The sequence below is a fragment of the Epilithonimonas hominis genome, assembly GCF_003730015.1.
Classification (GTDB): domain Bacteria; phylum Bacteroidota; class Bacteroidia; order Flavobacteriales; family Weeksellaceae; genus Epilithonimonas; species Epilithonimonas hominis.
This window is the reverse complement of the sequence record NZ_RJTU01000065.1, coordinates 1-115,343: the sequence shown is the minus strand read 5'-3', so window position 1 is coordinate 115,343 and position 115,343 is coordinate 1. Positions and strand designations below refer to the sequence as shown.

Genomic DNA, 115,343 nt, shown 5'->3' with positions numbered 1-115,343 from the left:
ATTTAAGATCAATATTTGTAAGGAAAGGATTAGCAACCTGATACAAGTTTTTACCATAATTGGTATCCCAGTTTCCACTATTTCCTGTCTTGGACTGAAATGGATCATCCAAATAGCTGTAATATCTCTCTCCAAAATAATTGGCAGAGGAGCCGTTGTAACCAAAACTTATGCCCGCAGCAGCTCCTGTTAGCGATAATGATTGAACAGTAGTTATGTCGGACACAGGTGTCCCGGAAAAAGTGGTCACATTTGATGTATTAGCGGCATCCCAAACAACTGTTCCGGCACTGTTCCTTCTAGGGATAATGTAATAATCTAACGCCGTTCCTACATTAACTGTAGTAAGATCGCCTCCTGAAACAATCTGATCAAACCTTGCTTTAGCATTATTCCATTTGAAAACAGAGCTTGGGCTAAAACGTCCTGCAGAATTATTTGAACCATTAGTAACATTCAAATAGTTGCCTGCCGTATTACTTGGACTATTGGTAATGTTGGAAACAAGATCAGAAATTTTATAATTGAAAAATGGCAAACCTACCTGCTGCTTAGCAGTTGTACCACTATTAACATCAGCTCTGAATTCTTTGTTAACTTTACCCGAAATATTTCCTTGAGGAATATCCTTAATGTAAAGTTGCCCGTAACTCTGAGCACCGTTAAATTTGAGGTTAAAACTAGTTGTAGGAGCGATAGTCAACCCATCAGCAGCCACTCCATTGATCATAATGTTTCCTGAGTTGTTTACAACTGCAGAACCGGCAGTTTGTAAACCACCGCCATTATAAACCAAAGTATTGCTTTGTACTGTTACTAAAGCCGAATTCCCGACATAAGTAAGTATGTTCTGGGAAAAAACAATACCGTTAAAAAGTATTAGTTTTAGAATAAATAATTTTCGTATCATTGTGTATATGTGTTCTTATTGCAAATATATTCATTTTTTAAATACTTGAAAAAAACATGTAAATAATTAAAGATTTTATAATATTGATTCAATTTTTATGGTCGAATTATTTTCAATATCAAACATATAATCTTCTAAAACTTTTTCGGTTGTCCCTCTCAGTCCTCTCGCGCCTAAACCTTTGTTCATAGTATCTTCCACAATTTCTTCAATCGCTTGATCAGTAAATTCCAGCGAAACTTTATCCATCTTGAAAAGTTCTGTATATTGATTTATGATAGAATTTTTCGGTTCTTTCATAATTCTTACAAGGGTCTCTTTTGTCAATTTATCGAGATAAGTAATGATTGGAAATCTCCCCAAAAGTTCGGGTATCAATCCAAAACTCTTCAAATCGATTGCATTGATCTGACTTAGGATATAATCTTCCTCTTCTACTTTATTGATTTTTTCCGCAGAAAAACCAATGGCTTGTTTATTCAATCTTCTCTCGATAATCTCCTTCATCCCATCAAAAGCACCACCAGCAATAAACAGAATATTCTGAGTATTAACCTGAATATATTTTTGATCCGGATGTTTACGACCACCTTGAGGCGGCACATTGACAATACTTCCTTCTAACAATTTCAATAAACCTTGCTGCACACCTTCACCAGAAACATCTCTTGTAATGCTTGGATTATCTGATTTTCTAGCAATTTTATCAATCTCATCAATAAAAACAATTCCTTTTTCCGCTTTTTCTACATCATAATCCGCAACCATCAACAATCTCGAAAGAATACTTTCTACATCTTCCCCAACATAGCCCGCTTCTGTAAGAATGGTCGCATCTACGATACAAAAAGGAACATTCAGTTGTTTTGCAATAGTTTTAGCTAACAATGTTTTTCCCGTTCCTGTTTCACCAATCATTATGATGTTCGATTTTTCAATCTCAACCTCACGATTTTCGTCTTGCGCGTGTAATAATCTTTTGTAATGATTATAAACAGCGATGGACAATTGTTTTTTTGCTTGATCTTGCCCTATCACATATTCGTCAAGGAAAGCTTTTATTTCTTTTGGTTTTTTAAGTTCTTCCAGAGATCCTGCCATAGAATCAGAATCTGAAGTTTTATTCACACTATCTTTTACGATAGAATGTGCTTGTTCAATACAATTTTCGCATATAAAGCCATTTTGTCCAGAAATTAGGATTTGCACTTCATCCTTTTTTCTTCCACAAAATGAACATTGATTTGGATTCATAATTTTCTTAAGTTCTAAAATTAAAAAAAGAAGTTCAAGACTTCTTTTATGCTTTTGTTATGGATTTCTGAATTTCTTTGTACTCTTCTGGCGAAAAAATTAACCTTACGTTTTTAAAATTAAGATCATCCATACTATTAAGTGGTATCAAATGTATATGAGCATGAGGAACTTCCAGACCCACAACTGCTATGCCAACTCTTTTACAAGGCACAGCTTTTTTGATTTTCTTCGCAATTTCTTGGGTAAATCCCCATAACTCTTTATAATCTTCAGAATCTAAATCGAAAATCAAATCTGTTTCTTTTTTCGGAACAACCAAAGTATGACCTTTTACCAAAGGCATTGCATCTAGAAAAGCAATATGCTTTTCATCTTCTGCTATTTTATAACTAGGAATTTCTCCGCTGATGATTTTAGAAAAAATAGTACTCATAATTTTTAATATTGATTTTAATTTTCAGCAATTACTAAACCAACATCCACATTTTATTTTATAATGAGATTTCTAAAACCTCAAAAGAAAGTTTGTTACCGTTTGGCAAAACAATATCAGCAGTTTCACCAACAGCTTTCCCCAAAAGACCCTTAGCAATTGGCGTATTCACAGAAATTTTGCCAGATTTTATATCACTTTCATTATCAGGAACCAAAGTAAACTTTTGTTCTCCTTTAGTTGCATTATTTTTCAATCTAACCGTTGTAAGGATCGATACTTTGCTAAGGTCAAGCTGACTTCCATCGATAATTTTAGACGTAGCAATAACATCCTTCAGTTTAGAAATTCTCATTTCCAACATCCCTTGTGCCTCTTTAGCTGCGTCGTACTCTGCATTTTCAGACAGATCACCTTTATCTCTTGCTTCAGCAATCTGTTGTGTTATTTTTGGTCTTTCAATCGTTTCTAGTTGCTCCAGTTCGGCCTTCATTTTGTCCAAACCTTCTTTGGTTACGTAGTTCATAACAATAAAATTTATCGTTTGTATAAAAAAATAATCCGACCTTTGCCGGATACTAATTTGTCTCGAATTGAGTTTACAAATATATAATTTATTTTGAAATGAAAGCTAAAAAAATCGCATCATCATTAGCATTATTTTTGATTATCAGTATTTTAACCATCAACAATTCTTGTAGTGAAAGGAATGAAACCGTAAGCTGTTTTCCAAATTCTACAGTTTCTGTACAACTTAATCTTAGTTTACCTTTATATTATAAATTACAAACCGTTGGATCGTGGGTTTATGTTAACGAAGTAGGAGCTGGAACAAGAGGATTAATTGTCGTAAGAACAACAACCGGCTTCAAAGTTTATGACAGAAATGCGCCTCATATTTGTCCTGATACAGATACAACTTTGGAAGTTAAAAATGACACTACTGTTTATTGCTCAAAAGATGGATCTCAATGGATTTTGATTACCGGCCAGCCAACAGATAATAGTGTAGCAAAAATAGCCCCAAAAACTTATGGATACAGTTATAATGCTGCCTCCAATATTTTAGATATCTATAATTAAAATGAGAGTCGTAATACAACGCGTTTCCGAAGCAAGCGTAAAAGTAGATAACCAAATTGTGGGAGAAATCGGAAAAGGATTAATGCTTTTGATTGGCGTGGATGAAAGTGATGAGAATAGCGATGCAGATTGGCTTGTGAAAAAAATTCTTGACGTCAGAGTTTTTTCTGATGACGAAGGAAAAATGAATCATTCTGTAAAAGATATCAATGGAGAAATCCTTTGTATCAGCCAGTTTACATTGATTTCTGATTATAAAAAAGGCAATCGCCCTTCTTACATCAAAGCTGCAAGACCAGACAAAGCCATTCCGCTTTTCGAATATTTCAAAGATGAAATGAAAAAATCTGGCTTGAAAACCGAAAGCGGAATCTTCGGCGCAGATATGAAAGTTTCACTGATTAATGACGGACCTGTCACTTTAGTTTTTGACAGTAAGACAAAACAATAAAGGAGCAGATATTTGCTCCTTTATTGTTAATCCACTTCGTATTCGAGTTTTATGGTAATGCTTGCTTCTTTATCTTTGGAAGTGGTGTTGTAAGTTCCGCCGTAAGAGTAATCTTCATTTGAATTAGGCGCTGTAATCTGAATCACGCCCATTGTTGCTTTTTTCAAATTTCCAAGACTGCTTCCCGCATTTTCTGCAATTTTTTCTGCACGTTCTTTTGCATCTTTAGTAGCGTTGGCTATCATTTCTTGTTTTACATCAGACAGTTTTGTGTAGAAATATTGAGGTGATGAAGATGTGAATTCGATTCCACGGTTGATAATTTCTGTGATATTTCTGGAGATGTTTTCAATCTTTGCGACTTCTTTTGATTTGATGGAAACATTCTGAGTTAAATTATAACCTGCGAATTCTCCTTGCTGGTAATTCCCATTAGAATCTGTATAATTCCTAAACTGTTTCTGAATGTCAACGGCTGAGAAAACCATTTCGTTTTCCTTCACACCTTTAGATTTTAGGTACTGAGAAATAACTTGTCTGTCAACCGCTAAAGCGTCATAAGCAGCTTTCAACTCAAAACTATTTTTGGAAAAACTTCCCGACCAAGAAATTAAATCGGAAGTGAAAGTCTTGAAACCAAGTCCCGTGACAGAAACTGTATTTTCTGATTTGTTTCTGTTTTTCACAGCGCTACCCAGCAAAGCAGCAGCAATAATAAAACCTACGGCAGCAATTCCTACTGCGATATAATTCTTCATAAAATATTATATTTGAATTCTTTTCATCAAACTTAATACCAAATTTTAAGATTTCATTAACAGTTTATGAGTTAATTTCCTTCTCAAATTCCAGACTAACGCCTTTCATTTCGCCCGGCATTGGCGGAACTGTTTTGGTTAATTTGATTTTGATGAAAGTGATTTGTGGAAACTGATTTTCAATCTTATTGATGATTCTTCCAATCACGTGTTCCAAAAGCTCGGAACGGATTACCATTTCCTGATGGATGATTTCGTTGATCTCAGCGTAATTGATAGTATCATCAAGATTATCAGATTGTGATGCTTTTTCTAAATCCGCATGTAATTCTGCATTGATAATATAATTGTTCCCAATCAAAGCTTCTTCTGGCAAAACACCGTGATAAGCATAGATTTTTATGTCTTCTAAAATAATTTTTGATTTCATCTAAATTTTTATATTGTTGTTTATAGGTATAGATGGAACATAAATGTTTCATTGTTTAAAAATAGAAAAATATTTTGAACGCAAAGTCCGCAAAGATTCTTTTATCAAAATTGAAAACATTTTTAAGTTCGCAAAGGCGTAAAACTTAGCGAAGAAATGAATCTAAACATACTTTTGTCATTCCGGAGGAATCTCAACTGTCTAGATTCTTTCAGAATGGCAATATTGTGGATATAGAATGTTTAAATTTTGTGAAAATTTTCTTTCGTGCGAAGCTGCAATAGGGATAATAGTGGAAATCCTTTTTTGCGTGGGCTTCGAGAGCCTCAGCCTGACAAATGGTGATGCAAAAAAGATTGCAACGGATAGCCCGACCCGAGCTGAGGGAAAAGCTTGGCGAGGGAATTGCCCAAATAATTTCATAAAAAAAACCTCATCTGGAAAGACAAGGTTTGTAATTTATTTGATGCTTTTGGAAAGTTCCAGCATTGCTTCGATTGGTTTCAGTGCCTTAAGGCGAACTTCTTCATCCATAGTGATTTCCGGGAGTTCGTACTTCATACACAGATAGAGTTTTTCCAGCGTGTTTCTCTTCATAAAAAAACATTCTGAACAGTTGCAGCTCTCGTCAAAAACCAAAGCCGGAATCAAGGATTTGTGTGGTGCTCTTTTTTTCATCTCGTGAAGAATGCCTTCTTCTGTTGCGATGATAAACTCTTGACAACCGTCCTGTTCAACATAATTCAAAAGTGCAGAAGTTGAGCCAATGAAATGTGCCAATTCCAAAACTGGAGATTCGCTTTCCGGGTGAGCGATTAGTTTTGCATTAGGATGGTCAGCCAACTGTTTTGCGATGCGTTCCATAGAAAATGCCTCGTGAACGATACAGCTTCCGTCCCAAAGAATCATATCTCGACCTGTTTTTTTGCTAAGATATCTTCCTAAGTTTTTATCCGGAGCAAAAATAATTGGTCGGTCTTTTGGCAAAGCTTCGATGATTTGTTCTGCGTTGGAGCTTGTTACGATAATATCGGAAGCCGCTTTGGTTTCTGCATTACAATTGATGTAAGTTGCAACCAATGCATTTGGATGTTGCTCACGCATTTTGTTAAGACCTTCCGCCGAACAACCGTCAGCCAAAGAACAACCGGCCAAAGTATCGGGAAGAACCACTTTTTTTGTTGGATTAAGGATTTTCGCCGCTTCTGCCATAAAGTGAACGCCACAAAAGGCAATCATATCCGCATCGGTTTCTTTCGCCTGTCTCGCCAATTGCAAAGAATCCCCAAGAAAATCAGCGATATCCTGAATCGGACCCGGCTGATAATAATGCGCCAAAATCACTGCATTTTTTTCCTTCTTAAGGTCAAGAATTGCTTTCACAAGATCATCACCTGTTGGAATCGCAAACTCCTTCAGATCAAGAAAACCCTTTACAGGCATATTATTTATTGCAGTTTCTAATGTATGTTCCATTACGTGTTTTTCAGATTTTATTCGTTGATAAAGTTATTGATAATTTTCTCGACTTCGGCTTTTGCAGTGTCCAAATCTGTATTCACAATAATTTTATCGAAGTGTTTTTGATAAGTCATTTCTTCGCCTGCTTTTTCAACTCTGGTTTTGATGGTTTCTGCGCAGTCGGTATTTCTTTTTATCAATCTCTGTTCCAACTCGGCGATGCTTGGAGGCATCACAAAAATCGACAACGCTTTGTCTCCGAAAATCTCTTTTAATCGGATTCCACCTTTTACATCCACATCAAAAATCACAACTTTTCCTTCTTTCCAGATTCTCTCGACTTCGGATTTCAGAGTTCCATAATATTTGTCGGTGTAAACTTCTTCGAATTCTACAAATCCATTTTCTGAGATTTTAGCTCTGAATTCTTCCGGTGTTAAGAAATAATAATCTTTTGCGTGCTCTTCTTCGCCTCGTGGTTGTCTTGTGGTCGCAGAAATTGAAAAACTAAGTTGAGGAATCACAGACAATCCGTGTTTTACTAATGTTGTTTTTCCACTTCCGGATGGTGCGGAGAATATGATAACTTTACCCATAATTGATAGTAGATAATTGATAATTGATAAATAATTCTCTTCTTTATCAATTATCATTCATCATTTATAATACATTCAACGTTTGTTCTTTAATCTTTTCCAAATCATCCTTCATCTCCACCACCAATTTCTGAATCTCAGAATGATTGGCTTTTGAACCCAAAGTATTGATTTCTCTTCCCATTTCCTGAGCAATAAAACCTAATTTTTTTCCGTTGAAATCTTCGTTTTTCATCACTTCAAGATAATATTTGATGTGCTGGAAAAGACGAACTTTTTCTTCTGAAATATCCAGTTTTTCAACAAAATAAACCATCTCCTGATAATATCTCGTTTCATCTACATTCTCAAAATTCTTAAGCGCAGAAAGATAACGGTCTTTGATTGGCTGGATTCTTTCTTCCTCGTATTGAGCAACCTCGCTTAGGTTATATTCGATGTTTTGAACAATTTTCTCAATTTCTTCAGCCAGTTGATTGCCTTCTGTTTGACGGAATTCTATAAATCTATCAACAGATTCTTGAACAACTTCCAAAAGTGCTTTCCACTCATCGTCTTCTAATTCTGAACTTTTGGTGGATAAAACATCCGGCATTCTCACTGCCATCTTTAGATATTCAAATTCCGGGGCGTCAGAAGCAACTGATCTCAATTGCTCGATATAATTCTTGACAATATCTTGATTGATTGTCACCTCATTACTGTCTTCTAGACTTTCGCAGCTGATGTAACAATCTACTTTTCCTCTTAGGATTTTATCGTTAAGCAATTTACGGATGTCAAATTCTTTTTCCTTGTATCTGAGTGGAACTTTGACATTGAGATCGAAATTCTTGCTGTTTAAGGATTTGATATCCACCGTGATTTTTTTTCCCTTGTAAACAGTTTCGGCACGTCCAAAACCTGTCATTGATAATATCATAGGATTCTATATAAGAGTGCAAAGATAAGGTTTTCAAATAATCATTGGAAAGTTTAAATTTTTAACATACTCAATAATCAATTACTTGGTATTAAAAACTTAAAAAGCGTATTTTTGCCTCCTATGAAAAGATGGTATCTCTACCCTTATTCCTTAGGTTATCATTTAGGAACTTCTATTAGAAACCGAATGTATGATTGGGGAATTTTTTCTTCTACGAAATTCAGAACACCAATTATTGGTGTCGGAAACCTGTCGGTTGGTGGCAGCGGAAAATCGCCGATGGTAATGTATTTGGCCGATTATTTATCCAAATTCTACAGAACAGGTGTATTATCACGTGGTTACGGAAGAATCACAAAAGGCTACAACATTGTAAACTACGACAGCAATTATAAACTGGTTGGAGATGAACCGATGCAATTGTTTGAACGTTTTCGTAATCGTTTCGTCATTGGCGTTTGTGAAGACCGTGTTTACGGCGCAAAAAAAATCATAGAAGATATGGATCTTGACGTTCTTCTTCTGGATGACAGCTTTCAGCATCGTGCGATAAAGCCGGGGATGAATCTTCTTTTGACAGATTACAATGATCCTTATTTCAAAGATTTCATTTTACCAGCTGGTGATCTTCGCGAAAGCAGACACGGAATGAGTCGTGCGAATGTAATAATGGTCACAAAATGTCCGGATGATTTGACTGAAGAGAAAAAGCAATATTACATTTCCAGAATCAGACCTCAGCATTACCAGAAAGTATTTTTTTCATCCATTTCTTACGATGAAAATATTATTGGAATTGATAAAATGATGCCCGTGAAAAATCTGGACTATTACGATGTTTTATTAATTACCGGAATTGCAAATCCTTCTCAGTTGCTAAAAGAGATTTCCAAGTACAACAAAAAAATCAAGCATCTGCAATACAAAGACCATCATAATTTTACGGATGAAGACATCAAAAAGATTACGGCCGAGTATAAAAAATTGGGTGAATACAAAGTCATTCTAACAACTGAGAAAGATTATGTTCGCCTAAAAACATTTGATTATCTAAGAAATAAAATCTATTATTGGCCCATTAATGTGGAGATAGATAAACCGGAAGAGTTCAACAATATCATTCAAAACTATGTTAGAAAAGTTTAAAGAAACAGCAGCATTTATCCAGAATATTATCGGAGATACTCCTGATTTTGCAATAGTTTTGGGTTCTGGTCTTGGAAAACTTCAGCACGAGGTGGAGGCAATTCATACTTTAGATTACAAAGACATCCCCAACTTCCCCCAAACTACAGTTGTTGGTCACGGTGGAAAACTGATTTACGGAATTCTTGAAGGCAAAAAAGTTTTGATGATGAGCGGTCGTTTTCATTATTATGAAGGTCATTCTATGGAAACTGTGACTTTTCCTTTCCGCGTTTTTCATTTGTTAGGAATCAAGAATTTGATTTTGTCTAATGCTTGTGGTGGCGTGAATCCAAACTTCAAAGTGGCTGATGTGATGGTTCTGAAAGACCATATCAATATGATGCCGGAACATCCGTTGAGAGGAAGAAATATAGACGAACTAGGACCTCGTTTTGTAGATATGAGCGAACCTTACAATCGTAAAATGATTTCTATTGCTAAAGATATTGCAACTCAAGAAAACATCGACCTAAAAGAAGGTGTTTATGTGGCTTTATCGGGACCAACGTTTGAAACGCCTGCAGAATACGGAATGGTAAGAGCCATTGGTGGAGATGCTGTCGGGATGAGTACAGTTCCAGAAGTGATCGTTGCAAAACATCAGGGAATGGATTGTTTTTGTCTTTCCATTATTACAGATTTAGGCGGACCAGAAATTTCTTTTGCTGTTTCTCACGAAGAAGTTCTTGAAGCGGCTAACAAAGCAATGCCGAATGTCATTAAGATTGTAAAAGGTTTGGTAAAGAATTATTAGTACCATTCAAAATATAAATGACCAAGACAGCTTTTTTAAGTTGTCTTTTTTATTTCTGTTAATATATTAATGATTAACTTCGTTCTTCAAAAATTTAAAAAATGAAGAGGATATTAATTTATAGCTTATTATTTGTTTTCCATTTGGGCTTTTCTCAAGAAGTTCCAAAAGTTCTGAAAACCAAATTTTCCAAAGAAGCACTTGCCCAAAAAGTACAGGATGAAAATGGAAAAGAAACTTCCATCAAAGATATTTTGCAAAAGCACAAAGGTAAAGTTGTGGTTCTGGATTTCTGGGCTGGCTGGTGTAGAGATTGTTTAAAAGCATTTCCAAAAGCCAAAGAATTAGAAGCCAACAACCCGAATATTGATTTTGTTTTCCTTTCTTTGGAACGCTCCAAAGAAGGTTTTGATAAAAGTCTCGTAAAACACGAGATGACTGACAAAGAAAATTACTGGTTTTCAACAGGCTGGAAAAACGATTTCAACGATTATATTGACCTCAACTGGATTCCGAGATATATTGTGGTGAACCAAAAATCTGGCATTGCAAAATATTACGCCATTTCTCCAGACGATCCGGAGATCCAATCAACAATCGATAAGCTTACAAAGTAACAATATGACAATCCCGAAAATTTTCGGGATTTTTTTTGCCTAAATTTGTAGTAACCACAAAAGAAACAAAAGCTTTTTATCCTTTAGGGAGCTTGTGTAAATTTGTATCAGAAAAGATTTTACAACCACATAGACACATGGTTTTTGTAAAAATAAGAGAAAAAAAATAGTAAATATTTTACTCCTATTTTTTCTTTTTTGCACTTAATCTTGTGTTTTCTATGTGACTAAGTGGTTTTGATTAATTTTTAAACAGGCTCTTACTTTTTAAAATATAATTGCACTTAGTCTTTTGTGGTAAAAAAATCGAACATCAAATGCAATCGCAACGCAAAATAATTCACGTAGATATGGACGCTTTTTATGCTTCCGTGGAGCAACTCGATAATCCGGGTTTGCGTGGAAAAGCGATTGCTGTTGGTGGCGGACATCGCGGTGTGGTTGCAGCAGCAAGTTACGAAGCAAGGAAATTCGGAGTGCGTTCTGCAATGCCGAGCAAAACCGCCAAAGAAAAATGTCCGCATCGTATTTTTGTTCCTCTAAGATTTGCTAGATACAAAGAAATATCCAACAAAATCAGAAATATCTTTCACGATTACACAGACTTGGTAGAACCGCTTTCTTTGGACGAAGCTTATCTGGATGTTACAGAAAATAAAAAAGGAATCGAGTCCGCTAATGACATCGCCAAAGAAATCCGCAAACGAATATTTGAAGAAACAGGATTAACTGCTTCTGCAGGAATTTCGGTGAATAAATTTTTAGCAAAAGTAGCATCGGACATCAATAAACCGAATGGACAAAAAACCATTCATCCCACAAAAATTGATGAGTTTCTGGAAAATCTTCCGATTGAGAAATTTTACGGTGTCGGAAAAGTCACTGCTAATAAAATGCATACGCTTCACATTTTCAAAGGTTCAGATTTGAAAGCGAAATCTCTGGATGAATTGGAAAAGCTTTTCGGAAAGTCCGGAAGGTATTATTACAATGTTGTTCGCGGAATTCATAACGGCGAAGTAAAACCCAACCGAATCCAGAAAAGTGTGGCGGTCGAAAGAACCTTTTGGGATGACATTAATGAAGATGAGGAAATCGAGCAAAAACTAAAATCCCTAAGTCTGGAACTAGAAGAACGTTTGAATAAAAGAGAAATCAAAGGTAAAACCTTAACTCTTAAAATTAAATACAAAGATTTTTCACTTTACACGAGAAGCAAAACTCAGGATTTCTATTTTGAAGATGCTGAGAAATTCTACAACACGGCCCGGAAGCTTTGGGATCTGAGACCTTTTGATAAAGCCATTCGCTTGCTTGGTCTGTCGCTTTCCAATCTCAATACCGAAGATAAAAAACAAGTTTCCGTGCAGTTAAAAATTCCTTTTCAGGAGCTTGAAGACTAGTCATTTTATGTGGTTTTTCTAACAGCAATAAAGAATTCATTTTCAGGCAAAAAGTACGCCCTGATATTAATTCAGAAATATGAGAATGCCTTGGCTTGATATTTTCATAGCTGGAAATATCAAATCGAATCAAATAAACTAAACATTACAATCTCATGAACGGAACTATGATACAATTTTTCCATTGGTACACCGATGGAGATTCTTTTCTTTGGAACCACGTAAAGGAATCTGCAGATTACTTATCTGGCTTAGGCATCACATCTGTTTGGCTGCCTCCTGCCTACAAAAGCGCAAGTGCGGGATTTTCCGTCGGGTATGATCCTTATGATTTATTTGACTTGGGAGAGTTTGACCAGAAAGGCGGTATTGTCACAAAATATGGTTCGAAGCAACAATATATAGAAGCGATACAAGCTCTGAAGAGCAAAAACATCCAGGTAATTGCAGATGTGGTTCTCAATCATAAAGCCGGTGGCGACGAGTTGGAGAAATTCCGTGTGGTAAAAGTAGACGAAAATGACCGTGAAAAAGTAATTTCCGATGTTTTCGAAATTGAATCTTATACAAAGTTTACATTTCCAGGCAGAGGAGAAACCTATTCCAACTTCAAATGGGATTTTACCTGCTTTTCCGGCGTAGATTATGCGGAAGGTTTAGATCAAGCCATCTATCAGATTTTTAACGATTTCGGCGATGGTTGGGATGATATTATTGATAATGAAAAAGGGAATTACGATTATCTGATGTATAATGACATAGAACATAGAAATCCATTCGTTCGTGAAGAATTGAATCATTGGGGAAAATGGTACCATGACCAGACCGGTTTTGATGGAGTGAGGCTGGATGCGGTGAAACATATTTCTCCAGATTTTTACAAGGAATGGCTTACACTTCTGCGCGCCAACACAGGCAAAGATATTTTTGCCGTAGGAGAATATTGGGCTCCGGGAGAATTACCCCTTTTACAAGCTTATATAAATTCTACCGAAGGTTGTATGAGCTTGTTTGATTCCTCTTTGCATCACAACCTGCACGATGCGTCCAAAAATCCGGATTATGATTTGAGAGAGATTTTTAATGAAACACTGGTTGCCTCTCACCCGGATAAAGCAGTAACCGTAGTTGATAATCACGATACGCAACCTCTCCAGGCTTTGGAAGCTCCGGTTGAAACTTGGTTCAAACCAATTGCTTATGCTTTGATTTTATTGAGGAAAGAGGGCTATCCTTGTGTTTTTTATCCCGATTTATATGGAGCAAATTACAAAGACCAAGGAAAAGACGGGAACGAATATGAGATTTTTCTAGACAAAGTTGACGCCATTGAAGAACTCATCAAAGCAAGAAAAGATTTTGCCTACGGTGAGCAGAGAGATTATTTTGATGATGCACATTGTATCGGCTGGACTCGTGAAGGCGATGATGAACACTCGGGTTGCGCTGTTATTTTGAGCAATAAAGATGTGAATCAAAAATATATGGAAATAGGAAAACGATATTCGGGAAAAACGTTTTATGATTTCACCGGACATCTTGAGGATAAAATTACAATTGATGAAAATGGCTGGGCAGATTTCCCTTGTCCTGCGGGGAATGTGAGTGTTTGGGTGGAGGAATAGAATCTCGACATAAAAGAAAAATTCTCTCAAAAATTGAGAGAATTTTAGATCATATCATAGATGCAAATTAGTAAGCTCCGTCGCTTTTACCTTCGCCCAAAAGAGCTTTGGCTGCTGAAGTTCCGATTCTCTGGATTCCCATTGCAATCATTTTTTCTGCGTCCGCAGGTGTTTTTACTCCGCCCGCAGCTTTCACAGGAAGTTTTCCGGCATTATCTAGCATAATTTTTACCCCTTCGAAGGTTGCGCCATTCGGTTTTCCGCCTTCGGTCACATAAAAGCCGGTTGAAGACTTTACAAAGATTCTTGAGAAATCTTTTTCTTCAAAATTTTCTTGTGCCCAATTCCAGATATTTGAAGTCAAATCAGCAATCTGAGCATCTGAAAGTGCTGCGATTTCTATAATCCATTTTACAGTTTTACCGAAATCTAGACCTAATTTAGTTCCTTCAACAAATTCCTTTTTCACCAAATCTAAATCTCCCGCCTTGAAAGCTTCATAATTGATAACATAATCCAACTCATCTACGCCATCCAAAATTGCCTGATTGGCTTCTTTCAATTTATCTTCTAAAGAATAAGTTCCCTCGTGAAAACCGATAACTGTCCCTACCAAAACATCAGAATTTTTCGCAAGTAAGTAATCTTTGATAAGCTTCACATAGTTTGGACGGATCATCACCTCTTTGAAGTGGTAAGCAATCGCCTCATCGGTCAATTCTCTAACTTTTTCAAAAGTCTGTTCTTCTGTCAACCCAGATTGTTCCGGAGTTTTCAGGTATGTTGAGTCTAAATATTGATTGATTTCCATAAGTACAAAAATAAAAAAAGGATACAAACTTCTATGTATCCTTCCAAAAATATATTTACTTTTTTAAACTTTCAATTGTCTACTGATGCTTTGCTCCAGAGAAAGAATTGTTTCAGTTCTTGTCACGCCTTTCAGCTTCTGGATCTTGTTTAGGATCTGCATAAGGTGGTCATTATCTTTGCAAAGTACCTTCAGAAAAATGGTGTAATTCCCTGTAGTGTAATGCGCTTCTACAACTTCATTCACAAGATTAAGATTTTTAATTGCGTCTTGATAATGACTTGGCTGCTCCAGGAAAACTCCAATGTACGATACTACCTTGTATCCAATTTTTCTGGGATTAAGGAAGGATATAGAATTTTCTATAACACCTGCTTGTTCTAGTTTTTTGATTCTTTGGTGAACTGCTGTTGTAGAGATGCCAACGTTTTTTGATATATGCGCAAGGGATGTTTTTGCATTATCCATTAGCATATAAATAATCTCTTTATCAACTCCGTCTAAATGGTAACCGGACTCGGATGCGCTCTTCATATTATTTATTGAATTATAAACTGCAATTTATAAACAAACATTGATTAATCAATACTAGAATGAAAATTTATATAAAGTTTAGTATAATTTTTTTTACCAAAACAAATGTTTAATGTTTTTTATTGGTGGTAAAATTATAGAAATTCTTACTAAGTATGAAAATTTTACCGGCTATTATTTTATAAGAAAGGATAAAAAAGAAAAATATTAATTGTAAATAAAAAGATTTTCAACAACCGTTTTCGTCTTTAAAAATTATCTAGAATTTTAACTTTAGGACTACAATTAAATTTTTAAATTAATGATATTCAATTAATTAAAAATAAAGTAGACTGGTTTTAAGCAATTATTATAAATGATAAAAATTTGTATATATTTAGCTTCTATATAGAACCTTAAACATTATGAAATTATTTTACAACCTGATTGCTTTTTTTATAGCAATCTCAGCGTATGCGCAGACCCAAACTGTAACCTACTCTATCAGTCCATCATCCTTTAACGAAGATGAATCGATTACCATAACTTTTAATGGAAGTAGTATTAACGAGTCCACCTGGGGTGTTACCAACAATGCACTATATCTTTGGGCTTGGTCTTACGACAGCAATGATGCTAACAGCCAAGACTGTCCAACCAACGGAACCTGGGCTTCATCCAATGAGTCCAACAAGTTGACTTACAATTCCGGAACAGATACATATACAATCACATTTGTTCCAAGAACGTTCTACAACAGAACAGGAATCGGAAGAATTGGTTTTCTTTTAAAAACTAAAACAGGCAACGGGCAATCTCAGGATATCTACTCTGAAGTTGGAAGATTTCAGTTTACAACAACTACGCCACAAAATGGAACTGTCAACTTTGTAGCATCTGGAAGTACTTTCCCTATTACTTACAGCACTTCTTTGCCGGCTAATTATGTCGTAAAATCTAATGGTAATACAATTTATACAGCCAGCAATGTCTCCACAATTAATACTTCATTAAACGTTACTTCGGATAATAACATTGAAGTTTCCGCGACAGCATCCGGAACGACTTTGACTTCTAATTTTGTAGTTTCTCCTACTCCGGTTTCTCAGTCGGCTGCAATGCCTTCTTACATGAGACAGGGTATCACTTACGATCCTAATGATCCGACGAAAGTTGGAGTAGCATTGTATGCGCCTTATAAGAATTATGTGCATGTGCTTGGAAGTTTTAACAATTGGCAGATTTCTTCCAACTATGTGATGAAAAGAGATACTAATAACACCGATCTATTTTGGTTAGAAATCACAGGATTGACACCTCAGCAGGTTTATACTTTCCAATACAGAACCAATGACGGCGTAAAAGTTGCCGATCCTTATTCGACATTAGTATTATCTCCGGATGATGATCCTTGGATTTCATCATCTACATATCCTAATTTGCCGGCTTATCCAGCTGGACAGCAATATGACGTTTCAGTAATTCAGACAGCAAAACCCGCTTACAACTGGACTGTAACTAATTTCCAAAAACCAGCAAAACAAAATCTAATTGTTTACGAAGCTTTGGTAAGAGATTTTACAGAGCAGAAAAACTGGCAATCTATGATTGACAAAATCCCTTATATCAAAGGATTAAATGTTAATGCCATTGAATTGATGCCGGTAATGGAATTTGACGGAAATAACTCTTGGGGATACAATCCGGGATTCCATCTTGCATTGGATAAAGCATACGGAACACCAGAAAAATTCAAAGAATTTATTGACAAATGCCACCAGAATGGGATTGCTGTGATTCTTGATGTTGCGCTTAACCATGCTTCAGGAAGATCTCCACTGGAAAGGCTTTGGTCTACAAGTACAAACGGTGGTTACGGAGATGTTGCCGCTAACAATCCATATTTCAACCAGGTTGCAAAACATGCTTATAGTGTATTCTATGATTTCAACCATTCAAAACCTGAAACAAGATATTATGTAAACAGAGTTTTGGAACAATGGATTAATGAATATAAAATCGATGGATTCCGTTGGGATTTGACGAAAGGTTTTACACAAAATTGTACTGCATCAGATGAAAATTGTACAGGTTCTTATCAGCAAGACAGAGTGGATGTTCTGAAATTATATTCGGATTATCAATGGTCGTATGACCCGACTTCTTACATTATATTCGAGCATTTGGGAACAGATGCAGAAGAACAGCAATGGGCAAATTATAGAATAAATGAAGGAAAAGGTGTAATGATGTGGGATAATTTAGTTGGACCTTACAATCAAAACACAATGGGTTACGCTTCTGACAGCAACTTCAACAGAGTTGATTTTAGAAATCATGATTTTTCCGAAAGAAGAAATATGAGTTATGGCGAGAGTCATGACGAGGAAAGACTAATGTTCAAAAACTTAGCTTATGGAAATGCCAACGGTTCTTACAACATTAAAGATTTAAATACTGCGCTTGAAAGACAAAAAGCATTTGGTGCTATTTTCTTCACTGTTCCGGGTCCAAAAATGATTTGGCAGTTTGGGGAATTGGGTTACGAATTCAGTATCAACAGATGTGAGAATGGAACTATTAATAACGATTGTAGAACAGCTCCAAAACCAGTCGCTTTCACTTTAGGTTACGATACCAATGCTAATAGAAAAGCAGTTTACGATACTTGGTCAAAAATCCTGGCCATTAGATTATCAAGTCAGGTTTTTGATACCACAACTTTCACTGTAGAATCTGGAAATCTTTTACCTAGAATCTATGTTTGGAATGATGCATTACCTGCAAGTTCTTTGAAAAATGTAGTAGTTGTTGCTAACTTTACAACAACAGCTCAAACGGTAACACCTAATTTCCCTTATGCCGGAAACTGGTACAATCTAATGGACAATTCTTCTATGAACGCTAACGGCTCTACAACAGTAGTTCTTCAACCGGGAGAGTTCAGAATTTTTGGTAATCAAACCGCTTTGGCAACGGACGAAACGAAGATTGATGCGAATAAAACATCATTGCAAATCGTTCAGAATCCTTCAACAGACGGATTATTGAAAATCAGATACAACAAAGCTAAAAACGGGCAAATTAACATCTATGACTTTAATGGAAAACTGGTAAAATCTTTCGGACTGAAATCCGCTAAAGGAGACGAAACATTCTCTGTAAACGGCATCGGAACAGGAAATTACTTAGTACAACTAAAGTCTGATGAAGGTTTGGCAGTTTCTAAGTTAATCATCAAATAAGACAAAATAAATTTTCAAATCAAATGAAAACGCCTCAACTAGCTGAGGCGTTTTTTGTTTTTTATTTTTCAGAAAGTGCTTTTAGTTTTCCAAGACCTTCCGAGAACGATTTGTTCATCTGCCAGGTCATTAGCGGTTTCATTGGTTTGAAAAGCGTTTCAATTTCATAATCAATTGTCCAGGTAACTTTGGTTCCGGAACCTTCAGAAGCCAAAAGCAAATCCGAAGTCGCATTATCATCCATTGGTTTGATAAAATGCATTTTTGTGGCGACTTTTTCGTTTGGGACAATTGCTGTGATCTCCTGTTCGCCTTCACCAACATCATCATTTCCTTTCCAATGGTAGCCATCGCCCACTTCACCAGGCCTTCCTTTGTAAGTTACTGTCAAATTCGGATCCATTTTCATCCAGGGATTCCAGGTGTTGAAAGCTTTCATAGAATTCACATTTTGCCACACTTTCTCTTTCGGAGAATTGATAACGAGAGATTGTTCGTTATGGCATTTACTGTCAAAAAACAACATTGCAATCACGCAATAAGCAATAATAATTGCCACGATGACGCTAATGATTTTCAGAAATTTCTTCATAATAAATTAGTTTTAAGTTTAAAACAAATCTAAAAAGAATTTGAACACAAAAACTTTTTCTCTGATAATATTTCATTTTCCTTTTTACTACTGTTAATTTGGGCGCCTTTATCCGCCTTCCACTCCCGCTATTTTTTTATTGCAAAGAAAGTTAGTCCAACAATAGAAATTTCGGACATTGCAATAAAAAAATGAGCTCCGTTCAAGTCGGGGCGCAATTTTGTCATACTTTCAACTTTAGGTACTAAATTTGTCAATTACGACACACAGAAAATCATTTATAATTTATCATTAATAATTCATCTTTATGAATCCACTTTTAGAAAAATTCAACACCAAATATACCTCATCGCCTTTCGAGGAAATCAAAGAAGAACATTATCTGCCAGCTTTCCAGGAATTAATCCACCTTTCCGAACAAGAAATTGATGAAATAACAAATAACTCAGAAGAACCAACTTTCGAAAATACGATTGAAGCAATGGCTTTTTCGGGAGAGCAGCTGGACAGGGTTTCCAATATTTTTTTCAACTTAAATTCTGCAGAAACTAATGACGAGATTCAGAAAATTGCTCAGGAAGTTTCACCATTATTGACTGAATTCTCTTCCAAAATCTCTCAATACGAAAAACTATTTGAAAGAATAAAAAAGGTTTACGACCAGAAAGACATTTTATCTCTGAATGAAGAACAGGAAATGTTACTCAACGAAACTTACAAAGGTTTTGTGAGAAGCGGCGCTTTATTGAGTGAGCAAGACAAAAAAAAACTGGAGAAAATCAACATGGAATTATCTACAAAATCGCTTCAGTTTGGACAAAATGCCCTGGCTTCAACCAACGCTTATTTCAAACACATCACTAGTAAAGAATACTTAAAAGGCATTCCGGAAGCCGTCATTCAGCAATATGAAGACGATGCCAAGGAAAAAGGTTTGGACGGTTATGTGATTACGTTGCAATATCCAAGCTATCTTCCGGCAATGACTTACGCTGAAAACCGCGAACTGAGAAAAGAATTGGCTTTGGCCAACGGAAAAAAATCCTTTGACGGTGGCGAATTTGACAATCAAAACCTCATCAAAGAAATTGTAAAACTTCGTCAGGAAAAAGCGGAACTATTAGGTTATAAGAATTATGCAGATTTTGTTTTGGAAGAAAGAATGGCAAAATCTCCCGAAAAAGTTTTTGAGTTTCTCAATGAACTTCTGGAAAAAGCAACGCCTTATGCCAAAAAAGAAATCGAAGAATTAAAATCTTTGGCAAAAGCTGACGGAATCGATGATATCCAAAGCTACGACCACACTTTCTACGCAGAAAAATTAAGAAAACAAAAATTCGATATTGATGATGAAGAACTGAAACCTTATTTCCAGTTGGAAAAAGTTCAGGAAGCTGTTTTTGGATTAGCAGGAAAATTATTCGGATTAGAGTTTAAAGAAATTACTGATGTTCAGAAATATCATCAGGATGTAAAAACCTATGAAGTGTCAGAGGTCAGAAGCGGGAAGCAGGATGATAGCAATTCAACGGAAACTTCCGACATCCATCATCCATCATCCAACTTCAAAGCTCTGCTTTATGTAGATTATCACCCAAGAAAAGGGAAACGTGCCGGTGCGTGGATGACGAGCTATAAAAATCAATATAAAAAAGACGGAGAAAATTCTCGTCCGCATATTTCGGTTGTTTGCAATTTCACAAAACCGACCAAGGACACACCAAGTTTATTGACTTTTCAGGAAGTGACAACGCTTTTCCACGAGTTCGGACACGCACTTCACGGGATTCTCGCAGACACGCAATATCCGAATCTTTCCGGAACTTCGGTCAAATGGGATTTTGTAGAATTGCCTTCTCAGTTTCTGGAAAACTATTGCTATGAACCAGAATTCTTGAAAACTTTCGCTAAACATTATCAGACGGGAGAAATTCTTCCAACTGAAAAAATCGAGAAATTATCCCAAAGCAAATCCTTTATGGAAGGTTATCAGACTTTGAGACAGCTTGGATTCGGTTTATTGGATATGGCTTATCATACAGAAGTTGGAGCGTTGGAGAATAAGACTGTGAAAGCGTTTGAAGTGGAGAAAACTGCGGCAACCAATCTTTACCCGAGCAATCCGGAAACTGCGGCAAGTCCAAGTTTTTCGCATATTTTCCAAGGCGGTTATTCGGCGGGTTATTATTCTTACAAATGGGCTGAGGTTTTGGATGCGGATGCTTTCCAATATTTCAAAGAAAATGGAATTTTTAATCCTGATATTGCGGCGAAATATAAAGTTCTTCTTTCTTCTGGTGGGACTAAAAATCCAATGGAATTGTACAAAAATTTCCGAGGAAGCGAGCCAAAAGTAGAGAGTTTACTAAAGCGTGCGTTTGGAGAATAATTGGGGTTTTTAGCACTTTGTCAAAGTTTAAAATCTTTGACAAAGTTATGCAGTCAAAATAATTAAATCGCAAAAATGAATACAGCAATTCAATACATTAATTCTCACAATTTAATCGGTATAAAAGCCGGCAAGGAAAGAGAAACTTTTCTGGAAATTTGGATGGTTACTGTGGAAAACCGAATTTTTGCCCGCTCTTGGGGATTTGCAGAAAAAAGCTGGTACAATACTTTTCTAAAAGATAATCTTGGAGAGATTAAATGCGGAGAAACCATCTATAAAATTGAAGCTAGAATCCCTGAGGATTTATCTGAACTTGAACAGGAAATCAATCAGGCTTATCTTGATAAATATGATTCTGGAGAAAATAGTTTTTATGCAAATGGCATCATCAAAGAAAAACACGTTGCCAAAACAATGGAATTTGTCATTCTAAATAATAAAACTAGATAGATATGACGACTTGCCCTTGTTGTTCCGGAAAATCCTACGAAGATTGTTGTCAGCCTTATCACGCCAAAGAAAAGTTCCCTCCCACAGCGGAATCTTTGATGCGTTCCCGTTTTTCAGCTTTCGCAATTCCGAATGGAGAATATCTTTGGGAAACAACTTCGCCTAACAAAAGACAGTTTCATAATAAAAAAGACTTGCAGGAATGGGGCGAAATCAATGAATGGACGAAGCTGGAAATTGTCGATAAACCTTCAACTAATAAAGTAGAATTTAAGGCTTTTTATGTTGATGAAGATGGAAAACCACAGGTTCACCACGAGTTGTCGCAATTCAAAATGATTCAGAATCGTTGGTATTATGTAACTGGAGAATTTTTGGATTGATTATCAAAATCATTTCCCCAACCCTAAAGGGAGTGACTTTGATAAACCATTTAAGAAATTTCTCCCTTTAACGTTGGGGAAAAAAAATTTCTTTAGCGCTAAAGACCTTGCTTCTTTTTCTTTCTCAAAACGTAGAGATACAGACTCTCTACTTTTGCCCTTGCCCAAGGTGTTTTGCGAAGAAATTTGAGAGAGGAACTCACACTTGGATTTTCGCCCGTAAAACACTTGATGTTGATTTGTTTTCCCAATTCTCCATAACCTTTGTAGTATTCTAGCAATTCCTCAAGAATCGCGTCCAATCTTTTGCCGTGCAAAGGGTCTTTTGAAGTGTTTTCCATTTTGTAAAATTATTGATATTATTTTGAACGCAAAGCTCTCAAAGATTTTTTTATAATTATTGAAAATATTTAAGGTTCGCAAATGATAATTCGCCGATTCCTTGAAAAAAGAAAAGATAACGAGGCAAAGGCGCTTCGCTCAGCCAAGTTTGATTAAAATAAAACATTTCAATCATTCTTATTTCATAAATTTGATTATAATCAGAAAAATGAAAATCCTAACTTTTATTATCATCTTATTTTCTACAATGTCTAAAGCTCAAGACTTTGCCAATTTTGGCAGATACGAAAAACAAAATCAACAGGTTATTTCTCAAAATATTGCTCCAAATTCTGTTTTAATGGGAGATTCTATTACAGAAGGTTGGTTTGCTACAGACCCGGGATTTTTTACAAAAAATAACTTTGTAGGACGAGGAATTAGTGGACAAGTGACTTCGCAGATGCTTTTGAGATTCCGGGAAGATGTGATTAAACTGAAACCAAAACGTGTCATTATTCTTGCCGGAACTAACGATATTGCGGAAAATCAAGGTCCGATTTCTTTAGAAAAAGTTTTCGGAAATATTGTTTCTATGGCAGAATTGGCAAAAGCCAACAACATCAAAGTCGTTCTTTGTTCTGTTCTTCCGGCTTACGATTTCCCTTGGAGAAATGGCAAAGAACCTGCAAAAAAAGTGATTGCTCTTAACAAAATGATAAAAGATTACGCACAGAAAAACAAAATCACTTATGTCGATTATCATTCAGTTTTGAAAGACGAAAAAAATGGATTGTCTAAAGAAATCGCAGAAGATGGAATCCACCCAACCAAATTAGGTTACGAAAAAATGGAAGCTATTCTGATGAAGAATTTGAAATAATGAACTTAGAACAATTAAAATATCCAGTCGGAAAATTCGTAAAACCAGAATCCATAACAAAAGACATCATCGATTCTGCGATTTCTGACATAGAAAATTTTCCGAATCTTGTCAAAGCTGAGATTCAAAATCTTGATGAAAAGGATTTACAGTTAAGCTATAGACCAGAAGGTTGGACGATTTCTCAAGTCGTTCATCATTGCGCCGACAGTCATATCAACAGTTATATGAGATTCAAACTGGCATTGACGGAAAATGTTCCTACCATCAAACCTTATGATGAAAGTCTTTGGGCAGAATTACCGGACAACAATCTCTCACCATTGGTTTCTTTGCAACTTCTGGAAGCTTTGCACGCGCGATGGGCTTATCTTTTGAAAACGTTGACCGTGGAAGATTTGAGTAAAGAATTCATTCATCCGGAACAATCGGAAAAGATTTTGTTCAAAGAAAACATTTTGATTTACGGCTGGCATTGTCAGCATCATTTGGCGCATATTCGTCAGGCGAAGGATTTGAGATTTGATTAATTAATAAATCCTTTTCCAATATTCCTCCCGAAAAGTGTATTTTTAGGAAATTTTTTTTCAGTGATGATTTACGGAATCGACCAATTGGGATTTAAGAATGTTTTAGAGATTTTACAAAATCCTGCCAAAGCCCAACTCAATCAACAATCAAAAGAGCAAATCATAAAGTCACAACAGAATGTTCAGAAAATCGTAGCTTCTGACAGAACTGTTTATGGCATCAACACAGGTTTTGGACCACTTTGTGACACTAAGATTTCGGAATCAGAAACGGCTCAACTTCAGCATAATTTGATTATTTCTCACGCTGTTGGTGTTGGAAAACCAATCCAAAAAGACATTTCCAAAATAATGATGATTTCCAAAATCCATGCTTTGTCGAAAGGATTTTCGGGAGTTTCATTAGATGTTATTGAGCGATTGATTCTGATGTTGGAATTGGATATTATTCCTGTTGTTCCGGAGCAAGGTTCTGTTGGTGCTTCCGGAGATTTGGCGCCGTTGGCTCATTTGGTTTTGCCATTGTTAGGTTTAGGTCAGGTTTGGGAAAACGACGAAATCAAAGTTACTTCCGAAGTTTTGGAAAAACATAACATCCAACCTTTAAAACTCGGCCCGAAAGAAGGTTTAGGCTTAATTAATGGAACGCAATTTATATTAGCTCACGCCATTACTGGTCTTGCAAAATTCGAATATCTTTTGGATTTGGCAGATTTGACTGCATCAATGAGCATCGAGGCTTACCGAGGTTCATCAAGTCCGTTCAAGAAAGAGTTGCACGAGATCCGTCCGTTTGACGGTAGCAGAAAAGTAGCAGAAAGAATGCGAAATTTTCTTAAAGATTCAGATAATCTCAAGTCCCACGAATTCTGTGACAGAGTTCAAGACCCTTATTCTATGCGATGTGTTCCGCAGGTTCACGGTGCGAGCAGAAATGCCTTCGAACATCTAAAACAAATGGCAGAAACTGAACTGAATTCCGTGACGGACAATCCGATTGTTTTAAGCGCAGAAGAATCAATTTCCGGTGGCAATTTCCACGGACAACTGATGGCGTTGCCTTTGGATTATGCTTCATTAGCTGCTGCAGAATTAGGGAATATTTCTGATAGAAGAAGTTATCTTCTTTTGGAGGGAAAATACGGCTTACCGAAATTATTAGTAGAAAGTTCTGGGCTTAATTCCGGATTTATGATTCCACAATATACGAGCGCAGCTCTGGTTACTGAGAACAAAACGCTTTGTTTTCCAGCTTCGGCAGATTCTATACCGACAAGTTTAGGTCAGGAAGACCACGTTTCTATGGGAAGTATTTCCGGTAGAAAATTCAATCAAATTTTAGGGAATTTAGAAAATATCCTAGCTATCGAATTAATGTTTGCAGCTCAAGGTTTGGAATTCCGAAGACCAGCGAAATGTTCCAAAATTGTAGAAGAAAATTATGCCATCATCCGTTCTGTAGTTCCGAAATTGGAAAGTGACCGATTGATTGGTGAGGATATTTTGAAAATTGCGGAGTTGATTAGAGAAAGAAAATTTGTAGTGAATTAAATTATAAAACAATAAAGTCTTCGACTCCGCTCAGACTGACAATTGATAATCAAAGTTTAGTATTAGAAATGTCACGCTGAGCGGAGTCGAAGCGTTTTCCTCAATGAAATTATTAATGAAAATCCTTAGAACAACCTCTGAAAACCCAGATTTTCAAAAATTAGTAAAGCAATTAGATTCCTATCTTGCCGTAATAGATGGCGAAGAACACGCTTTCTATCATCAATACAACAAAATTGATATGCTCAAAAATTGTGTCGTAATTTTTGATAATGATGAAGCTGTTGCCTGTGGCGCTATCAAAGAAGTGGATTCAATATCGATGGAAGTGAAAAGAATGTTCACACTTCCTGAAAAACGAGGAAAAGGTTTGGCTTCTACAATTTTGAAGGAATTAGAAACGTGGTCTAAAGAATTAGGTTACGAAAAAACAGTTCTGGAAACAGGAAAAAAACAAGTCGAAGCTGTTGCGCTTTACCCAAAATGCGGTTATAAAAGTATCCCCAATTATGGGCAATATGTTGGAGTTGATAACAGCGTTTGTTTTGAGAAAATATTGGACTAAATCCCAGAGGGATAAACTATTAATAGAAATAAAAATTCATCATCAATTAAAACTCCGTAGGAGCGACCTGTAATTTATTGTAATCAACAGGTCGCTCCTACAGAGCTTTTTGTTTGTTTATCTGATGTTGCTATTAACAAATTGCTCCGCTGGAGCATTGCGGAAAAAGTATTAACCAATTCTTATCGATGTCATACTCAAAGAACCACCAATTAACGAGTCATTGAATAATGATAATTCTTCTGATTTTTCTTTCAGACCAAGATTGTAAATCATTGGTAGAAAATGGTCTGGTGTAGGAACTGCATATTGCAAAAACGAACCTTGTTTATGATAATCTATTAACTTTTGAAAATCGCCGTCTAAAAGCCAGTTGTTGGTTTTTTCTCTGGCTTCTATTGCCCAATCCCAGCCCGCTCCCACGGTATCGATATTTTTCCAGTCGATCAATCGGAGGTTGTGGACAATATTTCCACTTCCGATGATCAGGATTCCTTTTTCGCGGAGTTTGGATAATTTTTTTGCTAAATCAAAATGATATTGAGGCGGTTTTGTATAATCTATACTCAACTGAATCACCGGAATATCTGCATCTGGATACAGATGTCTGAGAACTGACCAAGCGCCGTGGTCCAATCCCCAACTGTGGTCTTCTTCCACCAAAACCGGAGCTAATAACTCAGCAGTTTCTTTGGCTAATTCCGGGCTTCCTTTTGCAGGATATTGAATATCAAACAATTCTTTTGGAAAACCGTAAAAATCGTGAATGGTTTTCGGCATATCCATCGCCGTGACGAAAGTTCCGTTCGTAAACCAATGCGCAGAAATACAGATAATGGCATTCGGTTTTGGAATTTCTTTGCTGATATTCCTGAAGCCCTGAACAAAAATATTCTCTTCGATAGCGTTCATCGGAGAACCGTGTCCCAAAAACAGAACCGGCATTTTTTCTGTGGTTCGGAAATTATCAGATATTTTTGAAAGGTCGTTGAGGTTCATTGTAAAATGTATTAATATATAATGTAAAAAGTATTTTGATTGAGTTTTTGTTTCTCCGGATTTGGCTGATTGAGCAGATTTTTTTTCACAGTTAAGTTGATTCTCTAAACCACAAAAGCCACTTAAGGACAATTAAGTTTTTTGAAATCTTCGATTTTTTTACAAATGTTGTTTTTATATTGAATCTGCAGCCCGGCCTGAGTGGAGCTCTTTTTCTTTTTTATCAAAAAAGAAAAAAGCGGGAACGGAGGACGGATAAAGCTGCCCAAATAATTATTCTCAAAATCAAAAAAAGTATAAACAAAGCGAACTCTGTTTATACTTTAAAAAACTCAAACTATAAATACTATTGTATTCTTTTATTGTTTTACAAACTGCAATTCGCCTGCAATTTTAACTTCTTCGCTCACCATTACACCGCCTGTTTCCAAAGCTGCATTCCAGGTCAAACCGAAGTCGCTTCTTTTGATTTTTCCTTCGAAAGAGAAACCTGCTTTTGTATTTCCCCAAGGGTCAACATTCACACCACCGAAATCTACGTTCAACGTCACTGGTTTTGTAACGCCGTTAATAGTGAGGTTTCCTGTAACATCACCGTTAAGAGTTGAAGCTTCGAAAGTGATTTTCGGGTTAGCTTCTGCGTTGAAGAAATCTGCTGATTTCAGGTGATTGTCACGGTCTGTATTGTTGGTGAAAATAGAATCTGTATCGATAAAAGCTGAAACTTTTGCGTTGGCGAATGTATCGTCTTCTGCATCGATTTCTGCGTTGAAAGTCGTGAATTCTCCTTTTACGTTAGAGATCATCAGGTGTTTTACTTTGAAAGTGATCTCGCTATGTGTTGGGTCCAATAACCATTTAGTTGCCATAATTTTAATATTTTGTTGTTAATTATGATGCAAATTTAGGTCGGTAAGATTTCCCACACATTGATGTAAGTTAAGAATTGAATAATGGGCAGAATTAGGGCAGTTCGTCAGATTTCCAAAGCTGTCCCGATGCAAATCTGCCGGCCGGGCTATCCGCTGCTATCTTTTTGCCAAAGCTTTTGCCAGCGCAAAAAAGGATATCCGCTACTATCCCTGCTGCGGGCGACGGCTCCGAATCACCATTTCTCCGGCAAATATTTCCAGTATCGCTTCGGGACGTGCTGAATATGCAGTTTTATATTTTTCCGTTCCTTAATATTGGTTTTAGTGAAATAGCTTTGCCAGAGCGTTTGGTATTTTTTTTCTTCTTCGTGGAATTTCTCCTGGTATTGATTTAAATCTAATTTTTCATCGGGATAAAAAAAGTCGCAGTTTTCCAAATCGTAGAACAATCCGTAATGTCTTCGCAAATCATAAATCATCCATTTTTGATCGGCATATCGGTCTTTAAAATGTTTCCGAATCAGAGGCAACACATTGAAATCCGGGTCAATCTTCGCGAAATAAATATCATCCTGCATTTTCTCGAACCTTATAAAAGCGGTCATCCTGTGTCTTTCCCGACTGACGGATTTACAGATTTTAGCGATTTTCAGAATATCATCGTTGGCAAAATTTTGAAGAATGTTTTCGTTTGGATGTTTGATGGATTGTTTTACGGCAGAAAAAATCAATTGTTCTAATTCTAAATCTTCGGAAAGATAAACTCTAAGCAAATCATTAATTCCAGACTTTCCAATGCTTTTTTCTAATTTATTGAGAACTCTTTCCGACTTTTCCTGTTGGGTAACAACTTCGTGAATCTCCGCAAACATATTTTTCTGTTGGAAATTTTCTCTGTTAACGATTTCCACGTCCTGATAACGATACTCGAAAACTTCAAATATCGCTGTGAAAAGCCCATCGAAACTGCCGTCGTAGAGAAGAGTGGTCATTTTAATTAAAACAATGTCAATTGCTGAGAAAACTGATTCTGAAATTTTGACTGACTTCCCCCGATAATTAATTTTCTCAAATTCAAATCGGTTAAATGTTTCAGAAATGGGTTTCCATAAGTAAAATCAATGAAATATTTGGCTCTGTTTACAGCTGCTCCGAGTTTTTTAAGATGGTCAATTGTCAAAACTTGAAATTGTCTTGCGCTCACAATTTTCTGCGCAGTTTTCACACCGATTCCTGGAATTCTGAGAATCATTTTATAATCCGCAGTTTGAAGATTTACTGGAAACTGATCTAAGTTTCTCAAAGCCCAACTTAGCTTGGGATCCACTTCCAAATCCAAAAAAGGCATCCCAGAATCCAAAATTTCATCTGCCTTAAAACCATAAAACCTCATCAACCAATCGGATTGATACAAACGATTTTCCCTCAAAACAGGAACTTCCGCCGTGATTGCCGGCAAACGATTGTCCACAGTTACAGGAATATAGCCAGAATAATAAACGCGTTTCATTCCATAGTTTTTGTAGAAATGGTCTGCAACTTTGATGATTTGCAAATCGTTTTCATTGGTGGCGCCAACAATCATTTGCGTTGATTGTCCAGCGGGCGCAAATTTAGGAGTACTTCGGATGATTTTTTTCTCGTCTTTATATTGCTGAATTCCCTTTTGAACGATTCGCATCGGCTGAAGCATATCTTCACGATTTTTATCAGGCGCTAATAATTTCAAGCCAGATTCGGTTGGAATTTCGAGGTTTACAGAAAGTCGGTCTGCGTAAAGTGCGGCTTCATTCATCAAATCGTCACTTGCTCCAGGAATTGATTTGAGATGAATATAACCATTGAAATTGTGTTCGGTTCTCAGTTTTTTCGCCACCCGAACCAGACGTTCCATTGTTGTGTCGGCATCTTTGAAAATTCCTGAACTTAGAAATAACCCTTCAATGTAATTTCGGCGGTAAAAACTGATGGTCAAATCCACTACTTCTTCCACTGTAAAAGCGGCACGTTTAATGTCATTTGATTTTCTGGAAACACAATAGATGCAATCGTAAATGCAATGATTGGTCAAAAGGATTTTGAGAAGTGAGACGCAACGTCCGTCTTCTGTATAAGTGTGACAAATTCCACTTGCAGAACTATCTCCCAATCCGCCATTGTTTTTTCTTTTCCCACCGCTGGAAGAACACGAAACATCGTACTTCGCAGCGTCTGCAAGTATTTCGAGTTTTTCTTTTATGCGGTCGAAGTTCATTTGAGTATTTAATATTATATTGACATAACTAAACTTCAAATTTAGTTCCATATTTGACAAATATCAAGAATTTATGATAAATGTTACCAACAGTCTAAAACTATAAAATTAGTATCTTTACCATCATTAAAATTTTAATATGAAATTAAATTGACTAAAAAAATCTCATATCAAATTAAATAAATACTCTATATGAATCATAAACCCGTTGAAGGCTTTTCCAAATTAACAAAACAAGGAAAAATCGACTGGCTCGTAAATGAATATCTTGAAGGAAACGAAGAATATCAACATATTTTAAATCAATACTGGAACGATAACTCGGCGTTACAAAAACTTCACGATGAGTTCTCGGAAAACACGATTTCCAATTTTTATATGCCTTACGGAATTGCTCCGAATTTTCTGATTGACGGAAAACTTCTGGCACTTCCAATGGCAGTGGAAGAAAGTTCCGTTGTGGCGGCCGCATCCAAAGCTGCAAAATTCTGGCTGGACAAAGGCGGTTTCAAAACAACTATTATCAACACAGAAAAATTAGGTCACACGCATTTTGTGATGAATGTGGAACCGCATAAACTGCTTCATTTTTTCAATTTTAAACTGAAGAAAAAATTGCTGGAAGCGACTGAAAATATCACTGCCAATATGAGAAAAAGAGGCGGTGGAATCTTGGATATCAAACTGATTGACAAAACTTCGGAACTGGAAAACTATTTCCAGCTGAAAGCGAGCTTTGACACTGTAGATTCGATGGGCGCGAATTTTATTAATTCTTGTCTGGAACAATTTGGTAAGACTTTGAAGGAAGAAGTTGCCAATGAGGAAAGTTTCTCGCAGGAGGAAAAAAATTCGCTTCAAATCGTGATGAATATCCTTTCTAATTTCACACCGGATTGTATTGTTCGCGCTGAAGTTTCTTGTAAAATTGAAGATTTGAAAGATGACAGCGGGATTTCTAATGAAGAATTTGCGTGGAAATTCAAACGTGCTGTGACAATTGCGGAAATCGAGCCGTACAGAGCTACGACGCATAATAAGGGAATTATGAACGGTGTGGATGCCGTTGTAATTGCAACCGGTAATGATTTCAGAGCAACGGAAGCTTGCGCACACGCTTATGCAGCGAGAAATGGAAAATATTCTTCATTGACGCATTGCACCACGGATAATGGGATTTTCAGATTCTGGATTGACTTGCCAATTGCGGTTGGTGTTGTTGGCGGATTGACGAATCTTCATCCTTTGGTAAAATTCTCTTTGGCACTTCTTGGAAAACCATCTGCTCAGGAATTGATGAGTATTTTGGCAGTTTCGGGATTGGCTCAAAACTTTGGTGCACTTCGTTCTTTGGTAACGACAGGAATTCAGAAAGGTCATATGAAAATGCATCTTTTCAATATATTGAATCAATTTGGAGCAACGGAAGAAGAGAAACAACATTTTGTCACTTATTTCAAAGATAAAACAGTAAGTCATCACGAAGTGATTGCGGAATTGGAGAAATTGAGACAAAAATAAAATATGTTTGGAATAGCACTTTCAGCTTTTATGCTGGTTTTTGGAATATTTCTTAAGTTGACAAAAAATCCCGGATTTGCTCAGAATAAAAAATTCGCTTGGATTTTTATTGCCATCGGAACTTTGTCATTAATCTTTAAAATTTTAAACTATAAATGAAAAATTTGACTTTAATCATAGGAGGAATCTACGGTTTGTTATCCGTAATTCTGGGTGCTTTTGGTGCGCACGCCTTCAAAAAAATATTATCTGTAGAAAGATTGGAAAGCTTTGAAACTGGTGTGAGATATCAAATTTATGCGGCTTTCTTTTTGTTGATTGTCGGTTATATTTTGAAATTTGATACCTCATCTGAAAAATGGATTTCGATTTTGATGATTGCAGGAGCATTCTTGTTTTCAGTGAGTATTTATTTCTTAAGTTTTCAGGATTATTGGGGTATTAATCTGAAATTTTTGGGACCAATTACACCAATTGGTGGATTGTTTATGATTATCAGTTGGGGAATGTTGATCTGGTATTTTGTTAAGGCTAAGTTCTAATTAAACTAATGTTCTTCATCTTCGGAATCAAAACCAAACTCGTAGGAAAAGAAGACCGTAAAGTCCTGAAAAATGGCTTTATGGCAAATGCTATTGTGTCGGTTTACAAAAATTATTTCGAGTTATTTTTCATTCCAATATTTCCATTTAGTAAAAAGTACAGCATCTATATTCCACATTCTGACGAATATTATGAGACCGGATTTGGCTCATCGGAAATGCCAAAAGAGTATTTGGAACTTTGTAAAGAAGTAGGGAGAAATTATTAGACTTCTCCCGACTTTTATCTTAGAAAATTCTCATTAAACCATTTTAGTTTGTTGTAGCTTTTCAGGAATTTGGCTTTTAGATCGATGTTTTTTTCTCTTGCATCCAGTAATTTATTTTCTCTGGAGTTGATTAAAAATAGTGAACTTTCCCCATTGCCGAATCTCGTTTCTTCCGCATTCAGAAGTCTTTGATAATTGTTAAGATTTTTTGCTGAAATATCAATCTGACTGAAATAATTAGTCACTTCGTATTTATAGGTTTCTATTTTAGTATTGATTTCTCTTAATTTCAGTTGCGAATCCTGCTGGTTTTGAGAAATTTTCAGTTTCGCTATTTCGTAATCTGCTCTTGCCTGTCTTTGAAATATGGGAATCTCGAGCTTCAGTCCATATTGGAAATTATTATCAAACAAAGGAAGAAAATCAGATTTGTAATTTTCTTTGTTAAAAAAATTATAGGTAAAATCAATCTTTGGAAGGAAACTTTGCCATTTGAGCCTTCTTTCACTTTCGAGAATATTTTGCTTCTGAAGATAATATTCCAATGAAGCGTGATTCTGAAGCAGTTTCGATTCTAAATTCTGCAACAGAAATTCATAATCAGAATATCCGGAATGTTCATCGAGACTTGAAGATGGAAAAATAAGCTGAGCAATTTCGTACAAGTCTTGTTTATCTTTCCAGAGAAACATTTGCAATTCTTGTGTACTTTTTACAAAATTAAGATAAGCATTTCTTTCCTGAAGCTCAAAACTCTGCAATTGTGAAGCAGCTTCCACTGTATCAATTGCCGGTCTTTCTCCAAACTCGTAAGTCTTTTTGGTAAGTTCGAGCCTTTTTCTGTTGATCTCTACCGCAGATTTCTGAAGTTTGTAGATCTCATAATTTTTTACCCAATCCCAATATGTATTTTCAGCATCCAAAAGAAGTTCATTGGTGAGAACGATTTGTTCGGCTTCCGTCATTTTCAGTCCGAATTTTGCCTGATCGAGCATTGCTCGTCTTTTATCGTACAGAAGATTTTTCGCCAAAGGAATTGTAACACCAAACTGATACAGACCTCCTTTTGTTTCGCTGTTGTTTAGTTTCTCACCATCCAGATAATTGTAACTTCCAGTAATATCGATTCCGTACCAAGTGGGAATGCCGAGTTCTACATTTTTCTGTTCGTAATATTTTGTTCCGTCAATATTTTTTTCTCCGAGTTTTCCTGCGAGAACAGGATCAAAATTTCCTCTGGCTTTGGTAATTTCGGCATTGGCAATTTTATTCTGAAGCTGATACTTTAAAGCTAGCGGATGATAATTTTTTACAATATTCAGAAATTCCTGATGCGAAAGTTTCAGAGAATCCTGCGCAAAAGAAAACTGAACACTAAACAGAATGAGAAGCGCTGAAAATTTAATTTTTAGACTTTTCATCTTTCGCAGATTTTTCGGTTTTTACTTCATAATAATCCGGCGGGAATCCGTTGATGTTTCGCCACAATTCGTACCAGATCGGAACGTCATTAAGAATCGCAATTCCCTGAACTCCGGTTCCCATTTTGATTTTCGGAGGCCATTGTTTTTCGTTTTTATCCTGAATCACCAATGCTTTGAACATTCCGTTTGCACTGATGTTATTTTCTATTGCAATTACCTTTCCTGCAAAAGTACCATAGCTGGAATTTGGCCAACCAGAAAACACAATTGCCGGAAAACCATCAAAAATACACATCACGCGTTGTCCTTCTTTTACCAGAGGTAAATCGACTGGTTTAATGTAAATTTCAACTGCATAATCTACTTTATCGGGAACGATGGTTGCAATACTTTCCCCGTCTTTCAGGATTTCCCCAATTCCGGCTTTGTTGATTTGAACCACCTGTCCGTCTTGAGAAGCGATTACGAAATATAAACCTTGTCTTGCGCGGTAATTCGCCACCTGATTTTCAAGTTTGGCAATATCACCATCGCTTCCCTCGATCTGTCCCATACTTTGGAAACGGTCGCCTTCGGTTTTGCTCAGTTTTTCATTGTAATCCTGAATGGTAGCATTTTGTTCGATGCTTACATTCACAATTTCCTGTCGGGTTTGCGCCAGTTTATTTTCTGTGGCAGTTTTCTTAGCTAAAGCATTTTGATAAGAAACACTTCTCTGCTGAAACTGAGTAAGCGAAACCAAACCTTCATCATACATTTTCTTCTGTCTTTCGTATTGGTCAGAGGTCATTTTCAATTCATTGTTTACTGCTACCAGCTCTGCCTCCTCTCCCGCCAGTTTATTATTGAGCTGACTGATTTTCACTTTAAGCTGACTCAACTTCAAATCTCTTGCAGAATTTAAAGCCTGTAATTGACTATTGGTGGTTCCAACTTTGGCCTCGTAATATTTCTGCAAACCTTTTTTCGCATCTACTTGTTGCTCAGTTCGTTTTACCAAAAGCGGATCCAGATAATCTTCCTTAACTTCAGAAAGTTGAAGAAGTGTATCGCCTTTTTTTACATAATCACCGTTTTTCACATACCATTTGATGATTTTTCCTGGTATTGGAGAATTCAGTTGTTGTGGTCGCTGTTCCTGATAAAGCGTGCTAACATTTCCCTGTACTTTTATATTCTGAGTCCACGGTAAAAATAGCACGATAATACCTCCAAGAAAGATAAAAAGAAACCACCTTTTCACTCTTGATTTTTTATGAATATGATATATTTGATTGACTGATTGCAGTTCCATTTTTTTTAATTTTTATTGAATAAAATTTTCACTGTACCTTCTTCAATGTGAAGATGCTGATCTGCTATTTCTATCATTTCCGGATCTTCGGAAACAACGATAACGGTGGTATTTTCTTTAAGATTAGAAAGATGTTCTCTCATTTTTATCTTAAATGCATCATCCATTCCGTCCAAAGGATCTTCCAGAATCAACAATCTTCTTTCGCCCACTAAAGCCCTCAGCAGCATAATTTTCTTTTTAGAACTAAAAGAAATCTCTGTATCGGTTTCGCTAATGTTGGTAAAAAAACCGTTGCTAAACTGACTTGAGAAATCTTCTATTCCAATTTGCTCAGAAGCTTCGAGAATTTGCTCTGCAGAAATATGGGTTTGTCCCAGAACTATATTTTCATAGACCGTTCCTTTAATGATGGTCATATCTTCCAGGAACATTCCGATCTGGTTTCGGAGCGATATTTTATCCACATTTTTCAACGGAATTTTATCGATCAAAATACGTCCGGAAGATGGCTCATAAAAACTGGTCATCATATTGAGAAGCAGAGATTTGCCAGCACCGAGCGATCCTGTGATAACGTTGAGTGAATTTTCTGCGATTTTAAAATTGACATTTTCTAAAATCATCTGATAATCATTGAATGCAAAATTCACCTCTTTGAACTCTATTTCAAAACCGCTATTCTGATTTTCAAAAGCAATAGCTCCCATTTCTTCCTCCGGCAAGTCGGTTACTTTGTTCAACTTCGCTAAGGCTGCGATGACATCATAATAACTTTCTAAACTGATAATCAGCTTTTCCACCGCTGCCATAATCGTCAACACTACGATTTCTGTTGCTATAAAGGCACCGATGTTCAACTGTTGGTTTACCAAAAGATAGGTACCGATGACAAGCATTACCAAAGTAATAATGACCTTGAACGCAACAATAGTTTTGTACTGAATCACAAGCACTCGAAAATGTGAAGTTCTTTCGTTAAGATATTTAACGACTCTTTTATCAGTTTCCGCAACGTGAATTTCGGTTTTAGAATTTAGCTTAAAAATTTTAATAGAAGCCGCAATATCTTCCAGCCAGGATGCCACTTCATACTTCTTGTCGCTTTCATCTATGCTGGATTTGATGCCGCTTTCCATTGTAAATCTGAAAATGAAAATCACACAAATGATCACTAAAGCTCCGAAAACCAAAAACCAAGGGTGATAAAATGAAAGAAGCAAAATTCCAAACAAGATTTGGATTAAAGCCGTAGGAATTTCCAGTAATATTTTAGAAATACCTTTCTGCAGATTTTGAGTATCGAAAAAACGGTTCACCAATTCCGGTAGATAATATTTTCTTGTTGCGGAAAGATTTACTTTCGGAAGTTTTTCGGCAAAAGCAAGGGCAAATTCAACAAAAATTTTCTGCTGAATTTTTTCAATAATCTGCATCACTTTTAGCCTGAAATAGCCAACAAGCCAGGTTCCCAACACTACAAAAGCGATCAGAATATAGATAGATGTTGCCATCGTAGCTCCCATCACAAAACTTACGATAGACTGTATCCCAAGCGGAACACTCAGCTGTACCAAACCGTTCAGAATGGCGTAAAAATAGATATTGGTGACGTCTTTTTTCTCTTTAGTAACATACTTAAACAGATTGTAGCCGTGCTGTCTAGGAGAAGTATCCATTTGTGTAATTATTTTATCAAATTAAATGTAATAAAGCGTAAATACTCCAAAACATATTTCTTATGCTCTACTTTTTTATTGTTATTATCAGTCAGTTTTGGAAGATGTTCGCTAAAAAACTGCTGATCGTGAGCCGTTTCTAAAAGTGTACTGGCGAACGATTTCGGATACGGAAAATCTGGTTGGGCTTCGGAAATCACTTCACCAATAAAGCCACAAAGACTTTTCAGCGGATTAAACACCATTTCTTTATTGATCTCATCAATTTCTTTTACCAAATAAGACTTGCTGCTTTCTGCAATAACGATGTTATGAAGTTTTGGAAGGTCGTAATCTTCAATTTTATCATCAATCTCATCGCTATGTGTAATGATCTCAAGAATCTTTTCCATTTTTTTCATCGGCTCTTTAATTTCATAAAGCCGCAGTTTTGAAATGAATTCGATGTAGGACCAATACCAGTTCAGGATATAAGTTAGAAGTTTATGTTTAGAAGAAAAATACCGGTAAACGGTAGCTTCTGTAGAATTAATTTTTTGGGCTAATTTCTTGAAAGTAAAACTTTCGAAACCAGTTTGGTGAATCAATTCAATTGAATATTTTACAATAGCACGCCCAACTTCACTATTTTCGGGATCTTTAAGATAAAGATTTTCGTTGACTTTAAATTTTACCTGAAATTCCATAATTAAATTTATAACTATACCACTTGATAGCAAAATACATACCGAAAAAAAAATTATATTATTTATAATAGTAAAACTATCATCATAGTAACAATTCTTCTTTACAGCACTAATGGGAAAATTTATACGATATAAAAATCACAATTCAATTTTTATTGTGGAGTTGGCACTCTGGAAGTTTTACATCTTGCCAATAAGAAAAAAGCAAACCCATTATGAGAAGGCCAGGGTTTTATTACAACTACTGAAAAACACCTTACATTCCGTAAAAACATCATCGTGAAGTAGCATTTGCAAAAAGACTTTCAAAGTTTTTGGTGTATCTTTTCGTTAAATCCATAGAAATCAATAATTTCAGCATTCCAATTTAATGTTAATATGGGCAAGTTTGCAGCTGCCTGACAATAATCATTATCCAATCGATGTAGAAAAAATGATGAATAACAGGCTGATTAAAGAGATATGTTAAAAATCAAGTCCGGTAAGGTTTAAATTTTAAGTCAATAAACTTGAACTTCCGGGTCTTTTTATTAAATTTGTCCATCTTATAAACATAATATAATATAATAAAAATAATATGAATCTTCACGAGTATCAATCAAAAGAGATTTTAGCAAAATATGGCGTTAATATCCAGCGCGGTTTTGTTGCAAACAATGTAGATGAGGCAGTTTCTGCTGCTGAAAAACTAACTGCTGAAACCGGTGCGCAAGGTTGGGTTGTAAAAGCTCAGATCCACGCTGGTGGGCGCGGCAAAGGTGGCGGTGTTAAGTTTTCTCCCAATATGGATAAGCTTAAAGAAAACGCCGGAAACATCATCGGGATGCAGCTGATTACGCCACAAACGTCTGCTGAAGGTAAAAAAGTAAACTCTGTTTTGGTAGCTGAAGATGTATATTACCCTGGAGAGACAGAAACTAAAGAGTTTTATGTTTCTATTCTTCTAGACAGAGCTCTTGGAAAAAACACTGTTGTTTATTCTACAGAAGGAGGAATGGACATTGAGCACGTTGCTGAAGTAACGCCTCACCTTATCCATAAGGAAGTCATTGATGCCGCTTACGGGCTTCAGCCTTTCCAAGCTAGAAAAATTGCTTTCAATCTTGGTCTTGAAGGAAACGCTTTCAAAGAATTTACAAAATTCATCACTTCTTTATATAATGCTTACATAGGCATTGATGCTTCACTTTTTGAAATCAATCCTGTTCTAAAAACATCTGACAACAAAATTATCGCTGTGGATGCCAAGGTTACCTTAGATGACAACGCCCTTTACAGACATAAAGATCTTGCTGAACTTAGAGATAAGCGAGAAGAAGATCCAATGGACGTAGAAGCTGGAGAAGCTGGTCTTAACTTCGTAAAACTAGATGGTAACGTTGCCTGTATGGTAAACGGTGCTGGTCTTGCGATGGCTACGATGGATATTATCAAATTATCTGGTGGTAACCCTGCTAACTTCCTGGACGTGGGTGGTACTGCTGATGCACAAAGAGTTCAGACGGCTTTCGGAATTATCCTTAGAGATCCTAATGTAAAAGCTATTCTGATCAATATCTTTGGAGGAATTGTAAGATGTGACCGCGTTGCCCAGGGTGTTGTGGATGCTTACCACGCGATGGGAAGTCTTCCTGTACCGCTTATCGTAAGATTACAAGGAACCAATGCTGTAGAAGCTAAAAAACTAATTGACGAGGCTGGATTACCTATTCACTCCGCTATCACTTTGGAAGAAGCTGCTAATAAAGTAAAAGAAGTTTTGGCATAATGATTTAAGTGCTATCTCAATACAAAACCCGTTTCAATATTGAAGCGGGTTTTTTAGTTATTATATATATTAGTGCTACTCGGCTTTATCCGGTTCATTAGCTGCTGCATTTTGGGTAATGCTGATGTTGGTAGGTGTCACCAGGCTAATTCTCTCCCGTGCTAATCTATCGTTTATTTTCACTATCGCTTCGCTTCTTAGCTTACCAAAATCAAAACCCACTTCTACCCAGAATTTGACCTGCATTGTGAACAGTCCCTGTTTTGCATTGGTGAATATCACATCCGCATTTTCTGCTTTGTCAATATGGTTTAGTGCCTTTATCTCCTCTAAGACGGCTTCTCTCGCTTTGTTAATATCTTCACCAATCGGGATTTCAAAATCCATAATGATTCTGCGCTGTGGTGATGCTGTAATGTTAAAGAACGGGGCGTTAAAAATCACCTGATTCGGGATGTACACCTTTTTACCATCATCTGTTATCAACTTTGTTGTCAGTAATCCAATATCCTGCACCGTACCGGAATTGCCGCCAATTATGACATAATCTCCCACCTTAAATGCTTTATCTACATTCACTAGCATTCCTGAGAATATACTTGAAACTAAATCTTTCAGTGCGACCCCGGCAATCACCCCAGCAACTCCCAAACTTCCTAAGAACTTCATAAAGAAACCACTGAATCCCATTATTTCTAATGCGATAAAAGTCCCCATTAGAATAATCAGAAATTTGAATACCGCAATAAGCGTTACGACAGAATCGCTTTTTGTTTTTGGAAAGAATTTGTGAAAGAGCTTGACTGACCATCGGCTGAGATACTTACTGGTTGTAAGGAAAAATAAAAAAACTAAAATCCCTACCACTAATCTTGGTGTCAATTCCGCAAAACTGATGTACCATCTTTCTAAAACCTTATAAATCGTGTTTATATATTCCATAATTCATATTAATAAAAAAACCGACAAAAGCCGGTTATGTTTTGACTATCAAATATAGATATTATTTCATTTCATTAGCAATTCTCGTGGCGTGAGAAGTTGGCAAATAGATACTGAAACCTACATTGAAAGTAATATTGGAGTTAAGACCTTCATTTCCAAATCCAGCTCTTCCTCTGTACTTCACTAAGCCTTCCACTCCAATATTCGGTGTGATGAAATAAGAATAACCTGGCCCTACGCCAAAATCAAGTCCTGTTGTTGATGGTCCATTTTCTACAGAATAACCACCAACTCCTAAATTACCTTCGAAGAACCAACGACCGTGATTCAAAAGATTGTCAACTCCCGCTTCTCCCGGAGAAATATAATAACGTCCTAAAGCACCAACTCCATAATCAAATGCTGTCGGGCTGCCTTTGGTGGTTTTACTAATGCCAAGATCAACATATGCACCTAATGCTACGTTATCTTTAATAAAATAAGCGGCTTTTGGTTGTAATGCTATGTTGTAGCCAGCTCCAGTATTAAGACCGAAATTACTTGTAATAATACTACTACCAACCAACCAATTACCTTCTTGAATTTGAGCATTAGCAGTTGAAAATAATCCTGTGGCTAAAACGATTGCTCCAAAAAATATTTTTTTCATATGTTTAAATTTTTTCATTAATAATTATCTTTTTTACATTTTACAAAGGTTATGCCAATAATGGTTGTTCTCATCATCAATAGCTTAAGGTGGCGCTTATCCTAGAATCCTACTTCTCCACAGCTTACAAAAAAAGCCAGCTTAAGCTGGCTTTTGATTATATTATCATGTATAAACTAACTAGTTCAGTAACTTTTTTGTGACGGTCCCTTTGCCGGTCTTAATCTTCATCACGTATAATCCTTTTAGCAGTCCCACATTACTTAATCTCAATTCACTTGTATTATTTCCAGCCAATGATCTTACTAACTTTGCTGATGCATCATACAAGTCCAGTCCATTAATCCTATCATTGCCTCTTACTACCCAGTCGGTATCCTGTTTATAAACCACCCATTGATTTGTTGCTGCATTATCTGCTGCTAACACACTATTTGAATAAAGAATTTCAAATCTGGAATCGTTAGGTGCGGTAAGAACCTCACTGTTGAATGTATAATATCCTTCCTGCAAATTGGTAACCGTACCCGTTACTTTATCTTTTAAATAGATGGCTTTATTATTATCTTTAAAAACTCCATCTTTATCGTTGAGTGCAATAATACAGTTACCCGCTTTAGAAGTTTTGTACGCCAGTGGAATGACATCCGAATCACTAATTGGAAGTGCCCGTGCCTGGATTTGCAACTTATTAGTACCCATCACCGAGTAGAACGTATCATTACCCATTGAAAATAATGACGCATCATAATCTTCGTCATAATTGTTCGTTGCTTCTGCTATGTGGGCAATGAGTATATTATTCGCAATATTATCCGGGTTGATTAGCTTGAGCCAATAGCGATCCACTATTTCTTCCGGTTCCTGAGGCTCATCATCTCCTTCGTTTTTATTGTAGAAGATTGACCCACCATTGGTTGTAGCTCGCATCGCATTTGTAAAATTTAGAGGGGCATTATTGTATTTTGCCTGCACTATAAAACCTTGTGCCACTCTAGTATTTCCTGAAGGACGTAAAGCTATTTCCTCCGTACTACCCGATATGTAAGTTGGACCAATGCCTCCTACCGCACCTACATAAGTGGCGTAATTATTACCTGCATAGGCTGAACCCTGTTGTATTTTCAATTGATTTAAATTGCTCCATAGCCATTGTTTGTTAAATATACTATTTTTATTTGCAGTGGCACTCGCTAATGTTTTAAAAGAAATATTTGAAGGATAGGGATTACCTACTAAATTATACCCTTTATCCTCTCCTGGACTCTTTTGTAGCGTTACAGAGATATTTCCATTATTCGGTGTGCCGACAAAATTAAAAGTTTCAGTTGTGGGAACAGTTGGTGAGTACGCGTCTTTACCTCGTATTGCATATCCAATACCTGGTTCAAACACTGAGAGTGTATTAAGGCCTGCTGTCCCAAATCTGTCATTGGCTTCATTATATCTAAAAATAAAGTTAGTAGGCGTTCCCACGGAAAAATTATATAGGTTTTGACCACTGACAGGAGCACTCCAATAATTATAATCTTTTTGTTTAAGTTTTGCTATTTTTTTAACAATCGAATTTCCTGAACCTGAATATGTAGATCCATTTCTTTGAATAAGTACTCCTCCGTTATTTACCACTATTGTTCCGTTATTGATAAATTGACCAGCAACAGTTAAAGAGTACCCTTCAGCAATTGAATAAGTAACGCCTGAATTAATTGTTATCTTTCCTGCCCCAACACTTCGAGGTAAATTGTAGTCTCCCGCAATTATTGCATCTTTTGTAGCACTAGGGACACCATTGGATCACGACGATCCATTCCACGTGGTGGTTTGCGCCTTGTAGGTTATAATGCTGAAAACCACTAACCAAAAGTATAGAATTTTTTTCATGATATATATTTTGCAAAGTTACATTAAAAAAAAAAGATGTGCAACCATTCGTGCATCTCGCTCAAAATTAAGCATTTGACGCATCATTTATTTTATCATTTCCCGATAATTCTCTAAAATGGCATTCCAGATTAATTTCTGATCATAACGCTGTACTATGTATTCTCTGGCTTGCGATTTCAATTTGTTATATAAGCTAAGATCTGCCATCAACTTGAGTAATGCATTGTAAATCTGATCTTTGTTTTTCACAGAAATAATCATACCATTTTCGTTGTTTTTAATAATTTCGTTACAGCCATTGATATCGGTAACTATAGAAGGAAGTTCCATTGCTCCAGCCTGCATTACCACATTAGGGAATCCTTCCCTGTAACTGGGGAATACGAGAGCGTCTGCCGCTGCCAGATAGGGTCTAACATCCTTTTGATATCCCAAAGTTAAGATGTTTTTATTATGTTCCATCTCGTTCAATGTTTCCGGCAGCAGCGGATCCAGTTCCGGTTCCAATGGTCCCACCAACAGAAGCTTGGGCGCTCTGTTCCTTATATTATCTACCAAACTATTCGTATGCTTATTTTCCGAATCATTTAATTCCTCTGTCAATTGCCTGAATGCCGCTACCAGTTCATTAATCCCTTTATCCTTTACCAATCTGCCCACAAAGATCCATACAAAATCATCCTCCTCCAACTGCCATTGCTTCCTGATTTCTTTCTTCTGCTGTGGTGAAAACAGTGCTGGATTAAAATAAGCTGTGTCAATCCCATTGGTACTTCCGTTGCCTATTACTTTCAGTTTGTGCGGTGGGCAAAATTTCTCTTTTAAAATAAAATCCTTTAATCCATAGGAGTTGGGATAAACTTTCGTCGCACAGGCGTAGGTTAATTTTTCTACCAGGTTCAGCACCCTTCTTTTTACACCGGATGTTTCCATCAACGGTAATCCAGCCACTGTGTGCAATCTCACTTTAATACCCGCCAGTTTTGCAGCAATCATCCCAATGAGTCCGGCTTTGGGTGTATGCGTGTGTACGATGTCCGGTTTTTCCTGCTTGAGGTAGCAGTACATTTGCCAAAGCGATTTCAAATCCTGTATTGGGGTAATTTTCCGCGTCATTTCTATGGCTTTGGTTCTTATCCCCAGCTCCTGCCCCACTCTTTCCAGATCCTCTTTATCAGACGATATTGCTGTCACCTCATAGAACTGGTTCATAAACGTCAGCTGTTTGCCAAGGAGTTTTTCTACAGACACAGGAACAGTTGTAATACGGAAAAGCTTTGCCATTTAAGATTTTTTTGCAAAGATAGTTGTTTTGACAGTTGGCATAAATTTTAACTTTAAATTTTCAAATGCTAATTCCTCAACGGAAGCTATGGGGAAAACAATGCTCTTAATCTCAGATAACATCGGAAACAATAAGCTTAATCGGCCACAAGTATCTTTAGAATGACTCTCCCACTTTATGGAAACATTTCTTAACAAGCCTATCAACTTAGTTTTGGCTACCGAGGAAAGTTTCTAATTATTAAATTTTAGAAAATATGTGACTTAATTTGTCAGTAATTATAAAGAAAACAAGCAACCCTTTTCTGCCAAAAAAGAGATTGCCTGTCTATTGGTACTTCAGATTATTCTTTTTCAGGAAACCAGTACACTGCCTGCATAAGAAGATATTGATGCTTGCATGCCGTCTTCAGAAAGGAATGCAATCCAAACCTGGAGTTCCTTTCCTGTGAGGTAAGGCGGAACGTTGACCGTAATCTGAGTATCTGTTCTCTCCGCCATATTTCCGAGAAACACAGGCGACTTCTGTGTACTGTCATAATACAACAGCTGCAGTTTATCCGTGAGTCTGTCGGGATTACCTGCCGCATTATTGTACCATTCTACCGTAATCTCAGCCGGTTTTTCTGAGCGTATATCCGTAGGAATGGGCGCAAGAAGATTGCCATTTGAAAATTGAATTTCCGGAAAATCGGGTATGATTGTCATTAGATTAAAATCTATCTTGAATGAATTCAGCAGATTTGTAATCGCCTGATTGTATGACGAGCGCATACCTTGCCTGTAGCCGAAATACAATGACGCATAGGCTTTGTAGGGCAAAATGAAATCGTAACACTTTTTCATTCTTTCCTGAATGAGCAGTTGTTTGGCAGAAGGTTCTTTAGTCTTCTTGCGCGGACGCACTCTTAAAATTTCAGTGCCGGCGACGTTTGCCACTACCAGTCTTCCAGTTCTGCCACTAGAACCTGATAATAAGGAATCATTTAACTTTCCCATGATAATTGTATTAAAAGATTAACAACTCAAAGGTATTGAGGAACGCCAGAGGTGAAAGGAAACCTGCCAAAATTTTCCGAAATTTTCCACATCGTAAGTTTTTTACGGTCAATCCAATTTTTTATCCATCTAATTTATAAGGCTTTAAAACCAGCTTTCAAAAACAATACAAAACTATTTTTAAATTATGTAAAAGCTTACTGTAAGCTTCCTATAAGCTCCCTATAAGCTTTCTATAAGCTTTGTTATACGTTTGTATAAACTATTATTTATAGGCTTTTTTGAAATCACTAATTTCAGTGCAAATTAATTTTACAGATATCTTATTACCATCAAAAAATTCATTAAATTAGTTTATCAAAAAACCAAATGTTATGAAAAATTATCCAAACTACAGTGAGAATTTTATCAGACATCTTATACACAGTCTGAAACAAATGATACAAGAACTTCTTGCAAGTGATTTTGTTTTTGACCGCCGACAACTTCTCACAGAGCTACAAGTGGCAGAATTGCTTGGAGTCAGTGAACGTACCATGCGGACCTACAGAAGCTCAAAATTATTTCATTACATCAAACTAGAAGGCCGCATCTATTATCTTGGCATTATCCTGTATATGGATTTGATTGTTCACAGCCTTCATAATGTTCTGTGAAAGACCGATTAAAAGCTGTGTTCTCCTGCATCAATCATCTTTAAGCGTTCGTTACGGGATATTATTTTGAGTTGAAAGTAGGAGAATTCAGTCAATGACGTTAATTGTTCGCATCGTTTTTTGTCATTTTGATGTTGATTATCCGAATGGCAGCAATCAAAACAAATGTCATATACATTATTTTTGTTCTTGCGAAAATACCGAGACAGGAATACCCCTGAATAAAAAAGAAGGAAGAAATCAGAAAAAAGCCGATTGAAAGCTTTGTAAAGCTATCTGTTGTAATGGTTCTAAAATCTCGGATACAGGCAAGCAATGCCCCCGACAGCAAGAGTAGCACGAGGCCATTTTCCACACTCAATATCAATGACAAGAACGAATCTGCATCCCAAAACAAGGGTCTGAAATTAAGCGCAAAGAAGCGTTCCACAATATTGTAATCGATCATTGGCACGTAAGAATTCGCCCTTCGAAATGCGATGAGCGACGCGTCATTTCTTTCCAGAATATACTGGATGTCGAAGGGGTTTCGATTCAACAGTTTCAGCGTGAGGATATACATTATGAAACTTCCTGCCATACCAAAAATTATCATTCTCACTTTTTTAATTGTCAGCTTGCCAGATGAGAACAGCAATAATATTACAATAGCCAGCAACAAAAACAGGGCGACGTGTGGTCTGATTGCCATCAGTAGGAGCCATCCCAATATTGATTTAAAACTGTAAAACTTAGCGTCTGCATATTGGGTCATTATCCATGTCACTGCGAGAAAAATGACAGGTTCCTTACCAATAATGGATGTCCAAAAGTGCAGGTTAGGCAGCAGACAAAGGATTTTCAACAGCATGTCAGCCATTTTAGTCTTCGGACGTATGTAATGGTGCGCAAAACTGTACAGTTCCCAGATCGCTAAAAAGCCTATCAGATTATATATCAACAGGCCGAACCAAAAGGGCAATTTCAGTACGGCTACCAAGGGATAATTGATCAGCTTAATGACTTTGGTTCCGATACCGATATAAGATGTCCAATGTTCTGCCAGGTTCCAATAATTATGTGCATCGCCCTTATTGTAAAGGAAATAAACGCAAGCTATCCCTGCAAACATCAAGTGGTACAGAAACAAAGCCATGCGAAAGCCCAATTCCCTGTTTTTCACGGTTATTTTTTTAAGGTTGTCCGGCGGTTTCTGAGCAGTTGCTGTTCATAAGAAAAAATCCACATCAGGTAGATGATCATCCCCGGAAGGAACATATTCCGCATCCGGATCATAATCCCCATATTACCCATTGATTGCGAGAATGCCAATGTACCCACCACCAAAAAAATAACCAAACCTTTTATAACAAAAGGCGCCGCTTTGAAGGCTCTGATTGGGCTGGTGCGCATTGCTTTTATGAAAACAATCAGCAACAGTAAATTTTCTAAGGCAGCAATGAGACCGTTTATATTTTTGACGTCAAATAATGCCGGTCTGAACCAGAAGGTCAGGACTTTCAGCGGAAAAGGATAAGAAGAAATGTCTATGGCAGAACCTGCACTAGAACGGCTCAAAACGGCAGCTTTGCCTGTTGCAAATTTGTCAAAGCCTTCTGCTGACGCTTCTTCAATCTTCGCAAACTCCATTACCGATGGCAAAATGGCAAGCCCTACTGCTATCATTGCCGCTGAGAAAATAAACCGTTGCGCCGGGGACACCTTGCCGCCAAAAACATAAGCCAAACCAAAACCTACCATTAAAAACAGTGTGATATGGGGCCGGATCGCCATAGATAACAGAACAGCAATTACTATTAGCGGAATTCTTTTAAACGGATCCATCAATGCATAAACGAACATTCCTATGCAAAGAAATAAGACTGTATCCTTACCTACTCCTGAGCTCCAAAAATGAAGGTTTGGAAGGAAGAAAATCAAAGGAAATAAAACATAGCCTTTTATAATGACGTTATAGGGTACCGACCTTGCTGCTATTAAAAAGAAATAAGTGATCCCAAATGAACCTAACATACTGTAGAACATAGTATTTGAGAGAAATGACATTCCTAATAAATTGGCTGGAATGTAATTAAAGGATCTCATAAACTCTGTACCTTCCCCAGCACTGAGTCCTAAAACGAATTGATCATAAGACATCAACTTTGCTACACGCCAATGCCCCCAAGCATCGCCTCCTCCATTGTTTGTGGTGAAAAAATAAGCTATACCAAGTAAAAAATGAAAGAGCGCCAATTTATTAAGAATCGGCAGATAAGCATATTCCTTATCTTCTAGAAGAAATTTGGGAAAGTGCAGTGCCAACAAAATAAAAAGAGGTATGTAGATAATATCTAAGATCATTCCTTCAATATTTTAATCCATTTTTCCGACGTCACCTGAATACAATATTTTTGCTCTACCAGTTTTCTGGCGTTCGTTCCCATTCTTAGCCTTTCTTCTATTTCATTTTTGAAAAACAGAATTCTTTCCTTCCATTCTTCGTTGCTTGTTGCAATAAAACCAGTTTCGCCATCTATACAAACTTCTTTATTCATTCCCACATCTGATGCTACGCCCGGGATTCCACAGGCGGCATACTGAATGAGTTTATAGGCGCATTTTCCCTTTTCCCATTTGGAGTCCTGCAGTGGCATCAGTCCAATATCCATTTTCAGAATCTCGGCAACTTCTGTATCTTCCGTCCACCGGATATATTGTACATTCTTTCCGAGATCCATATCCTCTGTGATCCCCACAATATGGAAACGGATATTCGGATCTTGAATCTGCAAGGCTTTGATCCAGTCTTTGCAGGGCAAAAGATGTTTTTCAAAGGTGGTTTTCGTCCCAATCCAGCCAACTACGAATTTTTGATTATTTTCGGAAGCGCTTCTTTCCCCGGCTTTTCCTTCGACTCCGCTCAGGATGACATTGGGTGGAAGCGCTAGGTCTGAGTGATTATTTTTTGATGGGTATCGATTTATATCAATGACTGTTGGAATAATTTCTATATTTTTTGCACCTGCCTTTCTTGCATATTCTGCTAAATAGTTGTTACCTGCGACAACAGTTCCGCTATAACGCATTACTCTGGCTATTTTATTGCCTAAGAATTTCCTAATAACTGGATTTGAGCTTTTATCATAATTGTGGAAAATTGCATCATCATAATCTACGATGTATTTGATTCCAAACGACTTTAACATCCATTCTGCAAATGCTGGAAGAAATGGGAAAATTTCTTTTTCGATGACTACATTGTTGTATCTTAAAACTGAAAACAACACGAAAAATCTCCGTAAATAAGATTTTACAACTGTGCCGATATTTTTTTTCCCCGCATAAAAATCTTTAAGATAATCATCATCGAAAAAAGGCTTAACCACAACCGTCATTCCCGCCTTTTCCAAATACGGAAAATACTGGTAGCTTCGCATTCTGCTACTGCCTGCCATTCTTGTGTATTTGGTTAAATAGAGAATTTTCATTGGTTTAGATAAGTAGAATAATTGTCAAAGATAAGATTAACATTGTATCTGAAAATAGCTTCCTGCTTAATTTGTTCTCTATCTAAGCTCTTAATTTCTTCCCATTTTGAACTAATCACTCCGGCCAAACTTTCGGCATTGCCCGTCTCGAATAGGAAACCATTGATACCTTCTTTAATAACTTCATTATTTGCTCCAGGACAATCTGAAGCTATAATAGGGGTTCCCAAGCACAGACTCTCTACAATAACATTAGAAAACCCCTCGAATAATGATGTTGAGATTATTGCATCTGCCTGTTTCATCAGACTGTACGGGTTGCTAACAAATCCAGTTATCATAATATTATTGTCCAAACCAGAGAGAGAAATTTCTTTCTCCAGAGACTCTCTCAATTCGCCTTCGCCTAATATCTTTAAAACTGGTAATTTTTTGTTGCCATCTTTCAGAAGTTTAAAAGCCTTGATCAGTGTTCTATAGTCCTTTTGAGGTGACAGTCTTCCTACTGCCAAGAAATCAAAATCTTTGATTACATCTTGAGAGCTCAATTCATTAACTTTAAAGGTGTTTACCGGATTATAAATGACTTTGTACGATTTGGGTGTCATACCGGTTTCTTTGATAAAATCGCTAGCCATATAGTGGCACTGAAAAATTAACTTGTCAGAAAATTTTGCGATTACTTGATTTGCGCCTATATAAAGGCGTTTTTTGAATTTAGATTTTAAAAGATTTTTCTCTGCTCCTATTGTATTTCCGAGTCTGTTGATGATTTGAATTTTTTTTGAGATGAACGGTCTCGCCAATGCAGTAGCTAAGCTAGAACCTAGGGATGCGAATACTTTTGTGGGCTTATGAAGATTGCAAAACTTTATAAAGGGAATAACAGACTTAAGCGCAGACCCAGAGTTGAGTTCGTAAACCTTTACATTTTCTGGAATTTGGCTCATAAGATCACCTTTTTTTCTACCTAACAATAGAACTACATTTTGCTCCTGTTTTGCAAAACGTTCTAGCAAGTTCAGCATTACTCTTTCGGCTCCACCGCCTCGTAAATCTGGTAAAAAGAAGACTATCATAGCATTATTATATAATTTTTCGGACTAAGTGATATTTGCACTAAACATATATTAATTATTTCCAACTAATATTCCTTTTTATAATTTTCGCAGGAACTCCTGCCACCAATACATTAGCTGGAACATCTTTAGTAACTACACTTCCTGCGGCCACCACCGAATTATCACCAATCGAAACTCCTTTCAAAATAATGCAGTTCATTCCTATCCAAACCTTATTGCCAATCGATATAGGAGCTGTTTTTACATGTTCTTTATCACTAATGAAATCATGATTGTCAGAATCCCTTATCACTACATTTTCTGCAATCGCTACATCATGACCGATTTTAATTTCAGCATAACAACCAATATTGGCATTATGATTTATATATCCACTTCCTAATTCTAATGTAGCATTTTCGTGAATTGAAACTCTTGCTCCAGAAAAAAAACTGAATTTATCCTTTACGATAAGCCTTGAATTATCTTTCATTATCAAATGAGATGAAAACGGATCATTACTAGCATAACTTCTGTTAAAAAAAAATCTTTTTCCTATTTTAATAGTGGCAGTATTGTGTAAATCCATACAACTCTTTTTGTATGCAAGCATTTTCTTATAATTCTGTTGAAAAAGTGATCTTAATAATACTGATACTTTCAAGTTTGAAATCATCTCCAATTTTTTCATTTCTAGAATCTTATATTTGAATAATATATATAAAAAATAAATGTTAAAACACTTAGAATATCTATAAAACAGTCTCTCTGTAATATTATTTAAGAAACTGATTTAAAATATATTTTAATTTCAATTGAATTCTAACTATTAAGGATGGGCAATATTCTTGGTACATTGTCCAATTTGTGAAATCTAAAATTTTAGGCTTCTTATAATTAAGAGATTCTGCAAAAACAGTTCTGTACTCATCAAGAATAACATCCAGATTATACTTCTCTTCAATAGTTTTTGTTGCAGATACCGACATTTTTGATCTTTGAACAGGATTAGTAAGAAGAATTTTTATGTTACTTTTAAAAACATCAATATTATTTGCCGGTACTATAAATCCATCTATCTTATCTGTTATAATATAATCAGTTATCCCCTTTATCTCATTTGCAATAGGAATTACACCGTACTTCATCACCTCTATAAGTGTGAGACCAAAACCTTCGATGTAGGAAGGAAACAACATGATATCCCATTGCGATATGATTTTTTCTTTTTCCAACCCTTTTTTAAAACCCCAAAAATTATAATTAATATTGTATCCTTCCAATTCATTTAACAGAGTCTGTTTGTCCGGACCGTCACCAATAATTTCAAAAATGAAGGAATCTGTAATACCCTGCAATATTTTAGGTATTAATAATACACCTTTGTGTTCGTGATGAATTCTACCAAGAAAGCCTATCCTTATTAAATCATTTTGAGGTCTAACAAATCCACTTTGTATTTGCACGCCATGGGGAATCAATTTTAGCTTTTTTCTGACATTTTCTTTCACCTCTAATACATTTATTTGCTTCGGGGAAATACATATAATCTTAGATACAAAATCATAATATTCACTTACCGCTTTGTATACTCTCTGGGTATCACTATTTACGATATTTATTATTTGTAAAGACTGGGGCAAATATGGTATCACAGAGATTGCAATCGCTGAATTCATGGGAATTAAGATATCATAAGCGTTTTCTTTTAAAAAAGCTATTAATTTAAAAGCCAATTCTCTAGCATGTATTACCCTATCTAACTCAGCACCAATATGAACAAATAAAATATCATCTAATAAGCTATGTTCAATTTTTCCAACTTGCAACAGTGTCCAATCATAATTAGGTAAACCATCTGCTAAATATTTGAAATGGGTATAATTTCCTCCGAGATAAGGAATGCCCATAAATGCAATTTTCAATCTTGATGCATTAATCATTTAAAATTTCTTATTTTTTTATACTGAGTTGCACTTAAAAAAATAGTATATAAAATCTTAATATATTGTGAATAATGAAAAGGTCTATTAATTACCGAAATGAAAAAGTGTTTTAAAGCAAAATTCTTTTTGCCATTAACGGCATACAATTCTGCTAAATGCTCATTTATTTCGCTCCAAGGTAAAGAATTCTTTCTAATGGTTTTACCGTGTTTTTGTAAGTATTGAACTACGGCAATTAATTTTTTTTCAAAATTAGTAGATAACGCATCTGGGTGCTGATAGTATTTTACCAAAACCTCGTTAACAAAGTCAAATTTACAAACAAAAGACAGTCTATAATATAATTCAATATCTTCTCTCCATCTAAAATTTTCATCGAAGTATTTTACCTGTTCTAAATACTTTCTTTTTACTATAACCATGCTTGGTGGTGAAAAATGATTAAGAGCAAGAATTTTTGACAAATTACCCTTATATTTTAATGTCCTTAATCTTTCTTTCCCATCAAATTCACTAACTATCATCCAAAAAGATCCAACAATCCCGAAAGAATCATCTAATTTTTCAAATAGCTCCATCTGTTTTTCAACTTTAGTAGGAAGCCATTCATCATCATCATCTAAAAAAGCCACATACTCTCCTATTGAATTTGTAATACCAGTATTCCTAGCAGATGGAAGCCCTTTATTTTTATCGTGCTTTAAATATTTAATCTTTTTGTCTTCAATATAACATTTAAGATTTTCTTGCGTCGACTTTCTATATTCATTATCTCCATCGTTATCATCTACAACAACAATTTCAATATTTTGATAGGTTTGGTTTATAACACTTTCAATTGCTCGAATAAGATACTCTGAGCGCTGAAATGTTGGAATAATAACACTGACGAGAGAATTTTGATTCATCGTAGTTCAAATAATAATGAATTATGGAATATTAGAGAAGTATTTTTATCGAAGTGTTTATCTAGAATATCAATTTTATCGGTTATATAATCTTTATCAAAGCCATAAAATTTTCTATTATGATACTCACTTTTTTTCTTGCCATCTTTTTTTAATCTTGCTAATTCTTTTTTAATGTTGTTTTTCAAAAATTGTTTTCTAATGAATGATGCAGTAGGAGATTCACTTTTACTTTCTTTTTTAATGATTGCGTCTCTTAAAACATCCAAAGTCAATTCAAAACTATTTTTTGAAAAGTTAGCCATCAAATTGTTTAAGGTATTGATGGTATTTTGATCCTCTATATTATATTTATAGTTATTTAGATTTTCGATAATATGGATGACCGCTTCTATATTATCAACTCTTTCTCCTAATTGATTAGGCAACCATATATCGAATTTTTCATCATAAACCGGTTTATAATTTATTATAGTTTTCCCTGTAAAGAATGCTTCTAAAGCTGTTGTGCAACCGTCATGAATCAATAATTCGGATGCGATAATCCATGAAGATACTGCTCCTTCATGACTTACGATAATATTGGGTACTCCTTTAAATACGACTTCATAGAAAGATTGTTTTTCTGAAGGATGTGGTCTGTAAACAAAATTTTTATCCGGAAATTTGATTGCCAAAGCATGTGTTAGCTCAACCATTGACAAGCATTGGATACCAGCGTACTTAAAAAAAGACACTCGATCCATTCGACTTTTTAAATCATCGACATGATAGTATGATTTATCAGAAAATAAAAAATCTACGCCTAAGCCATGATTATACACTGTATAGTTACCATTTATCAAAATAAATTCTCCGAATTTGGATTTTAATTCCTTCACCTCTTTTTCAAAATAAAACTGCCAGTGAGATTTATAAAGATCAAATCTTGGATGACCTGTTGTTTGCAAGGGAATATTCTGATTATTACGCTTTTGATCTATCTCTTTTTGGAAATCTCCCCACTCACAGACAACATCATTATTGTTAAAAAAATCCAATTTGTAAAGAGATTTTAAAACCTCTTCCCATTGTTTTTCCCGACCTTTGTATACTGCACCTTCTTCATGTAAATAAACAAAATCAAATTCCTGATCTCGAATTTTTTTGATTAAAATACCTTTTTCTTTCTCTGCACCAAAATGAAACACGTTTTTTCCAAAATAAATACCCCCTTTTAATTTTGGTAATATATTTAATAAAAAATCATGCTGTCCTAAATAAATTGTATGTCCCTCACCCCCAAGTTGATGGGCTAATGCCAGCTTAAAGTCTAATTCTCTGTTAATAGTTTCTATCGGAAATAGTAAAATCATAAATTTAAAGCGGTTTAAATTAATTGAGTACAAATGGACAAGATAGTAATAGATTATTTTGGACTTTAGCTAAAATATTATCATCACATATTGGTTCTATTATTTTATGTTCAATTGCGTCTTTCAACTCATATTTTTGTTTATTTAAATTTAACGATGAGAAATAATCAAAAAATTTAAAATCGTCATCTTTATTAAGAGATTTCTTTGTTTTTATCCATAAGTTTGGAATTCTGTATGCTTCTGCGGCAATCAATCCATGTAGAGAGCTTGAAACTATAATTTCACACTCATGTATTTGTTTCACAAAATCTTCTGTAGAACTATATACGCTGATGAGTTTGATATTATTTTTTTCACAGTAATTTAACAAGTCCCTATCTGACAAATCTATATAATGTGGTATAATACCATAACTGTATTTTTTTGCTGTTTTTGAGCAATCTAGATAAAGAGGTAGTAATAACGCTGGATCACCATATACTTCTTCACAATTAATATTCTGATCTATCAAAAGTTTTCTGGATAACTTCCCTCTCACCGCTAAAATCCTTTTTGGAGAAACCTCTACACGTGAATTTGCAGATATAAAACCCGATCCCCAGACAACTAGTTTTTTCTCATTACAATAATCTAAAACACTCCCTATAACACTATATATTTCTTTCTGAAAAATCGTAAAATAATCATACGCAAATAAAACCTTCTTATTTGAAATTTTTTCAATCAAGTAGATATTCAATGCATCACCCCAATTTAATCGGTATGGATCATACATAAAGCGTACTAACAAAAAACGTTTCGGAAAAAATAAAATCTTGATCGAATTAATCATTTTCTTAGGATTTAGTTTTCTTCTAAAATCGCTTTTAATTTTATTTAATAATATCATTCTATATATTTTATTTTATTTCAAAAGAAATATTACTTTATAAAAATTTTTTTGACATGCAAAAGTAATTGACTGTCCATTTTCCATATCAAGAACAGCCATAAAGCAGCGTATAATATAGAGAAACAGAATATACTATAAATTGGTTCCATGATAAAAAATGAATCAAAACCTTTTTGAATACTCCATCCTCCAAAACCAACAATTAACATGTTTTTTATAATATAAAAAGATTCTTTATAAATTGAAAAGCCTAATTCAGCACTAAGTAAATACTGATAAAAGAAGGATAAAAAAACATTAAGTATCACAATTATAATTAATAATTTAGGAAAAGATATCCAATATACTAAAAATAAAACAGAGATTAATATAAATACCTTATGCCCTAATTCTATTTTCAGATACAAATTAACCTTATTTAAAATTTTAAAAATATTCTGTGCCTGAATTGTTATTGGATAAAATATACTACCAATAGCAAAAATTTTTAAATAAACTGCACTGTCTATCCAGTTTTTTCCTAATAACACAATTACAATTTCTTGAGCCTGAAAGAAAAATATACCATTTATGAGTAGCATCAAATAAGTAATCAATCTTACATTTAAATTAAAAATGTCTTTAAGTTTTGTTTTATTATTTTTAAGTTGAACCATAGATGGGTACAAACCTTTCATAAAACTAGAATTAATAATTTCAACAGGTACACTTTGGATACTTCTAGATTTGTTATTTAAGCCCAATAATGCTGGTGAATAATATTTTGCAAAAATCAAGCTCAGTGATTGTACATAGAAACGTGATAAAAATGTCACAAGTAATATTTTTGCTCCAAACCTATACAAATCTCTGATTTCTCTAATTTGAAAAATAAATTTAGGTACATATCTAACACTAATCAAAAGAAAGACAACATAAAAAAAAGCATTAACTAATTGTTGAATTATTAAAGATAAAATTCCAAAGCCATTATATGCTAAATATATACCTACTACAAAGCTTATTAGTGAGGTTGGTATTCTCGCCTTGGTAATCTTCTTAAGATTTAGCTCCTTAGTCGCTTTCGCTATTTGAATTATTCCGACTGATTCTATAACTAAAGTCAAGGATTGTAATCGTATAAAAAAAGAAAGATTTTCATAATCGTAAAAATCCTCTATAAAAGGAGCAGCAATAAAAAGTATTAGATATAAAAAGACACTCATGATGATATTAAGCCAAAATACCGTAGAATAATGTATTTCGTTAACATCAGACTTCTGTATTAATGCTTCCTTCAATCCCCCATCTACAAACAATGTTACGAGAAGATAAAAAACATTTACAACAGCTAAAATCCCAAAATCGCTTGGTAATAATAGACGAGCTAATATAATGCCTAAAAAAAAACTAATTGCCTTAAGACTCATGGACTCAACAAAAGACCATTTTACATTCGAAATTGTTTTTTGTTTAAGACTCATTGCGTAATCTTATAATAGGATTTGAACCAGTCCACATAATTATCAATACCTTTTTCAACAGTAGTTGTAGGTCTATAATTAAAATTATCTTCTAAGCTGGTAATATCTGCCCAAGTTTCATAAACATCCCCTGGTTGCATAGGCATCATTAATTTTTTCGCTGTTTTTTGCGTCTTGACTTCAATTGCCTGAATAAATTCCATTAGTTGTACAGGCTTGGAATTTCCAATATTATAAATCTGATGTAGATCTTTATTTTGTTTTGGTTCATCCAGAACCACTCTTTGAACGCCTTCTACAATATCATCGATATATGTGAAGTCTCTTGATAATTTACCATGATTGAATACTTTCAAATTCTCTTCCTTTAAAATAGCGTTCGTAAAAAGAAATATTGCCATATCAGGACGTCCCCATGGTCCGTATACAGTGAAAAATCTTAGACCAATTGTTTTAATTCCAAAAAGATGGCTATAAGTGTATGCCATTAATTCATTGCTTGTCTTTGAAGCGGCATAAAGACTAACCGGACTATCAACTTTCTGATCAATATTATAAGGAATTTCCGAATTTTGACCATACACACTTGAGCTACTAGCATAAACCAGCTTGCCTACATTATAATGCCGGCAACATTCTAAAATAACTGTGAAACCTAGGATATTACTATTTATATATTCGAATGGGTTTTCTAATGAATAACGCACTCCTGCCTGTGCTGCAAGATTACAGACAATATCAAATTTTTGTTCTCGGAAAAGTTCACTTATGAACTCTTTATCCGTAATATCAGATTTATAAAAAGTGAATAAATTGCCTTCACTTCTGATTATCTTATTAATTTCAAGATTATCATCTGCATCAATACCCAAATTTTTGAGTCTTGCATATTTTAAAGTTACGTCATAATAGTGATTTAAGTTATCCACTCCTACAACAGTATGGCCTTTCTTAAGCAAATCCTGACACAAGTGGTAACCTATGAATCCTGCTGCTCCTGTGACTAAAATTCTCATTTAATATTATAAATCATTATTATTATTCTCTTACACTGGAAAAGCCTAAGATGTTTTCCCGTGTCCTGCTACAGCTTTTTCAATAATATCCTCTAAAAGATTATTTTCCATAAGTATATGCTCAACAAACTCACGAAAAGCACCCTCGCCTCCTTTTTTATTTGTTACAAGATTCACCTTTGATTGTATGTATTCCGGTGCATTTTTAGGTGAGGCACTGAAACCAACTTTTTGAAGCAGAGACAAGTCATTGATATCATCACCGATGAATGCACAATCTTGCAGGCTAATATTCAATTCGGTACAAATAGATTCTACTATTTCCACTTTATTTTTTATACCTTGGAAAAGATATTCTACATTTAGCTTTTTTGCCCTTCTGCCAACTATCTTGGTATCTTCTCCTGTTACAATTGCGACGGGTATATTTAACAATTTAGCAAAAAGAACACCTGCACTATCATAGGTATTGAATCTTTTCCATTCATTTTCGGTTTGGTCGTAATACATACTTCCGTCTGTCCATACACCGTCAATATCTGTAATAATAAGTTTTGGTAGCATTTTTATATTTTAATTTTTCCAGGAATTCCAATTACTACAGAGTTGTCTGGTACATCTATCAAACAAACAGTATTTGCAGCAACAACAGAATTGTTGCCACACACTATACCTCCTAACATTTTTGCACCCGCATATACTGTAACGTTGTTCAACAATTGTGGTCTTGAACCATTTCTGTCACCTAAAGTGACACCTTGATGTATTAAAGCATTGTCCCCAATTGAGCATCTCGCACCAATAACGGTTCCTAATCCATGATTGATTTTTAGACCTTTTCCTATGTTAGCGGAATAGTATATTTCAAAATTAGACACCAATCTTCCCAAATTACTGAAATGATTTGCTATGCCTTCATTACCGTATAAAAAATAATTCCTTGATATTCTGTATAATAAAATACCAATCAACTCTATTCTGCTAAATAGCAAATCTGTTGTTATATCTCCTTGGAAATATCTGTTAAAATCATACTGAAAAACTTTTAGAACATCATCTAATGTTTCTTTTTCAAGTATTTCGTTGACATCGATTTGTACCCAATAATATTTCTCAAATAAAATTTGTAATTTTTCTATTATCTCAAGGGATACCATAAATTACTTAATTAAATCAGAATAAATAATCTCGTTCTTAGGAATATGAGATGCAACCGTTTTACCGATTAGTTTATCTTTTTCATTCCATTTGAATCCATCTCCAGGACTAAGAAGGTGCAGATGCTCTTCTGCAATTATGTCTCCAGCGTTTAAGTCAACCTTTGTGGCGATGGATCTTTCTAATTTATTTTTGGCAGAAATTACATTTTTATCAATATATAATTCTTCCTTGCCCATCCATTTCTCTGTAACGCGAATATCTCTAACCATTCTGTAAACGCCATCTGGACCCAAAGACCCTGCCTGATCAGTACCTTTCATATTACGATCAATCGTAATATGTTTTTCAATAATTTGAGCACCCATCCCAACAGCTACTATTGGTGCTGCAATACCAATTGTATGGTCTGAGAAACCAATTGAGTAATCCGAATAATTATTCTGGAGGTATTTAATTGTATTTAGATTAAGGTTGTCTGGATGAGTTGGATATTGTGATACACAATGGAGAATAGAAATATTATCATGTTGTTTTGTGATGACATCCAAAGCGTCGTCTAGTTCTCTTTTACCTGCCATTCCAGTTGAAAGTATCATAGGGATCTTTGTTTCTGCCATCACTTCTAGCAATGGTAAATTCGTAAGGTCTCTACTCGCCACTTTCAAATAGTCTGGCTGGAATAATTTGAGAAGAGACAAACAGCCAATTGAACAAAGTGTCTCCACAAAATCAAGACCTTTCTCTTTTGTATATTTATATACTTCAAAATGCTCCTCATCTGATAATTCTAAAAATTCTCTATGTTGACCATACGTTTTTCCAAAAGCATTGGGAGAAGCATATATTTGATTCATCTGTGAATCTGACAACTCCTCTTTCAAATCTCTCTTTGTCAATTTAACCGCATTAATACGATTAAGTGGCATACCAAACTCCGCTTCAACTATTGGTCTTGAACATAACTCAACAATAAGTTTTGCTATATCTACAGAACCGTTGTGATTCTGACCAATCTCTCCTATAATATAAACCTCCTTTCCGTCAAAGTTTCTCATTCTATTTTGAATTTTGTTCTATTTGTTGTGACATTAAATTTAACATTTCGGGATTCTCATCCAGAAAATTTATTATTTCTTTTATTCCAAAATTATCTGGATATCTTGCTTTAAGTTGTTTATAAATAAATGCTAAATTTTTAAAATCATCCTCTGTGTCTATTGTGGTTCTTATATCATTTCTGCCATTAACTATATCTATGGGTTTCAGAAATTTCATCTTGAATTTTTCTGAATTTGTATAGATGTAATTTGTTACATGCTCTCTGAAAAATATATCATCTGTATTACTTTGAACTTTTTTAAGCGTCTCCAGTGTCGCATACTCTGCCCAAAATCCAAAATGTGTTTTTATAGAAGGATTTCCATTGACACAAAAACTTATATAATCTGAGTCATCTATTTCGCCAACCAAAACTTCTAATTGACTTACATCCAAAAAGGGATTATCTGCACAGATACGGATAATTCCGTCCAATTGAAAAAAATCTGCGGTATCTATAAATCTTTGGAGAACATCACTCTCGCTACCTCTGTAAATTTTTACCTGAAGCTTTTTTGTCAGGCTTTCAAAGTAGTCATCCTTTGTATTGTCACTTGTTGCTAAAACAATATCAATATTATCAAATCTATCTTTTATTTTTTTTATAATAATTTCGGGAATAGATTCGTCATTATAAAATGACATTTTCATTTTACCTGGCAAACGTGTAGATCCTAATCTCGCCTGTATTATGAAACCTAGTTTATCCATAGATAGTTATGCTAATTAACCACACATTTATTTTGTATAGTTAGTCTATTTTTAATATTTTATTTATTCTGAATAATACCCATACCCATATTTGTTTCCAAAACGGCTGTTTTCCGGCTTTACATTATTAAGTATAAAAGCGATGTTTTTCAAGTTGTGTGTCTGCTTGAATTCATCAGCAAAATCCAGCATTTGCTGATCCGTAAAATTGGATTTTACGATATAAAGAATGGCATCTGCAATCTCGATCAAATGCATTGTATCGCTTACCAACATTACCGGTGCAGAGTCTATCACGATATAGCGGTATGTATGCTTAATACTCTCAATCATCTCGTCAAATTTCTTCATCTCCAACAAATCATTGGGATTGGGTGCCATCGCTCCACTGAAAAGAATATCCAGATTCTCATTCAGTCCAGAGGGCAGAATGTAAGGCTGCACAGAGGTGTCGTCTGAGATCAAATAATCTGTCAGCCCTTTATCTGATCCTGCTACAAAACGCTGCAACTGTGGATTTCTGATATCTGCACCGATGAGAAGCACCTTAGAATTACCTGCTAATGTGACTGCTGTATTAAATGCTACGGTCGTTTTACCTTCCCCTTTAACTGAAGATGTAATCAATATGACATCACTCTGACCCTTACTTTCCTTGGATTTCAGAATAAATTTGAGATTGGATGTTAGGATTCTGAAAGACTCCGCAAACATAGAAAAATCATTAGCAGACACTAGATCTGATTCTTTAGGACTCTCAGGAATCTCGGCAATCACTAATGCATCCGTAACCGATGTCTGTATCTGATCTTTCGTATAAATCTTAGTATCTGACACATATTTAGCATATAATATTACCACAGGAAGAAGCAAACCTGCTAATAATGCACCCAGGAGTATGTTCTGTTTTTCCGGTTTTACTATCCCCACTGTATAGGCAGGATTAATAACTTTAGCTTTTGGCGCCGTCACTGCCAAGGTAATGGCATTCTCTTCTCTTTTCTGGAGTAGGTACAGGTAGAGCTGTTCTTTAAGGTTCTGCTGACGCTCTATCCCACGGAAAACTTTTTCCTGTGTGGGATAAATATAAATCTTATGACGGTTCTGGTTTAACTGTCCTTTTGTTTGTGACATCTGAAGCTGTAAAGTGGCTTTAGATTCTACCAAGTTTTGACGAATCAGATCCCGCATCTCCAATATATCTCTATTGAGCTGTACAACAGATGGGTTCTGAGCCGTCGCCTGTTTGAGGGTCTTATTTTTTGTCAGCAACATATCATTATACTTTGCGATATATCCCTCTGTCACAGAGGACAGCCCCATATTGCTAGGTAACAGGCGCTCCGAAGAGGTCAAACTATAAATTGAATTGACCAAATCCAATTGTGTTGCATACTCTATTAACTGATTTGTATTAGAGTTGGCATTATTGACGGCTAAATTAGCCTGTGTATCTAAGTCTGTAATCTCGTTGCTGCGTTTGAAAGCTTCTTTTTCCCCTTCTATCCCGGAAAGATCCTGAGAAATGATCTCTAATCTGCCATTGATAAAATCCTGGGTGTTCTGAGCTTCCATGTTTCTATCCTTTTTGCCCTCGATGTTATATTGCTCTGTAAGGCTATTAAGAATATCTTCCGATTTGGAGGGAACAGGCCCTGTGAAGCTTAAATCCATCATCAGCCCTTTATTAGGAGGCAATGCGACAACCAACTGATTCTCTAGTGATGATACTAAACTTGGCGTGCTCCTAAAAACGATTTTAATCGGCTCAAACGATTTTTTCCCATTTTTGATTTTGATGATCACTTTTCCAAATGGTAGCGAAACCAACTGTCCGAACTGGAACTTATCTTTATTACCCTTTAGTGGACCTTCCGACAGTTTGTACGTACCGTTTCCAGATGGTGATATGATGTATGACGCAGAAGAAAATTTAGGATTTTGAACCTCTATAATATTAGCCTCTAAGGGAGAAGAAGTATAAAGTTCGTTTTCTTTGATTGCCCCGATGCCATAGAAACTCACATTAAGATTAAGCTGACCCACTACCTTAGCTAAAATAGGCTTTGATACTATTGCCGTGGCCTCTCCTTCTAATTCTCCTGCTCTTCCTGCACCATTGGCCAAATCTGCTAAAGACTCCGCCGTTTTTGATTTGGATTGTGGAAATTGCAATGAGGTTTTAGAAAGGTATTGCGGCGTGGTGTATCTGAGATAAATTTTGGCTCCCACAAAACAAAGCAGCATACTCAGAAGAATCCAATACCAATAGCGTAGGTATTTGAAAATTTCTTTTTTGATATTCAGTTTTTTCTTCTTTACAGCCGGCAGGCTCTCCATTAATTCCATATTGATTATCTAGCTAAGGCTATGACGAACGTTACCAATCCAAGCACCACCCCCATCAGCTGTAGAAACAGTCCTCTATTTGGATTGGTGGTATTGGCTGCAATTTGTTTATTTTTATCCGGCTCTACATACAGAATGTCATTCTGCTGCAGATAGTAGTAAGGCGAATTGACTATAGAAGTTTCTGACAGGTCCAGATTGTAAGTGATATCTTTTCCTGATTCTTCGGAATACCGAATCAATTTTACATTGGTTCTATTGGCAGAATCTCTCATATCACCAGCCAAGGCTAGTGCCTGGAAAATATTAAGTCTTTCTGTGGAACTGGTTTTCTGCCCAGGACTGCCCACATCTCCCAAGATACTAATATTGAAGTTGATGTGCCTAACCGTTACAACCGGATCTGTCAAATACTGCTTCAGGCGGGTATCCAACTCGGTTTTTAACTGCTGTTTGGTCATCCCCTTGCAGTAAACATTCCCCAGTACCGGAAAAGGGATGTAACCATCTGATGTCACCTGATACTGGTTATCTCCCAAACGAGCGTTACCTCCAGCATTGCCTTCTTCACCCGTCTTTTGCATTGTAGTCCGGTTAAAGGGTTTTACTGCCAAATCATCCAATGCTGTCACAATGATCTCTAGCATGTCTCCTTCCTGAATCCGTAATCCCTCGTACCTCGCCTGTGACACTTCCTGCTGGAAGTTGTTATTGCTCATATAAATCATATTTTGCTTCGGCTTACAAGAAGTTACAAGCGATATGATGAGCAAAAAAAATAATAACTTTTTCATTGGAAATCTGCAAAGATCATTATAATCTATTACAGTTTTATTCATTAAATTAGTTTGTTTCGCCGATATAATAGTTAATACCCAATGCTAACATTCTGTTATAGGTAGCATCTCTGGTATAATCCGGATAAATTTTTGAAAAGCCCCGATCAAAGCGTATAAAAGCATCCAATTTATCATTAATTTTAATCCCAGCTCCTACAGAAACGCCATAACCGAAGCTGCTTATATTCTGCTCCTGCGCTTCGAAATCCGCCGGAGGTCCCGATCTCTTTTCCGATACCAGAAATTCCAAACGGGGTCCTGCCATAAAATACAAATCACCTTTGTAACCATGACTTCTCAAAAAGTACTTAATATATAATGGTAAACCGATGTAATTATTATGGTATTTTTGTTTTTCTTCTTTTGGGTGGTTGGCATTCTCTCCCAATGTATTAAACTCCAACTGCGGCGTGAAATACAGCCAAGCCGAATCATAGATATCATTTGGGACTAAGGATACATCAGCAAATATCCCTATACCACCTCCGAATGCTCCTTTGGAATAATCGTGAACCTTAACGATTGAGGATTGGTGAAAATTGGCTGTAACCCCATATTTTATGGATTGTGCATTGGCAACACCTATCAACAAAACAAAACCAATTATAATTAGCTTTTTCATGAATTGAATTTGATCGTATTTGGGGACGAAATTAAGATTTTTTTATTTATTTTTAAGAAATATTTCACTTTGTTGAAATAATTCAATATTAATTTAAGTTAATCTTTGATTATATCACTCATTATTAACTTCTAATATGATGTCGTATTCAAAGCCTTTAGATAAAAGATATTTAATAGTTTTACTTTTTCTCTGATAATCCTTGAGCCCTTTTTGTTTGGAGAAATAATCTTTATAAATCTTATCGATCGTTTCTTCGTAATCATTCTCGTCAATCTCATCCATACATTTGGAAATTAATTTTTCCGTAATGCCTTTTTGTTTAAGATTCAATTTGATCTTATTCTTTCCCCAATGTTTGATATAAAACTTCCCTCGGATGTAACTTCTGGTAAAACGTTCTTCATTCAGGTAGTTTTCTTTGATAAGATATAGGAATATTTCATCCTTAGCTTCGGGAATCAAAAGAAAATCTCTCATCTTCTGCTCGACCTCGGAATGACAACGATCCTGATATACACAGTAGATTACCAATTTTTGTTTTATCTCTTCGAAGGTGTACGATTTTTTTTCCATTAATTAGAGACTGATAGATGGTTGATGGATGAGGGATGATGGATGAGGGATGATGGAGGGATGATGGATGATGGATGATGGATGATGGATGATAGTTGATAGTCGATAGACTGATAGATGATAGATTGAATAATAATTATTTAAAACAAAAAAGAATGAACGAAATTGTCCATTCTTTTATTGTACTGTTTGATATTATTAATCATTGAAAAGCTCGCGCCCTTCCATTAACTGATTTACTTTTCTCTTCACTGCCTGCAACGTATTTTCATTTTTGATATCATCCACCACTTCAGAAATCAATCCTGCAATAGTTTCCATATCATTTTCTTTAAGACCTCTGGTCGTAATTGCAGCCGTACCAAGACGAATCCCAGAAGTGGTGAACGGCGATTTGTCATCAAAAGGAACCATATTCTTGTTACAAGTGATATCCGCTTTCACCAATGCTTTTTCAGTTTCTTTTCCGTTAACGTTTTTGTTTCTAAGATCAATCAGCATCAAGTGATTATCTGTTCCGCCACTCACAATTTCGAAACCTAAATCAATCATCGCTTTTGCCAAAGCCTGAGCATTTGCTTTAACTTGCTTAGCATAAACTTCAAATTTAGAATCAATCGCTTCCGCAAATGCCACTGCTTTCGCACCAATTACGTGTTCCAACGGCCCCCCTTGGATTCCTGGGAAAACAGCACCATCCAAAACAGCACTCATCAATTTGGTTTCTCCTTTCGGCGTTTTATGTCCGTAAGTATTTTCAAAATCTTTGCCCATCATAATCATTCCACCTCTTGGCCCTCTCAATGTTTTGTGAGTCGTAGTCGTTACAACGTGGCAATGTTCGAATGGATTATTTAACAAGCCTTTTGCAACCAAACCTGCCGGATGCGCAATATCCGCCCAAAGCGTTGCTCCAATTTCATCCGCAACTTCACGGAATTTGGCATAATCCAAATCTCTGGAATACGCAGAAAATCCTGCAATCAGCATTTTGGGTTTTTCTCTCAGAGCCACTTCTCTCATTTGGTCATAATCTATCAAACCTGTTTCTTTCTGAACGCCGTAAGAACAAACCTGATATTGGATTCCTGAGAAATTAACTGCAGAACCGTGTGTGAGATGCCCACCCATAGACAAATCCATCCCCATCACTTTATCGCCTGGTTTAAGCACCGAAAGATAAATTGCAGCATTGGCCTGAGAACCAGAATGTGGCTGAACGTTTACATAATCTACTCCGAACAATTCTTTTGCTCTGTCGATTGCCAATTGTTCTACCTCATCAACAACTTCACATCCGCCGTAATATCTACGTCCAGGATAACCTTCTGCATATTTATTGGTCAGCACGCTTCCCATTGCTTTCATCACGTTTTCGGAAACAAAATTTTCCGATGCAATCAATTCAATACCGTGGGTTTGTCTTTGTCTTTCTTTTTCAATTAATTCGAAAATCGGGTCTTGCATTTCTTAGATTTATTTTTCCCAAAAGTAAGAAATTCTCGATAATTTTTTATAACTTTCATTGATTAACATATTCAAAAATGAAATCAAAGAAAAAATATAAAAAGGAACTCCTAAAATCTCTGAAACATCTTGAAGCAGCAGAAAGTGCTTCCTTGAGAGTAATGACGAATTTGATGCTTCTTAAGGAAATGAAAGAAAACAATATCAAGTTCAAAAAAGGCGATGTTTTTTCTTTTGAGGACGATATTTTTGATTACAGCGATGACAAAAACGTCCGTATCCTTGCCAAGATTCGTAAAAAAACAATGAAAGCGATGCAAAAGTTAGTTGAAAACAACAATTTTAAAGATAAAGAGCTGAAGTTTTTGGCTTAAATTATTAATAGTCTTCAAAAGCCTCAGACTTACAATTAATTAAATCCCCTTCTTAATTAGAAGGGAATTTTTAGTTTTTAAAATAAAGTCGGCTGATTATCTGCTAATGCCGGAATATGAATATCAGTTCCCCATTCTTCATTCATTTTCTTGATTAAATGTGACGATAATAATGGCGATGCTTTTTCGATATTCTGGTGAACGAAGAAATAAAGATTCTGTAAACCTTCCTTTTTCCATTTTGTTAATCTTTCCAGCCAATCTTCCAATCTCGCATAATCACTATCGGCATTGGCACCAACATATCGGATAAAAGCATTCGGTGTTGTGAGTCGCATATGAAGCATATCTCTTCTGCCGGCTGTATCTACAATGATATTCGTAATGTTATTCATTTCAAATAATTCGCAAACGGTATTGAAAATCTCTTCATCCGTGAACCATTCTGTATTTCTCAATTCAATCGCCAATGGAACTTCTTTTGGCCAATCCTGAACGAATTTTTCCAAACGATCATAATCTTTCGGTTTGAAATTATCATGTAGTTGTAGAAAAACCATTCCTAACTTTTTATCGAAATTCAGAACTGCCGAAGCGAATTGCGTGACGACATCAGTAACATTCAATAATCTTCGGAAGTGTGAAACTGTATTGGTAATCTTCGGAAAGAATTTGAAATCCTTTGGTGTCTTTTCTTTTCACGTCTGAACCTGTTCTGCTGTAGGCATTCCGTAGAAAGTGGCGTTCAATTCAATCGAATTAAACTGCGTGGCATAGTAAGTCAATTCGTCTTTAGTTCCTTTTGGATAAAAACCTTTGAGGTCGGTCTTGTTCCATTTGGCACAACCGATAGAGATATTATTCAAACCTTTTTTATTCTGATTAAGAATGAATTTTGTTTGAGGATGGTCTTTTGGTAAAGTAAAATCTATCTGTGACGGGTCAGCAACTTGTCCGAATTTCATAACCGATATTTTTCATGAAAGGAAATTAGTAATTATTATCCAATTGTAAAAATAATCGACGCCTGGTTTTTGGTAAATTATTGATTCCTAATAAAAATGACATGAAAAAGGTCTTTTCCCGAGATTTAATTTTATCTTAACAAATTATTTATAATTCTGACTAATCAGCTTATTTTTCCAGCGTTTTCTTAACAAACTTATCACATATTATTAATTTTCTGTTTCACATTAATTGCTTGTTGCCCACCTATTTTTGCTGCAACCTATAAGTAAGTAAATATGAAAAGAAAGTTAGTCTGTGCTTTTGCTTTATTGTCCTTCGGGGTAGCTTTTGCACAGGAAACAAGTTCCAGAATAATTGGAAAATTAAAAGGAACATCCACTGAAATGACAGTAAAGGTAACTCATATTCCTACAAACACAACCATTGAAACCAAGAGCAATAATAAGGGCATTTTCAGCCTGGAAAATCTACAATCCGGCGGCCCATATAAAATTGAAGTACTAGACGGTTCCCAAACGGTTTATGCGAGTGATAATGTTCAGTTATCCTTAGGAAGTAATGACCTTCCGGTTATTGTTATCGACAATAGAGAGAAATCTATTGAAGAAGTAAAAATCACCAGTACCAAAAGATCTGCTAAAAACGGTGTAGCGATCAGTGAGGCACAAATTTCAGGATTACCAAATATTAATAGAGGAATCCAGGATATTACAAAGCTTGTTCCGCAGAGTGCCAACAACTCGTTCAACGGGACGAACTTCCGTTATAACAATGTTACCATTGACGGATCCATTAATAATGATGCTATTGGTTTTAGCCCGTCTTTGGGCGGTCAAACAGGAACTTCCGGAATGCCGGGAAGCAGCACAAGATCTAATTCTATCAGCCTTGATGCCATCCAGGATGTGCAGGTTTATATTGCACCTTATGATGTTAAACTGGGAAATTTTTTAGGTGGTAGTGTAAATGCCGTGACACGAAGCGGAAGCAATGATGTTACGGGTTCTGTATATACTTATGGAAGAAATGCTGCCATAACAGGAAAGAACAGAGTTGGTGATAATTCTAAAATGCCAAATTCTTTTGAAGATTTTATTTTCGGAGGCAGAGTTGGATTACCAATTGTAAGGGACAAAGTTTTTTTCTTCACCAATCTGGAATATACCAAAAGGACAGATCCTGTATTTTATAACGCAGGAGACGCCGGTTCATTAGTAGATAATGCGACTGCGTTGGCAATTTCTAATTTTGTGAAATCAAAATATGGGTTTGATGCCGGAAGTTATAATCAATATAATAACTATTCCGAAAGTTCTAAATTATTCAATAAGCTAGATTGGAAAATTAATGATAAGCACACTGTATCAATAAAAAACAATACGGTTTTTTCTGAGGCTTCCAACCTAGAAAGAGACGGCGCAAATTTCCGTTTTTCAAGTATGGATTTTGTTCAGAAAAATCAGGCTTCTACAACTACTTTAGAATTAAAGAGCAGATTCAGTGATAAGTTAAACAATACTCTATTACTTGGATATTCATCTATCCACGATTACAGAAATCCAACTTCTTCTAATTTTATGTTCCCTCAGGTTGAGATCTCATATAACGGCGGAACGGTATTTTTAGGAAATGACAGAGAAGCCACTGTTTTTAATATGAAGCAAAAAACCTTCGAAATCACGGATAATTTAACTTATAAGGTGGGAAATCATACACTTTTATTTGGTACACACAACGAGCTCTATAATATCAATTATGGGTTCGTAAATGCTATCAACGGAAGAATATCTTACAAAAGCTTAAATAATTTTTATAACTCAAATCCTGCAAGAATCAGAGGAACCTATTCTTTAACAGGAGAAGATAGAGATGAACTATTTAACAATCCGTATGCTAAATTTAAAATCAATCTTTGGTCGGTTTATGTTCAGGATGAGTTTTCTATCGGAAGATTAAGATTATCACCGGGATTAAGATTAGATTATACAGATCTTGGAAATATGCCAAACTTAAGTGATAAAGTTTCCAGCTCTCCTGCTGATCCTAATTATGGTGCAACTTATACATACACTCCTTTGGCACAACTTACCAATAAATATCTTAATAAGCCTACTCTTTCACCAAGATTAGGATTTACATTAAATGTTACGGAAGACAAATCTGTTGTTTTAAGAGGCGGATCAGGGATTTTTGTGGGCAGAATTCCTTTTGCCTGGTTAGGATACGCTTTTTATAACGACGGTGTTGGTTTTGGAAGCTATGATTATAACGGCCCAACAGCTGCTCAGCTTGCAGCAAATGGAGATCCTCTGGTAAGTTCAAATTTCCCGAAATGGCAAAAATCTTCCAAAGTACAAGTGGATTTGGTTGATAATAATTTCAAAATGCCGAGAATCTGGAGAAGCTCATTAGCTTTAGATTATATTATTGATGGATATAAATTGACTTTGGAAGGTTTATACACAAAGGTTATTTATGATTTGAAATTTCAACAGGTTAATAAAACCGATGCAGTTACTTATTTCAGCTACGACGTAAATCACGAAATGCCAATTTACACTACCAATATCAATGCTAATTTCTCTAACGCATACATGCTGTCCAATACAAAAGAAGGATACAGATACAATATTACGGCTCAGGTTTCTAAATCTTACAGATTCGGATTTAATTTCTTCGCAGCGTACACTTATGGAGATGCAAAAGATATAACCAACGGAATCCGGAACTCAATGGAAAGTAACTGGCAAATGAATCAGTCTCTGACTCCGAACGATCCGAAACTGGCAACTTCTAACTTTGCCATCAAAAACAGGATTGTTGCCAATATCGGATACGGCGTTAATCTTTCCGAGAAAAACAGATTATCCGCAAACGTCTATTTCAATGCACAATCTGGAAATCCGTTTTCGTGGGGATTTGTAAACAGTACAATTGCCAATACAGGACAGGCAGCAGGATTGGCTTATATCTTCAAAGATGCGGCTGAAGCTGCAAGATATATTGTTGACATAAAAGACGGAATCGGGAATATCATAACATCTGCAGCACAACAAGTTGCGGATTACGAAAATTTTGTTGGTGGAAACAAATATCTAAACGGCAGACGAGGTAAGTTCACAGAAAGAAACGGTGATTTTACACCGTGGAATGTTCAAGCCGACCTTAGAATAATGGATGAATTCCGCGTGAGCAGCAAATCCAAAGATAATATTCAGATTTCTTTGAGCATCATAAATCTTACGAATTTGCTGAACAAGGATTGGGGTAAAGTTTACTTTGTACCAAACACATATAACTCCACGGCAAGTGTCGGCTTGACCAAAGTTGGAAATGTTGCAACCGGACAAGCCGGAGCAGGAGATCCTACTTACAATTTCAAAACACCAGGATTGCCTTATACAATAGATCAATTCGCATCCAGAGTTCAGGCACAATTGGGATTAAGATATAATTTCTAATTTTTTCAAATCTTTCTTCACTCGGCTGTTCATTTTTTGAGCAGCCATTTTTATGAGCAGCCATTTTTACAAACAAAAACCGCAGAAATTTCTGCGGTTTTGTTTTATCAATTATTAATTCTTATTACTTAAGCTTCACAAGCAGAGCAAGTCACAAAGTTCACCATCAGTTCTTTGGAAACCGAAGAGCTTCTTTGGTAATACAATGTTTTTACACCTTTTTTCCAAGCTTCTATCATTACATAGTTAACGTCTTTCACTGGCATTGTTGATGGAATCTGCAAGTTCAGAGATTGCGCCTGGTCAATATATTGCTGTCTTTGCGCCGCCTGGGAAACAATCTCCATCGGAGATATCTCCCTGAATGTTTTGAATACCGCTTTCTCATCATCAGTCAATCCTTCAAGATGTTGAATAGAACCGTGATTCAGCATAATGGTTCTCCAGGTTTCTTCGTTATCAAGACCTTTTTCATCCAGCAATTTCGCCAGATATTTGTTCTTACGCATAAAGTTTCCTTTTGCCAAACCTGCTTTGTAATAGTTAGAAGCGAAAGGCTCAATTCCAGGAGAAGTTTGTCCAAGGATTGCAGAACTGGAAGTTGTTGGCGCAATTGCCATTAACGTCGTATTTCTCATTCCATAACCTTTGAGCATATCAGGTTCTCCATAGATATTAGCTAATTCTTTGGAAGCAATTTCAGCCTGTTCTTTGATATGACGGAATGCTCTTGCATTAAACTGAGTTGCCTGGAAACTCTCGAAAGGAATCATATTTTTCTGAAGATAGGAGTGGTATCCTAAAACTCCCAACCCAAGTGCTCTGTGACGCATCGCAAAGTTTCTGGCTGAAGTCAGATAGTAATTTCCTTCTGTTTTTTCAATGAATTCTGATAGAACAGCATCCAGGAAATAAATCGCTAGTTTAACAGCATTTGTATCTTTCCATTCATCATATAATTCAAGATTCATTGAAGATAGACAGCAGATGAAAGATTCGTTTGCAGTAGATGGCAACATAATCTCTGAACAAAGATTACTGGCATTCACCATTAATCCTGAATCTTTATAGACCTGGGGTTTGTTTCTGTTCACGTTGTCTGTGAAGAAAATATAAGGCAAACCTTTTTGCTGACGGCTTTCCAAAACTCTTGCCCAGATTTTTCTTTTATCCACATCACCGTCAATCATATCCTGCATCCAATAATCCGGAACGCAAACTCCTGTAAATAGATTTTGGATTGGACTTCCGATATCTTTGATACTCAAAAATTCTTCGATATCACCGTGGTCAATGTCTAGATATGCTGCAAAAGCTCCTCTTCTCACACCACCTTGTGACACCACATCCATTGCTGTATCGTACAACTTCATAAAAGAAACTGCTCCAGAAGATTTTCCGTTGTCTGTAACGGCAGTTCCTCTGTTTCTCAATTCCCCGAAATAACCAGAAGTACCACCCCCGATTTTCGTCTGCATAATGACTTCACCCAATTTGTGGGTGATTCCTTCAATATTATCCGGAATATGAACGTTGAAACAAGATATCGGCAAACCACGCTGTGTTCCCATATTAGCCCAAACCGGAGAAGAAAAACTAATCCAGCCTTTCACAATCATCTCTTTGAAAGCCGGTTGCAATTCCGGTTTGTAAAGGCGTTTTGCCGCTGCAGTTGTAATTCTGTCTATGGCGCCTTCCACAGTTTCTCCTTTCAGAAGGTAACCTCTGTTCAACATTTGTTCAGACTCTTCGTTGAGCCACCAGATATCTATATTTTCGTCCATCATAAATTGTAATTTAGCTTTTGGGCAATTAGCTTTTGGCTTTTTGCTGTTATTATTTTTTGACTTTATTAATTATTGGGGCGCCTATTTCCGTCTTCCGTTCCCGCTTTTTTTTCTTGTCTTGAAAGCCAAGAAAAAAAGAGCTCCACTCAAGCCGGGGCGCGCTTCGCCATTTTTGACGATTTTACATAAAAAAGAAAATTCCAAGAATAAAAAGTTTTCTTAAAATTTTCTTTTTTACACCTTTTCAAGTCGAAACTTTAAAAGGATTTTATTTCAGTTTTGTCATTCCGTAGGAATCTCGACAGGCTTAGTTTTAGATTTATATTGAAGACAATAATGTTACTTATGTCGGTGCTTCGCACCTTGAATCTACTTTCTGTTTGATTCTCTACCAATATATCGCGACTTCGTCGCTTTCAAAATTGGATAATCAAAAAGATGAAGGCGAAAACTCCCTTCTTCTGACATCAGACTTCCAGCAGAAATCTAAAATAAATCGTTCGCCGTAATACTTTTGTCGTGCTTGGTATAATCTACTGGACGTTTTGCAAAGAAATCATCCATAGAATTGGCAAAAACTTCTTCCTCAAACCAAACCATTGGTCGGTAATCTTCCGGAGAAACGTTGTATCTGGTTTTCATCCCGATTTTCTTTAAGGAGTCATCTACTCTGTATTTCATAAAATCCAAAAGGTTTTTCTTGGAAACATGTTCGATTTCGCCCAGTTCAAAAATCCAGTCCAGGATATTAGATTCCATTTCAATCGACTCGTCTACCAAATCATAAATCGATTCAATATCCTCATCGCTCAATAAGTCTGGCTGTTCTTCTCTGATTTTGTTTATCAAATAGATTCCTCCATTGGCGTGGATTTGCTCATCTACTGAAGTCCAGGCGATAATGTTGGACACATTTTTCATATATCCTTTGAACCTTGTGAATGATAAAATGATGGCAAACTGGCTGAACAAAGACACATTTTCTATCAGTATGCTAAATAGCAACAATGAGGAAACGTAAGATTTCGAATCCTGAGAATTGGCGTTTTTCAGCACTTTACTTAGGTAATCAATTCTGTCTTTTACAGCAGGAATATCGACTACATTCAGGAATTCATCATTGTAACCCAAGACTTCCAGCAATCTGGAATAGGCTTCTGAGTGACGGAACTCGCACTCTGCAAAGGTTGCTCCCAAACCGTTGAGTTCAGGCTTAGGCAAGTGATGGTAGAGATTTCCCCAGAAGGTCTTCACATTCACCTCAATCTGAGCAATCGCCAAAAGCGCATGTTTGATTGCGTTTTTCTCATGAGGTTCCAACTGAGAATGGAAATCCTGAACATCTGCGGTAAAATCTACTTCGGAATGGACCCAATATGACTTATTGATCGCTTCTATAAATTGTAAAACTTCCGGATATTCAAATGGTTTATAACTTATTCGTTTATCAAAAATCCCCATAATCTTGGTCTTTAATCTGTTGTTTAATAATATATTGTGAAAATTTCCGGATGCCGATAGTCTGAAAACACTGTTTTCTTTTTTCCTTCCGAAGCGTTCATACAAAAATAGAAATTGAAAGCTTTAAATGAAAGTGGTGAGCATCCAAAAATGTCAAAAAACTGACAATCATCTGTAAAAGTTTTCCACATTATGTTAAAAGTGCTTTCCATAGGCTTTCTACAAGCGAATGAGGTTTGACAGAAGTGCCTAGAACGTCAATAACCATTAAACAGAGTGATGAAAATCACTTATGACAGGGGATTAGAAACTGAACAACAAAACACGATGATATGTTTGTGATTTCCAGAATAAGCAATTTGATTAAAATTTTTAACCTTCGGAAACTTTCTTGGAAAAATTATGAGTTTTGAGATATTCTGAAAAAACTTCTTTGAGACTGAATTCTATTGCAGCTTTGTTAAAATTGTTTCTGTAATTTTTGGATAGACTTTTTTGTTCATCAGCATAAGCGAGGAAGATATCGAAATCATATTCGTCTAAACCGTATTTTGTATAATACTCCAAATCTATGGCTGCTTTTACACGTTTGTAAAACTCTTGCTTTTCAGCATAATTGGCGGTTGTCTTGGGAGATGTTCCTGCTTTTGTCACCAAACCAGCAACTGCGCCTAAAAACCCACCACCTCCAGAACCGATGGAAAATAAATTCATCTGTCCTTCCCCTGGATTGCGTGGCGCAAAAGCCGATGGTATTTTGGCTGTTGGGTGAACTTCGTTCATTGGCGTTCGCATATAATTGTTCATTGCCATATTGAGTGCGGTCACTTTTGCAGGAGGATTGAGTCTGGCAATGTCTTTTTTGAGAATTCCGGTTGGTTTGAACGCCAGCGTTACTTCTTCTATTTCTATAGGAATGGTGACTAGCTGAACGTCAAGACTTTTTGAAAAACTCTCTGAGGTTAATGAAACGACTTTTCTTTCATAGCCTTGTCTTACAATTCTAAGTTCGTCGGTAGGTTTTGCCGCAATAGCAAAATTCCCCATCTTATCAGACGTCACTATTTGATCTGTTCGCAGGTTATGGATGCTTGCCAAAGGTAGCTTGTCTCCGCTGTCATTGGCAACATTTCCTAAAATATAATCGGATTGCGCGAAAATCTTTATCGAACAAAGAAGTATGAGAAGCGAGAGTAATTTTAATTTCATAGCCATAAGTTTCTTGACAAAATTAGCTCTATTGTATATCAATAAGATAAAAGAGATTTTTTTGATGGATAGTTTAACCGACTTTAACCTGTTTTGTGATTTTTTTAGAATTTGGGGTTTTGGTTTTGTTAAATATATTTTGAGATTTTTTTGCGTTGTCGATATTTTAAACGCAAAGGGCGCAAAGATTTTTAATTAACGAAATATTTTTAGGTTCTAAAAGGCGCTTTGTTCAGCGATTTTTATTGCTCGCAGATTTCGGAGATTTTGCTGATTTCTCTGTGGCTAGTTTGTTTGAAGGGAAAATTTTAAATCGTTGAAAATTCTTGTTTTTACCGCTGCGCGTGAGGGATGATAGCGGAAATCCTTTTTGCTTGGGCTAAAAAAGCCTCAGGATGACAAATGGAGATACAAAAAAGATTGGCTTCGCCGACCACTTCGTTAGGTTTGCAGCGGACATTACGATCCGAGCGTATGTATAAGCTTGGCGAGGGATACGCTCAAATTTAGTTTTTGGTTAATAGTTGTTAGTTGATGGTTTTATTTGTAAATTTGTAGTCTTATTTCAAAATGGGGTTGACTGGTTTCGACAGCAAGACCAATGGGTAAGTAAGCATGCAGAGAACCGTAGCGCGATCTCTTAAATCCCTTGCTACAACATTTTAACTGGCAACGAAGAGTTCGCTCTTGCAGCTTAATCCGAAGTTTAGTAGGTTTCAAGCGCTTTCCCGAAGATTTTAGTAAGGAAGCAAGATGTCTCACAAATGCTCTGTTCTGCGGCGTTTGATTCTGAGGCATAGGAATGCGGAAATAAGGTTTTGGAAGCTTCGGCCAAGACTCGAAAATTTTAGAAGCTAAGGTTTAGGTTGGGTGTTTGCTCTCTGCCTAATCCCGAAAACCAATAGCAAAATAAGCATGTAGAAAGCTTGCGTATTGCTTGTTTGGACGAGGGTTCGAATCCCTCCAACTCCACAAAAACACTCTTCAAACGAAGAGTGTTTTTTATTTTCATAATATCGATTCTTGATCATCTTGATTTTTACTTTTTTGCGAAAAAAGATCGTTTTGAAACTTGTCACAAGTGTTGTTCTGCGAATTAATTGATTTTATTTTAAGAATCAATTTCAGTAATCGGATTATAAATTTTATATTCACGGTCTTAAAAAAATTTATAAAAATGAGTGTTCACATTAGTGCTAAAAAAGGAGAAATCGCAAAGACGGTTTTGATGCCCGGCGATCCACTTAGAGCAAAATATATTGCTGATAACTTTTTGACCGACGCCAAATTGGTCAGTCAGACAAGAAACATCTATTTCTACACAGGAAACTATAAAGGTAAAGAGATCACTGTTGGTGCGAGCGGAATGGGATTTCCAAGTATCGGAATCTATTCTTTCGAATTGTTTACTGAGTATGAGGTTGAGACGATCATCAGAATCGGAACTTGTGGAGCTTACTCTACAGATTTGAAATTATTCGACATCCTGAATGTAGAAAATGCGGCTAGTGAAAGTACTTACGCCAAATTTGCCTGGGGAATTGAAGAAGATGCCATTTCTAACCAGGGAAATGCTTTTGATAAAATCAATGAAACAGCGAAAGAATTAGGTCTGGAAGCTAAAGCAACCAACATCCACTCCAGCGACATCTTCTACAGAAAAGACCCTGCTGTTCCGGAAATCGCATTGAGACACAATTGTCCTGCAGTGGAAATGGAAGCGTTTGCGCTTTTTGCGAATGCCAAACATCTTGGTAAAAATGCGGCTACGATCTTAACCGTTTCTGACATCATTCCAACTCAAGAGCAAATCTCTGCCGATCAAAGAGAAAAAGCACTGAGAACAATGATGGAATTATCTCTTGAAACGGCTATAAAATATTAATATTCCAACTTAAAATAAAAAGCTTCTGAATTAATTTTGGAAAAAGTTTTTAGTTTTCAGATTGAAGTCTGTGACATTTAGCTTTATCTTGTGCTCTTCCGCACTGTAATAGGGTTTACCTTTGATGAAAGCCGTTCCGTTAACCTCGCCAGTTGTATGCGCTTCAATCACAATATTTTCTTTTTCCTGATAAACAGAGATATCCGTAATTTTTACCTTTTTCTCCTCACTGCTCATTGGAAATTCTTTATCCTGGAATTGTTGCTTTGCGAGCCTTGTTGCTTCATCGAAACTGATGTTGGCAGTGGTTTGCAGATTAAAAACATTCTGAAGATTCGGATTCAATATAAAATTAGGAACAGTATTGACATCTCTTGTCGCCAACGGAACTTGTCCCACAAAAGTTTCCGAATACAAATCAATCCCAATTGTCGTTTTGATTTTATCCTGAAAAACCTGAAGCGGTGTCATATAAGTATTTTGAGGCGTGATTTTCAGCCAAGTATTATATTCTTCCGACACATTGATTGGTTTTGAAAATTGATTCCAGGCCATCACCAGATAAGGCTGAAGATTGAATTTTGTTTTAATCTGCTGATCAATAATGGTTGTAAACTTCCCCTGCTGCTCTTTCAAGGTTGACTCTATAAAAGAGGCAATCGGGATTTTGACTTTACCATAATCTAAGACAGGTTTCTGTGTCCATACAAATCCGGCAGTGGTGGTCTTCGTGTTCAGTTTCCAGTCAGGTGTTGCAGCGAGACTGGTTATAAAATTCATAATCAGATTGAAATTAGTATCCTGATACATATAATAACCCAGCGTTCCATAGCCCTTTTCTGCCCAGATCTTTAGCGGTACAGAAATCATCAGTCTGTTATTGCTCAACGATTTTATGGCTATATTACCCGGCTTTTCCACTCTGACTTTGAACTGGTCATTGTTATTATCCGTATAAGATTGATCCTCATACAAAACGCCTTTCACCGATTGATTGATAAGATTATTGATCTCCGAGACAGGAAGCGAAACAGGAAGTGTAATGTTGGACTTGATTCTGGGTAATGTATAAACCGGAATACTGGGTTGAGAAAACATAAACAGACTGTATATAATAAAAAATAAAGCCTGTGTTTTTTTATAAATATTCATAAACGCTATTGACACAATTTAGAACGCTAAAATAATCGTTTTAATTATTAAAAAAAACAAAAAAACCATCTCTTTCGAGATGGTTTTATATTGAAAAACTGGAAAATATTATTCTTCAGTTTTTTCTTCTGTAGAAGTTTCTGCAGCAGGAGTTTCTTCCACTTTAGCTTCAGAAGTTTCAGCAACAGGAGCAGTTTCTTTCTTTGCAGTAGATCTTCTGCTTCTTCTTGTTGTTTTCTTCTCTGCTTCGTTTGGATTGTAGATATCGTTGAAATCTACCAACTCGATTAATGCAGTATCGGCAGCATCACCAGGTCTGAAACCAGTCTTGATGATTCTTGTGTAACCACCATTTCTTTCAGCGATTTTAGGAGCTACAGTTCTGAACAATTCAGTAACCGCTTCTTTACTTTGCAAGTAAGAGAAAACGATTCTTCTATTGTGCGTTGTATCTTCTTTAGCTTTCGTCAGGATTGGTTCCACGTAAACTCTTAAAGCTTTCGCTTTAGCAACAGTAGTGTTGATTCTTTTATGTTCAATTAGGGAACAAGCCATATTAGAAAGCATTGCTTTTCTGTGTGGTGCAGTTCTACCTAAGTGATTTATCTTTTTTCCGTGTCTCATTTTGAGGATTATTTATCAGCGTCTAACTTATATTTTGCAACATCAAACCCGAAATTTAGTCCTTTTGAGTGAACCAATTCTTCAAGTTCTGTTAAAGATTTTTTACCAAAATTTCTGAATTTCATCAAATCAGACTTACTAAAAGAAACTAACTCACCAAGTGTTTCTACTTCAGCAGCTTTCAGACAGTTAAGGGCTCTTACAGATAGATCCATATCTGCCAATTTCGACTTAAGTAATTGTCTTGTATGAAGTGTTTCTTCGTCGTATTGAATGGAAGCCTTCACAGCCTCTGTTTCAAGAGTGATTCTTTCATCAGAGAACAACATAAAGTGATAGATCAAGATTTTAGAAGCTTCTGTTAAAGCATTCTGAGGTGTAATTGACCCATCAGTTTCGATATCCAATACTAGTTTTTCGTAGTCTGTTTTTTGCTCTACACGGTAATTTTCTATACTGTACTGTACTTTTTTTATCGGAGTAAAGATAGAATCAATAGCAATAGTCCCAACAGGAGCATTGTTTGATTTGTTCTGATCGCTCGGAACATATCCTCTTCCTTTTTCAATGTTGAAAGTAATTTCAAACGTTACATCTTTAGCCAAAGTTGCGATTACTAATTCTGGGTTAAGAACTTCGAAGTTCACGATAGAACCTCCAAGATCACCAGCAGTCACAACATCTTTTCCGGATACTTTTGCAGTTACCTGCTCGTTTCCTGGATTTTCAGTTTTAGCTTTAAGACGAAGCTGTTTAAGATTAAGAATGATTTCAGTAACATCTTCAATCACTCCCGGTATAGTTGAAAATTCGTGCTCTACGCCTTCTATTTTGATAGATGAAATAGCATATCCTTCCAGAGAAGAAAGTAAAACTCTTCTCAATGCATTACCGATTGTAAGCCCGAAACCTGGTTCTAAAGGTCTGAATTCGAATTGTCCTTTAAAATCTGTCGAGTTTAACAGGATTACTTTATCGGGTTTTATAAATGTTAAAATTGCCATAGTCTGGTTGAGCAAAAATTTGAAAAAATTATTATTTAGAGTATAATTCGACGATCAACTGTTCTTTGATGTCTTCAGGAATCTGAATTCTCTCAGGCGCACTTGTGAAAGTACCAGTTTTTTTCTCGTCATTGAATTGTAACCACTCATAATTTGCTTTTGAAGCCAAAGCATCAGAAATCACTTCTAGAGATTTAGATTTTTCTCTTACAGCAATCTCGTCACCAGCTTTCAGCAGATAAGAAGGAATGTTTACCAGCTCTCCGTTCACAGTGATGTGTCTGTGAGAAACCAATTGTCTAGCAGCAGCTCTTGTTTTAGCAAAGCCTAATCTGTAAACTACATTATCCAATCTTGATTCGCAAAGCTGAAGAAGAACCTCACCAGTTACTCCTTTGCTTCTGTGTGCTTTGTCGAAAAGGTTAGCAAATTGTCTTTCTAAAATACCATATGTATACTTAGCTTTTTGCTTTTCAGCCAGCTGAGTAGCGTATTCAGATTTTTTTGCACCTCTTCTTTTGTTAGGACCGTGTTGTCCTGGTGGTTGATTTTTTCTTTTCTCGAAGTTTTTATCGTCTCCGTAAATTGCCTGACCAAATTTTCTAGCAATTTTTGTTTTAGGTCCAATATATCTTGCCATTGTTTTAAGATTTGAGGATTAAAAGATTATACTCTTCTTCTTTTAGGTGGTCTACATCCGTTGTGTGGCATAGGTGTCACGTCAACGATTTCGCTTACTTCGATACCTGAGTTGTGTAGTGTTCTGATTGCAGATTCTCTACCAGCTCCAGGACCTTTTACAAACACCTTAACTCTTCTAAGACCAGCTTCGAAAGCTACCTGAGAACAGTTTTCTGCAGCCATTTGAGCTGCGAATGGAGTATTCTTTTTAGAACCTCTGAAACCCATTTTACCGGCAGATGCCCAAGAGATAACCTCTCCGTTTTTATTTGTTAAAGAAATGATGATGTTATTGAACGAAGCCTGAATATGCGCTTCACCAATAGCCTCAACCTTTACTTTTCTTTTTTTAACAACTTTAGTTTGTTTTGCCATAATTAATTCTAACGATTATTTACTTGCCTTTTTCTTGTTAGCAACAGTTTTTCTCTTTCCTTTACGGGTTCTAGAATTGTTTTTCGTTCTTTGGCCTCTTAAAGGTAATCCCAGTCTGTGACGTATTCCTCGTTGGCATCCTATGTCCATCAATCGCTTGATGTTCAATTGCACTTCAGATCTAAGCTCACCTTCTACTTTGATGTTTTCAGTGATGTAAGTTCTGATTGCAGCCAATTCATCGTCATTCCATTCGTTGACTTTCTTGTCTTCGCTGATTCCAGCGTTTTTCAAAATTTCTGAAGCTGTACTCTTACCGATACCGTAGATATAAGTAAGTCCAATAACGCCTCTTTTGTTCTTTGGTAAATCAATACCTGAAATTCTCGCCATAATTTAATCGGTTCTTAACCTTGTCTTTGTTTAAATTTAGGGTTCTTCTTGTTAATTACGAAAAGTACACCTTTTCTGCGTACAATTTTGCAATCAGCACTTCTTTTTTTGATAGATGCTCTAACCTTCATTTTGTTATTTTTAATATCTAAAAGTTATTCTCCCTTTAGTCAAGTCATAAGGAGAGAGTTCGAGTCTTACCTTGTCTCCAGGTAAGAGTTTTATATAATGCATTCTCATTTTACCAGAAATATGGGCAATTAATACATGCCCATTCTCTAGCTCTACTCGGAACTGTGCGTTGGAAAGTGCTTCCGTTATCACACCGTCTTGTTCTATATGTTTCTGTTTAGCCATTTATCCTATTAATAGTTTGATGATCTTGATAATTTAGATTGCATCAACCCATCATAATGATGGTTCAGCAGATATGTATTGATTTGTTGAACGGTATCTAAGATAACTCCAACCATAATCAATAACGATGTACCACCGAAAAACAGGGCAAATCTATCTGTCTGAACAAACGCTCCGTGCACTATTGCCGGAAGGACTGCAAAGATAGATAAAAAAATCGCACCTGGCAAGGTTATCTTAGATAAAATATCATCTAGATAATCAGCCGTTTCTTTTCCTGGTCTCACCTTTGGTATCAATCCACCATTTCGTTTGAGATCATCAGCCATCTGATTCACCGGAATGGTAATCGCCGTATAGAAAAATGAGAAAATTATAATCAATAATGCAAACAATACATTGTACTGCCAGCTGAATACATTTTTGAATCCCGCCAAAAAGGTGTTAGATTCATCTACTTTAGTAAGCAATCCTGGAACGAACATCAGCGCTTGAGCAAAGATGATCGGCATTACTCCAGCGGCATTTACTTTCAATGGAATCCATTGTCTAGCTCCTTCCATCAGATTTCTGCTTACTCCGCCTCTAGCCTGAGCTCTGCTAACATATTGAATCGGAATTTTTCTAACTGCAACAGAAAGAATAATTGCCAACAATACAACCAATAACCAGAATATGATCTCAACTAGAATCATAATGCTTCCTAGTCCTCCTTTACCATTCTGTGTAAGCACTTCTTGGTAAAAAGCTGTAGGAAGGTCCGCAAGGATACCCACCATGATCAGAATTGAAATACCGTTACCAATACCTTTATCTGTAATTTTTTCTCCAAGCCACATTGCAAATACGGATCCCGCTACCAGGATCACAATACTTGGAAGCCAGAACATAATGGACGCTGGATCTATATAATATGCTGACTGAAATTGCGAATAAGGCAAAAAATATTGAGTTACAGATGTAAGATAAGATGGTGCCTGTACAAGACAAACCCCAATTGTTAACCATCTTGTTATTTGGTTCAAAGTGTTTCTCCCACTTTCTCCGTCTTTCTGCAACTTCTGAAGATATGGAATAGCCATTCCCATCAGCTGTACGATAATAGAGGCAGAAATATATGGCATAATTCCTAGTGCCATAATGGAAGCTCGGCTAAATGCTCCACCAGTGAAAGAAGACAATAAACCCAAAAGGCCGGCTCCTTGTTGGTTCCCGCCTTGGTTTTTGTAATGCTGTAGTAAGTTTCCTACTTCTGCCATATTAATAGCAGGAAGAGAAACATAAGATGCGAATCTATACACAAGGACCAAAGTGAGCGTCAAGATAATTTTATCTCTAAGCTCTTTCAGACTCCAAATGTTTTTTAGTGTTTGTATAAATTCTTTCATTAGTGATTAATTAAAGAGTAATTGCTTTACCTCCAGCCTTATTGATTGCTTCCTCAGCAGACTTAGTAAATTTATCAGCAGAGATTGAAACACCAGCTTTCAAATCACCTCTCCCTAGGATTTTTACTAATTCATTTTTAGAAGCCAGACCGTTTTCTACTAATACATCTCTAGTGATATCACCAGTGATATTTTTAGTATCGATCAAAGTTTGAATCGTATCAAGGTTGATTGCTCTAAACTCTTTTCTATTAATGTTTTTGAAACCAAATTTAGGTAATCTTCTTTGCAAAGGCATCTGTCCACCTTCAAAACCGATTTTCTGAGAATAACCAGCTCTCGCTTTTTGACCCTTATGTCCTTTTGTCGAAGTACCACCTTTACCGCTACCTTGTCCTCTACCAATTCTTTTTGAATTGTGAGTAGAACCTGCTGCTGGTTGTATATTATTTAAATTCATTGTTGTATTGAAATTATAGATTAAAAGATAAGAGATAAGAGACCTAAAAAGAGTCTCTTTTCTCTTTGTCTATTGTTCTTATTTTTGAACTTCCAGTAAGTGACTTACAGAAGCAATCATACCTAAGATAGATGGTGTTGCTTCGTGTTCTACAACTTGCTGAAGTCTTTTGAAACCTAGTGCTTCCAGTGTTCTTTTCTGAGTTTTAGAACGATTAATAGCACTTCTAACTAATTTTACTTTGATTGTTGCCATTGTTATAATGATTAACCGTTAAACACTTTACTTAAAGAAACTCCTCTCATTCTTGCAATCTCTTCTGGTCTTCTGATATCCAATAATGCGTTGAAAGTTGCCTTTACCACATTGTGAGGGTTAGAAGAACCTTTAGATTTTGACAATACATCGTGTACCCCTGCAGACTCCAGTACCGCTCTTACAGCACCACCAGCGATAAGTCCTGTACCGTGAGAAGCTGGTCTCAAGAAGATATCAGCACCACCATATCTAGCAGAAGTCTGGTGAGGAATAGTATGGTTGATTACAGGAACTTTTACCAAGTTTTTCTTAGCATCCTCTACAGCCTTAGCAATAGCAGAAGCAACTTCCTTAGATTTTCCAAGTCCGTAACCGATAACACCATCTTCGTTTCCAACAACTACAATTGCAGAAAAACCAAATGCCCTACCACCTTTTGTTACTTTAGTTACTCTATTTACAGCAACCAGACGATCTTTCAATTCTAATCCTCCAGGTTTTACTCTTTCTATATTACTATCTAACATATGTTCTGAAATTAAAAATTAGAATTTAAGACCTGCTTCTCTAGCACCGTCAGCAAGAGCTTTTACTCTACCATGATACACGAAACCATTTCTATCAAATACAACATTCTCGATTCCTGCTGCAAGAGCTTTAGCTGCAATAGCTTTACCAACTGCTTCAGAAACCTCGGTTTTAGTTCCTTTAGCATCTACACCTTTCTCTCTGGAAGAAGCAGATACTAATGTTTTACCTTCTTTATCATCTACTAACTGAGCGTAGATCTCTTTATTACTTTTGAATACAGACAATCTTGGTAATTCTGCAGATCCGGAGATCTTTCCTCTTACTCTTCTTTTGATTCTGATTCGTTTTTCAACTTTTGTTAATGCCATTTTCTTAAATTTTATGCAGATTTACCGGCTTTTCTTCTGATGATTTCACCCACGAATTTCACACCTTTTCCTTTATAAGGCTCAGGTTTTCTGAAAGATCTGATCTTTGCAGCCACCATTCCAAGAAGTTGATTATCGTAAGAAGATAATGTAATGATAGGATTCTTACCTTTTTCAGTCAATGTATCTAGAGTAACCTCTTTCGGTAATTCTAGTACAATAGCGTGCGAGAAACCTAGAGCAAGTTCTAATCTCTGTCCATTGTGAGATGCTCTGTATCCAACCCCTACTAATTCTAATTGCTTAGTAAATCCTGTAGAAGTACCAACAATCATATTGTTGACAAGCGCTCTGTATAAACCGTGTAGCGCTTTATGTTCTTTTGAGTCTGAAGGACGAGTGAATGTAAGCACACCGTCTTCTTGTGAGAAGCTGATTCCCCCTGTAAGTTCCTGAGACAATTCTCCTTTAGGACCTTTAACCGTTACAACACTGTCTTTCTCAGTTACTGTAACACCAGCAGGAACTTCTATAATTGCTTTACCAATTCTTGACATTTTCCTTGTTTTAAAAAATTAATATACGTAGCAAATTACTTCACCTCCCACTTTCTCTTGTCTAGCTTTCTTATCAGTCATCACTCCTTTAGAAGTAGAGATGATTGCAACACCAAGCCCGTTTAGTACTCTTGGAAGTTCCTCAGAACCTTTGTACTGACGAAGACCTGGTCTAGAAGCTCTCTGGATAGATTTGATAGCAGGTTTGTTTGTTTGCTTATCATACTTCAAAGCGATCTTGATACTTCCCTGAACCGCATTATCCTCAAACTTATAGTTTAGGATATAACCTTGGTCGAAAAGAATCTTAGTGATCTCTTTTTTGATTTTCGATGCAGGAATTTCCACCACTTTGTGGCCTGCGCTTTGTGCGTTCCTTACTCTTGTTAGGAAATCTGAAATTGGATCTGTTACCATTTCTTTATTTTAAATTATTGGTTAATGACAACCAGTATTGAAAAGACTTGAAGATTAAATATATATAGATTTCGAATATTTCTCCATCTCACATTTTACCTTCAGTATCTAAACAACTTAATTGTCACTTTGATTTATTAATCTATTTAATAAATATTTTCTAAACGAAAATTAATCTCCCAGAAAAAAAATTTTCTAAGCGGATGCAAAAGTACAAAAAAAATAAAAAGATTTATTTTTTTTATTTTGCATGTCATTCGACCTAATTTTGTCCTCTATTTATTAAAATACAGCTGACTTATAAAAATATAGAAGTCAGCTGTAAAAATTTTAATTGCTTACCAACTTGCTTTTTTAACACCTGGGATAAGACCGTTGTTTGCCATTTCACGGAAAGTTACTCTGGAGATACCAAACGTTCTCATATATCCTCTTGGTCTTCCTGTTAGTTTACATCTGTTGTGAAGTCTCACAGGAGATGCATTTTTCGGAAGTTTTTGCAATGCTTCGTAATCTCCGGCTTCTTTAAGAGCCTTTCTTTTCTCAGCATATTTAGCTACAGTAGCTTCTCTTTTGCGCTCACGCGCTTTCATTGATTCTTTAGCCATTTCTTAGTTCTTTTTGAAAGGTAAACCGAAGTGAGTTAATAGTGCTTTAGCTTCTTTGTCAGTTTTCGCAGATGTTACGAGAGTAATGTCCATCCCTTGGATTTTCTTCACTTTGTCAATAACAATCTCCGGGAAGATAATCTGCTCAGTAATACCCAAGTTATAATTACCTCTACCATCGAAACCATCTGCTTTGATTCCAGAGAAATCTCTGATTCTTGGAAGTGCAGAAGAAGTTAATCTATCCAAGAACTCATACATTTTATCAGCTCTTAGAGTTACTCTTGCTCCTACTGGCATTCCCTTTCTCAATTTGAAGGCAGCCTCATCTTTTTTAGACAAAGTACCAACAGCTTTTTGACCGGTAATTGCTGTAAGTTCTTCTACTGCATAGTCTACAATCTTCTTGTCGGCTGTAGCAGCACCCAAACCTTGTGATACAACGATTTTTACTAATTTAGGCACTTGCATTACGCTTTTGTACCCAAATTCTTCCATCATTGCAGGAACAATTTTATCTTTATATTGTTGTTTTGGTCTTACTATATATTCCATTGTAATTTTAATTATAAAGTTTCACCAGTTGTTTTTGCAACTCTCACTTTTTTATCACCTTCTACTTTGTATCCAGCTTTTGTAGCTTTTCCGCTTTTATCAACCAATGATACGTTTGAAATATGTAGTGAAGCCTCTTTCTCAACGATTCCACCTTGAGGATTTTGAGCAGATGGTTTAGTATGTTTCTTAACAATATTAATACCTGCAACAATTACTCTAGGATCTTTACCTTCTTTTCTGATTACCTCAAGAACTTCACCTTTACTTCCTTTATTTTTTCCGGTAGTAACGATTACGTTGTCTCCTCTTTTTATTTTAACTTTTGTCATTTTCTTAAAATTTTAAAATTAAAGTACTTCAGGAGCTAATGAAATCACTTTCATATATTCTTTGTCTCTCAACTCACGGGCAACCGGTCCGAAAACACGTGTTCCTCTCATTTCTCCAGCAGCGTTTAGTAATACGCAAGCATTGTCTTCGAATTTGATGTAAGATCCATCTTTTCTTCTAACTGCTTTTTTAGTTCTTACAACAACTGCTTTAGATACTTGACCTTTTTTTGCGTTTCCTGATGGTGTAGAATCTTTGATAGTAACAACGATTTTATCACCAACTGAAGCATATCTTCTTCTGGTTCCTCCCAGAACTCTGATCACCAATACTTCTTTAGCACCTGTGTTATCAGCAACTTTTAATCTTGATTCTGTTTGTAACATTATTACTTAGCTTTTTCTATGATTCTTACTAATCTCCATCTCTTGTTCTTGCTCAAAGGTCTAGTTTCTGTAATCAAAACTGTATCTCCTTCGTTGCACTCATTGTTCTCATCGTGTGCAGTATATTTTTTCGTTTTTAACACGAACTTACCGTACATTGGGTGCTTTACTCTCGTAGTTTCGCTAACAACAATAGTTTTTTCCATTTTATTGCTGGAAACTACCCCGATTCTTTCTTTTCTTAAATTTCTTTCCATTGTAAAAAGGAATATTATTGTTTGTTAGTTAACTCTGTATTTAGTCTTGCGATTGTTTTTCTCAAATCTCTGATCTGAATCGGATTCTCAACAGGGCTGATTCTGTGTGCTAATTTCATTTTAGAGTAATTAGCTATAGCATCTGCCAATTGAACTTTGATATCCTCTACGCTTAGATTCTTGATGTCAGCTTTTTTCATTATAATAGAGATTAAAGAGGTTTAACAAAATCGTTTGCAACTATGAATTTGGTAACTACCGGCAATTTCTGCGCAGCAAGTCTAAGAGCTTCTTTCGCCACTTCGTAAGGCACTCCACCAATTTCGAACATAATTTTACCAGGTTTTACTACGGCTACCCAATATTCTACAGCACCTTTACCTTTACCCATCCTTACTTCGGCTGGTTTCTTAGTAATCGGCTTATCCGGGAATATTTTGATCCATAGCTGACCTTCTCTTTTCATATATCTTGTAGCCGCGATACGCGCTGCTTCAATCTGTCTTGCAGTGATCCAAGCACCTTCAGTCGCTTTGATCCCGAAAGTTCCGTAAGCAAGTTGATTACCTCTCTGGGCAATCCCCTTCATTTTCATCTTATGAACTCTACGGAATTTGGTTCTTTTTGGTTGTAACATAATTTCTTAAATTTTAGATTTTAGAATTTAGATTTTAAAAAAGTAACGGTCATTTAAAAACTATCCTCTAAAATTTTATTAATTATTTCTTCTTGGTTTTCTGTCTCCTCTTTCTCCTCTCTCGCCTCTTTCTCTACCGCCAGCAGGTGCTTTTTTCTGTTGTCCTACAAGTGGTGTAAGTTCTCTTTTACCGTAAACTTCACCTTTCATAATCCAAACTTTCACACCAAGCTTACCGTATTGAGTTAATGCTTCACCGATATGATAATCGATATCTGCACGGAAAGTGGACAAAGGAATTCTTCCTTCTTTGAAAGACTCTGATCTCGCCATCTCTGCACCGTTCAATCTTCCGGAGATCATCACTTTGATACCTTCTGCACCCATTCTCATTGTGCTTGCTATTGCCATCTTAACAGCTCTTCTGTAAGAGATTCTGTTTTCGATTTGTTTAGCAATACTGTCAGCAACTAAAACAGCGTCAAGCTCAGGTCTTTTGATTTCGAAGATGTTGATCTGAATATCCTTTCCAGTCAATTTTTTCAATTCTTCTTTCAATTTATCAACTTCCTGACCGCCTTTTCCGATGATTAAACCTGGTCTTGCAGTAGTGATAGTTACTGTTACTAATTTTAGTGTTCTTTCAATATAAATTTTTGAAATACCACCTTTAGATAATCTTGCTTCAAGGTATCTTCTGATTTTGTAGTCTTCAGCGATTTTATCACCGTAGTTTTTTCCACCGAACCAGTTCGAATCCCATCCTCTGATGATACCTAATCTGTTACCAATTGGATTTGTCTTCTGTCCCATACCTTGAATTAATTTTTAGTACCTAAAATTAGTGTAATGTGGTTTGATCTTTTTCTGATTCTGTAACCTCTACCTTGTGGGGCAGGTCTTAGTCTCTTCAATTGTCTTGCACTGTCTACAAATATTTCTTTAACGATAAGGTTAGCCTCCTCGATGTCAGCACCTTCGTTTTTAGCTTGCCAGTTTGCAATAGCAGAAAGCAATACTTTTTCTAATTTGTTAGATGCATCTTTCTTAGAGTATTTTAGGATATATAAAGCTTTATCAACTTCTACCCCTCTAATGATGTCAGCAACTAATCTCATTTTTCTTGGAGAAGACGGACAGTCGTTATGTAACGCTTTTGCCACATCTTGGTTTGCTATTTTACGTGCTAAAGCACTTTCTCTTTTTCTTGATCCCATGATTATCTACCTCCTTTATTTTTGTTACCACCGTGACCTCTGAAAGATCTAGTCGGAGAAAATTCGCCTAACTTATGACCAACCATGTTTTCTGTTACATATACAGGGATAAAAGACTTCCCATTGTGAACAGCGATAGTTTGCCCTACGAAGTCTGGAGAAATCATAGATGCTCTAGACCAAGTTTTGATAACAGTCTTCTTACCAGACTCAACGTTTGCCTGAACCTTCTTATCTAAAGTATGATGAATGAATGGTCCTTTTTTAAGTGATCTTGCCATAATTATTTTCTTTTAGATACGATGTAACGGTTAGACACTTTGTTTTTCTTTCTAGTCTTGTAACCTTTAGCCGGCATACCGTTTCTAGATCTTGGGTGACCTCCAGAAGAACGTCCTTCACCACCACCCATTGGGTGATCTACAGGGTTCATTACTACCGGTCTTGTTCTTGGTCTTCTACCTAACCATCTGCTTCTACCAGCCTTACCTGATACTGTCAGCTGATGATCTGAGTTAGAAACCGATCCAACCATTGCCATACATTCAGTAAGGATCATTCTGGATTCTCCTGAAGGCAATTTGATGATTGCATATTTTCCGTCTCTTGAGGTCAATTGAGCTGAAGAACCAGCACTTCTTGCCAAGATTGCACCTTGTCCAGGCTTCATCTCTACACAAGAAATTACGGTACCCAATGGAATGTTTTTCAATTTCATTGCGTTACCTACATTTGGTTCTACGCTTTCTCCTGAAACGATTTTTTGATCTACTTTGATCCCGTTTGGAGCGATGATATATCTTTTCTCTCCATCTGCATATTCAACTAAAGCGATGAATGCAGTTCTGTTTGGATCATACTCTACAGTTTTTACCGTAGCTTCAACGTTGAATTTGTTTCTTTTGAAGTCGATAATTCTGTATTTCTTTTTGTGTCCACCGCCGGTGTAACGCATGGTCATTTTACCAGTTTGGTTACGTCCACCTGACTTTTTAATACCAACTGTCAGAGATTTCTCTGGCTTGTTAGTAGTAATTTCCTCAAAGTTGTTTACAACTCTGAATCTCTGTCCCGGGGTGATAGGTTTTAATTTTCTAACAGACATTACTATTATTTATAATTAATTAATTAGTTGCGAAAATATCAATAACTTCTCCAGCAGCCAATGTTACAACTGCTTTCTTCAATTTGTTAGTTTTCCCAACTTGAAGTCCTTTTTTCGTGTATTTAGAAGAAACTTTAGGCGCATAAATCATGGTTCTAACGTCCGCTACTTTTACACCATAAGCTGCCTCAATAGCACCTTTAATCTGGATCTTGTTAGCTTTTGGAGCTACCAAGAAAGAATAAGCACCTCTTAGATCTGTAAGATAGTTTGCTTTTTCTGAAATAATTGGTTTAATAATAAGTGACATGATTTATTTCTTTAAGTTGTCCTGAAATTTTTCTACTGCACCTTCTAAGAAGATAATCTCACCTGCGTTGATCAAATCATAAGAAGAAATCTCATTATAATTCAACACTCTTGTTTTAGGCAAGTTTCTTGAAGATAAATATACATTCTTGTTAGCTTCAGGAAGCACGAATAATGATTTTTTACCTGTAAGCGTTAAAGCATCCAACAATGTGATGAATTCTTTAGTCTTAGGCGCATCAAAACTCAAGTTTTCTAAAACTCTAATGCTGTTGTCTCTCATTTTCTGAGAAAGAACAGATTTTTTTGCTAATCTTTTAAGCGCTTTGTTCAATTTGAATCTGTAGTCTCTTGGTTTTGGACCAAACACTCTACCTCCACCTTTGAAAGTTGGCGACTTGATATCACCATATCTCGCAGATCCTGAACCTTTTTGCTTCTTAAGCTTTCTAGTAGAAGCAGTGATTTCGCTTCTTTCTTTAGATTTATGAGTACCTTGACGCTGTGCAGCAAGATATTGTTTAACCTCTAAGTAAACCGCGTGCTGATTTGGCTCAATTCCGAATACAGATTCGTCTAGAGTTACTTTTCTTCCGGTCTCTTTTCCTGATGTATTTAATACTACTAGTTCCATTTCTTGATAATTACATAAGAATTTTTAGCTCCCGGAACAGCACCTTTTACTACTAAAAGATTTTGTTCTTGATCCACTTTTAACACTTGAAGGTTTTGTACAGTTACCTGCTTACCTCCCATTCTTCCAGCCATTCTCATCCCTTTGAATACTCTTGAAGGGTCTGATCCAGCACCGATAGAACCTGGAGCTCTAAGTCTGTTGTGCTGACCATGAGTTGCCTGCATTACACCTCCAAATCCGTGTCTTTTAACAACACCTTGGAAACCTTTACCTTTAGAAGTACCTGTTACATCCACATACTCTCCTTCTGCAAACATGTTCACTTCCACTAAATCTCCCGTCTTAACATCGTGCTCGAATGCATTTCTGAATTCTACGATCTTAGCTTTAGGAGTTGAACCAGCCTTTTTGAAATGACCAGCTAACGCTTTACCAACGTTCTTCTCACTCTTGTCATCGAAACCTAGTTGTACGGCAACGTATCCGTCAACTTCTTCGGTTCTGACCTGTAAAACCGAGCATGGACCAGCTTGAATAACTGTACAAGGAATATTCTTTCCTTCTTCGTTAAACAAAGATGTCATACCGATTTTTTTACCAATAATACCTGACATTATTTATATATATCTATTATATTTTAATTCAGCATTTTAGCGGTTCCTGTGATATCTATGTTTGAAATAGGCATACTGCTTCCGTAAAATGAGTGTGCAAATTTATGTATAATTTTCAAACTGACAAACATTTATAGTAAAATATTTTGATTTTTAATGATTTATAAAAAAACACCAATGATTTATTCTTCCGGAATTTTAATTTAAAAAAAAAGGAATCAATGTGATTCCTTTTTTTGGTTCTGCTTCGCAAGCCACTCTTCGTGTCGTTTTTGGAAAGCCTTGTATTTGTAATCCTGATTTCTTTGAGCAACATCGATAGAGTGAGACTGATGAATATCCAAATCTTCTTCTGCAAAATCTGCTAGTTTTTCGTAATAGCAATGCAATTGATCTAATTCTTTCTCGGTAAGATCTTCTATATCAACGATTCGGTTGCTGGCTTTCTCATTGGAAGCAATAAGCTCATTTAGCTTTATTTGTATAGCTTTGGAATCTTTGTTTTGTGCTTTCTGAATCAGAAAAACCATCAGAAATGTTATAATTGTAGTGCCTGTATTGATAACCAGCTGCCATGTTTCCGAGTAATCGAAAAACGGTCCTGAAACCGCCCAGATTATAACAATTAAAGTTGCTCCAATGAAAGCATATGAACTCCCCTTAAACTTGGTTGCCCAGTTGGCAAATCTTTCAAACAAGTTTTTATTCTTCATATTATTTTAATTTGGAATAAAGATACTACTTTAACATAAAAAAGGTCTCCACTTTGGAAGACCTTTGGTTAAATAATGAAAAGCGGTTACTCTTTTATGAATTTATTTTTGATAATGGTTCCATTATCATCCACATTAATGAAATAAACACCTTTTGATAGCTTGTTCACCTGGATTTTACCGGAGCCAAGATTACCTTTGCTCACAAGCTGACCAGCTGCATTGAAAATTTCGTAAGAAGAATTTATTTTAACGTTCGTAACGTTAAGCACGTCTTTTACAGGATTTGGATAAACCTGCATCGAGGCTTTACTGATATCAGCAACCTGTAACGTTGGCGCAGTTAAAGTAACTCTGTTTACCGCATAAAATACATTTCCGATAGCGGATACCCGTACATAAGGTTCAGATGCTCCCAATGCTTCCGGGAATGTTACGATTCTCGATCCGTCGTTGGGTACAGAGGCTGCTAATACGTTCCAAGTATTGCCGCCATTTGTAGTATAATCGATTTTTACATTGGCAACATTATAAGGAGAGGCTGTTGTTCCGGAAACCGTCCAATTTATCGTTACCGGATCTCCGGCAACACCGGAAGCGGCACTTACCGTGAAGGCATTTGCAGTTCCTACATTTATTATCTGTGTTGCTGTAGCCGTTTGAGAATCAACACCTTTGTTATCTCTTACAGTAACCCGGAATTTAGTTTGCCTATTTACTGTAGATGCCGCCTCCCAATCATTTTCATTTTTTACCGCACCTGCAAGAACCGTAGATAATTTAGGAAAATATCTGGTCGGCGAATCCGTCGGAGTCAAAGACCGGAACGATGCTCCCGTTGCCAAAGTTCCTATTTGTGCTTTGGTAGTGAATGATGATTCGGCAGAGTTATCTACCTGCTCCCAGCAGTATGAGAGTGTATCTCCATCCGGATCAGTAGCTGTTGCTGTCAAGACAAACGCTGTTGATTTTGGGATTGTATAGGTGGGAAGGGAAGAAATTAGAGGCGGTTGATTTGTAATCTCGGTTTCTGTACCCACAGTCGGTTTAGAAATCAGATTAGCCTGCACCTGATCTATGCTTGCTGTGTGAAAATACGCATCGGAATGAGCCTGGACGTCAGTATTTGCTCCCGTAATTCCGGCATATCCCATAATTGTAGAACCTGAACCCGGTTCAAAATTCACATTTGTACCGCTTTCTGAGCGGCTAAACGTGTGATTAGCACCTAACTGGTGAGCCATTTCGTGCGCTACATAATCTATATCAAAAGCGTCACCTTGTGGCGCACCGGATCCCGGCGAAGTGATGCCACTTCCTTTATAATTATTCGGAACTGTAACAGAGGTAAAGCTGCCACAAAGTAAATATCCCATTACTGCATTATAATTTGTAACGGAAGTATCATTGCTGCCAATACAGCCAATGCAGCCTGCATTACCTCCGCCTCCGGAATTCCCGAACAAATGCCCGATGTCAAATTTAGAGTTCCCAACCCCATAAGTATCATCTTTTAAAACATTCATCAGCTCATTATTCCATTTGCACATCAGGTTGGCATTACTGTAAGGATCGGTTGCAGCATTGGTGAAAATAATATCCGGAGCATTTATTATATTAAGATGGATGTTAAACTCCTTTTCAAAAACGCCGTTTACCCGGGTCATCGTCGCATTCATCTGTGTAAGACCTCCTGCTTTTCCTCCATATCTCGCACCATATTCTCCGGTAACCGACAATGCCAATCTAAGGGTACGAAATTTTTGATTCCCGGCTTTTGCTGCCTTGCCATCCTTCATCAATTCATTCAGTTTCTGAATAGATTCCGGGCTTTCTTTCGTTCCACAAACAAATGCACCAGTTTTACTTGTTTTTCCGTGAATGGAATAATAAGCTTTATCAGCTGTGGCAGGTTCTATAAATTCATATTTACCATCTGCTCCTATAATCATAGATTGAAAATCATTAGGTGCTACACTGAATCTGATATATTTCGAAGGATCGTCAATCCCAACACCAACATAAGATCCTAATTGATACTGATTAGCTAATGCTTCATCCATTACCGGGAAACTATTAACAGCAAATTTTTCTATACCATTAGATGTTGGAATACTGATCGTAACTGATCCTACATTTTTACCTGCTTTATCTGCAGACAATAGCTGTCCTCTGATAGCATCGATATCCAATTTGTAATAAATCGAGTTATCACTTTTTTTGGAAATTTCTGTATTTGGTACAGCTTTACTCCATTGTGCATTAAAAAATGGTAATGTTGAAACTAAAAATAAAAAAGTTAATCTTTTCTTCATAATATTTTAAATTAAGTTAGTGAATTTACAAAAAAACAAAACATACGTTAATAAAATCTCATTAAAATCATAAACAATTTGATATTTTAATATAACTTAAAAAAAACTTAAAAATTTATGTCATAACAAAAAAACTCCCTCATCTTGCGAAAAGGGAGTTTAGTATCATAGCAAAGTTCTGATTTTGCATTAAAGACTTTAGATTTCCATCCTCCATCTTCTTACTCTCATCACACTTTAATTTCTACATCTACACCTGAAGGAAGTTCTAATTTCATTAGAGCATCTACAGTTTTAGAAGAAGAAGAGTAGATATCCATCAGTCTTTTGTGAGCTGATAATTGGAATTGTTCTCTAGCTTTCTTGTTTACGTGCGGAGATCTCAAAACAGTGAAGATTCTCTTGTTCGTTGGCAATGGGATTGGTCCGTTTACAACAGCACCAGTCGCCTTTACCGTTTTTACGATTTTCTCTGCAGATTTATCTACCAAGTTGTAATCGTAAGATTTAAGTTTTATTCTGATTCTTTGTGACATTTTAATCTAATTTAAATATTAACCTTTAGCCTTAGCGATTACATCTTCAGCAACGTTGTTCGGAGCAGCTTCGTATTTCTCGAATTCCATAGAAGATGTTGCTCTACCTGAAGATAAAGTTCTAAGAGAAGTTACATAACCAAACATTTCAGATAGAGGAACAAAAGCCTTGATAACTTTAGCGTTGTTTCTATCATCCATACCGTTTACAGTACCTCTTCTTCTGTTAAGGTCACCTACGATATCACCCATATATTCTTCCGGAGTTACAACTTCCAGCTTCATAATCGGCTCCATAATAACAGCCTTAGCAGCTCTACCAGATTCTTTGAATCCCATTTTAGCAGCTAATTCGAAAGATAACTGATCAGAGTCAACCGCGTGGAAAGATCCATCCTTCAAAACAATTTTCATTGCTTCAACCTCAAATCCAGCTAAAGGACCATTCTTCATAGCCTCTCTGAATCCTTTTTCCACAGAAGGGATAAATTCTTTAGGAATGTTACCACCTTTAATTTCGTTGATGAATTCAAGACCAGTTTTACCTTCGTCAGCAGGACCGATTTCGAATACGATATCAGCGAACTTACCTCTACCTCCAGACTGCTTTTTGTAAACCTCTCTGTGGTTAGCTTTTTGTGTAAGTGCTTCTTTGTATTCTACCTGAGGTTGACCTTGGTTAACTTCTACTTTAAACTCTCTTCTCATACGGTCAACAATAATGTCAAGGTGAAGCTCACCCATACCAGAGATGATCGTTTGTCCAGAAGCCTCATCAGTTTTAACCTGGAAAGTAGGATCTTCTTCAGCTAATTTAGCTAGAGCGTTACCCATTTTATCCTGGTCAGCTTTCGTTTTAGGCTCAACAGCGATACCAATTACCGGATCTGGGAAGATCATAGACTCAAGAACGATAGGGTTCTTTTCATCAGATAATGTATCTCCTGTTTTAATATCTTTAAATCCTACAGCAGCACCAATATCTCCAGCTTCAATATATTCTACCGGATTTTGCTTGTTAGCGTGCATCTGATAGATTCTAGAAATTCTTTCTTTGTTACCAGATCTTGTGTTCAAAACGTAAGAACCAGCATCCAATCTACCTGAATAAGCTCTGAAGAATGCTAATCTACCTACGAATGGGTCAGTAGCAATTTTGAAAGCTAATGCAGCGAAAGGCTCATCTACAGATGGTTTTCTTTCGATCTCAGCGTCAGTTCTTGGGTCTGTTCCTTTGATATTGTCCTTATCCAGTGGAGAAGGAAGATATTTACAAACAGCATCCAACATAAACTGAACTCCTTTGTTTTTGAAAGAAGATCCACAAGTCATTGGGATGATAGAAAGATCGATAGTCGCTTTTCTAAGAGCTTCGTTGATTTCCTCTTCAGAAATTGAATCTGGATCTTCGAAGAATTTCTCCATCAAAGTTTCGTCATAGTCAGCTACAGCTTCTACTAATTTCTCTCTATATTCTAGAACTTCATCCTTCATATCTTCCGGAATTGGAACTACTTCGTAAGTAGCACCTTGCCCAGCCTCGTCCCAGATGATTGCTCTGTTTTTGATTAAGTCAACAACCCCTTTGAAATCTTCTTCAGCACCGATTGGTAAAACGATTGGAACTGCATTGGATCCTAACATTTCTTTTACTTGTTTTACAACGTTCAAGAAGTCAGCACCTTGTCTGTCCATTTTGTTTACGAATCCCATTCTCGCAACTTTGTAGTTGTCAGCCAATCTCCAGTTGGTTTCAGACTGAGGCTCTACACCGTCTACGGCAGAGAAAAGGAATACCAATCCATCCAATACTCTCAAAGATCTGTTTACTTCTACAGTGAAGTCAACGTGTCCCGGTGTATCGATAATGTTGAAGTGGTAAGGTTTTGTTTCAGGTAATTTTTTCCCCTGATCTGTTGGAAAGTTCCAAGAACAAGTCGTTGCAGCAGAAGTAATAGTAATACCTCTTTCTGCTTCCTGCTCCATCCAGTCCATTGTAGAAGCACCATCGTGAACCTCTCCAATTTTGTGGTTTACACCTGTATAGAACAAAATCCTCTCAGTCGTCGTAGTTTTACCAGCATCAATGTGCGCAGCAATACCAATATTTCTTGTAAATTTAAGATCTCTACTCATTTCTAATTAGAATTTGAAGTGTGAGAAAGCCTTGTTAGCTTCCGCCATTTTGTGAGTATCAGATTTCTTTTTGAATGCAGCACCTTCTTCTCTTGAAGCAGCTACTACTTCGTTAGCCAATTTCAAAGCCATAGACTTATCATTTCTAGCTTTAGAATATTTGATTAACCATTTCATTGCCATAGAAATTTTTCTATCAGCTCTGATTGGCATAGGAATCTGGAAGTTAGCTCCACCTACTCTTCTAGAACGTACTTCTACGTGAGGCATTACGTTAGTTAATGCATCTTTCCAGATTTCTAATGAAGTTTTTTCAGTATCTCCTTTTTTAGTTTCTACGATATCCAATGCATCATAAAAAATTTTGAATGCGATTGACTTCTTACCGTCAAGCATTAAGTTGTTTACGAATCTCGTTACCAATTGATCATTAAACTTTGGATCTGGTAACAACGGTCTTTTTTTCGCTTTCGTCTTTCTCATTGTTTCTGTACCTTATTTAATGATTATTTTTTCTTACCTTTTGCAGGCGCTGCAGCAGCTTGTCCTGGTTTAGGTCTCTTAGCACCGTACTTAGATCTTCTCTGAGTTCTTCCATTTACACCTGCAGTGTCCAATGCACCTCTTACGATGTGGTAACGTACTCCCGGTAGGTCTTTCACCCTTCCGCCCCTTACCAATACTATCGAGTGCTCTTGAAGATTATGTCCTTCGCCCGGGATATAAGCGTTGACTTCTTTACCGTTAGAAAGTCTTACCCTTGCTACTTTTCTAAGTGCAGAGTTAGGTTTCTTAGGAGTGGTAGTATATACTCTCGTACATACACCTCGTCTTTGTGGACAAGAATCAAGGGCAGCCGATTTGCTCTTCTTGGCAAGCGTGGCTCTTCCTTTTCTTACTAATTGTTGAATAGTAGGCATTTAATTGCTTTTTATTTTAGGGTGCAAAAATATAAATAATTTTTTAATCTACAAGTAGTTAGCATTAAATATTAGATTTTATTAATTCTTTATTATCTTATTATGGCATTTTCATTGATATAAAAGATATAATCTAACTTCAAAGGATAGTTTAAAACTATATAGATAAGGATTAACTTAAATAAAATACCTTTAATTTTGTATCAATCTAAACATAATAAATTATGAAAAATGCAGCACTAATCGGATTGAAAGAAGCCGATTGCAAAAAAATCTCAGAAAAACTCAACGTACTTTTAGCTAACTACTCCGTGTTCTATCAAAACACAAGAGGGTCGCATTGGAACATCAAAGGAGAACAGTTCTTTACTCTTCATCCAAAATTTGAGGAATTATATAATAATCTCGTGCTTAAAATTGATGAAATCGCCGAAAGAATTTTAACTCTAGGAGCTACTCCCGCTCATAATTATTCAGATTATCTGGCTGTTTCTACTATTAAAGAGAGTAAAGAGGTGACCGACGGAAACAAAAGTGTAGAAATTATTCTAAATTCTTACAAAGTAGTTATCGATTTACAAAGAGAACTTCTGGACATTACTGAGGAAGCTGGCGACGAAGGTACAAACTCCCAAATGAGTGACTATATTACCGAGCAGGAAAAAGAAGTATGGATGTATAATTCGTATCTTGGTAAATAAAAATCACAATCAATAAAAATTCCGGCTCTCTACCGGAATTTTTTATTAATTAATATAAAAAATGCTGAGTCACATTTTTATTAAGGTCAAATATTTTTAGGTTTTTAAGTAATGTTTCTGCTTCCTTTTGATTCATTGCATACCAAACAACCGTCTGATTTGCCACCCCCATTTTCTTTTCAATGGTCCAAGATGCAATTGGTATCCAAGATTTCGGAATTCCATCAGGAAACCATTTTGGATAAATCACAGCTACACTACATTGTTTTTGTAATATCTGACTTGTCATATAATTATGGTATTTTTTATTAAAAATTTCTGGATCTAAATCTTTATTTTTATAATAATATCCCGCTACATCAGTAGTAGCAAGACCTGCAATATCATAAATCTTAACATTAGAAAAATAAGCTATTGCACCTATGTCATTAACCACAACATTCTGATTTTTATAAAATCTTCCAAGTAGCCTAGACATTTCTATTTGTTGTTCTTCAATATTCTTGGAAGCATATTTTATTACCTTATAATTAACTATTGTAGTATAAAAAGAATAAAAAATCATTATGGAAAATGCCATTATAATAATTCTTTTATACGTCGGATTGGTTTTACCAACATTAAACTTAGAAAAAAAATACGTGATCATAGGAACTGTAACCATCACAACCGCGGCCATTAGATAATTTTCATAACGGTAACGTATTACTGCAAATAAACTATGTAAAATCACTGTCCCAACAACAGTAAGGGAAACAGTTTCGTTATTAACAATTGTAGGCCACTCCGTAATTTTATACTTTGATAGAAAATAAAACACAACTATAACCAGGGGTGCAAAAAATATCTTGTAAAAAGAAATATTTAATAAAATTCCTTTTTTAAAAATACTCCAAAGACTAAAGAAAAAATTTGATTCGGGATAATTACCTTTCATTAAAAGAGAATTAGGAAAAAAATACCCTCCGTGCTCTATGGAATAAATACCAAACAATAAAATGGGAAGATAACCAACAAAAAATACAGCTAAAGCCATTTTCCAGTTTTTTCTTAATACTAACAGAAGAGACAAAATAAGGATAAAGAACATGCTTTCGAACCTTACTGCTCCTAATAATACTGTGCAAACAAGCAATTTCACAACTTGTTTTTTAGTGAATCCTAATCTCAAACTACCTGTCAGATAATAAATCATTGTGACCGTGAGCAAAATATGAAGTGTTTGCTCCATTCCTATCAGCACCATAAAATTCATCTGACAAGAAAAGATAAAAAGCGAAAGCCCCAACAGAAGCTCACGCTTTCCAAAGTAGTCATAAAAGTATCTGAAAATATAGTATAGGGACACATACCCGGAAATAATATTGATAAATAACGGATAGTAAACGTTATCACCAAAAATTTTGATAAGAAAGCTAAGTAGTAAAGTATAAAGGATAGAAGAGGACGCGCTATCAAAACTATTGGGATTAATCCCCCAAATCCCATTTTCAGCAACATTCCTAGAAAGTGCAAGATGAATATAAGCATCATCCAGCGGGTAAACGAATTGATGGCCTGTAAGATTAGAATACGCAAGATAAAAAGAGAATCCTATAACCAAGGTAAATAAACCAACAAAAAAATATAAATATCTATACATCCTAAATAATTTTTGCACGAAAATAATCATTAATTTTTTACAATATAATGCAAGAGATTCCATTAACTATTATATTTGCGTCTTAATTTTGCACAGATTTGAAAAAAATATTACTCTTTTTGTTGATTTCCAATTTCGCCTTCTCCCAATGGAGCATTTCTAATTCTGAAAGAAGTGCATTAATCAACATTTATAACACTACGAATGGCGAAAACTGGAACAGAACCTGGAATTTCCAAAATGATCCTAGAACTTGGTTTGGAGTTGTTGTAAAAAACGGCACAGTTACAGAACTTAATCTTTCCGGCAATGCACTTACAGGTAATTTCCCATCCAATCTTACGTCATTTCCAAAACTCACAAAACTAGACCTTAGTAATAATCAACTTTCTGGAGATGTGGCTGCGGGAATTTCTTCCCTTAGTTTGTTGACAAAATTGGATATTAGCAACAATAGATTGACTGGAGATCCAACCCAATCTTTAACAGGACTTTTCAATGTAGATGATTTGGCGGTGGGAGGAAATCTGTTTACGATTCCGGATGTCAATGGTTTGCTTCAGAATTTCAACAATATCAAAACGTTGAATCTTTCAGATTTAGGATTGATTAATATTCCTGCAAAAATCACAGCTTTCACCAATCTAGAAACTTTGATTCTTGATAATAATCCAATCCCAGCCAATGCTTTTGGAAATATTGCAAATCATCCTAAATTGACAAATCTCTCATTATCAGGATTACAATTAACTCAAATCCCAACTCAGGTTTCTCAATTGACGCAACTGACAAGTCTTAATTTAAGCAATAACGCACTCACAGAACAGACAACGTCAGCATTATCTAATTTAACCAATCTTGTGTGGCTTTCTTTGGAAAACAATCAGTTAGCTCAGATTCCCTCTCAGATTATTCAGCTCAAAAAATTGCAAACGCTTAATCTTGGAAGAAATAAGATTTCTGGCGGAGTTTCTCTATTGACTGGCTTACCAAACCTTCAACAACTATTTCTAAACAATAATTTACTCACTGGTAATATTCCATCGGAGTTTTTAGGAATGTCAAAATTATTGATGCTAAACCTCAACAGCAATCAGCTTTCAGGCGATCTCAACGATAAACTTCCACCGATTACGCATCTTAGCAATAATAGGTTTAACAAGGCACAACTTTCCAATTATATTGCTGATTATAATGTGCAAACCGATTTAGATTATTCACCTCAGCGTTACGATGGTTCGAAAGAAGTTTTAGGTGTAATTGGTCAACCAGCGAAGTTGGACCAGTCATTATCTGGTAGTGATTATACTTTCACTTGGTACAAAAATCTGGATCAAAAAACCACTACAACTACAGCAGACCTCAACTTCGCAAGTGTGGAAGAGTCAGATTATGCCACTTACACTGCGGAGGCTTACACTTATTCCGTCTTGGACAATTCCGTTGTTTTTGATTTGTCACTTTTCAGAGAACCGATATCTTTGGGTAAAGTCTTAGGCACCGAAGAATCTGCTAAATACTTCAACATCTACCCAAATCCAACTTCCGAATTTTTGAATATTGTAAGTACAAAATATGAAATTCAGAAAGTTCACATTTACGATTTGAGTGGAAAACAAATGCTATCGGACTCCAAATCCAAAATCGATGTTTCCAAACTTCCAAGTGGGGTTTATCTTTTAGTGATCAAGACACAGGAAGGCAATAAAAACTTCAAATTCATCAAACAATAATTTTTTCAGGAGCTTAATCCCGCTTTCCACTATATCTTTTTTGTAATGGCAAACAACTTGAGGATCTTTTCCGAAGCTTGCCAGCGCCATCACAAAAAAGGATGCCGTGTCAAATCGAGGAACGAGATTCGGCGATTCATAAATTAAAAATATAAAATGAGAGTCAATCGGGGCTACGAAAACATCCGACTTCTGACTTCCAGCCTCTGACTCTTTCCCATTTCCCAAAAAATATTAAATTTGGAAGCTATCATTATTAATATGGAAAACACTAAATATACGCCTAAAAATAAAGTAAGAATCGTGACTGCTGCATCGTTATTCGACGGTCACGATGCTGCGATTAATATTATGCGCCGTGTGATTCAGGGAACGGGATGCGAAGTCATTCACCTTGGTCACGACAAATCCGCAGAAGAAGTTGTCAATACAGCGATTCAGGAAGATGCAAATGCGATTGCCCTAACTTCCTATCAAGGTGGGCACAACGAATATTTCAAATACATTTACGATCTTTTAAGAGAAAAAAATTCTCCGCAAATCAAGATTTTTGGTGGCGGTGGCGGTGTAATTCTGCCGGAAGAAATTGAAGATATTATGGCTTATGGGATCGACAGAATTTATTCTCCCGATGACGGTCGTGAACTTGGTTTACGGGGAATGATCGATGACTTGGTAAAAAAATCGGATTTCCCAACAGGAAAAGAGGTTTCTGTTCAAGATTTAGATTCAATTAGTTTTGAAAATTCTACAAGCATTGCAAAAATTATTTCTGCGGTTGAAAACTTCTCAGATGAAAAACCAGAATTGGTAAAAGCGATCGACGAAAAATCAAAAGATCTGAATATTCCGATTATCGGGATCACAGGTACTGGTGGAGCGGGAAAATCATCTTTAACAGACGAATTGGTAAGACGTTTCTTACGTTCAAATCCAGGTAAAAAAATTGCCATTATTTCGATTGACCCTTCGAAGAAGAAAACAGGAGGTGCACTTTTGGGTGACAGAATCCGTATGAATGCGATCAATGATCCTAGAGTTTATATGCGTTCGATGGCGACGAGAGAAAACAACGTTTCTGTTTCTCCGTTTATTCATTCCGCTTTGAATGTTTTAAAATTAGCTCATCCAGATGTTATCATTCTGGAAACTTCAGGTATCGGACAGTCAGGTTCAGAAGTTTCGGATTTTGCTGATGTTTCAATGTATGTAATGACGCCTGAATACGGAGCTTCTACACAGTTGGAAAAAATCGATATGCTGGATTATGCAGATTTGGTGGCTTTAAATAAATCAGATAAAAGAGGCGCTCTTGATGCACTTCAAGCCGTAAGAAAACAGTTCCAAAGAAACCATTTATTGTGGGAAAGCCCATTGGATGAAATGCCGGTGTATGCTACAAAAGCCTCTCAGTTCAATGACCACGGAACAACGGAATTATACAACAGATTGGTTTCGAAAGTAAACGACAAATTTACTGATTTAAATCTACAAGGTTTTGTTGAACAGGAAATTACAGACGAAGTAACAATTATTCCTCCAAAAAGAGTGCGTTATCTTTCTGAAATCGTTGAAAATAACAAACAATATGACGCAAACGTTGAAAAACAGGCTGAGTTAGCAAGAAAAATGTATCATATTGAAGGCGTTAAAAAAATCATTTCCAACGAAATTTTGGACGCTGAATATCAAAAGGCAGAAAAAGAACTTCAGCAGGAAAACATTGACTTCTTAAAAACTTGGGACGATACGAAAAAAGCCTTCCACGAAGAGTTTTACTCCTACTTTGTAAGAGGAAAAGAAATTAAAGTGGAGACCTCAACAGAATCTTTATCCCATTTAAGAATTCCGAAATTGCATTACCAAAATACAACGATTGGGGCGATCTGATTAAATGGAAAGGTCAGGAAAATCTTCCGGGAAGTTTCCCCTACACTGCGGGAATTTATCCTTTCAAAAGAACCGGAGAAGACCCGACGAGAATGTTCGCCGGAGAAGGAGGTCCTGAAAGAACCAACAGAAGATTCCACTACGTTTCTGCGGAAATGCCTGCAAAACGTTTATCTACGGCTTTCGACTCGGTAACTCTTTACGGGCAAGATCCAGCTTTACCGCCGGATATTTACGGAAAAATCGGAAATGCGGGAGTTTCGATTGCGACTTTAGATGATGCTAAAAAACTATATTCAGGGTTTGATTTAGTGAATGCATTGACTTCGGTTTCAATGACCATCAACGGACCTGCGCCGATGTTGTTGGCTTTCTTTATGAACGCTGCCATTGACCAAAATGTTGAAAAATATATTGATGAAAATGGTTTAGAATCAAAGATTGAAGCTGTTTTAAAAGCGAAATTCGACGATAAAGGTTTAGAAAGACCGAAATATAACGGAGAATTACCTTCTTCCAATAATGGTTTAGGTTTACAACTATTAGGAATTACGGGAGACGAAGTTATTCCTGCCGATGTTTATGCTGAAATTAAAGCTAAAACCATTGCAACGGTTCGTGGAACGGTTCAGGCAGACATTTTAAAAGAAGATCAGGCACAAAACACTTGTATTTTCTCTACTGAATTTGCTTTGAGATTGATGGGTGACGTTCAGGAATATTTCATCAAAGAAAAAGTTAGAAACTTCTACTCTGTTTCAATTTCCGGTTATCACATTGCGGAAGCGGGCGCAAATCCGGTTTCTCAGTTGGCATTTACATTGGCAAATGGTTTCACGTATGTGGAATATTATCTGTCAAGAGGAATGGATATCAATGATTTTGCTCCGAATTTATCCTTCTTCTTCTCCAACGGAATCGACCCTGAATATTCGGTAATCGGACGTGTCGCAAGAAGAATCTGGGCAAAAGCAATGAAACTGAAATACGGAGCTGATGAAAGAAGCCAAATGTTGAAATATCACATTCAAACTTCAGGTCGTTCGCTTCACGCGCAGGAAATTGATTTTAATGATATCAGAACGACGCTTCAAGCACTTTATGCAATTTATGATAACTGTAATTCGTTACACACCAACGCTTACGATGAAGCGATTACAACTCCGACTGAGCAATCTGTAAGAAGAGCGATGGCAATTCAGTTGATCATCAATAAAGAATTAGGTTTAGCAAAAAACGAAAATCCGCTTCAGGGTTCGTTTATTATTGAAGAACTGACGGATTTGGTGGAAGAAGCCGTTTATGCAGAATTCGACAGAATTACAGAAAGAGGTGGTGTTCTAGGCGCGATGGAAACAATGTATCAACGTTCAAAAATTCAGGAAGAATCGATGCATTACGAATGGTTGAAACACACCGGAGAATACCCTATCATCGGCGTGAATACTTTCCTTGGAAAAGACGGTTCGCCGACGGTTCGTCCGGGAGAAGTTATCCGTTCGACTGAGGAAGAAAAGCAATTCCAGATTGAAATGCTTCATAATTTCCAGAAGTCTAATGAAGATAAATCTGCAGAAGCTTTGAAAACTTTACAACACGCAGCCATTAATCAGCAAAATTTATTTGAAGTGATGATGGATGCCGTGAAATATTGTTCGCTTGGACAGATCACCAATGCACTTTTTGAAGTGGGCGGGAAGTATAGAAGAAATATGTAGGCCCGTGTCGAGCAGACAGTTTTTAATGCTAACTGTTTTAAAATTATAAATAAACCTCAAGGAAGTTTCTTTGAGGTTTTTTCTTACTTTTACTTTCGTAAAAATTTCAAATGACAAAGTACATTTTATTTCTTTTAGGAATTATAGCAAGCGGAGTTTTCAACGCTCAAGAAGCTGACAACAACCTTCAAGGTTATTTTATGACACAATCCAAAGAATCCTTATATTCTTATTTTGCTTTTGATGGCAATGGAAAAGTGGATATCGCAGGATATGGGAAGGGTGATTATTTTGTAAAAGGCGATTCTGTGGTAGTATTTCCTGATAAGGATATTTTTATATTTAAATTTGCTAAAAATCGCTTGAGCGGGAATTCAAGCTGGGTGAAAAATACAAAATGGGATTTGAAGAAAGACAGCATTGCCGAAAACAACAGAAAAGACGATGCGTTAGCTAAAAAAAACGCGAAACTTCTTTACGAATACTACCGCAAAACCAGAGCTAAAAGCAATGATCTGGAAAAACTGTTTGACGAAAGTGCAATGGCAAATTATACCAAAACTATTGATGATTTATGCAACAGAGGTCTCGCAAAAGCTTGTATGGAGAAGTTTGGATTAATGGTAATGGAAGATATTGGCGGAATGGGCGCAGTCTTGACCAGCAAAACGAAAAAGCCAAAACAAAATCCTGAAATCATCAAATTGGGACAGAAAATCATTAGCATGGGCGAAGTTGAAGGTCATACTGTTATGGGGAGTTATTATTATAGTTTGGGTGATAAAATAAAAGCTGAAAAAGAATGGCAAAAAGGCACTGACAAAGGAAGCACGAAGGCAGGATTAGCACAGTTCGAGGCGGAAATGTCGGAAGTTCAATAAGCAAATTTTAATTTTAAATAAATTGGAAACCTCTAAGAAAATTTCTTTGAGGTTTTTTTGTAATTTAGATTTAAATAAAACTTTTGATGATGAAAAAAAAATTTCAAATTATAAAGCCTTGTGAAGAAAGCTGGAATAATATGCAGGATTTAGCAGATGGTAAATTCTGTGATTTATGTAATAAAAAAGTTTTGGATTTGGATAAAATTTCAAGCTTAGAATTTGAAGAACTTTCAAAAGATGGAGACAAAATCTGTGGTAAAAAATCTTTGTTAAATCAAAAATTTTCTTCAGTTTTCTTAGCTTTTACATTAACATCATCAATATCCCATTACGCTCAAACAACAAATCAATCTCTAGTTCAAAATGTTTATCAAAAAAACATTACAATAAACGGAAATCTGATTTCAAAGGCAAAAAGAAAAATAATTACGGGAAATATTTCACTAGTAACATTAGGAAAATTATATACTGCCAAGGCTGAAGAAAATGGAAATTTCACATTAACTTTTCCTGAAAGAGTCTTAACAGATTATAATATTGTAAGAATTGATTATACCATTTTAGACTATGACAACAAAAATTTTACGGATTATAAATCTTTAATTTTAACAACAAATGAGCTACTAGGAAAACAAGATTTTGAAATTGAAGAACAGTATTCTATGATTGGGGCAGTAGTCTTAACATCAGAACAACCACCCGATTATTATTTTATAGATGGAAAGAAAGTTGGTAAAAGAAAATTTGAAAAAATTAAAAAAGAAAATCCAAATTTCAAATATTTAGCATTTTATGATGAAGTTACTGTTCAGAAGTTGACAAAGAAAAGTTTTATTGACAATTTATATTTACTTTTTTCAAATTAAAATCCAACGGTTTACTTTTTGATTAGCAACAAGCATCAAATCAAAAATAACTATGAAATCGCTTTGCGATTACATATGACATTTAAAAGACAAACTAAATATTCATATGAAACTAAAATCTCCTGAACCATTTTGGCTGGTAAAAGATGGATTGAAACATTCTTATCCTTCACTTCGAGAAAACATAGAAACTGAAATCCTTGTCATCGGAGGTGGAATCACCGGTTCTCTTCTAGCGCATCAAATGATAAAAGATGGTTATAAAACTGTTTTGGTTGATCGAAGAGAAATCGGGAACGGAAGTACAAGTGCCACGACTTCTATGTTGCAATATGAGATTGATGTTCCGCTTTTTGAACTCTCAGAAATGATTGGGAGAGAAGGTGCAGAAAAATCTTATTGGGCTTGTTATGATTCGATTGACGATTTACAGAAAATCTCAAAAGAAGTCAATTCCGATTGTGGTTTTAAGAAGAAACAATCGCTTTACTTCGCAGCTTTTAAGAAAGATGTTGATGATTTAAAGAAAGAATTTGAGGCTAGAAAATCGGCCAAGTTCCCAGTGAAATGGCTTTCCGAAGAAGAAATCAAAAAGAAATTTAAAATCGATAATACTTTTGGCGGAATTCTCTCCGAACAAGGCGGAAGCATTGATGCTTTTTGTTTAGCACACGACGTTTTGTATTATAATCACAAAAAAGGATTGCAGATTTTCGATAAAACCGATATTATCAAATTCGATTACAAGAAAAACGGAGTTACAGCAACAACCGAGTACGGAAACACGATTAAAGCTAAGAAAGTCATTTTTTGCAACGGTTTCGAAAGTACAGAAATCATCAAAGACAAATTCGTCAATCTCTTATCAACCTACGCAATTGTTGGCGAACAGCACGAAAAAAGTCACACGGAACTGAACGACCTTTTGGTTTGGAACACAGCTGAACCTTACATATATATGCGAACCACAGACGATAACAGAATCCTGATTGGTGGCGAAGATGAAGAATTTGTTGATGCGCAAAAACGAGATTCTTTACTTTTTGACAAGGAGAAAAAATTAGTTAAAAAACTTGACAAATATCTTCCTGAAAATAATTTCCGAACCGATTTTGTTTGGGCTGGAACTTTTGGAGAAACCAAAGACGGATTGCCTTACATCGGTGAACATCCCAATTTCCCAAGTGCTTATTTTGTGTTAGGTTTTGGAGGAAATGGCATTACGTTTTCGGTCATCGGAATGGAAATGGCTTCTGATTTTCTAAAAGGTAAAAAACACGAGTTGACCAAATATTTCAGATTCCGAAGATAATTGTGGAATGCCAATTTGAGATTTCATTTTTTATTTTAATTTTGAAAGAAACTTAAACAAATGAAATCACTATTTACAATTCTTTCTTTAATTATATTTTCGTCATTCATTAATGCTCAGAAAAAAGATTTTGACCAAAAATTAGCAGACTCTCTCGGAGCCGACCAATATGGAATGAAATCTTATTATCTCGTGATTCTCAAAAAAGGAAAAGCTGAAATCACAGACAAAGCAAAAAAATCAGAATTGATGAAAGGTCATATGGACAATATTAACAAACTGACAAAAGATGGAAAACTAATTGTCGCGGGACCAATGGCGGAGAAAAACTCAAATGATTACAGTGGAATTTTCATTCTGGATGCGAAAACTAAAGAAGAAGCAGAAAGTTTAGTTTTGACTGACCCTTCTATAAAATCTGGAATTTTCGATGTTGAAATTTATAAATGGTATGGTTCTGCCGCACTTCCACTCTATTTGAAATCTCACGATAAAGTAGCCAAAGTTAACTTCTAGAAATAGTTACTTTTACTTTATTTTATCAACTATTAGGTTTTTTGCTATAGTATTAATTTGATGCATTAATAAAACAAATTTTCTATAAACTGATCTAGAACTATCCAAATTGACTTTCTTTCATAAAAACTAATCTGCAATAATAACCTCGATACCCATATCCGAAAGAGTTGCAAAATCTTTTGCAGAAATCCCAGAATCCGTTATCAAAGCATCCATTTTATGAATTTCACAAATTTTACCAAATCCTCTTTTATTAATCTTTGTAGAATCTGCTAGAATATAGACTTTGTCAGCAGAATTAATCATCAAAAGATTGAGATGTGCCTCCATAGCATTGGATGTAGAGAGCCCAAAATCAAAATCTATCCCATCAACACCTAGAAAAAGTTTGTTACAAGAAAACTGTTTGAGAATAGTTTCGGAAAACGGCCCAACTACAGACCCTGACGATTTTCGCACATCTCCTCCTAACTGAATAATGTCTATTTTTTCGTTATCACAAAGTTCTAGCCCAACTTTTAAAGATGATGTTAAAACAGTAAGTTTAGAAAAATCCAACAAATTTCTCGCTAAATGGTGCAATGTTGTACCCGAAGCCAATATTACAAAATCATGATCTTGTATTAATGTAGCCGCTTTTTTAGCAATTGCAATTTTTTGCTCTACTTGCACTTCTTCTTTTTCCGAAATGTTTTTTTCGAAAGCAAAACTAGATTGTTTTCTAGCACCACCATGGGTTCTATACAACAATGATTTACTTTCGAGGAAACTCAAATCTTTACGAATCGTAACTGCCGAAACTTTTAAAGCATCGGAAATCTCATTCACTCTAATAAATTCCTCGGTATCAAAAAGATCTAAAATCTGCTGCTGGCGCTCATTTACCATAACTTATAAAATTGTGTTTTTTTCAACAACAAATCAAAGAAAAAAAGAACATATAAGCAAATACATTATGCTCAACCTAATTACTTATTAACAAATTATTAAATTTAATTTTTTTGGTTTCATTTTCTTTCTTATATTTACAAATGAAACCAAACGAAATTTCGTTTTAAATCATAAGCAATGTCTAGAGCAACACAAATATCAAAAGTAAAAGAACAAAAAGAATGGGATATCATCGTAATTGGCGGTGGAGCGAGCGGTCTAGGAACAGCCTTAGACTCAACACTTAGAGGTTACAAAACTGTTTTATTTGAATCCCATGATTTTGCCAAAGGAACATCGAGCAGAAGCACAAAACTAGTTCACGGAGGAGTGCGATATTTAGCACAAGGTGACGTTTCACTTGTGAAAGAAGCACTAAGAGAAAGAGGACTATTAGCCAAGAACGCAGCACATTTGGTAAAAAACCAAGCTTTTATAATTCCTAATTACTCTTGGTGGGGAGGTCCTTTTTACCTCATAGGACTATCTATCTACGATATGCTAGCAGGCAAATTAAGTATCGGGAAAACAAAATACCTAGGTAAAAAAAGCACAAAAAATCTACTCTCCAACATTAAAGAAAAAAACTTACAAAGCGGTGTTTTGTATCATGATGGACAATTTGACGACTCGAGACTCGCTATTAATTTAATGCAATCCGCTATAGAAAACAACGCCTGTTTAGTAAATTATACTAAGGTAATTGGATTATTGAAATCGGAAAGCGGGAAACTAAATGGTGTAGTTGTAAAAGATACAATTTCTGGCAAAACTTACGAAGTGAAAGGAAAAGCAATCGTAAACGCAACTGGAGTTTTTACCGATGACATCCTTAACATGAATAATCCCAATCACAAGAAAACAGTTGTACCTAGCCAAGGAATACACCTAGTATTAGACAAAAGCTTCTTACCACAAGACGATGCTATTATGATACCCAAAACAAGCGACGGAAGAGTTCTGTTTGTAGTTCCATGGCACGACAAAGTGGTTGTTGGAACAACAGACACTCTAATTGAACATGAAAGTTTCGAACCGAAAGCGTTAGAAAAAGAAATTCAGTTTGTCCTAGAAACAGCAAAAAACTATTTAGTAAAAGCGCCAACAAGAGAAGATGTACTTTCGGTTTTTGCAGGACTTCGACCTCTAGCCGCCCCAAAAGAAGAAGGAAAAAGCACCAAAGAAGTCTCTAGAAGTCATAAAATCATAATAGATCAAACTGGCTTAGTAACAGTGATTGGAGGAAAATGGACAACGTATAGACAAATGGCTCAAGAAATCGTAGATGAAGCTGCGCAAGAAGGTAATTTACAAAAAGTTGAAACAAAAACACATCACTTTTCAATTCATGGGAACATCCCTACAGATCAAGTCAATAGGAGCAATCATTTATACATTTATGGGGCAGACATACCCGAAATTATAAAACTGCAAAAAAGTAACCCAGAGTACGCTAAAAAAATTCATCCAAAATACGAATATACTTATGCAGAAGTAGTTTGGGCTCTAAAACATGAAATGGCTATAACATTGGAAGACGTCCTTGCAAGAAGAATCCGGTTTTTGTTCTTGGACGCAAGAGCTGCTATTGATGTCGCCAAACCTGTTGCAGAGTTTATGGCAAAAGAAATGAGTTACTCAGACGATTGGATCAATTTACAAACAAAAGAGTTCATTAATCTAGCCAAAGACTACTTACTAGTTGACTACAACGCCTAGATAAAAGCAAATACTTAACAATCAACACATTTAGTTCAAAACCAACATTGAACCAGGACGAATACACCCTAATTATAAATACAAAATAAAAACTTTATACATTATGAATAATACACAATTAATCTTATCATTAGATCAAGGGACAACTTCTTCTCGTGCAATTCTTTTCAATCACAACGGAGGGATAGAGGAAGTTTCTCAGAGAGATTTCACTCAATTTTTTCCACAACCAGGTTGGGTAGAACACGATCCTAATGAAATTTGGTCTTCACAAATTTCCGTTGCAGCAGAAGTTGTTGCAAAAGCTGGGATTTCGGGTAAGGAAGTGGCCGCTATTGGTATAACAAACCAAAGAGAAACTACAATCGTGTGGGACAGAGAAACATCCGAACCTATTTACAACGCTATTGTTTGGCAAGATAGGAGAACCGCAAAATATTGTGACGACTTAAAAACCCAAGGTCATTCTGATAAAATTAAAGAAAAAACAGGTCTTATCCTAGACGCCTACTTCTCGGGAACTAAATTAAAATGGATCCTGGATAATGTAGAAGGTGCTAGAGAAAAGGCAGAACAAGGGAAATTATGCTTCGGAACAGTAGATACTTGGTTAGTTTGGAAATTAACCCGAGGAAAAATGTTCATTACCGATGTTACCAATGCTTCTAGAACTCTATTGTTCAATATTCACACTCTTGAGTGGGATGACGAGTTGTTATCTTTACTAAACATTCCAAAATCCTTACTACCAGAAGTAAAACAAAGTAGCGAAATCTACGGAGAAACCTCAACTACTCTTTTTTCAACAAAAATCCCAATCTCGGGGATAGCAGGAGACCAACAAGCTGCTCTTTTTGGACAAATGTGTACAGAACCTGGAATGGTAAAAAATACATATGGAACAGGGTGCTTCTTACTAATGAACACGGGAGACAAAGCAGTCTATTCGCAAAACAACCTTTTGACTACAATTGGTTGGAAAATTAACGGCAAAGTTAATTATGCTTTAGAAGGTTCTGTTTTTGTTGGTGGCGCAGCAATACAATGGCTGAGAGACGGAGCAAAAATAATCAGAACTTCTCCAGACGTCAACAATCTCGCAGCTCTGGTCCCAGACACAGAGGGTGTTTATTTTGTCCCAGCTCTTACTGGGCTTGGCGCACCTTATTGGGATCCTTATGCCAGAGGCGCTATTGTAGGAATTACACGCGGAACTACAGATGCGCATATCGCTAGAGCAACTCTAGAAGGCATTGCATACCAAGTATATGACGTCGTAAAAGCTATGGAAGCTGACGCAGATGTAGAATCTGTAGAACTAAGAGTTGATGGCGGAGCTTCTGCATCCGATTTACTAATGCAATTTCAGTCTGATATCTTCGGATTTAGAATTGCAAGACCAAAAACATTAGAAACCACAGCTCTTGGAGCGGCTTATCTTGCTGGTCTGGCAGTTGGCTATTGGAAAGATGTTGAAGAAATCAAAAAACAATGGATTGTTGAAAAAGAATTTGAACCAAAAATGGAAATGGAAAAAGTTGATGAATTGCTAAAAGGTTGGCACAAAGCTGTTGGCAAAGCTAAAAATTGGGCCGATTAAATTTTAAAATACAAAAAATAAACTATTATAACCTGAGTTCGGGTTAAG

At 36.0% G+C, this 115,343-nt stretch carries 119 protein-coding genes, 1 other RNA gene and 1 pseudogene (1 of these 121 running past the window's edge); 34 read left to right on the top strand and 87 right to left on the bottom strand.

The window, feature by feature from the left end; translation table 11 throughout:
* The 4 genes from EGH73_RS10560 to greA all read right to left on the bottom strand — a co-directional run.
* Window positions 1-910, bottom strand: the 5' end (the start) of a protein-coding gene (locus tag EGH73_RS10560) for a T9SS type A sorting domain-containing protein (RefSeq protein WP_123281795.1). Its footprint begins 1,118 nt before the window's first position; 910 of the gene's 2,028 nt are visible here — the first part of the coding sequence; its start codon is at window positions 908-910; its stop codon lies off the left edge, out of view.
* A 75-nt stretch (window positions 911-985) separates the two neighbouring features.
* Complete coding sequence (clpX, locus tag EGH73_RS10555) at window positions 986-2,164, bottom strand: ATP-dependent Clp protease ATP-binding subunit ClpX (protein ID WP_123281794.1); 1,179 nt, start codon at window positions 2,162-2,164, stop codon at window positions 986-988.
* 46 nt (window positions 2,165-2,210) lie between these two features.
* Window positions 2,211-2,600 carry an HIT family protein gene (locus EGH73_RS10550; protein WP_123281793.1) on the bottom strand — a complete coding sequence of 130 codons (390 nt, stop codon included), beginning with the start codon at window positions 2,598-2,600 and terminating at the stop codon, window positions 2,211-2,213.
* 58 nt (window positions 2,601-2,658) lie between these two features.
* Window positions 2,659-3,126, bottom strand: a complete 468-nt coding sequence (greA, locus tag EGH73_RS10545; RefSeq protein ID WP_089770635.1) for a transcription elongation factor GreA — start codon at window positions 3,124-3,126, stop codon at window positions 2,659-2,661.
* A gap of 98 nt (window positions 3,127-3,224) precedes the next feature.
* On the opposite strand from greA, the gene EGH73_RS10540 reads away from it, so the two are divergent.
* A complete protein-coding gene (locus EGH73_RS10540) occupies window positions 3,225-3,683 on the top strand; it encodes a hypothetical protein (protein ID WP_123281792.1) in 459 nt (152 codons plus the stop codon).
* Window position 3,684: 1 nt separating this feature from the next.
* A complete protein-coding gene (gene dtd, locus EGH73_RS10535; RefSeq protein WP_089770637.1) occupies window positions 3,685-4,134 on the top strand; it encodes a D-aminoacyl-tRNA deacylase in 450 nt (149 codons plus the stop codon).
* 26 nt (window positions 4,135-4,160) lie between these two features.
* Here the strand turns inward: dtd and EGH73_RS10530 are convergent, their stop codons facing one another.
* The 5 genes from EGH73_RS10530 to EGH73_RS10510 form a co-directional block, all read right to left on the bottom strand.
* A complete protein-coding gene (locus tag EGH73_RS10530; RefSeq protein WP_123281791.1) occupies window positions 4,161-4,892 on the bottom strand; it encodes an SIMPL domain-containing protein in 732 nt (243 codons plus the stop codon).
* Between the two features lie 64 nt (window positions 4,893-4,956).
* Window positions 4,957-5,322 carry a dihydroneopterin aldolase gene (gene folB / locus EGH73_RS10525; protein WP_123281790.1) on the bottom strand — a complete coding sequence of 122 codons (366 nt, stop codon included), beginning with the start codon at window positions 5,320-5,322 and terminating at the stop codon, window positions 4,957-4,959.
* Between the two features lie 459 nt (window positions 5,323-5,781).
* Window positions 5,782-6,798, bottom strand: a complete 1,017-nt coding sequence (gene nadA, locus EGH73_RS10520; RefSeq protein WP_123281789.1) for a quinolinate synthase NadA — start codon at window positions 6,796-6,798, stop codon at window positions 5,782-5,784.
* A 17-nt stretch (window positions 6,799-6,815) separates the two neighbouring features.
* Entirely contained in the window at window positions 6,816-7,379 is a 564-nt protein-coding gene (gene gmk, locus EGH73_RS10515) for a guanylate kinase (protein WP_123281788.1), read from the bottom strand.
* Window positions 7,380-7,443: 64 nt separating this feature from the next.
* Window positions 7,444-8,301, bottom strand: coding sequence for a YicC/YloC family endoribonuclease (locus EGH73_RS10510; RefSeq protein WP_089770983.1), 858 nt, complete (start codon window positions 8,299-8,301; stop codon window positions 7,444-7,446).
* A 123-nt stretch (window positions 8,302-8,424) separates the two neighbouring features.
* Here EGH73_RS10510 and lpxK point away from each other — a divergent pair, with 123 nt between their 5' ends.
* From lpxK to EGH73_RS10485, 5 genes are all read left to right on the top strand, one after another.
* A complete protein-coding gene (gene lpxK, locus EGH73_RS10505; protein WP_123281787.1) occupies window positions 8,425-9,450 on the top strand; it encodes a tetraacyldisaccharide 4'-kinase in 1,026 nt (341 codons plus the stop codon).
* The gene (locus tag EGH73_RS10500) at window positions 9,434-10,246 is read left to right on the top strand and encodes a purine-nucleoside phosphorylase (RefSeq protein ID WP_123281786.1); all 813 of its coding nucleotides are present in this window, start codon (window positions 9,434-9,436) and stop codon (window positions 10,244-10,246) included. Before lpxK ends, EGH73_RS10500 begins: the two co-directional genes overlap by 17 nt.
* A 101-nt stretch (window positions 10,247-10,347) precedes the next feature.
* Complete coding sequence (locus EGH73_RS10495) at window positions 10,348-10,863, top strand: TlpA family protein disulfide reductase (RefSeq protein ID WP_123281785.1); 516 nt, start codon at window positions 10,348-10,350, stop codon at window positions 10,861-10,863.
* A gap of 317 nt (window positions 10,864-11,180) precedes the next feature.
* Window positions 11,181-12,266, top strand: a complete 1,086-nt coding sequence (dinB, locus tag EGH73_RS10490) for a DNA polymerase IV (protein ID WP_123281784.1) — start codon at window positions 11,181-11,183, stop codon at window positions 12,264-12,266.
* Between the two features lie 167 nt (window positions 12,267-12,433).
* On the top strand, window positions 12,434-13,891 hold the full coding sequence (locus tag EGH73_RS10485; RefSeq protein ID WP_245985503.1) for an alpha-amylase: 1,458 nt from the start codon (window positions 12,434-12,436) through the stop codon (window positions 13,889-13,891).
* Window positions 13,892-13,958: 67 nt separating this feature from the next.
* Here the strand turns inward: EGH73_RS10485 and deoC are convergent, their stop codons facing one another.
* Both deoC and EGH73_RS10475 read right to left on the bottom strand, forming a co-directional pair.
* Window positions 13,959-14,702 carry a deoxyribose-phosphate aldolase gene (gene deoC, locus EGH73_RS10480; protein WP_123281782.1) on the bottom strand — a complete coding sequence of 248 codons (744 nt, stop codon included), beginning with the start codon at window positions 14,700-14,702 and terminating at the stop codon, window positions 13,959-13,961.
* Window positions 14,703-14,765: 63 nt separating this feature from the next.
* A complete protein-coding gene (locus tag EGH73_RS10475) occupies window positions 14,766-15,236 on the bottom strand; it encodes an Lrp/AsnC ligand binding domain-containing protein (protein ID WP_089770976.1) in 471 nt (156 codons plus the stop codon).
* Between the two features lie 404 nt (window positions 15,237-15,640).
* Here EGH73_RS10475 and EGH73_RS10470 point away from each other — a divergent pair, with 404 nt between their 5' ends.
* A complete protein-coding gene (locus EGH73_RS10470) occupies window positions 15,641-18,460 on the top strand; it encodes an alpha-amylase family glycosyl hydrolase (protein WP_123281781.1) in 2,820 nt (939 codons plus the stop codon).
* Window positions 18,461-18,521: 61 nt separating this feature from the next.
* Here EGH73_RS10470 and EGH73_RS10465 read toward each other — a convergent pair whose 3' ends face one another.
* The gene (locus EGH73_RS10465; protein ID WP_123281780.1) at window positions 18,522-19,052 is read right to left on the bottom strand and encodes an SRPBCC family protein; all 531 of its coding nucleotides are present in this window, start codon (window positions 19,050-19,052) and stop codon (window positions 18,522-18,524) included.
* Window positions 19,053-19,359: 307 nt separating this feature from the next.
* On the opposite strand from EGH73_RS10465, the gene EGH73_RS10460 reads away from it, so the two are divergent.
* The 3 genes from EGH73_RS10460 to EGH73_RS10450 all read left to right on the top strand — a co-directional run bounded on the left by EGH73_RS10460 (window position 19,360) and on the right by EGH73_RS10450 (window position 22,277).
* On the top strand, window positions 19,360-21,441 hold the full coding sequence (locus tag EGH73_RS10460) for a M3 family metallopeptidase (RefSeq protein WP_123281779.1): 2,082 nt from the start codon (window positions 19,360-19,362) through the stop codon (window positions 21,439-21,441).
* Window positions 21,442-21,516: 75 nt separating this feature from the next.
* The gene (locus EGH73_RS10455; RefSeq protein ID WP_123281778.1) at window positions 21,517-21,894 is read left to right on the top strand and encodes a DUF2255 family protein; all 378 of its coding nucleotides are present in this window, start codon (window positions 21,517-21,519) and stop codon (window positions 21,892-21,894) included.
* 2 nt (window positions 21,895-21,896) lie between these two features.
* Window positions 21,897-22,277 (top strand): YchJ family protein, encoded by a 381-nt coding sequence (locus EGH73_RS10450; RefSeq protein ID WP_123281777.1) that lies wholly within the window; start codon window positions 21,897-21,899, stop codon window positions 22,275-22,277.
* Window positions 22,278-22,375: 98 nt separating this feature from the next.
* Here the strand turns inward: EGH73_RS10450 and EGH73_RS10445 are convergent, their stop codons facing one another.
* On the bottom strand, window positions 22,376-22,618 hold the full coding sequence (locus tag EGH73_RS10445) for a VF530 family protein (protein WP_123281776.1): 243 nt from the start codon (window positions 22,616-22,618) through the stop codon (window positions 22,376-22,378).
* A gap of 209 nt (window positions 22,619-22,827) precedes the next feature.
* Here EGH73_RS10445 and EGH73_RS10440 point away from each other — a divergent pair, with 209 nt between their 5' ends.
* The 4 genes from EGH73_RS10440 to EGH73_RS10425 all read left to right on the top strand — a co-directional run bounded on the left by EGH73_RS10440 (window position 22,828) and on the right by EGH73_RS10425 (window position 26,127).
* Window positions 22,828-23,481 carry an SGNH/GDSL hydrolase family protein gene (locus tag EGH73_RS10440; RefSeq protein WP_123281775.1) on the top strand — a complete coding sequence of 218 codons (654 nt, stop codon included), beginning with the start codon at window positions 22,828-22,830 and terminating at the stop codon, window positions 23,479-23,481.
* Window positions 23,481-24,011, top strand: coding sequence for a YfiT family bacillithiol transferase (locus EGH73_RS10435; protein ID WP_123281774.1), 531 nt, complete (start codon window positions 23,481-23,483; stop codon window positions 24,009-24,011). The genes EGH73_RS10440 and EGH73_RS10435 overlap by 1 nt, the downstream gene beginning before the upstream one ends.
* Window positions 24,012-24,074: 63 nt before the next feature.
* A complete protein-coding gene (hutH, locus tag EGH73_RS10430; RefSeq protein WP_123281773.1) occupies window positions 24,075-25,562 on the top strand; it encodes a histidine ammonia-lyase in 1,488 nt (495 codons plus the stop codon).
* Window positions 25,563-25,677: 115 nt separating this feature from the next.
* Window positions 25,678-26,127 (top strand): GNAT family N-acetyltransferase, encoded by a 450-nt coding sequence (locus EGH73_RS10425; RefSeq protein WP_123281772.1) that lies wholly within the window; start codon window positions 25,678-25,680, stop codon window positions 26,125-26,127.
* A 171-nt stretch (window positions 26,128-26,298) separates the two neighbouring features.
* Here EGH73_RS10425 and ygiD read toward each other — a convergent pair whose 3' ends face one another.
* The 4 genes from ygiD to EGH73_RS10405 all read right to left on the bottom strand — a co-directional run bounded on the left by ygiD (window position 26,299) and on the right by EGH73_RS10405 (window position 30,252).
* Window positions 26,299-27,126, bottom strand: coding sequence for a 4,5-DOPA-extradiol-dioxygenase (ygiD, locus tag EGH73_RS10420; RefSeq protein WP_123281803.1), 828 nt, complete (start codon window positions 27,124-27,126; stop codon window positions 26,299-26,301).
* A gap of 359 nt (window positions 27,127-27,485) precedes the next feature.
* Entirely contained in the window at window positions 27,486-27,995 is a 510-nt protein-coding gene (locus EGH73_RS10415) for a YceI family protein (protein WP_123281771.1), read from the bottom strand.
* 236 nt (window positions 27,996-28,231) lie between these two features.
* Window positions 28,232-28,990, bottom strand: a complete 759-nt coding sequence (locus EGH73_RS10410; protein ID WP_123281770.1) for a TIGR03915 family putative DNA repair protein — start codon at window positions 28,988-28,990, stop codon at window positions 28,232-28,234.
* Between the two features lie 5 nt (window positions 28,991-28,995).
* Window positions 28,996-30,252 (bottom strand): putative DNA modification/repair radical SAM protein, encoded by a 1,257-nt coding sequence (locus EGH73_RS10405; RefSeq protein WP_123281769.1) that lies wholly within the window; start codon window positions 30,250-30,252, stop codon window positions 28,996-28,998.
* Window positions 30,253-30,444: 192 nt separating this feature from the next.
* Here EGH73_RS10405 and EGH73_RS10400 point away from each other — a divergent pair, with 192 nt between their 5' ends.
* The 3 genes from EGH73_RS10400 (at window position 30,445) to EGH73_RS10390 (ending at window position 32,584) form a co-directional block, all read left to right on the top strand.
* Window positions 30,445-31,773: a hydroxymethylglutaryl-CoA reductase, degradative gene (locus tag EGH73_RS10400; RefSeq protein WP_123281768.1), complete on the top strand. Its 1,329-nt coding sequence runs from the start codon at window positions 30,445-30,447 to the stop codon at window positions 31,771-31,773.
* Window positions 31,774-31,928: 155 nt separating this feature from the next.
* A complete protein-coding gene (locus EGH73_RS10395; protein WP_123281767.1) occupies window positions 31,929-32,315 on the top strand; it encodes a DUF423 domain-containing protein in 387 nt (128 codons plus the stop codon).
* 8 nt (window positions 32,316-32,323) lie between these two features.
* Window positions 32,324-32,584, top strand: coding sequence for a zinc ribbon domain-containing protein (locus EGH73_RS10390; protein WP_123281766.1), 261 nt, complete (start codon window positions 32,324-32,326; stop codon window positions 32,582-32,584).
* Window positions 32,585-32,598: 14 nt separating this feature from the next.
* Here the strand turns inward: EGH73_RS10390 and EGH73_RS10385 are convergent, their stop codons facing one another.
* The 4 genes from EGH73_RS10385 to EGH73_RS10370 are packed head-to-tail and all read right to left on the bottom strand — an operon-like array spanning window position 32,599 to window position 37,667.
* Window positions 32,599-34,005: a TolC family protein gene (locus EGH73_RS10385; protein ID WP_123281765.1), complete on the bottom strand. Its 1,407-nt coding sequence runs from the start codon at window positions 34,003-34,005 to the stop codon at window positions 32,599-32,601.
* Complete coding sequence (locus EGH73_RS10380) at window positions 33,986-35,302, bottom strand: HlyD family secretion protein (RefSeq protein ID WP_123281764.1); 1,317 nt, start codon at window positions 35,300-35,302, stop codon at window positions 33,986-33,988. The genes EGH73_RS10385 and EGH73_RS10380 overlap by 20 nt, the downstream gene beginning before the upstream one ends.
* A gap of 5 nt (window positions 35,303-35,307) precedes the next feature.
* On the bottom strand, window positions 35,308-36,981 hold the full coding sequence (locus tag EGH73_RS10375; protein WP_123281763.1) for a peptidase domain-containing ABC transporter: 1,674 nt from the start codon (window positions 36,979-36,981) through the stop codon (window positions 35,308-35,310).
* An 8-nt stretch (window positions 36,982-36,989) separates the two neighbouring features.
* A complete protein-coding gene (locus EGH73_RS10370) occupies window positions 36,990-37,667 on the bottom strand; it encodes a TetR/AcrR family transcriptional regulator (RefSeq protein WP_123281762.1) in 678 nt (225 codons plus the stop codon).
* A gap of 577 nt (window positions 37,668-38,244) precedes the next feature.
* On the opposite strand from EGH73_RS10370, the gene sucC reads away from it, so the two are divergent.
* The gene (gene sucC / locus EGH73_RS10365) at window positions 38,245-39,435 is read left to right on the top strand and encodes an ADP-forming succinate--CoA ligase subunit beta (RefSeq protein ID WP_123281761.1); all 1,191 of its coding nucleotides are present in this window, start codon (window positions 38,245-38,247) and stop codon (window positions 39,433-39,435) included.
* Between the two features lie 75 nt (window positions 39,436-39,510).
* Here sucC and EGH73_RS10360 read toward each other — a convergent pair whose 3' ends face one another.
* From EGH73_RS10360 to EGH73_RS10340, 5 genes are all read right to left on the bottom strand, one after another.
* Entirely contained in the window at window positions 39,511-40,377 is an 867-nt protein-coding gene (locus tag EGH73_RS10360; protein WP_123281760.1) for a mechanosensitive ion channel family protein, read from the bottom strand.
* Window positions 40,378-40,438: 61 nt separating this feature from the next.
* On the bottom strand, window positions 40,439-41,029 hold the full coding sequence (locus EGH73_RS10355; RefSeq protein WP_123281802.1) for a hypothetical protein: 591 nt from the start codon (window positions 41,027-41,029) through the stop codon (window positions 40,439-40,441).
* Between the two features lie 180 nt (window positions 41,030-41,209).
* A complete protein-coding gene (locus EGH73_RS10350) occupies window positions 41,210-42,658 on the bottom strand; it encodes a T9SS type A sorting domain-containing protein (RefSeq protein WP_123281759.1) in 1,449 nt (482 codons plus the stop codon).
* A 342-nt stretch (window positions 42,659-43,000) separates the two neighbouring features.
* Window positions 43,001-44,200 (bottom strand): glycosyltransferase family 4 protein, encoded by a 1,200-nt coding sequence (locus tag EGH73_RS10345; protein WP_123281758.1) that lies wholly within the window; start codon window positions 44,198-44,200, stop codon window positions 43,001-43,003.
* 354 nt (window positions 44,201-44,554) lie between these two features.
* Entirely contained in the window at window positions 44,555-45,199 is a 645-nt protein-coding gene (locus EGH73_RS10340; protein ID WP_123281757.1) for a DUF6266 family protein, read from the bottom strand.
* Window positions 45,200-45,573: 374 nt separating this feature from the next.
* Between EGH73_RS10340 and EGH73_RS10335 the strand changes: the two genes are divergently transcribed.
* Window positions 45,574-45,855, top strand: a complete 282-nt coding sequence (locus EGH73_RS10335) for a helix-turn-helix domain-containing protein (RefSeq protein ID WP_123281756.1) — start codon at window positions 45,574-45,576, stop codon at window positions 45,853-45,855.
* Window positions 45,856-45,955: 100 nt separating this feature from the next.
* On the opposite strand, the gene EGH73_RS10330 is transcribed toward EGH73_RS10335, so the two are convergent.
* The 20 genes from EGH73_RS10330 to glyA form a co-directional block, all read right to left on the bottom strand.
* Entirely contained in the window at window positions 45,956-47,017 is a 1,062-nt protein-coding gene (locus EGH73_RS10330) for a hypothetical protein (protein ID WP_148041698.1), read from the bottom strand.
* Window positions 47,018-47,019: 2 nt separating this feature from the next.
* Complete coding sequence (locus EGH73_RS10325) at window positions 47,020-48,198, bottom strand: hypothetical protein (protein WP_123281754.1); 1,179 nt, start codon at window positions 48,196-48,198, stop codon at window positions 47,020-47,022.
* Window positions 48,195-49,325 carry a glycosyltransferase family 4 protein gene (locus tag EGH73_RS10320; RefSeq protein ID WP_123281753.1) on the bottom strand — a complete coding sequence of 377 codons (1,131 nt, stop codon included), beginning with the start codon at window positions 49,323-49,325 and terminating at the stop codon, window positions 48,195-48,197. The genes EGH73_RS10325 and EGH73_RS10320 overlap by 4 nt, the downstream gene beginning before the upstream one ends.
* Window positions 49,322-50,404: a glycosyltransferase gene (locus tag EGH73_RS10315; RefSeq protein ID WP_123281752.1), complete on the bottom strand. Its 1,083-nt coding sequence runs from the start codon at window positions 50,402-50,404 to the stop codon at window positions 49,322-49,324. Before EGH73_RS10315 ends, EGH73_RS10320 begins: the two co-directional genes overlap by 4 nt.
* A gap of 55 nt (window positions 50,405-50,459) precedes the next feature.
* Window positions 50,460-50,975: an acyltransferase gene (locus EGH73_RS14355; RefSeq protein ID WP_317124644.1), complete on the bottom strand. Its 516-nt coding sequence runs from the start codon at window positions 50,973-50,975 to the stop codon at window positions 50,460-50,462.
* 187 nt (window positions 50,976-51,162) lie between these two features.
* Window positions 51,163-52,329 (bottom strand): glycosyltransferase family 4 protein, encoded by a 1,167-nt coding sequence (locus EGH73_RS10305; protein WP_123281751.1) that lies wholly within the window; start codon window positions 52,327-52,329, stop codon window positions 51,163-51,165.
* A complete protein-coding gene (locus EGH73_RS10300; protein ID WP_123281750.1) occupies window positions 52,326-53,240 on the bottom strand; it encodes a glycosyltransferase family 2 protein in 915 nt (304 codons plus the stop codon). The genes EGH73_RS10305 and EGH73_RS10300 overlap by 4 nt, the downstream gene beginning before the upstream one ends.
* Complete coding sequence (locus EGH73_RS10295) at window positions 53,237-54,595, bottom strand: surface carbohydrate biosynthesis protein (protein WP_123281749.1); 1,359 nt, start codon at window positions 54,593-54,595, stop codon at window positions 53,237-53,239. Before EGH73_RS10295 ends, EGH73_RS10300 begins: the two co-directional genes overlap by 4 nt.
* A 19-nt stretch (window positions 54,596-54,614) precedes the next feature.
* Window positions 54,615-55,487: a polysaccharide pyruvyl transferase family protein gene (locus EGH73_RS10290; protein WP_123281748.1), complete on the bottom strand. Its 873-nt coding sequence runs from the start codon at window positions 55,485-55,487 to the stop codon at window positions 54,615-54,617.
* A gap of 32 nt (window positions 55,488-55,519) precedes the next feature.
* Window positions 55,520-56,953, bottom strand: a complete 1,434-nt coding sequence (locus EGH73_RS10285; protein WP_123281747.1) for a lipopolysaccharide biosynthesis protein — start codon at window positions 56,951-56,953, stop codon at window positions 55,520-55,522.
* Entirely contained in the window at window positions 56,950-57,969 is a 1,020-nt protein-coding gene (locus EGH73_RS10280) for an NAD-dependent epimerase/dehydratase family protein (RefSeq protein ID WP_123281746.1), read from the bottom strand. The genes EGH73_RS10285 and EGH73_RS10280 overlap by 4 nt, the downstream gene beginning before the upstream one ends.
* Window positions 57,970-58,014: 45 nt before the next feature.
* Window positions 58,015-58,533 carry a KdsC family phosphatase gene (locus tag EGH73_RS10275; protein WP_123281745.1) on the bottom strand — a complete coding sequence of 173 codons (519 nt, stop codon included), beginning with the start codon at window positions 58,531-58,533 and terminating at the stop codon, window positions 58,015-58,017.
* 2 nt (window positions 58,534-58,535) lie between these two features.
* On the bottom strand, window positions 58,536-59,126 hold the full coding sequence (locus EGH73_RS10270) for a serine O-acetyltransferase (RefSeq protein ID WP_123281744.1): 591 nt from the start codon (window positions 59,124-59,126) through the stop codon (window positions 58,536-58,538).
* A 3-nt stretch (window positions 59,127-59,129) separates the two neighbouring features.
* Entirely contained in the window at window positions 59,130-60,185 is a 1,056-nt protein-coding gene (locus EGH73_RS10265) for an N-acetylneuraminate synthase family protein (RefSeq protein WP_123281743.1), read from the bottom strand.
* A gap of 1 nt (window position 60,186) precedes the next feature.
* Window positions 60,187-60,939 carry a cytidylyltransferase domain-containing protein gene (locus EGH73_RS10260; RefSeq protein ID WP_123281742.1) on the bottom strand — a complete coding sequence of 251 codons (753 nt, stop codon included), beginning with the start codon at window positions 60,937-60,939 and terminating at the stop codon, window positions 60,187-60,189.
* A gap of 63 nt (window positions 60,940-61,002) precedes the next feature.
* Complete coding sequence (locus tag EGH73_RS10255) at window positions 61,003-63,279, bottom strand: exopolysaccharide transport family protein (protein WP_184808097.1); 2,277 nt, start codon at window positions 63,277-63,279, stop codon at window positions 61,003-61,005.
* A 14-nt stretch (window positions 63,280-63,293) separates the two neighbouring features.
* Window positions 63,294-64,127 carry a polysaccharide biosynthesis/export family protein gene (locus EGH73_RS10250; RefSeq protein ID WP_245985500.1) on the bottom strand — a complete coding sequence of 278 codons (834 nt, stop codon included), beginning with the start codon at window positions 64,125-64,127 and terminating at the stop codon, window positions 63,294-63,296.
* 4 nt (window positions 64,128-64,131) lie between these two features.
* Window positions 64,132-64,749, bottom strand: coding sequence for a porin family protein (locus tag EGH73_RS10245; RefSeq protein ID WP_123281739.1), 618 nt, complete (start codon window positions 64,747-64,749; stop codon window positions 64,132-64,134).
* A 114-nt stretch (window positions 64,750-64,863) separates the two neighbouring features.
* Window positions 64,864-65,325, bottom strand: coding sequence for a regulatory protein RecX (locus tag EGH73_RS10240; RefSeq protein WP_123281738.1), 462 nt, complete (start codon window positions 65,323-65,325; stop codon window positions 64,864-64,866).
* A 198-nt stretch (window positions 65,326-65,523) separates the two neighbouring features.
* Window positions 65,524-66,792, bottom strand: coding sequence for a serine hydroxymethyltransferase (gene glyA / locus EGH73_RS10235; protein ID WP_123281737.1), 1,269 nt, complete (start codon window positions 66,790-66,792; stop codon window positions 65,524-65,526).
* 77 nt (window positions 66,793-66,869) lie between these two features.
* On the opposite strand from glyA, the gene EGH73_RS10230 reads away from it, so the two are divergent.
* Window positions 66,870-67,166, top strand: a complete 297-nt coding sequence (locus EGH73_RS10230) for a hypothetical protein (RefSeq protein ID WP_123281736.1) — start codon at window positions 66,870-66,872, stop codon at window positions 67,164-67,166.
* A 77-nt stretch (window positions 67,167-67,243) separates the two neighbouring features.
* On the opposite strand, the pseudogene EGH73_RS10225 reads toward EGH73_RS10230, so the two are convergent.
* A pseudogene (locus EGH73_RS10225) lies at window positions 67,244-68,131 on the bottom strand (DUF72 domain-containing protein).
* Between the two features lie 279 nt (window positions 68,132-68,410).
* Between EGH73_RS10225 and EGH73_RS10220 the strand changes: the two are divergent.
* Window positions 68,411-71,596 (top strand): TonB-dependent receptor, encoded by a 3,186-nt coding sequence (locus tag EGH73_RS10220; protein ID WP_123281735.1) that lies wholly within the window; start codon window positions 68,411-68,413, stop codon window positions 71,594-71,596.
* Between the two features lie 128 nt (window positions 71,597-71,724).
* On the opposite strand, the gene EGH73_RS10215 is transcribed toward EGH73_RS10220, so the two are convergent.
* The 3 genes from EGH73_RS10215 to EGH73_RS10200 form a co-directional block, all read right to left on the bottom strand.
* Window positions 71,725-73,380: a ribonucleoside-diphosphate reductase subunit alpha gene (locus EGH73_RS10215; protein WP_123281800.1), complete on the bottom strand. Its 1,656-nt coding sequence runs from the start codon at window positions 73,378-73,380 to the stop codon at window positions 71,725-71,727.
* Between the two features lie 489 nt (window positions 73,381-73,869).
* Window positions 73,870-74,844: a ribonucleotide-diphosphate reductase subunit beta gene (locus tag EGH73_RS10205; protein WP_123281799.1), complete on the bottom strand. Its 975-nt coding sequence runs from the start codon at window positions 74,842-74,844 to the stop codon at window positions 73,870-73,872.
* Window positions 74,845-75,216: 372 nt separating this feature from the next.
* Window positions 75,217-76,053 carry a peptidase associated/transthyretin-like domain-containing protein gene (locus EGH73_RS10200; RefSeq protein WP_123281733.1) on the bottom strand — a complete coding sequence of 279 codons (837 nt, stop codon included), beginning with the start codon at window positions 76,051-76,053 and terminating at the stop codon, window positions 75,217-75,219.
* Window positions 76,054-76,625: 572 nt separating this feature from the next.
* Between EGH73_RS10200 and ssrA the strand changes: the two genes are divergently transcribed.
* Both ssrA and deoD read left to right on the top strand, forming a co-directional pair.
* Window positions 76,626-77,028, top strand: a transfer-messenger RNA (tmRNA) gene (gene ssrA, locus EGH73_RS10190).
* A gap of 202 nt (window positions 77,029-77,230) precedes the next feature.
* Window positions 77,231-77,938, top strand: a complete 708-nt coding sequence (deoD, locus tag EGH73_RS10185) for a purine-nucleoside phosphorylase (protein ID WP_123281731.1) — start codon at window positions 77,231-77,233, stop codon at window positions 77,936-77,938.
* A gap of 30 nt (window positions 77,939-77,968) precedes the next feature.
* On the opposite strand, the gene EGH73_RS10180 is transcribed toward deoD, so the two are convergent.
* The 35 genes from EGH73_RS10180 to rpsL form a co-directional block, all read right to left on the bottom strand.
* Window positions 77,969-79,036 (bottom strand): DUF4403 family protein, encoded by a 1,068-nt coding sequence (locus tag EGH73_RS10180; RefSeq protein ID WP_245985499.1) that lies wholly within the window; start codon window positions 79,034-79,036, stop codon window positions 77,969-77,971.
* Between the two features lie 162 nt (window positions 79,037-79,198).
* On the bottom strand, window positions 79,199-79,714 hold the full coding sequence (rplQ, locus tag EGH73_RS10175) for a 50S ribosomal protein L17 (RefSeq protein WP_089768545.1): 516 nt from the start codon (window positions 79,712-79,714) through the stop codon (window positions 79,199-79,201).
* 8 nt (window positions 79,715-79,722) lie between these two features.
* Entirely contained in the window at window positions 79,723-80,718 is a 996-nt protein-coding gene (locus tag EGH73_RS10170) for a DNA-directed RNA polymerase subunit alpha (protein ID WP_089768543.1), read from the bottom strand.
* 31 nt (window positions 80,719-80,749) lie between these two features.
* The gene (gene rpsD, locus EGH73_RS10165; RefSeq protein WP_089768541.1) at window positions 80,750-81,358 is read right to left on the bottom strand and encodes a 30S ribosomal protein S4; all 609 of its coding nucleotides are present in this window, start codon (window positions 81,356-81,358) and stop codon (window positions 80,750-80,752) included.
* Window positions 81,359-81,384: 26 nt separating this feature from the next.
* On the bottom strand, window positions 81,385-81,774 hold the full coding sequence (rpsK, locus tag EGH73_RS10160) for a 30S ribosomal protein S11 (protein WP_089768539.1): 390 nt from the start codon (window positions 81,772-81,774) through the stop codon (window positions 81,385-81,387).
* Between the two features lie 15 nt (window positions 81,775-81,789).
* Window positions 81,790-82,167: a 30S ribosomal protein S13 gene (gene rpsM, locus EGH73_RS10155; protein WP_089768537.1), complete on the bottom strand. Its 378-nt coding sequence runs from the start codon at window positions 82,165-82,167 to the stop codon at window positions 81,790-81,792.
* 14 nt (window positions 82,168-82,181) lie between these two features.
* Window positions 82,182-82,298: a 50S ribosomal protein L36 gene (rpmJ, locus tag EGH73_RS10150; protein ID WP_007839480.1), complete on the bottom strand. Its 117-nt coding sequence runs from the start codon at window positions 82,296-82,298 to the stop codon at window positions 82,182-82,184.
* 10 nt (window positions 82,299-82,308) lie between these two features.
* Window positions 82,309-82,524, bottom strand: coding sequence for a translation initiation factor IF-1 (infA, locus tag EGH73_RS10145; RefSeq protein ID WP_027383300.1), 216 nt, complete (start codon window positions 82,522-82,524; stop codon window positions 82,309-82,311).
* 8 nt (window positions 82,525-82,532) lie between these two features.
* Window positions 82,533-83,912, bottom strand: a complete 1,380-nt coding sequence (gene secY, locus EGH73_RS10140) for a preprotein translocase subunit SecY (RefSeq protein WP_123281730.1) — start codon at window positions 83,910-83,912, stop codon at window positions 82,533-82,535.
* A 10-nt stretch (window positions 83,913-83,922) separates the two neighbouring features.
* Window positions 83,923-84,372: a 50S ribosomal protein L15 gene (gene rplO, locus EGH73_RS10135; RefSeq protein WP_123281729.1), complete on the bottom strand. Its 450-nt coding sequence runs from the start codon at window positions 84,370-84,372 to the stop codon at window positions 83,923-83,925.
* Between the two features lie 78 nt (window positions 84,373-84,450).
* Complete coding sequence (gene rpmD / locus EGH73_RS10130; protein ID WP_027383303.1) at window positions 84,451-84,627, bottom strand: 50S ribosomal protein L30; 177 nt, start codon at window positions 84,625-84,627, stop codon at window positions 84,451-84,453.
* A gap of 11 nt (window positions 84,628-84,638) precedes the next feature.
* Window positions 84,639-85,157, bottom strand: coding sequence for a 30S ribosomal protein S5 (gene rpsE / locus EGH73_RS10125; protein ID WP_089768531.1), 519 nt, complete (start codon window positions 85,155-85,157; stop codon window positions 84,639-84,641).
* Between the two features lie 18 nt (window positions 85,158-85,175).
* Window positions 85,176-85,529, bottom strand: coding sequence for a 50S ribosomal protein L18 (gene rplR / locus EGH73_RS10120; protein WP_089768528.1), 354 nt, complete (start codon window positions 85,527-85,529; stop codon window positions 85,176-85,178).
* Between the two features lie 11 nt (window positions 85,530-85,540).
* The gene (gene rplF, locus EGH73_RS10115) at window positions 85,541-86,086 is read right to left on the bottom strand and encodes a 50S ribosomal protein L6 (protein WP_123281728.1); all 546 of its coding nucleotides are present in this window, start codon (window positions 86,084-86,086) and stop codon (window positions 85,541-85,543) included.
* An 18-nt stretch (window positions 86,087-86,104) separates the two neighbouring features.
* Window positions 86,105-86,503, bottom strand: coding sequence for a 30S ribosomal protein S8 (gene rpsH / locus EGH73_RS10110; protein ID WP_089768524.1), 399 nt, complete (start codon window positions 86,501-86,503; stop codon window positions 86,105-86,107).
* Window positions 86,504-86,841: 338 nt separating this feature from the next.
* Window positions 86,842-87,111: a 30S ribosomal protein S14 gene (gene rpsN, locus EGH73_RS10105; RefSeq protein ID WP_027383308.1), complete on the bottom strand. Its 270-nt coding sequence runs from the start codon at window positions 87,109-87,111 to the stop codon at window positions 86,842-86,844.
* 3 nt (window positions 87,112-87,114) lie between these two features.
* Complete coding sequence (gene rplE / locus EGH73_RS10100; RefSeq protein ID WP_123281727.1) at window positions 87,115-87,666, bottom strand: 50S ribosomal protein L5; 552 nt, start codon at window positions 87,664-87,666, stop codon at window positions 87,115-87,117.
* A gap of 11 nt (window positions 87,667-87,677) precedes the next feature.
* Entirely contained in the window at window positions 87,678-87,998 is a 321-nt protein-coding gene (gene rplX / locus EGH73_RS10095) for a 50S ribosomal protein L24 (protein ID WP_076782294.1), read from the bottom strand.
* 18 nt (window positions 87,999-88,016) lie between these two features.
* On the bottom strand, window positions 88,017-88,385 hold the full coding sequence (gene rplN / locus EGH73_RS10090; RefSeq protein WP_027383311.1) for a 50S ribosomal protein L14: 369 nt from the start codon (window positions 88,383-88,385) through the stop codon (window positions 88,017-88,019).
* Between the two features lie 2 nt (window positions 88,386-88,387).
* Window positions 88,388-88,642 (bottom strand): 30S ribosomal protein S17, encoded by a 255-nt coding sequence (rpsQ, locus tag EGH73_RS10085; RefSeq protein ID WP_076782295.1) that lies wholly within the window; start codon window positions 88,640-88,642, stop codon window positions 88,388-88,390.
* Window positions 88,643-88,656: 14 nt separating this feature from the next.
* The gene (gene rpmC, locus EGH73_RS10080; RefSeq protein ID WP_123281726.1) at window positions 88,657-88,842 is read right to left on the bottom strand and encodes a 50S ribosomal protein L29; all 186 of its coding nucleotides are present in this window, start codon (window positions 88,840-88,842) and stop codon (window positions 88,657-88,659) included.
* Between the two features lie 11 nt (window positions 88,843-88,853).
* Window positions 88,854-89,279: a 50S ribosomal protein L16 gene (rplP, locus tag EGH73_RS10075; RefSeq protein ID WP_089768514.1), complete on the bottom strand. Its 426-nt coding sequence runs from the start codon at window positions 89,277-89,279 to the stop codon at window positions 88,854-88,856.
* Between the two features lie 78 nt (window positions 89,280-89,357).
* Complete coding sequence (gene rpsC, locus EGH73_RS10070) at window positions 89,358-90,092, bottom strand: 30S ribosomal protein S3 (protein WP_123281725.1); 735 nt, start codon at window positions 90,090-90,092, stop codon at window positions 89,358-89,360.
* Between the two features lie 8 nt (window positions 90,093-90,100).
* A complete protein-coding gene (gene rplV / locus EGH73_RS10065) occupies window positions 90,101-90,496 on the bottom strand; it encodes a 50S ribosomal protein L22 (protein ID WP_089768510.1) in 396 nt (131 codons plus the stop codon).
* 2 nt (window positions 90,497-90,498) lie between these two features.
* Window positions 90,499-90,777, bottom strand: coding sequence for a 30S ribosomal protein S19 (rpsS, locus tag EGH73_RS10060; RefSeq protein ID WP_027383317.1), 279 nt, complete (start codon window positions 90,775-90,777; stop codon window positions 90,499-90,501).
* Between the two features lie 2 nt (window positions 90,778-90,779).
* Window positions 90,780-91,601: a 50S ribosomal protein L2 gene (gene rplB, locus EGH73_RS10055; protein ID WP_123281724.1), complete on the bottom strand. Its 822-nt coding sequence runs from the start codon at window positions 91,599-91,601 to the stop codon at window positions 90,780-90,782.
* A 19-nt stretch (window positions 91,602-91,620) separates the two neighbouring features.
* Window positions 91,621-91,911: a 50S ribosomal protein L23 gene (rplW, locus tag EGH73_RS10050; protein ID WP_072997618.1), complete on the bottom strand. Its 291-nt coding sequence runs from the start codon at window positions 91,909-91,911 to the stop codon at window positions 91,621-91,623.
* A 3-nt stretch (window positions 91,912-91,914) separates the two neighbouring features.
* Window positions 91,915-92,544, bottom strand: a complete 630-nt coding sequence (gene rplD / locus EGH73_RS10045; protein WP_089768506.1) for a 50S ribosomal protein L4 — start codon at window positions 92,542-92,544, stop codon at window positions 91,915-91,917.
* Complete coding sequence (gene rplC / locus EGH73_RS10040; RefSeq protein ID WP_089768503.1) at window positions 92,535-93,161, bottom strand: 50S ribosomal protein L3; 627 nt, start codon at window positions 93,159-93,161, stop codon at window positions 92,535-92,537. The genes rplD and rplC overlap by 10 nt, the downstream gene beginning before the upstream one ends.
* 218 nt (window positions 93,162-93,379) lie before the next feature.
* Window positions 93,380-93,874: a low affinity iron permease family protein gene (locus EGH73_RS10035; protein ID WP_123281723.1), complete on the bottom strand. Its 495-nt coding sequence runs from the start codon at window positions 93,872-93,874 to the stop codon at window positions 93,380-93,382.
* Between the two features lie 86 nt (window positions 93,875-93,960).
* Window positions 93,961-96,189, bottom strand: a complete 2,229-nt coding sequence (locus tag EGH73_RS10030) for a zinc-dependent metalloprotease (protein ID WP_123281722.1) — start codon at window positions 96,187-96,189, stop codon at window positions 93,961-93,963.
* Between the two features lie 230 nt (window positions 96,190-96,419).
* Window positions 96,420-96,725 (bottom strand): 30S ribosomal protein S10, encoded by a 306-nt coding sequence (gene rpsJ, locus EGH73_RS10025; protein ID WP_002661363.1) that lies wholly within the window; start codon window positions 96,723-96,725, stop codon window positions 96,420-96,422.
* 18 nt (window positions 96,726-96,743) lie between these two features.
* Entirely contained in the window at window positions 96,744-98,861 is a 2,118-nt protein-coding gene (gene fusA, locus EGH73_RS10020) for an elongation factor G (protein ID WP_123281721.1), read from the bottom strand.
* Between the two features lie 6 nt (window positions 98,862-98,867).
* Window positions 98,868-99,344, bottom strand: coding sequence for a 30S ribosomal protein S7 (rpsG, locus tag EGH73_RS10015; RefSeq protein WP_072997610.1), 477 nt, complete (start codon window positions 99,342-99,344; stop codon window positions 98,868-98,870).
* A 23-nt stretch (window positions 99,345-99,367) separates the two neighbouring features.
* On the bottom strand, window positions 99,368-99,781 hold the full coding sequence (gene rpsL / locus EGH73_RS10010; RefSeq protein WP_002983146.1) for a 30S ribosomal protein S12: 414 nt from the start codon (window positions 99,779-99,781) through the stop codon (window positions 99,368-99,370).
* Between the two features lie 224 nt (window positions 99,782-100,005).
* Between rpsL and EGH73_RS10005 the strand changes: the two genes are divergently transcribed.
* A complete protein-coding gene (locus tag EGH73_RS10005) occupies window positions 100,006-100,482 on the top strand; it encodes a Dps family protein (protein WP_123281720.1) in 477 nt (158 codons plus the stop codon).
* A 49-nt stretch (window positions 100,483-100,531) separates the two neighbouring features.
* Here the strand turns inward: EGH73_RS10005 and EGH73_RS10000 are convergent, their stop codons facing one another.
* On the bottom strand, window positions 100,532-102,124 hold the full coding sequence (locus EGH73_RS10000; protein ID WP_123281719.1) for a hypothetical protein: 1,593 nt from the start codon (window positions 102,122-102,124) through the stop codon (window positions 100,532-100,534).
* A gap of 98 nt (window positions 102,125-102,222) precedes the next feature.
* Here EGH73_RS10000 and EGH73_RS09995 point away from each other — a divergent pair, with 98 nt between their 5' ends.
* From EGH73_RS09995 to EGH73_RS09970, 7 genes are all read left to right on the top strand, one after another.
* A complete protein-coding gene (locus tag EGH73_RS09995; RefSeq protein WP_123281718.1) occupies window positions 102,223-103,857 on the top strand; it encodes a T9SS type A sorting domain-containing protein in 1,635 nt (544 codons plus the stop codon).
* Between the two features lie 261 nt (window positions 103,858-104,118).
* On the top strand, window positions 104,119-105,747 hold the full coding sequence (locus EGH73_RS14410; RefSeq protein ID WP_394338738.1) for a cobalamin-dependent protein: 1,629 nt from the start codon (window positions 104,119-104,121) through the stop codon (window positions 105,745-105,747).
* Window positions 105,684-107,465: a methylmalonyl-CoA mutase family protein gene (locus EGH73_RS14405; protein ID WP_394338739.1), complete on the top strand. Its 1,782-nt coding sequence runs from the start codon at window positions 105,684-105,686 to the stop codon at window positions 107,463-107,465. Before EGH73_RS14410 ends, EGH73_RS14405 begins: the two co-directional genes overlap by 64 nt.
* Window positions 107,466-107,575: 110 nt before the next feature.
* Window positions 107,576-108,346, top strand: coding sequence for a hypothetical protein (locus EGH73_RS09985; protein WP_063968775.1), 771 nt, complete (start codon window positions 107,576-107,578; stop codon window positions 108,344-108,346).
* Between the two features lie 89 nt (window positions 108,347-108,435).
* Window positions 108,436-109,215: a hypothetical protein gene (locus EGH73_RS09980; RefSeq protein WP_148041697.1), complete on the top strand. Its 780-nt coding sequence runs from the start codon at window positions 108,436-108,438 to the stop codon at window positions 109,213-109,215.
* Window positions 109,216-109,321: 106 nt separating this feature from the next.
* On the top strand, window positions 109,322-110,527 hold the full coding sequence (locus EGH73_RS09975; RefSeq protein WP_123281716.1) for an NAD(P)/FAD-dependent oxidoreductase: 1,206 nt from the start codon (window positions 109,322-109,324) through the stop codon (window positions 110,525-110,527).
* Window positions 110,528-110,587: 60 nt separating this feature from the next.
* Window positions 110,588-111,043 (top strand): YciI family protein, encoded by a 456-nt coding sequence (locus tag EGH73_RS09970; RefSeq protein ID WP_123281715.1) that lies wholly within the window; start codon window positions 110,588-110,590, stop codon window positions 111,041-111,043.
* Between the two features lie 129 nt (window positions 111,044-111,172).
* Here the strand turns inward: EGH73_RS09970 and EGH73_RS09965 are convergent, their stop codons facing one another.
* Window positions 111,173-111,934, bottom strand: a complete 762-nt coding sequence (locus tag EGH73_RS09965) for a DeoR/GlpR family DNA-binding transcription regulator (RefSeq protein WP_123281714.1) — start codon at window positions 111,932-111,934, stop codon at window positions 111,173-111,175.
* Window positions 111,935-112,114: 180 nt separating this feature from the next.
* Here EGH73_RS09965 and EGH73_RS09960 point away from each other — a divergent pair, with 180 nt between their 5' ends.
* Both EGH73_RS09960 and glpK read left to right on the top strand, forming a co-directional pair.
* Window positions 112,115-113,695 (top strand): glycerol-3-phosphate dehydrogenase/oxidase, encoded by a 1,581-nt coding sequence (locus EGH73_RS09960; protein WP_123281713.1) that lies wholly within the window; start codon window positions 112,115-112,117, stop codon window positions 113,693-113,695.
* Between the two features lie 103 nt (window positions 113,696-113,798).
* Window positions 113,799-115,295 (top strand): glycerol kinase GlpK, encoded by a 1,497-nt coding sequence (glpK, locus tag EGH73_RS09955; protein WP_123281712.1) that lies wholly within the window; start codon window positions 113,799-113,801, stop codon window positions 115,293-115,295.
* Window positions 115,296-115,343: the final 48 nt, after the last annotated feature.

Excerpts from the sequence above, each read along its gene's own strand:
- rplR (WP_089768528.1), bottom strand. The coding sequence starts at position 85,529 with ATGGCATTAACAAAAGTTGAAAAACGAATCAGAATCAAAAGAAGAGTA.
- rplB (WP_123281724.1), bottom strand. The coding sequence starts at position 91,601 with ATGTCTGTTAGAAAATTAAAACCTATCACCCCGGGACAGAGATTCAGA.
- dtd (WP_089770637.1), top strand. The coding sequence starts at position 3,685 with ATGAGAGTCGTAATACAACGCGTTTCCGAAGCAAGCGTAAAAGTAGAT.
- rplN (WP_027383311.1), bottom strand. The coding sequence starts at position 88,385 with ATGTTACAAACAGAATCAAGATTAAAAGTTGCTGATAACACAGGTGCT.
- rpmC (WP_123281726.1), bottom strand. The coding sequence starts at position 88,842 with ATGAAAAAAGCTGACATCAAGAATCTAAGCGTAGAGGATATCAAAGTT.
- EGH73_RS10265 (WP_123281743.1), bottom strand. The coding sequence starts at position 60,185 with ATGAGAAACTTTGACGGAAAGGAGGTTTATATTATAGGAGAGATTGGT.
- EGH73_RS10360 (WP_123281760.1), bottom strand. The coding sequence starts at position 40,377 with ATGGAATATATAAACACGATTTATAAGGTTTTAGAAAGATGGTACATC.
- rplC (WP_089768503.1), bottom strand. The coding sequence starts at position 93,161 with ATGTCAGGTATTATTGGTAAAAAAATCGGTATGACATCTTTGTTTAAC.
- EGH73_RS10370 (WP_123281762.1), bottom strand. The coding sequence starts at position 37,667 with ATGGAATTTCAGGTAAAATTTAAAGTCAACGAAAATCTTTATCTTAAA.
- EGH73_RS10390 (WP_123281766.1), top strand. The coding sequence starts at position 32,324 with ATGTTCTTCATCTTCGGAATCAAAACCAAACTCGTAGGAAAAGAAGAC.
- rpsD (WP_089768541.1), bottom strand. The coding sequence starts at position 81,358 with ATGGCAAGATATATTGGACCTAAAACAAAAATTGCTAGAAAATTTGGT.
- rpsE (WP_089768531.1), bottom strand. The coding sequence starts at position 85,157 with ATGTTAGATAGTAATATAGAAAGAGTAAAACCTGGAGGATTAGAATTG.
- EGH73_RS14410 (WP_394338738.1), top strand. The coding sequence starts at position 104,119 with ATGGAAAACACTAAATATACGCCTAAAAATAAAGTAAGAATCGTGACT.
- EGH73_RS09985 (WP_063968775.1), top strand. The coding sequence starts at position 107,576 with ATGACAAAGTACATTTTATTTCTTTTAGGAATTATAGCAAGCGGAGTT.
- EGH73_RS10410 (WP_123281770.1), bottom strand. The coding sequence starts at position 28,990 with ATGACCACTCTTCTCTACGACGGCAGTTTCGATGGGCTTTTCACAGCG.
- rplV (WP_089768510.1), bottom strand. The coding sequence starts at position 90,496 with ATGGGATCAAGAAAAAGAGAAAGTGCTTTAGCACGTAAAATAGCAAAC.
- EGH73_RS10385 (WP_123281765.1), bottom strand. The coding sequence starts at position 34,005 with ATGAAAAGTCTAAAAATTAAATTTTCAGCGCTTCTCATTCTGTTTAGT.
- rplO (WP_123281729.1), bottom strand. The coding sequence starts at position 84,372 with ATGAATTTAAATAATATACAACCAGCAGCAGGTTCTACTCACAATTCA.
- rpsJ (WP_002661363.1), bottom strand. The coding sequence starts at position 96,725 with ATGTCACAAAGAATCAGAATAAAACTTAAATCTTACGATTACAACTTG.
- glyA (WP_123281737.1), bottom strand. The coding sequence starts at position 66,792 with ATGCAAGACCCGATTTTCGAATTAATTGAAAAAGAAAGACAAAGACAA.
- EGH73_RS10000 (WP_123281719.1), bottom strand. The coding sequence starts at position 102,124 with ATGTATAGATATTTATATTTTTTTGTTGGTTTATTTACCTTGGTTATA.
- lpxK (WP_123281787.1), top strand. The coding sequence starts at position 8,425 with ATGAAAAGATGGTATCTCTACCCTTATTCCTTAGGTTATCATTTAGGA.
- EGH73_RS10260 (WP_123281742.1), bottom strand. The coding sequence starts at position 60,939 with ATGGATAAACTAGGTTTCATAATACAGGCGAGATTAGGATCTACACGT.
- EGH73_RS10180 (WP_245985499.1), bottom strand. The coding sequence starts at position 79,036 with ATGTTTTCTCAACCCAGTATTCCGGTTTATACATTACCCAGAATCAAG.
- rplP (WP_089768514.1), bottom strand. The coding sequence starts at position 89,279 with ATGTTACAACCAAAAAGAACCAAATTCCGTAGAGTTCATAAGATGAAA.
- EGH73_RS10345 (WP_123281758.1), bottom strand. The coding sequence starts at position 44,200 with ATGGCAAAGCTTTTCCGTATTACAACTGTTCCTGTGTCTGTAGAAAAA.
- dinB (WP_123281784.1), top strand. The coding sequence starts at position 11,181 with ATGCAATCGCAACGCAAAATAATTCACGTAGATATGGACGCTTTTTAT.
- EGH73_RS10215 (WP_123281800.1), bottom strand. The coding sequence starts at position 73,380 with ATGGACGAAAATATAGATATCTGGTGGCTCAACGAAGAGTCTGAACAA.
- nadA (WP_123281789.1), bottom strand. The coding sequence starts at position 6,798 with ATGGAACATACATTAGAAACTGCAATAAATAATATGCCTGTAAAGGGT.
- EGH73_RS10200 (WP_123281733.1), bottom strand. The coding sequence starts at position 76,053 with ATGAAATTAAAATTACTCTCGCTTCTCATACTTCTTTGTTCGATAAAG.
- rpsN (WP_027383308.1), bottom strand. The coding sequence starts at position 87,111 with ATGGCTAAAGAATCAATGAAAGCGCGTGAGCGCAAAAGAGAAGCTACT.
- EGH73_RS10380 (WP_123281764.1), bottom strand. The coding sequence starts at position 35,302 with ATGGAACTGCAATCAGTCAATCAAATATATCATATTCATAAAAAATCA.
- EGH73_RS10245 (WP_123281739.1), bottom strand. The coding sequence starts at position 64,749 with ATGAAAAAGCTAATTATAATTGGTTTTGTTTTGTTGATAGGTGTTGCC.
- rpsS (WP_027383317.1), bottom strand. The coding sequence starts at position 90,777 with ATGGCAAGATCACTTAAAAAAGGACCATTCATTCATCATACTTTAGAT.
- EGH73_RS10465 (WP_123281780.1), bottom strand. The coding sequence starts at position 19,052 with ATGAAGAAATTTCTGAAAATCATTAGCGTCATCGTGGCAATTATTATT.
- EGH73_RS10455 (WP_123281778.1), top strand. The coding sequence starts at position 21,517 with ATGAATACAGCAATTCAATACATTAATTCTCACAATTTAATCGGTATA.
- rpsL (WP_002983146.1), bottom strand. The coding sequence starts at position 99,781 with ATGCCTACTATTCAACAATTAGTAAGAAAAGGAAGAGCCACGCTTGCC.
- EGH73_RS10375 (WP_123281763.1), bottom strand. The coding sequence starts at position 36,981 with ATGGATACTTCTCCTAGACAGCACGGCTACAATCTGTTTAAGTATGTT.
- EGH73_RS10030 (WP_123281722.1), bottom strand. The coding sequence starts at position 96,189 with ATGAAGAAAAGATTAACTTTTTTATTTTTAGTTTCAACATTACCATTT.
- EGH73_RS10300 (WP_123281750.1), bottom strand. The coding sequence starts at position 53,240 with ATGAATCAAAATTCTCTCGTCAGTGTTATTATTCCAACATTTCAGCGC.
- infA (WP_027383300.1), bottom strand. The coding sequence starts at position 82,524 with ATGGCTAAACAGAAACATATAGAACAAGACGGTGTGATAACGGAAGCA.
- EGH73_RS10220 (WP_123281735.1), top strand. The coding sequence starts at position 68,411 with ATGAAAAGAAAGTTAGTCTGTGCTTTTGCTTTATTGTCCTTCGGGGTA.
- EGH73_RS09965 (WP_123281714.1), bottom strand. The coding sequence starts at position 111,934 with ATGGTAAATGAGCGCCAGCAGCAGATTTTAGATCTTTTTGATACCGAG.
- greA (WP_089770635.1), bottom strand. The coding sequence starts at position 3,126 with ATGAACTACGTAACCAAAGAAGGTTTGGACAAAATGAAGGCCGAACTG.
- EGH73_RS10450 (WP_123281777.1), top strand. The coding sequence starts at position 21,897 with ATGACGACTTGCCCTTGTTGTTCCGGAAAATCCTACGAAGATTGTTGT.
- EGH73_RS10230 (WP_123281736.1), top strand. The coding sequence starts at position 66,870 with ATGAAATCAAAGAAAAAATATAAAAAGGAACTCCTAAAATCTCTGAAA.
- EGH73_RS10540 (WP_123281792.1), top strand. The coding sequence starts at position 3,225 with ATGAAAGCTAAAAAAATCGCATCATCATTAGCATTATTTTTGATTATC.
- EGH73_RS10270 (WP_123281744.1), bottom strand. The coding sequence starts at position 59,126 with ATGGTATCCCTTGAGATAATAGAAAAATTACAAATTTTATTTGAGAAA.
- hutH (WP_123281773.1), top strand. The coding sequence starts at position 24,075 with ATGATTTACGGAATCGACCAATTGGGATTTAAGAATGTTTTAGAGATT.
- EGH73_RS10280 (WP_123281746.1), bottom strand. The coding sequence starts at position 57,969 with ATGAGAATTTTAGTCACAGGAGCAGCAGGATTCATAGGTTACCACTTG.
- EGH73_RS10250 (WP_245985500.1), bottom strand. The coding sequence starts at position 64,127 with ATGAATAAAACTGTAATAGATTATAATGATCTTTGCAGATTTCCAATG.
- rpsH (WP_089768524.1), bottom strand. The coding sequence starts at position 86,503 with ATGGTAACAGATCCAATTTCAGATTTCCTAACAAGAGTAAGGAACGCA.
- EGH73_RS10005 (WP_123281720.1), top strand. The coding sequence starts at position 100,006 with ATGAAAAATGCAGCACTAATCGGATTGAAAGAAGCCGATTGCAAAAAA.
- EGH73_RS10425 (WP_123281772.1), top strand. The coding sequence starts at position 25,678 with ATGAAAATCCTTAGAACAACCTCTGAAAACCCAGATTTTCAAAAATTA.
- EGH73_RS10445 (WP_123281776.1), bottom strand. The coding sequence starts at position 22,618 with ATGGAAAACACTTCAAAAGACCCTTTGCACGGCAAAAGATTGGACGCG.
- rpmD (WP_027383303.1), bottom strand. The coding sequence starts at position 84,627 with ATGGCAACAATCAAAGTAAAATTAGTTAGAAGTGCTATTAATCGTTCT.
- EGH73_RS09970 (WP_123281715.1), top strand. The coding sequence starts at position 110,588 with ATGAAATCACTATTTACAATTCTTTCTTTAATTATATTTTCGTCATTC.
- deoD (WP_123281731.1), top strand. The coding sequence starts at position 77,231 with ATGAGTGTTCACATTAGTGCTAAAAAAGGAGAAATCGCAAAGACGGTT.
- EGH73_RS10510 (WP_089770983.1), bottom strand. The coding sequence starts at position 8,301 with ATGATATTATCAATGACAGGTTTTGGACGTGCCGAAACTGTTTACAAG.
- fusA (WP_123281721.1), bottom strand. The coding sequence starts at position 98,861 with ATGAGTAGAGATCTTAAATTTACAAGAAATATTGGTATTGCTGCGCAC.
- EGH73_RS09960 (WP_123281713.1), top strand. The coding sequence starts at position 112,115 with ATGTCTAGAGCAACACAAATATCAAAAGTAAAAGAACAAAAAGAATGG.
- gmk (WP_123281788.1), bottom strand. The coding sequence starts at position 7,379 with ATGGGTAAAGTTATCATATTCTCCGCACCATCCGGAAGTGGAAAAACA.
- rplX (WP_076782294.1), bottom strand. The coding sequence starts at position 87,998 with ATGACAAAAGTTAAAATAAAAAGAGGAGACAACGTAATCGTTACTACC.
- EGH73_RS09975 (WP_123281716.1), top strand. The coding sequence starts at position 109,322 with ATGAAACTAAAATCTCCTGAACCATTTTGGCTGGTAAAAGATGGATTG.
- sucC (WP_123281761.1), top strand. The coding sequence starts at position 38,245 with ATGAATCTTCACGAGTATCAATCAAAAGAGATTTTAGCAAAATATGGC.
- EGH73_RS10240 (WP_123281738.1), bottom strand. The coding sequence starts at position 65,325 with ATGGAAAAAAAATCGTACACCTTCGAAGAGATAAAACAAAAATTGGTA.
- EGH73_RS10405 (WP_123281769.1), bottom strand. The coding sequence starts at position 30,252 with ATGAACTTCGACCGCATAAAAGAAAAACTCGAAATACTTGCAGACGCT.
- deoC (WP_123281782.1), bottom strand. The coding sequence starts at position 14,702 with ATGGAAATCAATCAATATTTAGACTCAACATACCTGAAAACTCCGGAA.
- EGH73_RS10460 (WP_123281779.1), top strand. The coding sequence starts at position 19,360 with ATGAATCCACTTTTAGAAAAATTCAACACCAAATATACCTCATCGCCT.
- rpsC (WP_123281725.1), bottom strand. The coding sequence starts at position 90,092 with ATGGGACAGAAGACAAATCCAATTGGTAACAGATTAGGTATCATCAGA.
- EGH73_RS10475 (WP_089770976.1), bottom strand. The coding sequence starts at position 15,236 with ATGAAGAGCGCATCCGAGTCCGGTTACCATTTAGACGGAGTTGATAAA.
- secY (WP_123281730.1), bottom strand. The coding sequence starts at position 83,912 with ATGAAAGAATTTATACAAACACTAAAAAACATTTGGAGTCTGAAAGAG.
- rplE (WP_123281727.1), bottom strand. The coding sequence starts at position 87,666 with ATGGAATATATAGTAAGACCAAAACAACAATATAAAGATAAAATTGTT.
- EGH73_RS10170 (WP_089768543.1), bottom strand. The coding sequence starts at position 80,718 with ATGGCAATTTTAACATTTATAAAACCCGATAAAGTAATCCTGTTAAAC.
- EGH73_RS09980 (WP_148041697.1), top strand. The coding sequence starts at position 108,436 with ATGAAAAAAAAATTTCAAATTATAAAGCCTTGTGAAGAAAGCTGGAAT.
- EGH73_RS10355 (WP_123281802.1), bottom strand. The coding sequence starts at position 41,029 with ATGAAAAAAATATTTTTTGGAGCAATCGTTTTAGCCACAGGATTATTT.
- EGH73_RS10035 (WP_123281723.1), bottom strand. The coding sequence starts at position 93,874 with ATGAAGAATAAAAACTTGTTTGAAAGATTTGCCAACTGGGCAACCAAG.
- EGH73_RS10495 (WP_123281785.1), top strand. The coding sequence starts at position 10,348 with ATGAAGAGGATATTAATTTATAGCTTATTATTTGTTTTCCATTTGGGC.
- glpK (WP_123281712.1), top strand. The coding sequence starts at position 113,799 with ATGAATAATACACAATTAATCTTATCATTAGATCAAGGGACAACTTCT.
- EGH73_RS10275 (WP_123281745.1), bottom strand. The coding sequence starts at position 58,533 with ATGCTACCAAAACTTATTATTACAGATATTGACGGTGTATGGACAGAC.
- EGH73_RS10290 (WP_123281748.1), bottom strand. The coding sequence starts at position 55,487 with ATGATATTATTAAATAAAATTAAAAGCGATTTTAGAAGAAAACTAAAT.
- EGH73_RS10340 (WP_123281757.1), bottom strand. The coding sequence starts at position 45,199 with ATGGGAAAGTTAAATGATTCCTTATTATCAGGTTCTAGTGGCAGAACT.
- rplD (WP_089768506.1), bottom strand. The coding sequence starts at position 92,544 with ATGGAACTAGTAGTATTAAATACATCAGGAAAAGAGACCGGAAGAAAA.
- EGH73_RS10315 (WP_123281752.1), bottom strand. The coding sequence starts at position 50,404 with ATGATAGTCTTCTTTTTACCAGATTTACGAGGCGGTGGAGCCGAAAGA.
- EGH73_RS10325 (WP_123281754.1), bottom strand. The coding sequence starts at position 48,198 with ATGATCTTAGATATTATCTACATACCTCTTTTTATTTTGTTGGCACTG.
- rpsG (WP_072997610.1), bottom strand. The coding sequence starts at position 99,344 with ATGAGAAAGACGAAAGCGAAAAAAAGACCGTTGTTACCAGATCCAAAG.
- EGH73_RS10400 (WP_123281768.1), top strand. The coding sequence starts at position 30,445 with ATGAATCATAAACCCGTTGAAGGCTTTTCCAAATTAACAAAACAAGGA.
- rpmJ (WP_007839480.1), bottom strand. The coding sequence starts at position 82,298 with ATGAAGGTTAGAGCATCTATCAAAAAAAGAAGTGCTGATTGCAAAATT.
- folB (WP_123281790.1), bottom strand. The coding sequence starts at position 5,322 with ATGAAATCAAAAATTATTTTAGAAGACATAAAAATCTATGCTTATCAC.
- EGH73_RS10550 (WP_123281793.1), bottom strand. The coding sequence starts at position 2,600 with ATGAGTACTATTTTTTCTAAAATCATCAGCGGAGAAATTCCTAGTTAT.
- EGH73_RS10305 (WP_123281751.1), bottom strand. The coding sequence starts at position 52,329 with ATGATTAATGCATCAAGATTGAAAATTGCATTTATGGGCATTCCTTAT.
- EGH73_RS10295 (WP_123281749.1), bottom strand. The coding sequence starts at position 54,595 with ATGATTTTACTATTTCCGATAGAAACTATTAACAGAGAATTAGACTTT.
- rpsM (WP_089768537.1), bottom strand. The coding sequence starts at position 82,167 with ATGGCGAGAATTTCAGGTATTGATTTACCAAAGAACAAAAGAGGCGTT.
- rplF (WP_123281728.1), bottom strand. The coding sequence starts at position 86,086 with ATGTCAAGAATTGGTAAAGCAATTATAGAAGTTCCTGCTGGTGTTACA.
- EGH73_RS10285 (WP_123281747.1), bottom strand. The coding sequence starts at position 56,953 with ATGAGTCTTAAACAAAAAACAATTTCGAATGTAAAATGGTCTTTTGTT.
- EGH73_RS10435 (WP_123281774.1), top strand. The coding sequence starts at position 23,481 with ATGAACTTAGAACAATTAAAATATCCAGTCGGAAAATTCGTAAAACCA.
- EGH73_RS10320 (WP_123281753.1), bottom strand. The coding sequence starts at position 49,325 with ATGAAAATTCTCTATTTAACCAAATACACAAGAATGGCAGGCAGTAGC.
- EGH73_RS10500 (WP_123281786.1), top strand. The coding sequence starts at position 9,434 with ATGTTAGAAAAGTTTAAAGAAACAGCAGCATTTATCCAGAATATTATC.
- EGH73_RS10415 (WP_123281771.1), bottom strand. The coding sequence starts at position 27,995 with ATGGCAACTAAATGGTTATTGGACCCAACACATAGCGAGATCACTTTC.
- EGH73_RS14355 (WP_317124644.1), bottom strand. The coding sequence starts at position 50,975 with ATGGATTTACACAATACTGCCACTATTAAAATAGGAAAAAGATTTTTT.
- EGH73_RS10485 (WP_245985503.1), top strand. The coding sequence starts at position 12,434 with ATGATACAATTTTTCCATTGGTACACCGATGGAGATTCTTTTCTTTGG.
- EGH73_RS10470 (WP_123281781.1), top strand. The coding sequence starts at position 15,641 with ATGAAATTATTTTACAACCTGATTGCTTTTTTTATAGCAATCTCAGCG.
- rpsK (WP_089768539.1), bottom strand. The coding sequence starts at position 81,774 with ATGGCAAAACAAACTAAAGTTGTTAAAAAAAGAAAAGTAAAGGTTGAG.
- EGH73_RS10205 (WP_123281799.1), bottom strand. The coding sequence starts at position 74,844 with ATGGGGATTTTTGATAAACGAATAAGTTATAAACCATTTGAATATCCG.
- EGH73_RS10395 (WP_123281767.1), top strand. The coding sequence starts at position 31,929 with ATGAAAAATTTGACTTTAATCATAGGAGGAATCTACGGTTTGTTATCC.
- rplQ (WP_089768545.1), bottom strand. The coding sequence starts at position 79,714 with ATGAGACACGGAAAAAAGATAAATCACTTAGGTAGAACTGCACCACAC.
- EGH73_RS10530 (WP_123281791.1), bottom strand. The coding sequence starts at position 4,892 with ATGAAGAATTATATCGCAGTAGGAATTGCTGCCGTAGGTTTTATTATT.
- EGH73_RS10440 (WP_123281775.1), top strand. The coding sequence starts at position 22,828 with ATGAAAATCCTAACTTTTATTATCATCTTATTTTCTACAATGTCTAAA.
- EGH73_RS10255 (WP_184808097.1), bottom strand. The coding sequence starts at position 63,279 with ATGGAGAGCCTGCCGGCTGTAAAGAAGAAAAAACTGAATATCAAAAAA.
- rpsQ (WP_076782295.1), bottom strand. The coding sequence starts at position 88,642 with ATGGAAAGAAATTTAAGAAAAGAAAGAATCGGGGTAGTTTCCAGCAAT.
- clpX (WP_123281794.1), bottom strand. The coding sequence starts at position 2,164 with ATGAATCCAAATCAATGTTCATTTTGTGGAAGAAAAAAGGATGAAGTG.
- rplW (WP_072997618.1), bottom strand. The coding sequence starts at position 91,911 with ATGTCACTTATTATTAAACCAATTATTTCAGAAAAAGCAAACTATCTT.
- EGH73_RS10335 (WP_123281756.1), top strand. The coding sequence starts at position 45,574 with ATGAAAAATTATCCAAACTACAGTGAGAATTTTATCAGACATCTTATA.
- ygiD (WP_123281803.1), bottom strand. The coding sequence starts at position 27,126 with ATGAACCTCAACGACCTTTCAAAAATATCTGATAATTTCCGAACCACA.